Here is a 114781-nt window from a genome sequence, read left to right on the forward strand (position 1 = left end):
TAATAATGGTTTCAAAATCTCTTTCCTCGTTTTCTTTATTCAGAAATGAAGAATACGGTTTTCCAGTGCTCCGCGAAATCTCCAAAGCACGAACCAATCTATGTGGGTTGTGAATGTCAACTTTCTCGAAATATGCAGCATCTACTTTTTTCAATTCCCTTTGAAGCGCTTCAATACCCTTTTCATTCAATTCAGAATTCAATTGCTCCCGAATTTCTGGAGATACATTCGGAAAACTGTCCAATCCCTTTACCACGGCATCAACATATAATCCCGAACCTCCGACCATTATGGCCACTTTATTTTTTTCAAAGAGATTCTTTAGCAATTCAATTGCATCTCTTTCAAAATCACCGACGGAATAATCTTCAAAAATACTTTTGTTTTGGATGAAATGGTGCGGTGCAGCTTCCAGCTCTTCCTTTGATGGAACGGCTGTGCCAATGCGCATTTCTCCATAAAACTGTCTAGAGTCTGCAGATATAATTTCTGTTGAAAAAGCTTTTGCAAGTTTGATGGACAATGCTGTTTTGCCTATAGCTGTTGGTCCCACAACACATATGAGCAAAGGTTTTTTAGAAGGCATTATACTTCGGGATTAATTTCGGGATGTAAATTTTCACCGCATTTATGGCAAAACTTAGCATCATCCCTATGCCGTTGCGCACCACAATTAGTGCAAACCTGTGTATTTACGTGTACATAATCTTTCCCTAACACATCATTTTTGTCCATGCTCTTTGTGTATTCTGCGCTAACAATACCTGTGGGTACAGCGATAATTCCATAACCCAAAATCATAATAACCGTTGCTAATAACTGCCCAAGCGGAGTGGAAGGTGCAATATCTCCAAAACCAACCGTAGTTAGGGTTACAATACACCAATAAACACTTATGGGGATGCTTTTAAAGCCGTGTTCAGGGCCTTCAATTATATACATTAGTGTACCTGCAATTACAGCTATAACTAGAACTGCGAAAAGAAAAACAAGTATTTTTGCTTTACTGTTGGCAAGTGCCTTTCGCAATTTTGCGGCCTCGCCTATATAACGCGTAATCTTTAAAATTCGAAAAACACGTAAAAGTCTTAGCGCACGAACGGAAAGTAAGAAACTACTTCCAGCAAAAAGGAATGATAAATAGAGCGGAATGGTTGATAGAAAATCTATAATACCATAAAAACTGAAAATATAAGCTTTGGGTTTTTTAACTGTAATAATCCGGGCTATGTATTCAATACTGAAAAATATAGTAATAATCCACTCACCTAAATATAGTATTTCGTGGTATTTAGCATCAATCTCACTAACGCTTTCAAGCATTACTAAAACAATGCTTAATAAAATAAGGATGAGAAGTACAACATCGAAAAGCTTGCCCATGGGCGTATCTGCTTCATAAATAATTTCGTGAAGCTTAAAACGCCAAGATTTTTTATCGGTTGGTTTCAATTTGTGTTTTTTGAAAGTCTAAAATAAGCAACTTTAAACTAATTAACCGTATTGGTTGAAAGGTTTACGGTTTTAAGCACTTTGTTTTTTCGCATGTAATTCTGGATAATGTGTTGTGCATCTCTACTGTTGTGCATTGGGTTGATAATGGATTTTAGAATTTCAGGATTGTTGATTTGGTAATTCAAATTGTAAAAACCATATCCTTTATAAACTCCATTCTCAATCAAAATCACCGATCGTTCTTCAATATCCCTACCGCGGTCTATAATAAGTATGCTTTGGTTTTCATAACTGTATTTGTCCAAAAATGCTTTAACACGATTGTTATATTCTTCGGAAGATTCTTTGTTTACACAAGCTCCATAGCATTCTTTAATAGTATGGTTAAAACAACTTTTGTCGCCATTTTCAAGTCCGGTAAGTTTCTGACAAAGTTGGTTTTCTTCAGTTATTTTGAAAAGTGATGTCTTAGCCTGTTGATAATTACTAAAGGTTGTAATGGCTTTTTTTCTACCGTCAGCTTTTTCAATCTTCAGATTTATATATCCGTTTTCATCCACAAAAGAAGTAAGTTGATGTGTAAAAAGGGTGCTGCGCAGCGATCTATTAAATAACGGTTTGGTCTGTTTAATTTCTTCAGATTCCTTTAAAAGTGCTATTAATTCATTGCCAGTCTTTTCAAAAGTAACCGATTTTACTTCCAGCTGGATTTTCTTCGACTTGCGATTATCATTGGTAAAATGCTGCATCAACCTTTTTTTGATGTTTTTGCTTTTGCCAATGTAAATTACATTTCCTGCTACATTGTGCATATAATAAACTCCTATTTCTGAAGGAGTGCTTTCAATGATATCAAGTAGTTTTGGCGCTAATTGACGTTTTGGATCCTTGCGAAGCGTTTCGGTAATTATTTCTTTTGAAGTGTCCTTAGCCAATAACATTTTAAAGAGCGCAACAGTTGCCTTTGCATCACCTTGTGCGCGGTGACGATCACTCAACGGAATTCCCAATGAGCGAACCAACTTACCTAAACTATACGATGGCATATCTGGAATCAGCTTTTTGGATAGTTCTACCGTGCAGAGTGTTTCTTTTTCAAAATGATAGCCAAGACGGTCAAATTCGGTAGTGAGAATTCTATTGTCAAAAAGCGCATTGTGCGCAACCATAATGCAACCATCTGTAATTTCTATTATTCGCTTGGCTACTTCGTAAAATTTTGGTGCGTGCCGAAGCATTTCATTATTTATGCCTGTCAAGTTTACAACAAAGGGCTGTATTGGTTTTTCTGGATTGACTAAACTTGAAAATTGGTCAACAATGTTATGACCATCAAATTTATAAATTGCAATTTCGGTGATTCCCTCCTCATTGTATTTGCCGCCCGTTGTTTCTATATCTAAAATTGCGTACATCAAACTTTTTGTTCTCTTCTCTAATTATTATAATTTCGTTCTCCAAAAATCGCACTCCCAACACGTACCATATTGCTTCCGTTGGCAATTGCAATTTTATAGTCGCCGCTCATTCCCATACTTAAAATTTTGAGCTCTGTCCCGAATTCGCGGGATTGGATTTTAAATTCATTGTAAATCTTCTGCAGTTTCTGAAACTCTTCGGAAATTTGCTTTTCATCATCAGTAAATGTTGCCATTCCCATCAAGCCTACAATTTTTACGTTTTGAAGCTTTTTTAGTTCTTCCGAAGCTAAAAGTTTTGCAGCATCACCTTTATCCATTCCGAATTTGCTATCCTCTTCAGCTATTTTTATTTGGAGCAAACAATCTATGCTTCTTTCGTTCTTTTCGGCTTCTTTGTTTATTTCTTTTAAAAGTTTTAAACTGTCTACCGCGTGAATCAAACTCACAAAAGGCGACATATATTTCACTTTATTGCGCTGCACATGACCAATCATATGCCACTGAATGTCCTTTGGCATTTCCTGCCATTTGGACTCCATTTCTTGAATTTTGTTTTCACCAAAAACACGTTGACCTTGATTGTAAGCTTCCATCAAATCGCTCACTGGTTTGGTTTTAGAAACTGCAACAAGGGTAACGTTTTCAGGTAATTCTGAATTAAACTTTTTTAAATTTTCTGAAATACTCATCTCTTTTTTCCTCTCTTTTCTTAATCAGAATTCATAAATAGTAACACCACTTCTAAGCTTGGGTTCAATATAAGTGCTCTTTGGAGGCATCTTTAAACCTTCGTCGGCAATCATTTTCATTTCTTGCGTAGTTATGGGCAATAAGCCGAAACCTACGGCAAATGTTCCCGAATCTACAACAGTTTTCACATATGCCAAATCTCTTTTGCCGTGTGAATAATCTATGCGTTGGTCGTTGCGTAAATCTTCAATACCGAGAAGTGGTTTTAAAATAGTTACATATAAAATCTGTGTATCTAGTGCATCAAGGGCGTTGTTGATTTCATATTTGCTCTTCCGAAGATAAAGCGAATAAAACTCACCATCCAAATACATACTAAAATGGTGCTTTTTGGAAGGTTTGTAATATTCCATACCTCGATTTTCTATTCGGAAATATCCATCTAGTTTTATTAAAAACTCTTCTTTCTTTAAACCATTGAGATCTTTCACCAAACGATTGAATTCATATATTTTCAAATCGCTTTCAGGAATCAAGAAGCTCATGAAAAAATTATAAGCTTCTTCACCCGTGTGATGTGGGTTTTCTTCCTTTAAATCCTTAGCTAATAAATGCGAAGAGGCCGACCGGTGGTGACCATCTGCAATATAAAGCGCTGGTATTTCACTATAAATCTGCTGTATTTTTTCGAGTAGTTCTTCGTTATCTACATTCCAAAGATAATGTGTGTCCCGATATGTGGTTGTAAATTCATATTCCGGCCGGCTCTGCATTACAAAATCTATAATGGTTTCTAGTTCCGGATTGTCTGGATAGGTGAGTAGCACAGCTTCAGCATTGAAACCTACCGTTTTCAAATATTCTTTGAATATTACTTCGCGAAATTCCAGTGTATCCTCGTGTTTTTTGATAACATCATCTGCATAGTCTTGAACACTCGCTGCAGCCACGATACCATTAAATTCGAGACCATCCCGATTTACAATTTTATAAATGTAGAACGAAGGCTTTTCATCTTGCATGAAAATTTCGTCTTCTTTAAACTCTTGATAACGATTGCGCACCAAACCATAACGTTCCACGCCCGAAATTTCCTTCTGATATTTATAACCAGGATTTACAATATGCAAAAATGAAAAAGGATTATCCCGCAAGCGTGACTCCACTTGTGTTAACGTATAGCTGTCATAAGAACGTGCAGCGAGCAGACTCACTTTGTCCCGCGTAGGGCGGACGGCTTTAAAGGGGATAATTTTGGCCATTTTTTCAGTGATTAATGGAAAGTTGTAATTTACAGCCTGCCAATAAATTATTTTGCAAACATTTTTGAAACGTCTTCTGCTTTTCGGTTTTGGCTATAATCGTAAAAACCTTCACCACTTTTGGCACCTAGTTTTCCTGCCATTACCATATTTACTAATAGGGGGCAAGGGGCGTATTTTGGATTTTTAAAACCTTCATGCATAACTTTCAAAATAGAAAGACAGACATCCAAACCTATAAAGTCAGCCAAAGCCAATGGTCCCATCGGGTGTGCCATCCCTAGCATCATTACCGTATCAATTTCTTTAACGCCCGCAACGCCGTTGTATAATGTTTCAACTGCCTCGTTTATCATTGGCATTAAAATACGGTTTGCTACAAAGCCTGGATAATCATTTACTTCCACGGGAACTTTATTCAGTTTTTTGGAAAGCTCTTCCACGATTTTAAAAGTTTCTTCACTGGTGTTGTAGCCTTTAATGATTTCGACCAATTTCATAATTGGTACTGGATTCATAAAATGCATCCCGATAACCATCTCTGGACGGGATGTAACCGAGGCAATCTGTGTAATTGAAATGGAGGAAGTATTACTCGCAAGAATCGTATCATCTGGACAAAATTTATCGAGATCGCGGAAAATTTTCAGTTTTAAATCTACATTTTCAGTTGCGGCTTCTACCACAAGACCTGCATACTCAACACCTTCTTCTAGGTTTGTATATGTCGTAATGTTTTTAAGAGTCCTCAGTTTATCGGCTTCTGTAATGGTTTCTTTGGCCACCATTCTGTCCAGATTTTTGGTGATGGTTGCAATACCTTTGTCAAGTGATGCTTGTTGAACATCAATCAATTGTACTTTATAATCAAACTGAGCGAAGGTGTGGGCAATTCCGTTACCCATTGTTCCTGCGCCTATTACTGCTACGTTTTTCATTAAAATGAAATTTTATTTAGTTATATTTTTTTGAAATTTTCAATAATTAACATGGCTACCCGAAGTGCTTCAGCACCTTGTTGTAGGGATACTTCTGGTGTTTTGTCTGCCTTTATGGCTTCGTAAAAACTTTCAAGCTCATCGAGAATCGCATTGTTGTTCTCAATTTTTGGGTTTTCAAAATAGATTTGTTTTTTAATGCCTTCTGCATTGGTCAATATCATTGCGAAATCATCAATTTCAGAAGGAGCATTCTTCATTTTTACTACTTCACATTTCTTCTCCAGAAAATCTACTGAAATGTATGCGTCCCGCTGAAAAAAACGGGCTTTGCGCATTTTTTTTAGTGAAATTCGGCTTGCAGTCAAATTTGCCACGCAGCCGTTTTCAAACTCAATTCGCGCATTAGCAATATCCGGCGTTTCGCTGATTACCGAAACTCCACTAGCGCTCACTGCTTTTACAGGACTTTTTACAATGCTCAAAATGGCATCAATGTCGTGAATCATCAAGTCTAAAACTACCGAGACATCGGTTCCTCGAGGGTTGAATTCTGAAAGGCGATGCGTTTCAATAAACATCGGGTTGCTTATTTTATCTTTTATAGCAATAAAAGCTGGGTTGAAACGCTCAACCTGACCTACTTGGCCACGAACCTTTTGTTTTTTCGCTAAATCACGAATTTGCTCGGCTTCAGCTACAGTCTGAGTGATGGGTTTTTCAATAAAAACATGTTTCCCGGCTTTAATTACCATTTCGGCACATTCAAAATGTTTGCTGGTGGGCGTTACCACTACAACCATTTCACTGGCATCAATAAGGCTTTCCATTGTGGGAAAGCTTTTATAACCAAACTCATCAACTATTTTTTCCGAAGCTTCTTTACTAGCGTCGTAGAAACCCACAAGTTCATATTTTGTGGATTGTTGCAATAATTTCAAGTGTATTTTTCCTAAGTGACCGGCACCCAGAACTCCCGCTTTTAGCATTGGCGTGTGTTTTTTTTCAAAGATAATGGTTTTTGGGAAGACTAGAAGTGGATGGGTTGATGAGTTTATAAGTTTAATGGTTTATAAGTTATATAGTTTGAAATTTGGCACTAATTTGACAAATTTGGTTACTTTGTAAGGTCTAAATAGCTCACGTCTCAAATCTAATATCAATAAAAGTGAAAGATACATTTACCCACCAGGGAATGCGTAAAAAATTAGTTGAAACCCTTAAAAAGAAAGGGATTGTCGACAAAAATGTTTTACAGGCAATAGGCAAAATTCCGCGACATCTTTTTATGGATTCCGGTTTTGTGGACCACGCCTATATTGACAAAGCGTTCCCCATTGCAGCAGATCAAACCATTTCGCAGCCCTATACAGTAGCGCGCCAAACAGAACTTTTGAATGTTAAGAAAGGCGATAAAATTCTTGAAATTGGAACGGGTAGTGGTTATCAAGCCGCAGTGCTTTTAGAAATAGGAGCAACACTTTTTACCATTGAAAGACAAAACGAACTTTTCAAAAAAGCAAAACTTTTTCTTCCCAAACTAGGATACAAACCTAAGCGATTGATTTTTGGTGATGGTTATATTGGTCTCGAAGCGGAGTCTCCTTTTGATGGAATAATTGTAACAGCAGGAGCGCCTTTTGTTCCAAATCCATTATTGGCCCAATTGAAAGTAGGTGGAAAATTGGTGATTCCCGTGGGTGAAAATGTACAGATTATGACAGTCTTTTTACGTAAATCTGATACCGAATTTGAGAAAGAAGAGTACGGAGAATTCCGATTTGTGCCATTGCTGGAAGACAAAAACTAACGGTTTAGATAGTATACTTCATTATTTTGGTTATCAGGATCTTTCGTGTCATTGCTTGGAATAAATCCATGTAGTTTTAGTAGTTTTTTTGACGGAATATTCCTATGATCCGTGTAGGCCTCAATGGTTTCAAAACCTCTTTGGTTGAATCCAAAATCCAATACGGCTTTTAGGGCTTCACTCATAAATCCCTTGCCATGAAATTTTGGATCGAGGTCGTAACCTATCTCTGCCTTTTTTTTATCTTCTGAAAAATTCCATAGACAAATGTTGCCTATTAATTCGTTAGATTCTTTTGTTGAAATTCCCCAAGCGATTCCTATACCTGACTTTAAATTTGAATCCAATAGTTGAATATGCGCAATTGCCATTTCTTGTGTTTGCGGAGGTCTCTTTATGTATTTATTGATCTCTTTGTCTGAACGGAAATAATAAACCCTATCCGCGTCTGTTGGTAGGACTTTACGAAGGTTTAAGCGTTCTGTTATTATGATTGGGAAGGGTGTTGCCATAATATTTTTCTTGTTTTCAGTGGCCTCTATGTAAATATTGTGGCAGAGAACCTACAAAGCTTTTATTTGTTATTCAAAAATTTAATCAACTCCTCAAAAGACTCCTTTGCAGCGACCTCATTATATTTCAAAAGATACTGCTTTTTGCTAATAAAAGGAATGAACCTAAAATATTTTCCTTTTTTCAAGCTTTTTACATCATAGCCGTGGTAGGCATCATCATAAACCTGAATAGTTGCATTTTCGGCAACCATATACTTCAAAATATCATCAACTTTTACAATTTTATCCTTTCCGCCGGTCATAATAAGTACTGGAACTTTTGGTTTAAGTTGAATTTCATAACCGTTTGCTGGATAGAATAATGCAATTGATTTTATTTTTAGTCTTTCAAGCTCCGAAGCATCATTGGCGAGTGGGATTAAGCCCAAGCCTGCACGTGACCACCCCACAACGCTTCCATCAGAATTTTGGTCAATAAGTGCATTTTGTTTTGCCCATTTTAAGGCTTCTTCCAGTGTCCAAAGAATTTGTACCGGTTCTTCTTCATCAACCTCTCTTTTGGAAGCTTTATATGCAGCCACGTTGTCAACCAGTAAAACTGAAATACCTTCAGCGTTTAGTTTTTCAGCAACGTTATAATAATGTGTAGTGTCTTTAAAAATTCGCAAACCGCCAGTTCCCGGAAGAAAAACTGCCCATTTTGAAGCATCGTAGTTTTTCGCCTTTTGAAAGTGGAAAAAATCGGTCATCTTAGCGTCTTTCGGGACTTTTTGCATCGGAATGCAACTGGTGAAGAGTGAAAATACAAGTAATAATTTCAGTATAGTTTTCATTTTTTTATAATTATAAGCCTAAGAGATCTAAAAACTTCAGTCCAAAAATAAATGCGCCATCACTGCCGCCGTTGTAATAGGAGCGTACATAATCTACGCGAAGCAATCTAAATTTTCCAAAGCCAAGATTGTCTATACCTACGGAAAATTCGGAATATGGTTTTCGTTCTTCGGTACTTAAAAAATGTGCACCTGCAACTAGGTTGAGATTTAATTGATTGATTCCGGGAATTTTCCCTAAAATCCAACCGCGGAAATCGTGTTCCAAATGTCCTTCAAAATAACTTTTGTTTGTGCTGAATTGGTAATACGGCATCAAATTAAAAACATTGGTGTAATTAGGCGAAGTGCCCACCCGCGTTTGGTTTCCGTTGAAGTGTTTATAATCTATAAACGAAATTCCTTCGCCATTAGCGAAGGTTCCACCTTTCAAGTTATAATAAAACTGGCCTTTGTTTCCAAGTGAAATAGATTGATTGAGGCTTGCTTCAAATTGTGTGTAATCATACTGGCTTTCAGTGATGGCGGTTCCGTTTTCAAGGGAAAGGTTCAACTCAGGATATTTGTCATCGCCAATATTGAATTTCATATCAGGATTTGAAAAATACTTTTGGGCGAAGTTTATTCGCGCTCGAACCTTGCTTTTCACAATGTTGTGCTCTGTTATTGCGGCGTTGCTGAAATCGTTGGGAGCTAGTGGATTGTTGCTTGTGTAGCGAACATCATCAAAAGGAATAGTTACATAATCCGTATTGTTAAAAAGCGGCTTGCGATTTTCATAGGCCACGGCGGCATAAAGATGGAGTCCGTTAAAAACTTCTTGACTGTAGCCTATTCGTCCGAAATTAAGCTCATACAGCTTCATATAGTTCCGTTCAAAGAAAAGTGTGGCAAAAGTATTTATCAATGGGGAAATTGGCTCCGTATCGTTAAACTGAGCGACTTTGCTACCGCCGGAAAGTGATAGGCGTAATTTATTTGTCCAATTAAAATTCCGAATAATGTTTGCCGTAAATCTAAGCCTGTCTTCCGCAATTCCATAATCTGCGCTAACAGCTGCGGAAAGTGTGTTGGTTTGGTTATCGTCATACCATTTGTTAAACGTCAACCCTGCCTTGCTGTTCCAGCCCTGCACTGTGTTGAAATTGATGCTTTGAAGAGGACCTTCATAACCCACAGACCATTTCTCAAATGAATTTTTGAAGGTATATCCAGTAAGCGGGCTTAGAAATCCTGGTTTATTCGATTTTGCGTCAAGCGAATCTAAGTAGGGCTTTGAATTTCTTAGAGTCTGAATGCTGTCTTTCTTTATATAATCCTTTAATTCCTCGTCGGTAAGCGGCACGGGGCGACTGCCTTTCCAAAATAGACTGTCCTTTTTGTTGGCTTCGGGCTTAAAGGAAAGTACTTCATTTGTAAATGATTTTTTGTTGAACTCTGGCTTAAAGTTATAATTGCTGTAAACAGCTATAAATCGCCCATCACCAGTAACTCCAAAAGCACCAAAACCAAAATCCACAGTCTGTGAAATCTTTACCCAAAAATCATTATTCGAGTCAAATTTGTAATTCTGCTTCACCATCAAATTGCTTACAAAAGGTACTTGTATTGCAGAGCCAGTTGTGGAAAGCTCCACCCCATAAAGCTGCCAATCGTCTTCCACGATATAAAGATAGCCGTTCCAAATCCTGTCGTTGGGACGTTTTGGAATAACTTTTATCTTGTTGATTAATTTTGGTCCTTCGTAAAAAACGCCGTCCAGTTTGTAGTTGTAATAACTAAAGGCATTATTCGCAATGGGTGAAACCAAAGCAGCGTTTAGCTCTACAGTATTTTCATAAAAAGAAATGTTTGCGCTCTGAGCACTATTGAAACTGAAGCCGTTATCGTTTCCGCTCACTTTGCTGGCGATAATTTTTTCGGTAAACTTATCCGGTTTTTGATATGCAATCTCAGAAATGGTTTCAGAGAGATAAATAATGCCGGTACGGGTAGAATCTAGCATTCCATCAAAATCGCCCACTTCTTGGCCCATAATTTTTTCGGGAACGTCCTTAACATGCCAAAGGCCACGGGAGTAGAAATCTGCTTTATATTCGCTTAGTTTGTCAAGATTTTCCTTTCGCTGTGCGATAGTTTTGCGGATGATGCGATAAGCGGGATCTTCGGAAGTATTTACAACCACTTCATCCAAACTTGTGGTTTCTTCTTCAAGGGAAACATTCAGAATAAAGGGAAATGACGTTGGGGAAATTGTTTTAGTTAGCGTTTTATACCCTAAAAATTGAAATATGATTATATATTCATTCTTCTCGGAAGCATTTAAAGAATAATTTCCATCGTCATTAGTGGTAGTCCCGATGTAGCTATTCTGAAGGTAAATATTTACGTAGGGCAGGGGCTGGCCCTTGGTATCGGTTACTTTTCCGATAATTTGGGCATGAAGTAAATAGGTTGAAAGGAATAGAAAAGCAAATAGAATTTTTTTCATAAAAGAGAACACTCGCTACTTTGGTTATTTACGAACCAAAATACCAAAACGTTGTGTGCCAGTAAAATTTTTATGAATTAATTATTAAACGCCTTCTTAATTCTGCTGAGCTGCTTTTTGGAGTCTCGCTCTTTTATTACTTCGCGTTTGTCATATTCTTTCTTTCCCTTGCAAAGGGCGATGTCCACCTTTGCCAAACCTTTGCTGTTGGTGAAGAGGACCAAAGGTATAATGGTAAGGCCGCTGTTTTTTACTTCTTTTTCCAACTTTTTCAATTCGCTGCGGTTTAAGAGCAATTTGCGTTCACTTTTGGGGGCATGGCTGAAATGTGTGGCGTGGCTGTATTCTTGAACGGTCATGTTTATCACGAAAAGTTCACTGTTGCTAAATTCGCAAAAACTTTCGGCAATTGAGGCCTTTCCTTCGCGGATGGCTTTTATCTCTGTGCCGCGCAGTACAATTCCTGCAGTGTAAGTATCGAGGATCTCGTACTCAAACTTGGCCTTACGGTTTTTTATTTTTACGGTTTTCTGAATTGCCATAGGTGCAAAAATAGAATGAATTCTGGAGAATGTACAATTAATATTGAATAATGAAATTATTCTACCGTAATGGTTTCAATTTTTCTGTCATTCCCATTAATTGTCACCTTGAAAAGAGTGGAATTATCATTGTCATCCATATCCTTAAATTTTTCTTCACCAATAAGTTGATTTACTAACTGCGGAATAGTGTTGCTGTGACCCACGATCAAAACATTTTTGCCATTAGTATCTCTTAAAAAAGTTTCGGAATATATTGTATTAGGGTCATAGCGGGTAGGAGAGACCATTTTTTGTTGCGAAATAAGGGAAGCAGTCTGTTTGGTACGCATGTATTTTGTTACGTATATCTTATCAATTTTGATAGGCTCAAAATAGGCTGCCCAGCCTTTAGCGCGCATCATGCCTTTAATATCTAAACTTGGGTCTTGGTCATTTGGGTCTGTCCTTACTTTTTCAGCATGGCGGATTAAATAATAGGTGGCGTGGTAATTTGCTGTAGAGATTGTGCTTACAGCTTCAACCTCAGTTTCGTTTTGTGTTTCTTTATCGGCTTCTTTTTTTTGACCGCAGAATGTAAAGAGAGGGAGTACTATTAATAATAGGAAGCGTTTCATGTAATTTAGTTTTAATAACATATTTTAAGACATATTAGCAAAGTTATAACTAAAACAGCGGAATCTTTAATATTTCATTATTATAAATAGGTGGTTTTCCGCAGTACCTTTATAAAACGAAAAATAAAAATTAATTTAACTTAAACAAAAAAGCTATGAACGAAGATCAATTTAAAGGAAAATGGAAACAAGTAAAAGGTAAATTCAAGCAAGAATATGCAGACCTTACTGATGATGACTTGATGTATGCTGAAGGAAAATCAGACGAATTACTTGGTCGCCTTCAAGAGAAGACAGGCAAATCTAAAGAACAATTGAAAGACCAAATTGACAAGTGGTAATTTTAAGCTAAACTTTAAGTACCGCTTTATTTGAAGCCGGACCCATCAAAATTTCAATAGTTGAAGTTTTGATGGGTCTTTTTTTATACTGAAAAATTAAATTTTACCATTGTTAATTATCTTTTTATGAAGCATTTACATAACTTCGTAATACTAAACCTAAAAACTTCAACATCATGAAAAAAATTACACTTATTCTATTATTCTTTACCATTTTCGCAAATGCCCAAACAGCCAACTATCAAGTGGGTGATGTGGTAGATGATTTTACAGTTACCGATATTGATGGAAATGAGTACAATCTATATTCTCTTATTGCAGATGGTAAATATGTATGGCTCGATTTCTTCTATGTAGATTGTGTTCCTTGTCAAAATTCAGCCCCTACATTTAATGAGTTCTTCGATAAGTATGGATGTAATGAAGGCGATGTTTTTTGTCTCTCTGTTAATAACGGAAGTGATGATAATGATAGAGTGAGACAGTATGAAATAGACCATGGCGGTCCTTTTAACCATGCTCCCGCTGTTAGCAATGAAGGCGGTGGTCCTGCTGTAGACTCTAATTTTGGAGTCAATCTTTACCCAACCTTTTGTTTGATAGGTCCAGGAAATATCATGTTAAATAATGACATTTGGCCAATTGCTGGGGTAGAGACTTATGAAAATACTTTCCCTGTTGGGTTTGAGCCACCTGTAATGCAATGCACTTTGGGTCTTTCAGATGTTACAGAATTTGATTTTAATATCTATCCAAGCATTTCAAATGGAAATGTAAACATCAACTTGCCTAGAAGTGTAGAATCTTCTGTGGCAGTATTCAATACACTTGGGCAACAAGTTTTTCAGAATAAATACTCAGAAAAAAATATTAATTTGAACCTTCAGTTAGCTCCTGCGGTTTATATGGTTAAGGTTACTGCGGATAATAGTTCAGTTACTAAAAGAATTATTATTGAGTAATGGAGAACAAATTCATTTCAAAACTATATTCAGCAAGATAAAATAATATTCGATTGTTGGTATTTTGAGGGAGATGGAGAAATAGAAGATTACTAGCCTGCAATCAATTGCTTGTAATGTTTTAACGCCTAGCTTAGAATTTAAAATAATAAACCCCCAAGTGTTTGCTTGGGGGTTTATTATTTTAAATTATCTAAATTACTCTACCAAATCTTCCTGGTTTCTGAATACAAGTGCGTCGTCAAAACTATCCAACAGGATTATACTGTCTGTGGTAACTTTTCCGGAAAGTATTTCTTTACTTAGCTCGTTTAGCACTTCGCGCTGTATCACTCTTTTTACAGGTCTTGCTCCATATTGCGGGTCAAAGCCTTTTTCGGCAAGATAGCTGATGGCCTCAGGGGTGGCATCTAGCACGATGTTTTGTTTCAGTAACATTTTGGAAACACCTTTCAGTTGAAGCTCCACAATTTTGTGAATGTCTTGTTTAGAAAGAGGTGTAAACATAATAATGTCGTCAATACGGTTTAAAAACTCTGGTCTAACTGTTTGTTTTAGTAATGCAAGTACTTCTACTTTTGCGCCTTCCATTGCGGTTTCAGGATCTTTAACGGTTTCAAACCGCTCTTGTATTATTTGGCTTCCCATATTGCTGGTCATAATGATAATCGTGTTTTTGAAATCTGCAAGACGACCTTTGTTGTCGGTCAATCTGCCTTCATCCAAAACCTGCAATAATATGTTGAAAGTGTCGGGATGGGCTTTTTCAATTTCATCTAACAATACAACACTATACGGTTTGCGGCGAACAGCTTCGGTTAATTGGCCGCCTTCCTCGTAGCCTACATATCCTGGAGGTGCACCTACCAAACGGCTTACACTATGACGTTCCTGATATTCACTCATGTCAATACGAGTCATAGCGTTTTCATCGTCAAATAGATATTCTGCAAGGGCTTTTGCAAGCTCTGTTTTACCAACCCCGGTTGTTCCAAGGAAAAGAAAGCTACCAATAGGTTTTTTTTCATCTTGCAATCCTGCGCGACTTCTGCGTATTGCATCACTCACTGCCACAATAGCCTCATTTTGTCCAACCACACGTTTGTGAAGGTGGTCTTCTAAAGTCAGTAGTTTTTCGCGATCACTCTGCAGCATTTTAGTTACAGGAATACCGGTCCATTTTGCTACCACATCTGCAATGTCTTCTCTAGTTACTTCTTCTTTAATCATAGAAGTACCTTCGTCGTTCTCGGCAAGTTGGGTTTCTAGTTTGCTTAAGGCTTCCTGTGCATCCTTTATTTTTCCATAGCGCAGTTCGGCAACTTTTCCAAAATCACCATCCCGTTCAGCGCGTTCGGCTTCCAGTTTAAACTCTTCAATTTGTGTTTTTAGGCTTTGAATATTGTCTACAACCTCTTTTTCACTTTGCCATTTTGCATTCATCTCATTGCGCTCTTCTTTTAAATTGGCAAGGTCTGCGTAAAGTGATTTTAATTTCGTTTCGTCTTTTTCACGTTTTATGGCTTCGATTTCTATCTCAAGCTGCATAATTTTTCTGTCCAAAACGTCAAGTTCCTCAGGTTTGGAATTAATTTCCATTCGAAGTTTACTCGCAGCTTCGTCCATCAAATCGATTGCTTTGTCTGGAAGAAAACGGTTTGTAATATACCTTTCTGAAAGTTCTACGGCGGCAATAATCGCTTCATCTTTGATTCGCACCTTGTGGTGGGTTTCATATTTTTCCTTAATACCACGAAGTATAGATATGGCGCTCTCGGTATCGGGTTCGTCCACGATTACCTTTTGGAAACGTCGTTCCAAAGCTTTGTCTTTTTCGAAATATTTTTGATATTCATCTAGGGTTGTTGCGCCAATCGCACGAAGTTCGCCTCGGGCAAGTGCGGGTTTTAAAATATTTGCCGCATCCATTGCACCCTGGCCGCCACCGGCACCAACAAGCGTGTGGATTTCATCAATAAAAAGAACAATATCGCCTTCACTTGAAGTTACTTCTTTGATTACAGCTTTTAGGCGTTCTTCAAATTCACCTTTGTATTTCGCCCCTGCAATTAATGCGCCCATATCTAAAGAATAAATCTCTTTGGTTCGTAAATTTTCGGGTACATCGCCGTCAACTATTCTATGTGCCAAACCTTCTGCAATTGCAGTTTTTCCAGTTCCCGGCTCACCTACTAACATCGGGTTGTTTTTTGTTCTTCGTGTAAGAATTTGAAGGATTCTCCTAATTTCTTCATCACGCCCAATCACGGGATCCAATTTTCCATCGCGGGCAAGTTGGTTGAGGTTTTTGGCATATTTATTTAGGGAATTATAGGTTTCCTCAGCGCTTTGGGAGGTAACTTTTTCGCCACCGCGCAATTCCTGAATGGCGGCTTTCATTCCTTTTTCGGTTACACCTTGATCTTTTAAGCTTTGTGCAATTCCGCTTTTTGAATTTAAAATAGCTAATAAAAGGTGCTCGATGGAAACATATTCATCGCCCATCTTTTTAGCGATATTGCTTGCCTCAAGTACTGTTTTGTTTGCTTCACGCGAAAGCATTAAATCACCCCCCGAAACCTTCGGAAAGCTTTCTAGTTGCTTATCAAGAATCTGCTTTAGAGTGGAAAGATTTACATTTAGTTTCTTTAAAATGAAAGGCGTTACGTTTTCATCAACCTCAAAAATAGCTTTAAGGATGTGTTCGTTTTCAATCTGTTGGTTGCCAAATCCTTGCGCAATTTGCTGCGCTTGTTGGATGGCCTCCTGGCTTTTAGTTGTAAAGTTGTTAAAGTTCATATATAAAAAAGATTTTTGTTTTAGAATTATTCCCTTGATCTCCGCCCCGTGTTTATGTTGATTGGTGCTGCTTGTTGAAAAGCAAATACAAAGCCACATTAAAGATAAGACAAAATGTCTGCTAAAACAGCTGTTTTAACAGACATTTTGACCGTTTAAAATATTCACCTTTTATAATTTCTTTGAGAGAATATTGTCTTTCTATAATGTAGTTTTGTAAAAAAAAATAAACTATGGGATTTTTAGATATATTCAAAACACCGAGAGACATTGCAAAAGAAGAGATAGTGGAAGTGCCGTGGCACGTTTTGGGTAAAATGGATCAGTTGGATGAAATAGTTGAAGAATCCAAAACCAAACCAATAGCTATTTTTAAACACTCTACCCGTTGTGGAATTAGCAGAGGGGTATTAAAATTATTAGAGAAAAATTATAATCTTACAGACGAGCAACTCAAACTTTATTATCTCGATCTTATTCAGAATCGCGATATTTCAAATGAAATTGCCTCACGTTTTAAAGTAAATCACGAAAGCCCACAAATGATCGTGATTAAAAATGGGGCAGTGGTTCACCATGATTCGCACCATTCTATTGAAGCTTCACACTTGGAGAAATTTATTTAAAATCTAGCGGGAATTATCCCGTAAAATTTCTTTAAACCTTTCTTTTATATCAGTTCCTGCGTCAAACACCATTTGTTCGTTGTTGGGGAAAGGTATAAAATAGTTGCTCAAGATTCTTCGATCATCACCGGTAAGGGCGCGTTCGTCGCCCCGATATTTTGCAAAGATATTTTCAAAAACAAATTCTGAAGAAATGGGGAAGCTATTTAATTGTTTTCTTCGGTTTACATCTTTATAAACAACTGTTCCTCCAACAAAAACACTTTTTTGCTGCGTAGTAACAGTAATAACGGCGGAAACATCTTTATATCTTTCAATTTTAATTGGATTGCCAAGACTGTCGCGCACAATGTTTCCGGCACGGTCGCGTCTGTAATCAAAACCATCTTGAATACGTTGTCTTCGAGTGTATTGTCTATCCGAAATTCGCTCAGGTGAAATTTGAATCGTTTGAAAGTTGAGGTCAATTCCAAAATCATAATTAATTCCATTTTCACGTTTGCTGTGATATTCGGTCCAAAAATCGGCCAAACCATAGGTATTGAAATCAAGGAGATCCTGTTCTAATCTGAAAGGTATAAATTGCCCAGTATGATTGTTGAGTGTTACAAAAACAAAATCAGTTCCTTGGAAGTGTGCGTCTTCCTTTAGTTGGAAAACGTCTTTGTAATTTGGCTGTACTTCATCCAATTCACATAAAACATTGAAGGCGCTTCTATAGTCCTCTTTAGTGTTACGTTGCATATAAACAATGGCCTCTTGATACAAAGATCCCACGTATGCATCTTTCGCCGCCAACAAATCATTGGAATAATCGGAAAAAACAAAGTTTGCTTTGCGTCCCATTTCATTACTATAAAGAGGAAGTAATGGACGAATTAAATTTTGGCGTGCTTCAAGGTCTAAATACGTATAATAAATTTCTTTTGCTCCTGCAGGACTGTTCTCTCTTTTCAAATATGCAATTTGTCGGTTGTTTTCGTCCTTTGCTTTCAAAAATGCTTCTTCCAAAAGCCTGATGTGGGCATCATATTCTTTTGCGTCTTTATCTTTTTGAAGTTTTTTGACGGCTAGATCTATGGCTTCATCATAATTACCCTGTGAAACAAAGTTTTGGGTGCGTTTAACACTGTTGCAAGAAATGCTTAACAGAGCAGTGAAGAGGAGTAAGTAAAAAGCCTTCATAACAAATTGATTTGATTATGAAGGCTAAAATACAATAGTGATGCCAATTTTAATTTTTATTGGCTGGTAAAAGTTTTGTGCGACATTCGCCGAAACCAATACGTACATTTTCGTTTTCACAAAAACCTTTCAAAATAACGGTGTCGTTATCATTGATGAATTTGCGCTCAGACCCATCGGAAAGTTTAATGGGTTTTTCACCACGCCAAGTAAGTTCCAACATTGAGCCATATGAATCTGGGGTTGGTCCTGAAATGGTTCCACTTCCCATCATATCGCCACTGTTTACGTTACAGCCATTTATGGTATGGTGGGCCAATTGTTGCGCCATATTCCAATACATATATTTGAAATTTGAAGTAGAAATTTTGTTTTCATCCCCATTATCTGGACAAATGTAAACCTCCAAATTTATATCATAGCTTTTCTTTCCCTTATACTGAAGGTAGGGCAATTGCTCCATTTCAGGTTTTGGACCTTCTACTTTAAAAGGTTGTAGGGCATCCAGCGTTACAATCCACGGAGAAATGGACGAAGCAAAGTTCTTCGCCAAGAATGGTCCAAGTGGAACATATTCCCATTTTTGGATATCTCTTGCGCTCCAGTCATTGAAAAGAACCAATCCAAAAATATATTCTTCAGCTTCATTTACGGGAATTGGTTCACCCAATACGTTTGCATCAGTAGTAATAAAAGCCATTTCCAATTCAAAATCAACCAATCTTGAAGGGCCGAAAACTGGTTCGGTCGCGCCGTCGGGCATTGTTTGCCCCCAGGGTCTTCTAGCGTTTATGCCACTTGGAATGATTGATGAACTTCTTCCGTGATAACCTACGGGAATATGAAGCCAATTGGGCATTAAGGCGTTTTCTTTTCCGCGGAACATAGTCCCCACGTTGGTTGCGTGTTCTTTGCTGGAATAGAAGTCGGTATAATCTCCAACTTGTACGGGCAGCTGCATTTCAACTTCATCCAAAGTAAAGAGGATATGTTTTCTGTGGTCTTTATTATCGCGAAGCTCTGGATTTTCGTTATCAAAAATATCAGCAATTCGGTTTCTTACAAGTCGCCACGTTTTCCTTCCGTCACTTATAAAATCGTTTAAAGTGTCTTGAAGAAAAATATCATCAGTCAGTTCAATTCCTTTAAAATAACCCAATTGGTGCAGAGCGCCAAGATCAATGGCGTAATCACCAATCCGGGTTCCGATGGTTATAATATCATCGCGCGTCAAAAAAACGCCAAAAGGTATATTTTGAATTGGAAAATCTGTATCCGGCGCTGTGTCGAGCCATGTTTTACGTTTGGGGTCGTTAGCAGTTATTGGCATGTCAAAAATTTATTTTGTTGTTGAAAATAAAACTAAGTAAAATAATTCAAATTGTTTAAAATCAATAAATTAATTAACTGTAATGCTTTGTTTTCAACTAGTTTTTGTTAGTAAAATTCTTCATCAAATATATATATTTCATGATAGTTACCGAATGTAATTACTATTTTTGGATTTAATTAACTTTTACAGATATTATGCAACGCGACGAACAAATTTTTGAACTAATAGAAGACGAAAAACAACGCCAATTAAACGGTCTGGAGCTTATTGCTTCAGAGAATTTTGTAAGCGACCAAGTATTGGAAGCTGCGGGTTCCGTTTTAACAAATAAATATGCCGAGGGTTACCCAGGGAAACGATATTATGGTGGCTGCGAAGTGGTGGATGAAGTAGAACAAATAGCTATTGACCGCGCAAAAACTTTATTCGGGGCTGAATACGCAAACGTTCAACCACACAGTGGTTCGCAGGCAAATACAGCTGTTTTTGCAGCTTGTTTAAAACCAGGAGATAAATTTTTAGGGTTTGATCTTTCGCATGGTGGGCATTTAACCCACGGTTCTCCCGTAAACTTTTCAGGCCGACTTTACGAACCAGTTTTTTATGGTGTTGATAGAGAAACGGGACGAATTGATTATGACAAAGTGGAAGAAATTGCTTTAAGAGAAAAGCCCAAAATGATTATTGCAGGAGCTTCGGCTTATTCTAGGGAAATTGATTACAAACGTTTCCGTGAAATTGCCGATAAAATTGGCGCCATTCTGTTTGCTGATATTGCCCATCCCGCTGGTTTAATTGCGAAAGGAATTATTGGTGACCCGCTTCCACATTGCCACGTTGTTACTACAACTACCCATAAAACTTTACGAGGCCCACGTGGTGGAATGATTTTAATGGGTAAAGATTTTGACAATCCTTTTGGACAAAAACTAAAAAATGGAAACCTTAAAAAAATGAGCAGCCTTTTGGATAGTGCAATTTTTCCAGGTAACCAAGGTGGTCCATTAGAGCATATTATTGCTGCAAAGGCAATTGCGTTTGGTGAAGCTTTGACTGATGATTTCCTTCATTATATGGTTCAGGTGAAGAAAAATGCTGCGGTGATGGCACAGAAATTTGTTGAAAAAGGATACGATATTATCTCTGGAGGAACAGATAATCATATGATGCTTATTGACCTTCGAAATAAAAATATATCTGGCAAAGATGCTGAGGATGCATTGGGCAAAGCAGATATAACCGTAAATAAAAACATGGTTCCGTTTGATGACAAATCGCCCTTTGTAACCAGTGGAATCCGTGTTGGAACCGCGGCAGTAACCACTCGTGGATTGGTGGAAAAGGATATGGAAAAAATAGTGGATTTGATAGATGAAGTGATAATGCATCATGACGATGATGCCAGATTAGAAAGTATCGCTGAAAAAGTAACCGAAATGATGTCGGGATTACCACTTTTTAAGAATTGAAAATGTTTCAAACCGAAAGACTTGAATTGAGGGAGTATACTTTAAAAGATGCTCCCTTCATTTTTGAATTAATGAATAGCGAAGGCTGGTTAAAAAACATCGGTGATAGAAATATAAATTCTATTGAAGATGCTGAAAATTATATGCTTAAAAATTATATAAGCAGTTATGAAAAACATGGTTTTGGACCCTATTTGGTGTCAATAAAAGAAGATGGAACAACTATCGGTTCTGCAGGACTATACAAAAGAGAGAACCTAAATTTTCCTGATGTGGGTTTTGCTTTTTTAGCTGAATTCGGAAAAAAAGGTTACGCATTTGAAGCTGCAAAAGCGGTACTGCAATTTGCTGCGGAAAATTTAAAAATACAAACCATAGTTGGGATAGTTTTACCCGAAAATATTTCCTCTATAAAGCTTCTTAAAAAATTAGGCCTTATGGAAATTGGCACCTATAAATACGAAGATGGCGAAGAGCTTCTTTTGTTTTCAAATTAACTATTTTTAAAGTCTATTGTGATGAAAACTTCTGTTTTACTTTTACATGGCGCTTTGGGAAGCATGAAACTACTGGTTGCTCAATAATTTTTAATAACAGAAAAGTAAATAAATTTAGTAAAATGATTACTGATAAAGACATTCAATTTATAAAACGAGCCATTGAACTTTCAGAAAAAGGAATGGAATCAAACGCTGGCGGTCCTTTTGGCGCAGTGATAGTTAAAAATGGTGAAATAATTGCTGAAGGCTTCAATCAAGTAACTTCTAGTAATGATCCCACTGCGCACGCTGAGGTGGTCGCAATTCGGAAAGCTTGTGATAAACTTAATTCTTTCCAGTTGGATGATTGTATTATTTACACCTCCTGCGAACCTTGCCCAATGTGTTTGGGTGCCATTTATTGGGCCAGGCCCAAAGCAGTTTATTATGCGTGTACAAAAGAAGATGCGGCGGAAATAGGCTTCGATGACCATTTCATTTATGATGAACTTGATAAGAATATAGAAAATAGAAATATCAAGTTTATAAATCTGGACAGAGAAGAAGGTAGAAAAGTTTTCAAAAAGTGGGAAGATAAAGAGGGAAGGATTGACTACTAATGGATTTATGATAGGTTAATATAAAATGGAAATGGCCACATAACTATTTCTCTTCAACGTGTAGATTTTAAAAACTAAAACGAAACTAAAATTTTTGAAAGCCTCATAACTTCCAATAAATTTTGTCAATAAAAAACCCGTCATTTTGGACGGGTTTTTTATTGATATATTTTTTATTAATCTTCGGGGAACACTGTGGTTTCGTACGCTCCGGCATCAGAAGGATTACTTCTATTAACTCCGTTTAAATCTTTGAGAATGGATGGTGGATTTGTAAGAAAAACACCAATGTTTTCCGCCCCAGAAGTGCCGGTTTCGATATTAAAATTATTCAATTGCGTATCTTGAAAAACAGGGTCTAAATTAAATTTAGTAGCGGTATATAGCGCATTGTTAGTAAAATCGTATAATGGTTCATTATCAAATTCACCGGTTGGATCTTCAAAACGAACCAAACTATTTTTAAAGTTGAAATTAAAAGCTGCCCCTATATTTTGGTTCAATGAAAATTCACGGCGTTCATTACCATAAATAATACAGTTTGTGAAATTAGCTTTTATCAAATCCGCTACAAATATATCACTTTCTGTCTCTAAAGTATTGTCAAGGGAAACAGCAGGGAAAGATCGGAAACTGCTGGTCCAGTAATTTGCAAAAGTACTATGTCTAAACTCATAACTTCCACCCAACTGGATTGCCAAAGACGACTGGCCGCTGTTGTTTATAACTATATTTTCTCCTTCTATAACACCAGTTCTTGCCAATAATCCAATATTTGCATTGTTGTAAATCTGTACATTTTTAAGCGTCAACGGACTGTTTTCTAAAAGAATACCGACAGAACTGTTTTTAATAGTAGCATAATTGAATTCATTGTCAACACTTCCACGTGTAAACCAAATAGCACCCCATTGTCCGGGAATATCAGCGAAACTAGGCTCTAAACGATCACCTTCAAAAATCACTTCGTTTTCCATCGCTTCGGGATCGTTACTTGGTAGTCCCATTACTTTCATTGAGCCATTTTCAGCTACTAAAATCCCACTCGAGTTGTGAAAATGTACACGCGCTCCAGCCTCAACAGTTAGCGTTTTATTGCTAGGGACAGCGGCATACCCATAAATAACGTAGGGTTTTTCATTGGTAAAGGTAAGTTCGGTATCATCTAAAAAGAAACCTTCAATAAGAACATCTTCTCCGTTTTCATCTACTCCTAGGTTCAGTGTTTCTAAAGTACCATCACTCAATTGTGCTGGATAGAGAAATACTGCATCTTTGACAAGTGTTACCAATTCAACTTTCTGTTGATTGCCTCCAGTATCAAAAAGGATTTGATCGGTATAAAGAAAATCATTAGCGTTTGTAGGCAAGTTATTTATATCTAATGTAGTTTCAACAAAGATAAATATGCTGTCTTTTGCCAAGACCTGAACATTTTCAAAAACTCTACCCGGTATTCCATCTACATTCAATCGATAATTGGAAGCTTCACCCTGACCTAAACGAACGGAAGGGATATTGATATCTTCGTCGCTTCGGTTGTAAACTTTTAGATTATAGGTGCTCGAACCAATGTTTGAAAAAACTGTATCCAGATATACCGTATCTTTTGAAAACTCCAAATTTCCAGTGCTGGCAACGGTTTCAAAATCATTGCGGCAAGAACTCCATAATACAAGGCAGCACAAAATGCCCAATCCGTATAAATACCTCATTAATGTTAAATTTTGGTAAAAATATAACTTTTTATGTAGCTAATTATTGTAATGGAAATAAGTTTTATGAAAGCAGATTACTTATTATTACGTTTTGCTTTTCGCTCAGCTTTGCGTTGTTGTTGTTTTATCTTCATAAATTTGAGCGTGTTTTTATAGGCTTGCTTTGCTTTTTCGTACCAGTCTGGATCTTTTGAAGGTTCGTAATCATAATATCTTTCCCAATAAATTCCACCAGCCGTAACAGTAACCATATCACCCATTATTTCCCCTACAAGTTCTACGTCAATTAAATTTGAGATATTCGAAACAGTTACTTCTTTTGTTTCAAAAGCTATATAACTAAAAACCAAAACATCGCCAGGTTTGGTATCAATTTGATAATTACCATCAAAATCGGTTTGTGTTCCTTTGGAGGTTCCTTTAATAATTACATTTGCGCCAGGAAGCGGTAAACCTGTATCGTCTGTAACGTTTCCTTTTGTAATTACAGAAATAGAATCTTTTTGTTGTTCTTCTACCTCCGGTACATACGCAATCATACCCATTGTTACGTATTTCATTTCTGTTATTGCAACTTCTTCCAGAGTTGATTTCAAAAGGATATTTACTTTTTCCGATTTATTTCTCACACGTATTTCCTGTTTTTCATAATTTTCTTTATTGAACGTAAGTCTTTCATTATCCAAAGTTATAATACGGTATTCCCCATTTTTATTGGTCCATTCGCGTATTTTTGTTTCATTTGAAGCAATTTCCACGTTCCTTAAAGGGTTTCCATTTTCATCGTGAACAATTCCTTCAGTAACAATTTGCATTCTGTCAATAGAATTACTGAATCTGCCAATACCCATAGAAACCATTGGTTTGTCTGAAAGCGAATTGGAATCGTTCTTTGGATTATTTGAAAAAAGCGCTAGCGGAAGAAGCATTGATGCTGCAAGAGGAGCAAAACTTTGTCCGTTTTTGCGTTCCAGTTTCACTTCTCTGTTTAACTGTGATTTTTTCACCTTACCGCAAGTGTTTTTGTTTCTGGTAAGAATTTTCACCAATTCCTCATCGGTTTTTGAAGTTAAATCGACAACTTCTTTGGTGCAGACGTTACAGAATTTCCCTTTTTCGGTGGCTGTCATTTTAACCCAATCTTCGTGACAAGGTTCTGGAATTCTTATTACAATGGATTTTTTCATGATCTGATGGTTTTAATGATTCAAAGAAATCAAATATCAAACCATGAAAAAACCGCTTTTGAGTAAAGCGGTCATTTCGATGAGGGAAAAGGATTAACGATTGTAGATTAACGATTGTAGATTTTTGATTTATTTCAGAATAATCTCAATCTTAAAAAGTTTGTCCCAGTTTTTACCTGTAATATAAAGTATGTTCGGTTCACCATTATAGGCTATTCCATTGAGAACGTCCAATTCAGGGTGTTGTGTAACTTTATCTTTTAAATCTGTAAGGTCTATAACACCTTCCACGGCACCATTTGACGGATCTATTATAGCTATAGAACCTTGTTGGTAAACGTTGGCGTATATTTTTCCGTCAACCCATTCCAGTTCGTTTACACTATTTATTTTACTGGTGTTTGTAAATATTTCGATATAATCTTTTTCAGCAAGCGTATTTGAATTTAGGGTCCAAATTCTATCTGTACCATCGCTTTTATAAATGTTTTTTTCGGCGTCGTGGCACAAGCCCCAACCTTCGCGACTGTTACCGTAAACAAAGGTTCCGGTTTGTTCCATTGTTTTTAGGTTATAAATAAAACCAGTGTTTTCCCGCCAAGTTAGTTGGTAGATTTTGTTGTTTAGAATTGTTAAACCTTCAGCAAAATAGGTGTCGGCCAATGCTACTTTTTGCAATACTTCCCCAGTTTTATAATCTGTTTTGCGAAGGGATGATTCTTTATACTGCCCTGTGCTTTCATATAAAGTATCATTTTCAAACTCCAAGCCCTGCGTGTAAGCTTTTATATCGTGCGGATAGGTTTCCAGAATTTTATAGGTATAAAGTTTCGGCTTTATGGAAGAAAGAATAGTTATGTTTTTTGAAGCTTCAAACTCTTCGCCATCACTGTATATTTTAGCTGATAAAGTTTTTTCGCCGAGTTTTTTCCCCGAAAGGGAAATGGTATTTCCGGAAATATCGATTCTATCTTTATTCAAAAAATAAACAACAGAGTCGGTTTCAATATTTTTTTTATTGATTAAAGAAACATTGAGTGCATCTTCTGTGGTGTAGGTTTTCCTCGGATTTTTAATTTCCAATAAAAAACTATCTTTTTTTTCTTCAGAATTATTTCCACAGCCAGCCATTAAAAGCACTAAAAGGGTAGGAACTAAAACGTTATAAATTTTCATAGCTAATAATAAATTTCCTGCAAGGTATTTATTAAAATTGAACTATGAAAATACTTGCAAAAACTTCAAAAAACCTTATCTTTGCAGCGGCAAGTCCTACACAACCAGCTCCTGTTGAATCCTCCAGGGCGGGAACGCAGCAAAGGTAAATGGTCGTAGCGGTGTGATGTAGGTAGCTTGCCATTTTTTGTACCCCAAACTTTCCTTTTTAAAAGAACTAAGACTAAAGACCACTTCGCTGCTAGATTCAAGACTTTTCGGTTTTTTTAAATTTATCTTTGCTTTTGTTTCTTGACTCTTTTTCAAAAAACTATTTGGAAAACCCACCACATAAGCGCACCTTTGCTTTTCAACAACCTTTTATGCCAAAAACAGTACTCATTACGGGTGGTTCTTCAGGAATTGGGAAAGCCATTGGCGAATATCTTTCCGAAAAAGGCTATCAAGTATTTGGAACAAGCCGAAACCCTGAAAAAATAGTAGATTCTGTCTTTCCCCTATTAAAAATGGACGTTAACGAAACCGAGTCCATTGACGCTGTTGTTGCTGAAATACTGGGCAAAGTTGAAAAGATAGATGTTGTAATCAACAATGCCGGTGTCGGGATAACAGGGCCAATTGAAGAAACTCCCGAAAGCGAAATAAAAAATGCCTTTCAAACCAACTTTCACGGACCTATAAACGTGATTAAGGCCGTATTACCACAAATGCGCAAACAAGGTTTTGGACATATTATAAATATTACCTCCATTGCCGGTTATATGGGACTTCCTTACCGCGGAATTTATTCTGCCAGTAAAGCTGCTTTGGAAATTACCATTGAAGCCATGCGCATGGAGACATTGCAATTTGGTGTAAAAATGACCAATGTAGCTCCGGGCGATTTTGCTACTAATATTGCCGCTGGGCGATACCACGCGCCTGTTTTAGAAAACTCACCCTATCAAAAAGACTACGGCAACACGCTGAAAATGATGAACGAGCATGTAGATAATGGCGGTAATCCTTTGGAAATGGCAAAGGCAGTCCATAAAATAATAGAGACTCCAAATCCAAAAATTCACTATAAAGTTGGTTCCTCGTTACAGAAATTCTCCATTGTCTTAAAACGTATTTTACCCGATAATGTTTACGAGCGTATGCTTTTGAAGCATTATGGGTTAAAGTAAGAAAACGATGAAAATTTATATAAAATTACTTTTAACATTAGCATATTTGCTAGGGTTGATGTATGATAACATTTTATGATGTTATTTTTTTTCGTTGGATAACTAATAATATAATTCCGTTTGAGTATCAAAATCTTGTTGTTAGTGTAGTATATTTCCCCACTCTATAGTTCTTAATTTATAGAATTTGGACTTTCAAAAATATTGATGCAAACACTAAAGGGAATTGGACTATTCTATTAATTTTTGTGAGTATAGTGAAAATGCCCATTTATATTTGGAAAAAAGATGATCGTTTTATTGAACAGAATAATTCTTTAAAACCTGAATAGATTTTTATTTCTCCAATTTATTAATCTTTTTCAACAACGCTATTTCCTCCAACTATTCTTCCCTATTTTTACAACAATTAATTTTAAACCCTACCTATGAAATTCTTTATCGATACCGCAAACCTTGATCAAATTCGCGAAGCCCAAGATTTGGGTGTGCTTGATGGCGTTACCACCAATCCATCGTTGATGGCAAAGGAAGGCATCACCGGCCGCAACAATATTTTGAAACACTACGTAGATATCTGCAACATTGTTGATGGTGATGTTTCTGCAGAGGTAATTGCAACCGATTTTGAAGGAATGGTAAAAGAAGGGGAGGAGCTGGCAGAACTTCACCCACAAATTGTAGTAAAAGTACCGATGATTAAAGAAGGCATAAAAGCAATAAAATATTTTACAGACCACGGCATCCGTACTAATTGTACGCTAGTGTTTTCCGCAGGACAAGCGTTATTGGCTGCAAAAGCCGGAGCCACCTACGTTTCACCATTTATAGGAAGATTAGATGATATTTCAACCGACGGACTGGAACTGATTGCAGATATTCGCTTGATTTATGATAATTACGGTTTCGAAACACAAATTCTTGCAGCTTCTATCCGTCACACCATGCACGTTATTAACTGTGCTAAAATCGGGGCCGATGTAATGACTGGTCCCCTTTCATCTATTGAAGGTTTATTGAAGCATCCGTTAACCGATAGTGGTTTAAAACAATTCTTGGAAGATTATAAAAAGGGCAATTAATTTGGATTCGGTTCAGCTCAACTAACGGTCAAGTAATTTGGTAAACCTGGTTAGCTATCTGTTCAAATAACCAAGTAGTAATTCTTCAAAATTGGTGTTAAACATATTTGTTTTGCCTTCAAGAATTACTCCGTTTTTATCCAAAATAAAAACATTGTTCATAGAATTTAAAACAAGTTTCTTGTCGGCATCCATTAGATTTTCTAGCTGAAATTCGGTGGTAGGATTATATCCAGATCTATTTACGGTTTGGCGCCATTTTTTAAAATGAGTGTCTGTATTTATTCCAAAAAAATCATATTCTGGATATTTTGACTTTAATTCAGCTGCGCGGTTGTGTATTTTTTTATACTGAACTGTAGATTGCGAAGACCAAAAGAAAAGCACGGAAGGTTTACTAATAAGGCTTTGTAGATCCTTAACAATATTTTCGGTACTTACTAACTGAATGGTGGGGATTGCGTTTCCTGCAGTAAGTTTTACAGAAGCATTAAAAATCTTGCTCATTTCCTCAAGATTCTTTTTATTCGTATTCATTTTTGAAAAGGCTTCAAAAAACTTGCGCTCTTCCTCAGAATCTTTTGCGTTGAGCAAATAATACATCGCGTTAAGGCGTAACAGATTATTTTTAATAGAATCTGAAGTTACAACACTATCAATAATCTGTATTTTTCGATAGTTATATTTGAATGAATTTCGGTCTACAGGAGTTTTTATGTCGAATTCTGAAGAGACCACATTTTCAAAATAACGGTTCATAAAACGATAGTATGGGTAATAAAACTTAAGCTCATCCCAAGCAAAGTTTATATTCTTTCTATAATTATAATAATTTTCGCCAAGTTTTTCGGGTTTGCTTCTGTTGGCGGCACCATACATTTCCTTTTTGGAATAATAGTCGTATTCTAAATTTGCAAGAGCAACTTTTTTAAATTCATCAGCAACTTCATTATTTTCAATAAACTGTTTGTACTCTGCGGTTTTAATATCTTTTAAGGAATCTATTCTGCTTTCAAAATCCTTAGTTGAAAGGCCATACCATTTGGGCAAGTTTTGGTTCTCGGTTTCATTCCTCAAATAAAGATCCATCAGTAAATTGTTCTGTTCGCCACCTTGACCTGAATAGGCAAGAGATTCGTCAAAATCTATAGTATTTAAGTGCATCAATAAACTATCGCCTGGTTCAATAAAGAAAACTTGGGATTCATTATGCTTAAAGGAATAAAGCCCCTGCTTTATTTTATCTGTTTTATAGTGAAAGAAATTATTGGAATCAAGTTTTACGGTATCTAGGATGCTGCTTCCTTTGGAAAAGATAATGTAATCGAGTGTTGGATTTACAATTTGACCACTTATATAAGTTGTTTCCGTAACATTTTCTTCCTTGCTTTTACAAGAAAATAGAAAGGTAACCAATAAGAGAAGAAGTATTTTTTTAAACAATCGCACCATCAATTAAGTTAATCAACAAATGTAGCCGAGTCCGTAACTGCTTTTTGTTAAATGGTAGTTAAAAGGATTTTAAAAACGTTAATCTTTTTGGGGTATCGCTTAAATACCTACTTTTGCGCAAAATTCAGAAAATTATGCTTTCAGTTTCAAACCTTTCGGTTCAGTTTGGTAAACGCGTGTTGTTCGACGAGGTGAGCACACAGTTCACAACCGGCAATATATATGGAATTATTGGTGCCAACGGTGCCGGTAAATCTACCTTCTTGAAAATTATTTCAGGAAAACAAGATCCTACTTCGGGGCAAGTACATTTAGAAAAAGGCAAACGTATGTCTGTACTTGAGCAGAATCACAATGAGTATGATGATTTTAATGTACTTGAAACCGTAGTTCGTGGTAATAAGGAATTGTTTGCTATTAAAAGTCAAATAGACAAACTTTACGAGAATTACACAGATGATAATGCCGAAAAAATTGGCGAGCTTCAAGTTGCTTTTGAAGAAATGAATGGATGGAATGCCGATAGTGATGCAGCCGCAATGCTTTCAAACCTCGGTATTGATGAAAGTCTACATTATACCTTAATGAAAGACGTGGACGGAAAACAAAAAGTACGGGTACTTTTGGCGCAGGCTCTTTTTGGAAATCCTGATGTTTTAATTATGGATGAGCCTACCAACGACTTGGATTATGAAACAATAAATTGGTTGGAAAACTTTTTAGCAAATTATGACAATTGTGTGATTGTGGTTTCCCACGACCGTCACTTTTTAGATTCGGTTTGCACACACATCAGTGATATAGATTTTGGAAAGATAAACCATTACAGCGGTAACTATACTTTCTGGTATGAAAGCAGCCAACTAGCAGCCCGTCAGCGTGCACAACAAAACAAAAAGGCTGACGAAAAACGTAAAGAGCTTCAGGAATTTATTATGCGTTTCAGTGCGAACGTAGCAAAAAGTAAACAAGCTACTTCTCGTAAAAAAATGATTGAAAAATTAAATGTTGAGGAAATAAAACCTTCTAGTCGCCGCTATCCTGCAATAATATTTGAACGCGAGCGTGAAGCTGGGGATCAGATTTTAAATATAGAGAATCTTTCAGCTTCCATAGAAGATGAAATACTTTTCAAAAATGTGAATATCAATTTGGCGAAAGGAGATAAAGTGGTTATATATTCAAAAGATTCGCGTGCCGCAACTACTTTTTATGAAATCTTGAATGGTCATTTAAAGCCAGATACGGGTTCCTTTCAATGGGGAATCACCACAAACCAGAGCTATTTACCACTTGACAATGAGGAATTTTTCGAAAACAATTTGTCGTTGGTAGATTGGTTGCGTCAGTATGCTAAAACAGAAGAAGAGCGCGAAGAAGTTTTTCTTCGTGGCTTTTTGGGAAAAATGCTTTTCAGCGGTGAAGAAGCCTTGAAAAAAAGCAGTGTGCTTTCCGGAGGGGAAAAAGTGAGATGTATGCTAAGCAGAATGATGATGCTTCGTGCAAACGTGCTGATGCTGGACGAACCCACAAACCACTTAGATTTAGAGTCAATTACAGCTTTCAACAATTCATTAAAAAACTTTAAAGGCACAGTGTTACTCACAACCCACGATCATGAATTTGCACAGACTGTTGGAACACGAGTTATTGAACTAACTCCAAACGGAGCAATAGATCGTTATATGACTTTTGATGAGTATATGGGTGATAAGAAAATAAGGGAGCTACGCGATAAAATGTATACAGTAGAAGCATAAAAATAGGCGACCCAATTAATGGTCGCCTATTTCATTTAAGAATTCTTCAATTATAGGTTGGGCTTTTTGCATTTCATCATTTCTCACAAAAACCATTGTTTGGTTTGCGATACTCATAGTGAAACCTGCGCGTAAACTACTGTCGTGATCGTTCCTTTCAATAGGACTGATTCCAACTTCGTTAAGGCGAGCAACCAATCCTTTTGCAATTAATGTTGGGCCTGTGTAAATTCGGGTTGTTTCAGACATAAATTTATTCTTCAATCTCTTTCAAAAAAGTATTTACAATAGGCTGAGCAATGGCAAGTTCATCTTTACGGACAAATACGCGAACTTGATCTGCATAATTATTTCCGGAGCCAAACATAACAGCACTTTGTTGATCCTCACGGAGTATAGGTGTAATATTTACTTCTTCCAATCTTACAACGAGGGCTTCGGCCATAATATCTGGACCGGTATATATACGAACTGTTTCTTCTGTGTTTTCTGACATATTTTATAGATTATTTGATTCTTGGATTAATAGATTCTTATAGTATTCTACTCATTACTTATACTAAATCAAGCATTGTAATATTTACTGTTCCAAATAGCGCCATTAAAATTTTTCCCTTTTGAAAACCCATAAAATATCACCATTCCGCCCACGCCCTTAAATATAATTAGAAATAAAAATAAATATTCCTGAAAGTTTGCGTTGGGAGTGAACCATTGTACTGGCATTAACGAAGTTATTAATATACTGAGAAGGGCCACCGTAAAAACTAAGTTTTCAAAACTTTTGTAAGGCCACATCAATAATTTCCGGAAAGGATGAAGGTCATTGCCCCATTTGTGAATTAGATAAAAATAATCATTTCCCATGGGCGCAAAAAGTAATGGATCATCTGCATTTTCCAGCTTCATAAGCTTCGCAGGGGCAACGATTTTGAAATTTTTCAAAGTAATGATGTGATTTTTTTCTAGGCTTCGTATTTCAGAAATAGCTTCTTCTGGAAAATCTCCTTTAAAATAGTGCGAATCCAAGAAGCGCAATCTGTAATTGATGCAAAGTTTTTCAATATCTTCAATATGAAAAATGTGTTCGGTATTGAGCAAGTCAAAGTTGAAAGTGTTTTCAATTTCGGTGGATGCATCAGTTAAGTTGGAAATAATCTCACCGCGTTCCTTTTCATTTTCTGAAAATATACGCTGCACTTCTTCCATTATAAGTTGCTCATCAGTTCTTTTAGAACGGTATTTTAGCAATTGTTTTTCAATATTGGTTCGGGAAAACATAATATAAATTTTTGGAAATTAAATTTACATCCTACAATTCGTCAAAACAACTATTTAACATAGTTTGATGAAAATTTTAAATATTACGGATCATTTTGCGTTTAAAACAATATTGATTTCGTATTTCTTATATTTACAATCTTAAATTTTTTCTATGGAACTCAAGAATATAATTTTAATACTTTTTATGGTTTGTTTTGGTACGGTCGTTTCGGCACAAAAATATATCTCAACTAAAAATACAGAAGTTTCCAAAGTGTTAGGCGAGAGCACTTTTACTTCAAGTAAAACTTTTTACGAAAATATTAAAGAAGCTCCAGATTTTACCATTTTGGCTAAAATATTGAAAAACGATCGGTTACGGAAAACGCTGGAAGGCCAAGAGATGGTAACTATTTTTGCTTTAGCGGATGAATCTTTTATGAATTTGTCCAAAAAGACTAGAGATTCAGTTCTGGGCAATAATAAATTGGTTAGCTCCATCGTAAATTATTTGGCCATACCAGGACGGTTGGATAGTAACAGCCTTAAAACCGCCGTTGAGAAAAATGGAGGAAAGGCTTATTTAACTACTGTGGAAGGACAAAAATTAGCAATAAGAGAAGAAGCAGGACAACTTGTTTTAGTTGACGAACATAATAATACAGCGCGAATTATAGCACCAGATTTCTATCATAAAAATGGATTTTTTCATATAGTAGATGGAGTCATCTTTCCCCCTTCGGAATAAATCGATTAAAGTTAAATAAATACTAAAGTCCCGAAATTGCGAAACCGCAGTTTCGGGACTTTCGTTTATAACCATATAACATAAACTAAAAACATATTATGAAATCAAAACTTATTAAAGCAGCATTATTTTCTTTAGCCATTATGGCTGGAACAACATCAATTTTTGCACAAGACAAAATGATGAAAGACGAAAAAACAGTTATGGTGGGCGGTGCCGCAATGTACCCTAGTAAAAACATCGTTGAGAACGCAGTAAATTCAAAAGACCACACTACCCTTGTTGCCGCAGTAAAAGCAGCAGACTTAGTGGAAACGCTTCAGAGCGACGGCCCATTTACGGTTTTTGCACCAACAAACGAAGCTTTTGAAAAACTTCCAAAAGGTACCGTTGAAACTTTGCTTATGCCTGAAAATAAAAAAACTTTACAGGCTGTTCTAACCTACCATGTTGTTGCAGGAAAACACAGTGCAGCAGATATAATGAATGACATAAAAAAGGGAAATGGAAAAGCAACTTACAAAACTGTGAGCGGTGGAACTTTGACCGCAATGATGAAAGGAAAAAAGGTGATTTTAATGGATGAAAAAGGTGGTATGGCAACTGTAACAATTGCAGATGTTAACCAATCAAACGGAGTAATTCATGTAATTGATGGAGTTGTTCTGCCAAAATAATAGTGCCCCAAACCCTAATTAATAAAATAAAAACAGCGACTCAGAAGGTCGCTGTTTTTTATTACAATTTGTTTTTTTATCGAAGCACCGCTCCAAAATCTGTTTCAAACCTTTGTTGCAGTTTGTTCATTATTTTGTCAATCTGTTTATCGGTAAGTGTCTTTTCTTCATCTTGAATGGTAAAACTTAGCGCGTAGCTTTTTTTACCCTCGGGAAGGTTTTTTCCTTTGTAAACATCAAAAAGAGTAACATCTTTCAGAAATTTTTTCTCTGTATTAAATGCGGCAACCCGCAAATCTCCAAACCGAATTGAATTGTCAAGCAACAAAGCAAAATCGCGTTGTGCTGCCTGGAATTTGGAAATGGGCTTTAATTTAAAATTTTTAAGTGGAATTTGTTTTAACACCACATCCCAATTAAAATCTGCGTAAAATATTTCAGCTTCAACGTCTAATTCATTGGTGATTTTTTTCTTTACAATTCCAAACTCAACTATAATTTCTTTATTTCTTTTGAAGGCGATTGCTTCAGAAAAAATATCGTTTTCGGTACTTTCTTCGGTATAGGCGTCAAGCCCTAAGCGTTCCATAATAGATGTAACTGTTCCTTTTCCGAAGAAAAAATTACTTTTTGTATCTGGAACTGCCCAATTTCCTTCAGTTTTTAATCCTGTTATAAAAAGGGAAAGATGTTTGGTCTCTGTTTTTCCACCGGGAAAGTTATGATAGGTTTTTCCGAATTCAAACAATTTTAAATCGCTGTTTTTGCGATTGCTGTTGTATTCAACTGCTTCCAAGCCAGAAAATAACATGGATTGGCGTAGTACGGAAAGATCATTGCTTAAAGGATTAAGAATATTTACGTTGTAATTTTCTTTGATTGTTTCGCTCAACTCAATATATTTTGGGTTGGTAAGCGAGTTATTCAACATTTCATGAAAACCAAGTCCGGTTAATTGCTGTGCAATTTTATTTTGAACATCATAGTCTTCACCGGGCAAAACCGTAGAAATTGAAGCATTGAGTTTTTGATTGAATTTTATGTTGTTGTAACCATAAACTCTTAATATTTCCTCAATAACATCTACATCTCGCGTAACATCATTTCGATATGCAGGGATAGTCATCCCGATACCGGTTTCAGTTACGTTATTTACCTTCATTTCCAGAGAAGTAAGAATTTCTTTAATAGTTTCCTTTGGAATTTCTTCGCCAATTAGTTTGTTTGCCTTTTCGAAATTTAGGAACACTTGGTGATCTTCTATTTTCTTTGGGTAAATATCAATAAGATCGCTAGTTATTTGTCCTCCGGCTACTTGAAGTATCAAAATAGAGGCATAGCGGAGTGCGTAATCTGCGATGTTTGGATCAATACCTCTTTCAAAACGAAAAGATGCATCTGTACTTAAACCATGACGTTTTGCAGTTTTGCGTATGTTCACGGGATTAAAATAAGCACTTTCTAAAAAAATATTTGTAGTGTCTTCAGTGACCCCACTATTAATTCCACCAAAAACACCTGCAATACACATAGGTTTTTCAGCATCGCAAATCATAAGATCTTCTGCGTGCAATTCGCGTTCAACACCATCTAGGGTTGTGAATTTTGTTCCCGCAGGAAGGGTCTTTACATTAACTGTATTTCCAGAAATTTTTGCAGCATCAAACGCATGCAAGGGTTGCCCAAACTCGTGAAGCACAAAATTGGTAACATCCACAATATTATTTATTGGCGAAAGTCCAATGGACCTCAATCTATTTTGAAGCCACGCAGGAGAATCGCCAACTTTTAAATTACTTATAGTGATTCCACAATAGCGAGGTGCAAGAGTGCTGTCTTTTACCTTGACATCAATTTTTAAGGTTCGATTATCTATCCTGAAACTGCTAGTTGATGGAGTGTTCAGTTTTGCAGCAATACCTTTGTGGAGTAAACCGGCTTTTAAATCGCGCGCAACGCCCCAATGGCTCATTGCATCTGCACGGTTTGGGGTTAACCCTATTTCGAAAACTTTATCGTTTTCAATTTCTAAAACTTTGGCTAAAGGGGTTCCCGGTTTTAATTTGGCATCCAGAACCATAATTCCATCATGCGATTTTCCGATACCTAATTCGTCTTCGGCGCAGATCATCCCCTCGCTTACTTCGCCGCGTATTTTACCTTTGTTTATTTCCCAAGGATTTCCTTCAGCATCATAAAGGGTGGTGCCAATAGTGGCTACGGGAACTTTTTGACCTACGGCAACGTTTGGCGCGCCGCAGACTATTTGTATTGTGTCGCCCGTGCCTACATCAACTTTGGTTACTTTCAGTCGGTCTGCGTTGGTGTGCTGTACACATTCTAAAACGTGACCTACAACAACGCCCTCCAAGCCTCCTTTTACGGAAGAAAAATCTTCTATTCCTTCTACCTCAAGACCAAGATCGGTTAATAATTCGCCAGTTTTTTCGGCGTCCCAAGGAAGGTTTATGAATTGTTTTAGCCAGTTGTATGAAATTGTCATAGGTGTAAATTCTTAACAGAGGGCAAAGATACTATTTCCTTTAAAGTTGAAAGTTATAAGTTGGAAGTTTTAGTCCCAAGTTCAAAGCTAAAACTTTAAAGTTTCAATTTTTTTGGGTGAAATCTAATTTTAGAAAATATACTATCACCCCAATAGTTGCAATTGCAGTAACCAAAAAAGTAACGTTTGCCCCTAAATAAAACCATATTAGCCCAGCCATAACGCTAGCAATCATTGCCACGATACTTTGAAATGCGGAATATGTACCTACCGCAGTGGCTGTGTTTTCATCTTTAGAAATATTTGTTATCCAAGCTTTGGATATGCCTTCTGTAGCGGCGGCGTATATTCCATAACCGAAGAAAAGAGCGATAATTAAATATAGGTTTGTAGTTAAACCCATTCCGAAGTAAACCAAACTGAAAATAACCAATCCAAAAACGAACATTTTTTTCAAACCAATTTTATCTGCAAAATTTCCTAATGGGAAAGCCGTAAGCGCGTAGATTAAATTATAAAAAATATAAATACCAATTACCCAAGTATCCTCTAGCCCTGCATCTTTCGCTTTTAAAAGAAGAAAAACATCGCTGCTGTTGAAGAGTGCAAAGAACAATAGTCCGAGAACTACTTTTCGGTATTCCGAGGGACTTTTTTTCCAATAGTTGATAAAGGAAAAGAAAGAGATATTTTTCTTTTCAGAAATGGTTTCAACCTTTTTGTCTTTCAAAAGAAAGGAAGCAATTACAGCCAATACGCCAGGAATAAAAGCGATAAAGAAAAGGTTTATATAATCTTCGGGATAAAAATATAAATAGAGCAGGGCGAGAGCTGGACCGAGGACGGCGCCAAAGGTATCCATGGAGCGATGAAAGCCGAAAACCTTTCCTTTGTTTGCTTTATTTGTTTCTCCGGAAAGCATGGCATCTCGCGCGCCGGTGCGAATACCTTTACCGAGACGGTCTACGGTTCTTGCGAAGAAAATCCACAGTGGGTATACAAAAAATGCCATCATAGGTTTTGAAAGGGCACTGAGGGAATAACCTAGTTGGACAAAGGGGGCGCGTTTTGCTTTACTGTCGCTTAACTGCCCAAAATAACCTTTACTCAATCCCGCAACAGCTTCTACCAAACCTTCCAAAACGCCAATTAAAAGAATGGAAAATCCAATACTTTTTAAATAGATTGGCATAATTGGATAAAGCATTTCGCTGGCCATGTCTGTAAACAGACTGACGAGGGAGAGAATCCAAACGGTTCGGGTGATGGTTTTCAAGATTTTTATGGAATTTACCTTGAAAGGTACTTCAATTTATTTTTTTATAACCTTTTTTGTTTCGCTCAGTCCATTTTCGTCTTTGATTTTTACGAAATAGATACCTTTACTTAAAGCTGAAATGTCAACTCGGCTGTTTTCTTCGGAAGTGAAAAGCAGTTGACCAAGGTTGTTATAAACAGTTATTTCAGTAATTGGCACTTCAGATTTAATGTTTAAAAAACCGTTTGTTGGGTTTGGGTAGATGCTGAAAAGGTTTGTTGTGTTTTCTTCTACGTCTAAGATAAATAGGTTTTCGAACCATACTATTTCATCTAAAAAATATGATGATGTAAGTATGTCTATGTCGTTGTCTCCATCATAGTCATCTACAAAAATGGTTATTGGGTTTTTGAAGTTTGATATTATAATATTTTCATTGCTGAAATTGCCTTCGCCATCGTTTTCAAACCAAAGTACTCTCCCTTCAATATAAGCAGTACATACTATGTCTTCATCACCATCATTGTCCAAATCTGCGGAATAAATGGTCCAAGCGCCGTCTACAGAGGAAGATATTATGTTGGCATCTCCAAAAGAGCCATTTCCATCTAGGTTTTCATACCACATAACTTCATCAGTAAAATAATCTAATGTTAAAACATCTAAATCACCATCATTGTCCAAATCTGCTGCGTACACAGAATCCGGAGAAAGTAAAGTGTCAATAATATTGGCTGAACCAAAATTTCCCTGTCCGTCAAGGTTTTCAAACCAAACAATATTACCATCGCCCCAATAACAAAGAATTAGATCTTTATCACCATCGTTATCAACATCTTTTGCTACCATTGAATCGCTAAGCCAATATTGATCTGATATTATTTTGATAGGTCCAAAAGTTCCAAGTCCGTCTGTGTTTTCTTGCCAATATGTGTTGTTTGCTTCTGAGGAAAGAACATCTAAGTCTCCATCGTTGTCAATATCTGCTGCGTATATTGTTTCTGAAGTTTCAATATTATTTATTATTTGTTCGGATCCAAAATTGCCTTGGCCATCTAAGTTTTTATACCATGTGAGTTTTTCTTTTGATGCTGCAATTACGTCAATATATCCATCTCCGTCCACATCACCGGCATATGCGGCAGGGGGAGTATTTACATATGCAATTGTTTTTAATTCTGAAAATGTTCCTAACCCATTTAAATTTTCTTGCCAAGCAATTCTGTTGCCCCTGCGTAATGTTGCAAGAATGTCTTTGTCTCCATCGTTGTCTATATCTATAGAAGATAGGTTATAAACACCACTGGCGCCATTTATACCTGCAAGTTCTTGGGTATAATCAAAATTATCTTGACCATTATTTTTTTTGTACCAGGCAACCCTGTCTGATGTGCCAGCTGCCATTATTAAATCTTGATTATCATCATTATCAATATCTACTAAAACAACTTTTGTAACATCGCTTGTTTGGTTATCAATAATTTGTTTTGGACCAAAAGTGCCAGAACCATTGTTCTTAAACCAAAATAGTCCGCCATTTTTCGATCCTACTACCAAATCCATGTCATTATCATTATCTACATCAGTTGCATAAAGTGATTCTGGCCAAGAAAGGTCTACGGTCATTAAAGTTTGTGAAAGTATTGGAAAATTACCCAGACCATTGGTATTTTGGAACCATACAATTTTATGCCCTCCGCTTTCTCTGGAAGCTACCACAATATCCAGATCACCATCATTATCAACATCCATTAATATAGTGTCACCTGCATCAAAGACTTGTGAACTAAGTTCAGGTTGTTGGTAAAAATTTCCCAAACCATTATTATTTTTAAACCAAGCCACACTGCTTTCATTATAATAATCAGATCCCGATAAAATGTCTAAATATCCATCACCATTGATGTCCCCAGTGCTAATATCCATAGGGCTTATAAAAGCTGTGGAAAGAACTTGTTGAGGTCCAAAAGCACCAAGACCATTTGTGTTTTTATACCAAGCAATTTTATTATCTGATAATGATGTGGAGAGTACGTCCATATCTCCATCATTATCTAAATCTGCTGCAGAGATGTGTTGGGGCCTATTGGTTTCATTGGAAATTATCTGTTCAGGGCCAAAACTTCCATGACCATTTAAATTTTTATACCAAACAATTTTATCTGCATCGCTTCCTGTGGCTAGCACGTCTATATTTCCATCGCCATCTATGTCTGTGGCAAAGACTGAACTAGCAAGTAGTATATTTTCTGAAATAATCTGCTGTGGTCCAAATGTGCCAAGTCCGTCAGTGTTTTCATACCAAGCAATTTTATTGTCATTTGCAGAAGCAGAAAGCATATCTATATCACCATCGCCATCAATATCGGCGGCAAACACGGAACGTGGATTGTTCGTGCCACCAGTGTCATCTACAGTGATATGTGCTTCAAAATCTACTTGGGCATAAATTGAAAAAGATAAAAGTATGGTAAAAAGAAAAAGTAATTTTGTCTTCATTTGAAATATTTAGTAGCGCACAAAGTACTTTTTTCCTATAATATATTCAAATGATAAAAATCATTTCTTCAAATTTCTGAAACGCTGCAACAGCGTGGGGTGCGAATAATGTGCAAAAACATAAAGCGGATGCGGGGTAAGATTGCTGAGACTATTTTTTGAAAGTTTTTTTAAACCCGAAATCAGCGGCGGCGCAGCGTAAGTTTGTTTTGCAAAATTATCTGCTTGGTATTCAAATTTTCTACTTAAATAATTCATCAGTAAACTGGTGATTCCAGAAATTGGACTGTAAAGCACGCCGAAAGCGATCAGCCCAATATGAAAGGAAGGTTGCGAAACATTTAGCGTTTGGGAAAGTAGTGGATTTCCTATAAATAATGATAGCAGCCAAAGGGTGAAACCTGTTGTAATAATTGCCATAAAGAGGTTTATAATAATATGGTTTCGTTTATAATGACCAACTTCATGGGCGAGGACGGCTACAATTTCTTCTTCGTCTAAATCTTTAATAAGAGTGTCATAAAGCGTAACGCGCTTTTCGCTGCCGAAGCCTGAGAAATAAGCATTTGCCTTGGTACTACGCTTGCTGCCGTCTATAACAAAAATTTTATCGAGGGTAAAACCAACTTCTGAGGCGTAGGTTTCTATTTGGGAACGCAGGGTGCCTTTTTTTAAAGGAGTTTGTTTATTGAAAAGAGGTACTATGAAACGTGCATAAAAAAGATTCATTAATACCGTAAATACTGTTATGATTCCCCAAGCATAGAGCCAAAAGTTTTTGCCAGTGCTTTGATAAAACCAGATGATGGCGCCCAAAAGAAGTCCACCAATAATGGCACCCATAAGCCAACCTTTTAATTTGTCAAAGAAAAAAGTTTTTCGCGTAGTTTTGTTAAAACCGTATTTTTCTTCAATTACAAAGGTGCTGTAATAGCTGAACGGCGTACTGAGAAAATCACTCGCTATCATAATAATTCCGAAGAAAACTAAGGCGATAATTATTTCATTATTTGATACGGAACGCGCCAAACTATCTACATAAGCAAAGCCATCCAAAAAGAAGAATAGGATGGTAACGATGAGTGAAATTGCTGAGGTAAGTATACTGAATTTGTAACGCTCTTTTTTATAACGTTGCGATTTTTTATAATCTTCTTCCTCAAAAACATCTTGTAACTCTAAGGGAAGCGGATCGCTAAAGTGTTTTGCGTTGAGGGAATCCAAGACTTGGTCAAGGATGAAACTGATGACCAAGATTGCAATGATTATATAAAAAAGAGTTTCTGGTTTCAAGTTTTTAATTTAATTTTTAAGTTATTACAGTGAAATGAAATTAGCGACTGAACACTAAAAACCGCGCTGACGCTTTGCTTCAAATATAATAATTCCTGCCGCCACGGAAACGTTCATACTGTCTATTTCGCCTTGCATTGGGATGATGATGTTTTGGGTGCTGTTTTGCAGCCATTCATCAGAAAGGCCCGTGGCTTCGGTGCCAACTACAATTGCGGTACTTTCTTTAAAATCGCAAGTGTGGTAAGACACGGAGGCTTGTAATGCGGCGCAGTAAATACTTATGTTGTTCTGCTTCAAAAATGAAATAATTTCTGAAGTGCTTCCCGTGGCAATAGTATTGGTAAACAAACAACCCACGCTGCTACGGATGATGTTTGGGTTGTATAGATCTGTTTTTGGATTTGCGATAATTACAGCATCAACGTTTGCGGCATCTGCGGTTCTGAGAAGCGCACCTATGTTTCCTGGTTTTTCTGGAGCTTCTGCAATTAGAATTAAAGGGTTTTTAGTTTGTGCTTTTAGGTTTAATATGTTTAAGTCTTTTGTGTATGTAATTGCCAAAACACCTTCAGTGGAACCTCGATAGGCGAGCTTTTCATAAATTTCTGAAGTGATTTCTATGAATTCTGTGTCACTATTGGCAGATTCTTTTAAGGCGAAAATTTCTTCTTCGGGAATTATTTCTGAACAGAAAAGTAACGTTTTCAAAAGATATCCACCTTTCAGTGCCAGTGAAATTTCGCGCAAGCCTTCAATGATGAAAAGTTGTGTTTTGCGGCGTTCGCGCGATTTCTCCTGTAATAAAACAATTTGCTTTATCAGCGGATTATGAAAACTTGTGATGTTTTTGTGCATCCTGCAAAGATAGGCTACAGATATTTATAAGCAGTACCCAAATTAATACGAAGTCCAAAACTTATGTTCAGATAGTTTACGCCTTTAAATGTATCTTCCAATTCACTGGGCACATCAATATTCATAAAATCGTGGCGAATTTCAGGCGCAACATACACCCCTAAATAGGTTGTAATGCGGTAACTTACTTCTGGGTTTAACCAAACTGCGGTGGCGGTGTCGCCAAAATTATCGAAAGGGCCGTCGTTCTCATAACTTGAAGCTCCAACGCCAATCCCAATGTTTATGTCAAATTTGTTAATGTGTTTTTCGAAGCCCACTATAGCACCAATAACAAAATTGGTTGTGTTGTAGTAATTGCCCAAAAGCTCAGGATTGGTAACTTCACCATTAAAAAAACTGAAATAAGGACCAATGTATATACCCTTATAGGTGTCCACTTTAAAAGACAAACGCGCGCCAAGCTTCAAATCCATTCCATTATTTACAAAATTATCACCAAACGCGATGGGGAAATAAGGGCCAATAGTTATGCTACCTACATTTTTACCTGGCCCGTTGCTTTCTTGTTCGGTTTCAGGATTTTTGTTCTCAGTTTCTTGCGCAAAAGTGGCTGCAGAGATTGCGAGTGCCGCAATAAGGATTCTAATATTCAAAAACATATGTATTTTCAAGATTTGTGAGTGGGATGGAAATGGTCTGTTCAGGCTCGTTGTTTAATATATATTTAAAAAGTACCGTTGTGCCCAATTGACTATTTAAATTAGTTTGAAAATTAGAAGAATTTATATCAAGCTGTTGGTAGTAATCATTATCAAAATAACAATCCTCAGAACCATTAAGGTTCAGGTCTATTTGGCAAATAGCACTGTCGTATTCCAGTTTATAAGCAACCGTATTGTTATCGCCAGGAATATTATGAAATAAAATATCTAAACGGGCAGCCTCGTTGAGTTGAATTTTACCAAGATTGTAAGTTACAGCTTCACGGTTTTGAGAATTGCTGAAATATTGTTTTGCAGAATAATTGGCGTTTTCAGTTAAATCAAAATCATAATCTCCCTCGTAATAATAGCTACTGGTTTTCATATTAACAATAATATTTAATCCATTATAGTCTTCAACATCTAAAGATGTAAATTGAAATTGTCCATTAGCATCACTTACTGTTTCGCCCAAAATTGTACCGTATGACTGGGTGCGTACTGAAATATTTTGTATTGGATTATTTGCGCTGTCTACAATATTTCCTTTAACTAAAATACGACGGTCGTCCATAATTTGTGGATCGCAGGATTGAAATAAAAATACTATGGCGAAAAGTAGGAATAAGGATAAGTATTTTCTTTTCATAACAAGTTAATTTTAGCTAAACAAGATTAGTGAAAAAAGACAAAGTGGTCAAGTATAAAAAGATAAAGTTAAAATTTTCTTAACGTCTTGGAATGTTTTTATATATTGCGGGAAAAATAGTACGAATGAAAAAACTAATACTTCTTTTTATTTTCAGCATAAGTTCACTTTCTGTTTTTGCACAACAGATTCAGCTATTCAGGCAATTGAATGGTCGTTATGATTATACCGCAATTGGTAATACACTAAATGCACAGGAAAACAATTCACCTTCTTGTACCATACTTTCACAGAGTAGTGCAACATTAACTCTAAATCCTGGGCAAACTCTGGTTTCGGCGATGCTATATTGGTCTGGCTCTTCAGCTGGCGATTTTGAAATTAAACTTAATGGAACCGAAGTTAATGCTGAAAGAACCTTTTCAGTCGTGAACAACGGGTTGCCTTTATTCGCGGCTTATGCAGATGTTACTTCCATCGTGGAAACACAGGGAAATGGCACTTATACGTTTTCCGATATGGATATTATGGGCACTTTATCTGATTACTGTAATTTTGGCATTAATTACGGCGGTTGGTCCATCATTGTTGTGTTTGAAGATCCGTCACTTTTGTTAAACCAAGTTTCATTATTTGATGGTTTGGAATCCGTTTCCTCCGCAAATAACACACTTAATATAACGCTTACCAATATAGAAGCTGTAAGCGACCAATTATCGAGAATTGGTTTTTTGGCTTGGGAAGGCGATCAACAAATAGCTGTTGGTGAAAGTTTGTTTATCAATAATACGATGATAAGTAACCTGCCACTAAATCCGCCTAATAATGCATTTAACAGTACGAATAGTTATACAAATTCGAACCAATTGTATAATATGGATTTGGATTATTATGATTTGCAGGGTATTGTAAATCCCGGTGATACCCAAATAGATATTGAACTTACTTCGCAACAGGATTTAATAATGGTCAATAATATTATAACCGTTGTAAATTCTGAATTGCCTGATGGCACTATTGCCATAGATGGCGTTACTGTTTCTCCACTGCAGGACGAGCTGGAAGTTACTTATACCGTTAGCAATGTGAATAGTACCAATGTGCTGCCGGCAAACACTTCTATCACTTTTTACGCTGACAATGTATTAATTGCGGAAGATTTTACAAATCAGGATATCCCAATTGGAGGAACGCTTACCGATGGTTTAACGATATCACTTCCAGTGGGCACACCTTCCAATTTTGCACTACGAGCAGTTATTGACGGAAATGGAGTGATTCCTGAAACGAATGAAGGGAATAATGAATTTGAATTACAAATTTCTTTGTCTGTTATAGCAAACCCAGCACCTGATTTGGTTGAATGCGATATAAATAATGATGGAGGTGAAGAATTCGATCTTACGGTAAACGATCTAATTATTATTGGTTCTCAAAATCCTAATGAACTTCAACTTACATATCATAAAACCCAAGTTGATGCGGATAATGGAAATAATCCAATAGCAAATCCTTGGAACTATTTCGCTAGTGCTCCTTTCGAAAGAATTTTTGCGAGACTAGAAGATATGGGAACTGGTGATTATGATACTACTAATTTTGATTTAGTAATAAACCCCACACCCCCAGATTACGGCCCTTTTGAAATGATGTTGTGCGATGATGAGCTACAGGGTAGTACACCAACAGATGAAATAAGCACTTTCGACCTTACCGAAAATAATCAAGTGATTACAGGTGGCGATCCATCTTTAACTGTAGCGTGGTTTTTAAGCTCTGCCGATGAAGCCGCGGATTTACCAATTCCAAACCCCACAAGTTATCAGAATTTGGCAACTCCTCAAACCGTAATAGGTAGAGTTGAAAACACATTTGGTTGTAAGACACTTGTTACGCTTACATTAAGTGTTTTGCCAAATCCAAACCCCAATCAAAACCCAGACCCACTTGAACTTTGTGATGATGACAATGATGGTATAATTGGAGGATGGGATTTAACTTTGGCGGATATTAATATTATTAACGGCGAAACTGATGTTAATATTAAATACTATGAAACGCTTCAAAGCGCACAAAATGGAATACCAGGGACAGAGATTCTTGGACTGTACGCAAATACAGTTCCCTTCAATCAAACAGTATATGCAAGAGTAACCAAAAGTGTTCCTCCTGCAATACTTCCGTGTTATGCAATTGCGGAACTCGAACTTATCGTAAAAGAAATCCCCCCAATAACCCAACCCAACAACCTCTTTATAAACGAAAATGATGGTGATGGGTTTGCAATTTTTGACCTTACCGTGAATATTCCAGTGATGTTGGCGGGTTTAAATCCTTCAGATTATGTGGTTTCTTTTTACGAAACGGAGCTAGACGCTCAAAGCAATACAATTCCTATAACTCCTCCAACCACATACGAAAATGTTGTAAACCCACAGACAATTTATGTTCGTGTTGAAAATGTGAATTCAGGCTGTTATTTAGTAACTTCTTTTGAAATCGCCACCGATGAACTTGCCCCCGATGCAGACGGCGACGGAATAGCGAACGAGGATGAAGATTTAAACAACAACGGTAACTTAAATGATGACGACACTGATGGCGACGGCATCCCAAATTATTTGGACAGCGATGACGATGGCGATACAGTGCAAACCATTGACGAAACCACAGGAATAGGTGCTGGCGTTGTACCTTCCTACATTTATATAGACACAGACGGCGACACCATTGAAAACTATCTTGATAACGATGACGACGGCGACGGTACCCTAACAATAGATGAAGATTACAACAACAACGGAACCCCAATTGACGACGATACCAACTCCAACAGTATTCCAGACTTTCTGGATGATGAGGTGTTTCTAGCTGTGAATTCTTTCTTTTTTAATGATTTGGAGCTTTACCCGAATCCAACGTCAGAAAGTTTTACATTGCAATCAGCACAATTGGTTTCAGAAACAACTATTTCGCTTTATGACACCCAAGGAAAAAAGTTAATTTCTGAAAAAATGCTTCCGCAAAACGGAACGTTGACGATTAATGTTTCTTCTTTGGAAAACGGCGTTTATTTTGTGAAGATTTCTTCAGAAGGGAATTCTGTTGTAAAAAAGCTTTTGAAGAATTAAGCTTATGGCTTAAAGCATAATGCTTAGTTTGAAAATCACAAACCTTTCTAAAAAGCTTCCCAGACCCGGGAAGCTTTTTTATATTTAGTAGTTACTAAAACAACCATCATGAAAAAACCAATTCTATTATTAGCCGTATTATTGTCTTTATGGGCTTGTAAGAACGATACAAAGACAAATTCTGAAAACACAACAATAGAACCGAAAATTGAAGAACTTGAACTAGATTCCACCCAGACTTCTGCAACAAACGATGCTGAAAAACCCAAAGTGTATCCCGCACCACTTCAAGCTGTTTTTAATGCCCATGGCGGTTTGGACCACTGGAAACAAATGAACAATATTTGTTTTGAGATGAAAGGAAAAAACGGATATGAAACCCATACTGTTTCCTTGCCAGACCGAAGAACCAAAATAGAATCCAAAGATTGGTCCATAGGGTACGACGGAAAACAAGTGTGGCTTTTAAAAAATGATTTGGGCTACGAAGGCAACCCTGTTTTTTACCATAACTTGATGTTCTATTTTTATGCTATGCCTTTTATCATAGCAGATCCTGGAACAAATTATACTGCAGTGGAACCTACTAAACTTGATGGAAAAATGTATAACGGCTTTAAAATTTCTTATGATGATGGCGTGGGGGATTCTTCTAAAGATGAATACATTTTATATTTTGACCCAGAAACTAACAAAATGGCATGGTTGGCGTATACTGTTACTTTTAAAGACCAAACGAAGAGCGATGATTGGCACTATATAAAATACAACAAATGGCAAGATGTAAACGGACTTTTACTTCCTGAAAAATTAACTTGGTGGAATGTAGAAAATGGCAAGCCGCATGACGAAAAGATGGACATTAAATTTGATAAAATTTCTGCTACCGAAACAATACTTGACGCTTCGGTTTTTGCAAAACCTAGTGAAGCGCAGTATGTGAAATAGTATTGAGTATTTAGTATTGAGAAATGAGTAGTTAGATAAATTGTATACAATTATTCTAATTGGTATTTTCTACAAACTCACAAACTCACAAACTCACAAACTCACAAACTCACAAACTCACAAACTCACAGATTCACGAATTCACAGATTCACAAACTCACAGAGATTTATCCTCAAAATAATTAACAACCAAAGCCACCATATAATCATAACTCATTATACCGCGGCTTTGGTTGTTTGCTTTTAGGAAATTGTCCCAAAACATTTTCGAGAAAACCTCAAAAGGATTTTGGTAACTATCCCAAAAATCGCGCATTTCCTTATAGCTTATTAAAATACCAGGGTTTATAGTGGTTAAAAGTTGGTCGTATTTAGCTTGGTCTCGCCGCGCCACTTCATTTATTAAATAGCGCAATGTAAAAATGTAACCAACATATTGCATATAGGGGTCGTCATTATGCAAGGTTGAAAGGGTGGCGATAAAATTGGCTTCGTTTTCAGCAGCATAGCCTATTTGGTGAGCTTCTTCGTGGCAGGCAACTACAGGAAATTTATAGGTTTTCATCAAATTATTAACCTGTGCCTCCCCGGAAAATGGATTCAAATATCCACTATAGCCCATATAAGTAAGCCCAAGACTCCACCCACTTTTTTTAATACTCCGCGGTGAATATGCTAATTGCGGAAATTCTTTTTCAAGATTTTTATATCCATTTAATGTTTTTTTAAACATTTCCTTTTGTGTGTAAGGCAATTCAATTTTTACGCTATCTGCAAAGCCAAGTTCTTGGTGTAAATTGTTGCTTTTTTTAATAAAACGATTGGTAGTTTCCAATAACTGCTCGGTTGTGTACTCGTTCTGCAAACCTAAAGATTTGTGTAGCGGAAGTCGATAATAATTAAATCCCCAAAGCACGTGGAACATAAAGTAAACTACCGAAACGGCTGCTAGAATGTCTACAAAAAAGCTTATTTGTTCATTTTTTCGAAGCCTGTTAACATTTTTATACAACCACCGAATAGCAAAGATGGTAATGAGCAAATAGAACAAGTCTCCCACCGAAAACGGTACCCAGCCAAAAATATAGCGAGATATTTTAGAAATCCACGGATATATACCGAGGCTGTAATACTTTTCAACGAACTCTGGAAATTGCTTTAAAACCTGAAGTGCTATTATCTGCACAAATAAAAATAGGGTGAGAAATGCCGAGGTTCGTTTTTGCATAATCCAAACTTACGAAGTAAATCTTTCTCCACATAATTTTTATAGCCGTTCCAAAACCGTAATTTTGTTTATCTAAAATTTTAAAAATGAACGAAGAAATAAGAAACCTCGAACCCAAAGCACTTTGGAACAAATTTGCAGACCTGAACGCTGTGCCGCGTCCTTCAAAAAAAGAGGAACGTGTTATTGCATTTATGAAAGACTTCGGAAAGAATCTTGGTTTGGAAACTATGGAAGATGAAGTAGGCAATGTGATAATTCGCAAACCTGCCACAAAAGGAATGGAAGACCGCAAAGCTGTGGTTCTTCAAAGCCATTTGGATATGGTGCACCAAAAAAACAACGATACCGACTTCAATTTTGATACTCAAGGAATTGAAATGGTTGTGGATGGTGATTGGGTTCGCGCAAAAGGAACAACGCTAGGTGCCGATAACGGTTTGGGAGTTGCAACAATTATGGCAATCCTTGAAAATAACGAAATTGAGCATCCAGCAATTGAAGCACTTTTCACTATAGACGAAGAAACTGGAATGACAGGTGCCAAAGGACTGAAAGGTGGTTTGCTGAAAGGTGATATCCTTTTAAATCTAGATACCGAAGAAGATGATGAAATTGGCGTTGGCTGTGCTGGCGGTGTTGATGTTACCGCAACGGGAACATATTCAGAAGCTGAAGCTCCAAAGAATTCTACAAATTTTACCATTAAAGTAAAAGGCTTAAATGGCGGGCATAGTGGAATGGATATCATTAAAGGTTTGGGAAATGCCAATAAACTGATGAACCGTTTGCTTTTTGCTACGAAAAATTCTATGCAATTGGCAAAACTAGAAGGTGGCAGTCTTCGCAATGCAATTCCACGGGAAAGTGAAGCTAAGGTTGCAGTTTCTGCCGAAGAAAAATTTCTGTCGGAATTTAAAAAAATGAAAAATGATATCCTTTCCGAATATAAATCGTTGGAACCGAATCTTTCCATTACTGCGGAAAAAAATAGCGAAACTATTACGAAGGTAATGTCCCAAGAGAAACAGGGAATCTTTTTTAATGCAATAAATGCAGCGCATAATGGCGTTTACAGAATGAGCCCAGATATTGATGATTTAGTTGAAACTTCAAACAACATTGCAAAAGTTTCAGTTGAAAACGGAAATATAAAAGTTGAATGCTTAACCCGTAGCTCTGTGGAATCCTCAAAAGATGTTTTGGCAAATGCGTTGACTTCTGTTTTTGAACTTGCTGGTTATAAAGTGAAACTTGCAGGAGATTATCCTGGTTGGGCACCGAATATGGACAGCCCTATTTTGAAGGTTTTGGATAGTCTTTATCAAAAAATGAATGGTGAAAAAGCTGATGTAGCTGCTTGTCATGCAGGATTGGAATGTGGTATTTTAGGTCAAAACTATCCAGAAATGGATATGATTTCCTTTGGGCCAACTATTAAAGGAGCGCATTCCCCCGATGAACGTGCAAGCATTTCTTCCGCTCAAAAATACTGGGAGTTTGTACTGGAAATTTTGAAGAACATTCCGAAGAAATAGACTCTAGAATCACGACCGTTTTGATACAATAACCATAAACGATCGATCTGCTTAGCATTTTGGGATTTATGATTAAATAGAAATCAGTCGTGGTTTGTGAATCCAAAAAAAAAGAGGAGCCAGTTTAAAACTGGTTCCTCTTTTTATGTTTAAGATAAACTGAAATTATTGAACTATCTCAGTAATTTCAAGGTTAAATATCAATTCAGAATCTGGAGGTATAACTCCTGGAATTCCTCTCTTGCCATAGGCTAAATGTGCTGGAATAAATATGGTGGCTTTATCACCCACTTTCATATTTAATAGCCCTTCACGGAACCCTGGAATCAATTTTGCTTCAGTACTGTAATCTGTTGGAACTGGAGTGTATTGTTCAGCTGCTTTGCGCATTTCATCAACCATTTCAAACTTTTCTGCGTTTGCCAAAATATTTGAGTCAAACATGTGGCCATCTGCAAGATATCCTGCATAATTCATCATTATTTTGTCTCCTTCTTTTGGTTGCGGACCAGTTCCTTTTTCATTAAAATATATTTTAATTCCTGAAGGAAGTGAATCAGCTTTTGCTCTCAAAGCGTTCATTTCTTCTGCTTGTGAACTAGCTACTTTATTAATGCGTTCTTCTTTTTCTTTCTTTTCTTTTTCAAGCTTACCCATTTCTTCAGTGAAATAAGGAACTTTAACATCGCCTTTGTTTATGATGTTAACCTTTTCAATTATAATAGGTTGTTTCGGTTTGTCGCCTGGTTTTTCGGTTTCAAGGTTTCCAATAGAATCTATAACTTCTTGTCCGATTACTATTTCGCCAAAAACAGTGTGGCGTCCATCTAACCAAGGTGTTTCTTTTAGTGTAATGAAAAACTGACTGCCGTTAGTTCCTGGACCAGAATTGGCCATTGCTAAAAGTCCTTTTTTGTCAAAGCGAATGGTATCAGTAATCTCATCAGGAAATGCATAGCCTGGACTACCGGTACCATCTCCTTTTGGATCGCCACCTTGAATCATAAAATCTTTAATAACGCGGTGGAAGGTAAGTCCATCATAAAAGTGTTTTCCTTTGTAAAGAGAATCTACCATTCCGTTGGTGCCTTCGGCAAGTGCTACGAAGTTTGAAACCGTTAGCGGTGCAGACTCATTGTTCAGTTTGGCAACAAATGTTCCTTTGTTAGTAATAAATTCAGCATACACGCCGTCTTTTAAATCAGGATATTTTTCCTGGCAAGATGCTAGTGCAAGTGAAAGCAATAAAAATAAAAATGTTAGTTTTTTCATCGTTTAATTAATTTTCGTTTGATTGTTCAATTGAGTGTAAAGTTATAGTGCTCTGTACCGGAATATTGGTGCCGAGTTTTTCTTCGATCCCATAATAACCAAAAGCTTTATAGGAAGGAAAAAGGAAAGTTACTGTTTCGCCTTCCTTCATAAGTTTTATGCCTTCGCGAACGCCAGAGATAAGGTCTTGGTTGCTTTGGTCAATTTTATAATGTTGCAGCCCGTTTTCTTTTTCAGAAAGAATAACGCTGCCATTTAGATCTTTAATATTATAGGTAAATTTTACTACATCGCCCAAATCAGGCATTTCAGTGGTAGTTGTATCTCTTTTATTATAATAGTACCAAAACCCACTTTCAGAAGAAATATAATCATTCGTGGAGTCTTGGGCTATGATTTTTTCGATAAAAACTTTCTCTTCATCGTAGATTTTTTTGTTCCGCTCTGCAGATTCCTTTATAAAGCTTCCTGTGTGACTTTGCAGTGGGCGCCTGGCTTCGGGGCTTTTGCAAGAAACAATTAACACAGAAAAAAGTAAAATATAAACCAGCTTACGAAGCATGTGTGAGTTCATTTTTATAACGGGGCAAGATACTAATAAATTCGCTTATTGTTTTGTTAAGGGATTGCGAACTTTTTCCACCGGCAGCATTAATATGGCCTCCACCGCTGTAGTGGTTGCGTGCAAAATCGTTCACAGAAAAATCATCTTTGCTTCTGAAAGAAATTTTCACAATACTTTCCTGCTTGTTTTCAATAAAGATTGCAGCAAAAACAATTCCTTTTACAGAAAGCGCATAATTCACAAAGCCTTCTGTATCGCCTTTTTTGAAATTGTGGTCGTCCAATTCTTTTTGGGTCATGGTGATATATGCCGTGTGCAATTCGGGCAGAATTACTAAGTTATTTAAAGCTACACCTAAAAGCTTCATTCTTTCGGGACTGTTGGTGTCATAAATATTTTGGTTAATAACAGCACTTTCGGCTCCAGCTTCAATTAATTTTGCAGCAACTCTGTGAGTAGTTGGGCTTGTAGACGAGAAGCGGAACGAACCCGTATCAGTCATAATTCCCGTATAGAGATTAATGGCGATTTCTTTTGAAAGTTTTTCTGATTGACCCATCGCGTCCATAAAATGGAATACCATTTCGGAAGTAGAACTCATTTTCACATTACTATATGTTGCCACTGCATAATCTGCAGGCTGTTGGTGATGGTCTATCATTACGAACTTGGAAGTGCTTTCTTCCAGAACGCTTTGCATTTCACCAATTCTATCTAAACTATTAAAGTCTAGTGTAAAAATAATGTCTGCGTCTTTAATTTGTGCTGTACTTTTATTTGTTTCCCTTTCGTGAATAATTATATCATCAACTCCTGGCAGCCATTTTAAAAAATCCGGAAAATCATTGGGCATAATCACCGTAGTGCTGTGCCCCATACTTTCCAGAAAAAATGAAAGTCCTAAACACGAGCCAATCGCATCGCCGTCAGGGTTTTTATGGCCTACAATCACAATTTTTTGTGGTGAAGCGAATAATTCTTTAACAATTTGAGTAGTTTCTTTATTCATAAGGGGCGAAGATACAATAAATACAAATTATGAGCGAAACGGTTGAGTAAACTAATTTGTGTTGAAACTTTAAAAAAGCATTAAACATTCCGTAAATGCTTGCTTTTCATTTTCAAATAGTTATTTTTGCCGAAATTTTAAAAACACAATGAGAACAGACAGAACATTCACAATGTTAAAGCCAGATGCAGTTGAAAAAGGACACATCGGCGCCATTCTTGAAAAAATTAACGCTTCCGGTTTTAGAATCGTAGCGATGAAACTTACCCACATGACCACTCAGGATGCGCAAGCATTTTATGAGGTACACAGTGAGCGCCCATTTTATGGCGAATTGGTAGAATATATGACTCGCGGACCAATCGTTGCTGCAATTCTTGAAAAAGACAACGCAGTGGAAGATTTCCGTACTTTAATTGGTGCTACCAATCCAGCTGATGCAGCAGATGGTACCATTCGTAAATTATACGCAGCTTCTATCGGCGAAAACGCCGTTCACGGAAGTGATAGTGATGAAAACGCAGCTATTGAAGGTGCTTTTCATTTTGCCGGTCGCGAAATGTTTTAAACGGTTACAGAATATTTTATACAGAAAACGCCTTCCGAGTTGGGAGGCGTTTTTGGTTTTTGTGAATTGAAGTCTTTAGCGTAGAATCAATTTAGCAATCAAATCCTTCCCCAATTCCTCATTCAATAATTTGATGATTTTTTCCTTCCCATAACTCAGTTCCTCACGCAAAACAGATGATGAAAGCTGAACATATAAAGTATCGCGGTCTAATTTAACATCGGTTGTGTATTTTGATATGGCACTTCCCATAACTGAATCCCAAGCTTCTTTAGCGTTCACTTTATCTAAACCTTTTTCTAGTCGGTTTTTGCCAATAAACTCTTTCAGTGCTTCACCAATTGATATATTTTCTGCGTGTCTTTTTGCCATTTTAATTGTGAATTTGTTAATCTGTGAGTTTGTTTTTTATAAATATTTGTCACACTGAGCGCAGTTGAAGTGCTGCTTCATTCAAAAACTTCAAACTTTTTAAATTTTGAATAGGTGTAAATTTTATTGTCTCTGTTTTTCACTGTTAACGTGCTATCCTTCGCTTCAATCACCGTTTCTTTCCATTCATCAAAAGGAGTTTTATAGTACATGCGCAAACTGTCTTCCTCAATTTTTAAAGTGAAATCTTCAGAAACTCCGTTCGTTGTAAACGTACCGTCAAACTTTGGGGAGACTTTTGTTCTCGCGCCACTATCTCCGTTTATTTCGATGTGGTCAACTACCGTGTTAATATCAAATATTTTCTTTTCACCATCCGGCATTTTTACTGTTTTTATTTCCCAATAACCGCTTAGGTTTTGCTTTTGCAATTCTGGATCCGGTTTTTCGCAACTAGTTAATACGAGAAACAATGTCAATATATAGAATGAAATTTTCATAAAGGAAACATTTTATAAGTCTGATGCACTTTTTTTATCACTTCTTCCGTCCGTTCCGCGTGCGTATCACTAATAAATAATTGCCCAAAATTTTCATTATCGACCAATGAAATTAAATGCTCCACCCGCGTTTCGTCCAATTTATCAAAAATATCATCCAATAGCAAAATCGGATTCGTTTTTGAATGGTTTTTTATAAAATCAAACTGCGCCAACTTTAAAGCTATAAGATACGATTTCTGTTGTCCCTGTGAGCCAAATTTCTTGATTGGATGTCCGTCAATTTCAAAAACCAAATCGTCTTTATGTATACCGAAATTGGTGTATTGTGTAATTTTATCTTTAGTAATATTTTTCTGAAGTAATGTCAATAAATCATTTTCCTGCAATTGGCTTTCATAAACCAGATTAATGCTTTCATCACCACTACTGATGGATTTGTACCGATTTAAAAATATAGGAAGAAATTCTTCCAGAAATGAAGTCCGTTTGCCAAAAATGGATGTGCCAAAATTGTGAAGTTGTTCGTTATAAATATCAAGCGTGTCTTGGCTAAATGTATTATTTGCCGCAAAATACTTCAAAAGGGAATTGCGCTGCGCAAGCACTTTGTTATATTTAATGAGTGTATTCAAATAATCTGAATCGCGTTGCGAAATAACGCCGTCAACAAATTTTCGGCGCGTATCGCTTCCTTCAATAATTAAATCTCTATCTGCTGGCGAAATAATTACCAACGGTAAAAATCCAATGTGCTCGCTGAATTTATCGTATGCCTTTCCGTTTCGTTTTATAATTTTTTTCTGTCCCTTTTTTGCGCTTACTACAATTTTTTCGGGCGTTTCTTTTCTTTCATAAAAACCTTCAACCACAAAAAACTCGGCATCGTGTCTAATATTCTGTGTGGTGATTGGATTAAAGTAACTTTTTCCGAAGGAAAGATGGTAAATTGCGTCTAGCACATTGGTCTTTCCCACCCCGTTATTTCCCACAAAACAATTTATTTTTGGGTCAAATTCGAAGGTTTCAGCCTCAAAGTTTTTATAGTTGAGTAAGGATAGTTTTTGTAAAATCATAAAAAATGGACGTAAGACTTTTGGACTGAGGATATAATACGGAATATTGCAAAATTCATAGAAAAAAAGTGCTTTTGAAAAATGTAAAAATAAGCTGTTTGGTATGATTTTATCCTAATTCTTATGTCCTTTCGTCTTAGGTCTTATATGAAAATTTAATATTTTTGGGGAATCTTCCAGCATTAACGGCTTGAACACGATGAATAACCGTTTTGCAAATTATTAAAAAATAAGAAATATTAATCCTTTCTTATTCCATTAAAAATTTTATTTTTGCGCCACTATAACCTAAAACTATGGCAACGTACAACAAACGCGGAGGCAAACCAAAAACTAAAGCTGAAAAAGAAACTCAGTTAGAAGACAACAGTACAACGGCAGAAGTATTCAACACGCTAGATCAAGGCGCGTCGAAAACGGAAGCTTGGGTTGAAAAAAACCAAAAGCCTATCTTAGGCTTTATTATAGTTGTAGCAGTTTGTGTTTTGGGATACTTTGCATACGATCAATATATTAAAGGCCCAAAAGAAGCTGAAGCTATGAACGAAATGTTTCAGGCTCAGACCTATTGGGAACAAGCTTTGGCTTCTCCTGCAAAAGATTCACTTTACAATCTTTCATTGCAAGGTGGCGAGGGAAAATACGGTTTTATTGATATTATTGATAATTACGGTGGAACAAGCGCTGCCAATCTAGCACATTACTACGCTGGAATGGCTTACTTGAACACAAATAAATATCAAGAAGCTGTTGCTCAGTTGGATAAATTTAGCAGCGATGATGATATTTTGGCGCCTTTAGCTAAAGGAGCAATTGGAGATGCATTTGCTCAATTGGGGCAAAACGAAGATGCTTTAAAATATTATGAAGAGGCTGCTACAATGCGCACCAACGATTTTACGAGCCCACGTTTTCTTTTGAAAGCTGGGATTGCAGCAATGTCATTGAATCAAAGTGACAAAGCTTTGGCGCACTTCAAAAAAATAGCTGACGAATATCCAAAATCTGCCGAAGCCGCAAAAGCTGAAATTTATACCGGCCGCGCAGAAGGAATGAAAAAATAAATGGCTACAGCAAATACAAATTTATCGGCTTACGATAAAACAACAATCCCAAACGCGAAAGACTTTCGGTTTGGGATTGTTGTTTCAGAATGGAACCACAATATCACTGAAGGCATGTTTCAAGGCGCTTTCGATGCTTTGAAAGATTGCGGAGCTATCAACGAAAACATAGTCCGTTGGAATGTTCCCGGCAGTTTTGAACTTATTTTCGGGTGCAAGCAAATGACGCAAAGCTATGATATGCTAGATGCGGTAATTGCTATCGGAAATGTTATTCAAGGTGAAACAAAACACTTCGATTACGTGTGTGAAGCAGTAGCTCAGGGAATAAAAGATTTGAATGTTCATGGTAATATTCCTGTGATTTTCTGTGTTCTTACAGATAACAACATGCAACAATCCATAGACCGCAGCGGTGGCAAACACGGCAACAAAGGCACGGAAGCTGCAATTGCTGCAATAAAAATGGCACAGCTTCGAAAGGAAGCTAAATTTTAATTTTAGTTTCAACGCACAATTCATTGCTCAACTGAAAACGGCATCATAATTGTTTAAAACAAGCTTCAGAAACGTTTTAGAAAACATAGTATTTTCAGTAACTTTGAAGCACGACAATTATGGGACTAATAGGCAAAAGAAAAAACAAAAAGTACAGTTACCAACCCCGCCACTTTGAATCTGATGGCGAGAACAGTCCGTTTTCAATGGGACATAAATTTGACCAATTTCGTACTACAGTTGGAGACAACAAAGGTTTGAAAGGAAAATTTAAAACCGCCTGGTCAGATTTGCGACAATCTTCTGACAAAACTGCAAACAGAAGACTGATTGTGATAATTGCAATACTCGTGCTTCTTTTTCTTTTTATTATTGAATTTGATTTATCTATATTCTACGCATAAATTTTAATGGCAGACATTATTCAGTTATTACCGGATCACGTTGCAAACCAAATTGCAGCTGGGGAAGTTGTACAACGACCCGCTTCGGTAGTTAAAGAATTGCTGGAAAATGCTATTGATGCCGAAGCAACCTCAATTACGCTTGTAATTAAAGACGCTGGAAAAACCCTCGTTCAAGTTACCGATAACGGAATAGGAATGAGCGTGACCGATGCTAGGCTCAGCTTTGAGCGCCACGCAACCTCAAAAATAAAATCGGCAGAAGATCTTTTTAATTTACATACCAAAGGGTTTCGCGGTGAGGCTTTGGCCTCAATTGCCGCAATTGCACACGTTGAGCTTAAAACCAAAACCGAAAACTCGGAAATTGGAACACATCTAACCATTGAGGGCAGTAAAGTAATTTCACAAGATCCTGCCGTAGTTCCAAAAGGAACGACCATTTCGGTAAAAAATCTTTTTTATAATATTCCCGCACGGAGAAATTTTTTAAAAAGCAATCCCGTTGAATCGCGCCATATTATTGACGAATTCCATCGTGTAGCTTTAGCTCATCCAAGTGTAGCTTTCCAAATGCTTCATAATGGGAGCGATGTATTCAACCTTCCATCCTCAAATTCGCGCCAACGGATTGTAAATATATTTGGAAGCAAAACCAATGAAAAATTGGTTCCCGTAAGTGAAGAAACCGAAATTTTAAAGATTGAAGGCTTTGTTCTAAAACCAGAATTTGGAAAAAAGAGCAGGGGAGAGCAGTTTTTCTTTGTAAACGATCGCTTTATAAAAAGCCCGTATCTACACCACGCTGTGGCTTCGGCTTTTGAAGGCTTGGTAAAAAACGATATTCATCCCGGTTATTTTTTGTTTTTGGAAGTAGACCCGCATTCTATCGATATTAATATTCACCCCACAAAAACCGAAATAAAATTTGATGACGAGCATTCAATTTACGCAATGCTTCGCGCAACGATAAAACATAGTTTGGGACAATTCAATATTGCTCCAATCCTTGATTTTGAAAGGGACAAAGGTTTTGATACGCCTTATGATTATAGTAAAAAGCAACCCACTGCGCCTTCAATAGAAGTTGATAGGGATTTCAATCCCTTTAAAGAAAGATCAAAGCAGAGCAACATCAATTTTCCTTTTAAAAGAGAAAAGGCTGCTTCCTGGGAATCTTTATATGTAGGTTTAAAAGATGAAACTACCGCAATATCTGGTTTGGGTGATATTGAATTTGAAAGTGAGGAGGTAACAGGTAGTCTATTTGAAAATAACGAAGCCGAAACGGGACAGATAACATTTCAACTTCAAAATAAATATATTGTAAGTCCGTTGAAAAGCGGAATGATGATTATCCACCAAAATCTGGCACATCAACGTATTCTTTACGAAGAGTTGTTGAAAAACATAACCATAAAAGAAGCTATTAGCCAGCAATTACTATTTCCGCTTCAGTTGCATTTTTCAAAACCCGATGTTGAAATAATTGAAAAGATACGTGAGCAATTGGAACATACGGGGTTTATTTTTTCAGAATTGAAAGACGAAACGATTGAGATTAGCGGTATTCCTGTGTTGATACTAGAAAGTCATGTTGTAAATTTGCTTCACCAATTGGTGCAGGACATAAAGGAAGAAGTACCCGATAGTGGTTTCAGCCAGAACGATATGCTTGCAAAATCAATGGCAGTAAGTATGGCAATAAAAACGGGGGTTTCATTAAATAAAGTAGAACGCGAACATTTAATCAACCAACTTTTCGCTTGCAAAGAGCCAAGCGTTAGCCCTAATAACAAACCTGTCTTCACGACACTGGATGCTAACGATCTCGATAAAAAATTTATGTAAATGGGAAAAATAACCGATACTGTAAAATTTCTTTTAATACTTAACGTGCTCTTTTTTATTGGATCACAATTTACCGGCGGGCTTGCGGAGCGTCTTTTTGCACTCTATTATTTTGAAAATCCAAGTTTTCAGTATTGGCAACCATTGACGTCTATGTTTATGCACGCCAATTTTTTCCACATACTTTTTAATATGTATGCTTTGTGGGCTTTTGGTTCGCCTTTGGAAATGCGCTGGGGACAGAAAAAATTTCTATTCTTTTACTTTTCCGCGGGGCTTGGATCGGCATTGATTTATACTTTGGTGAATTACTTCCAACTCCACAATGGGATGGATGCTTTAATGAATGCTGGGATGACCCATCAACAAGTTATGGATTTTCTAAATTCGGGCAGTTATAACACCTCAATTTTAGAATCTGTTTCGCAGGACACGATTCAGGATATGTACAATACTTATAACGGAATCGCTTTAGGTGCTTCAGGTGCGGTATACGGTGTTTTAGTAGCTTTCGGAATGCTTTTCCCTAATATAGAATTGATGTTGATTTTTCTACCTATTCCTATAAAAGCAAAATATTTTATTCCTGCAATTATTCTAATGGATGTCATTTTTGGAATTACAGGAACACCCACCGGAATTGCCCATTGGGCACACGTTGGTGGCGCACTTTTCGGCTTTATTATGGCTTGGTATTGGAAAAAGAATAGTTTTGATAACCATCGCTGGAATTAATTATGGCAACTACAAACTTTGCATATCAATATAAAATGGCCAGTATTTTGGTCAAGCTCATTGTTATTAATGTAGCCGTTTTTTTGGTGGTTAGCCTAGGCTCTTTTTTCTTTAATATAAGTCCGCAGTACCTTTCGCGTTGGTTTGTTTTGAGCGATGACTTTGATACACTTTTATTCCGTCCGTGGACTTTGTTTACCTATGGTTTTCTGCATTTTGGCTTTTTTCACTTACTGTTTAATATGTTATGGCTTTATTGGTTTGGGCAATTTGTTTTAAATCTTTTCAATGGTAAAAGGCTGCTGACGGTTTATCTGCTGGGGGCGCTTTTTGGAGGTTTGCTTTTTGTTTTGGCGTATAATCTTTTTCCAGTTTTTGCTGAAAGTCGTGGGTATTTAATAGGTGCTTCGGGCGCAGTAACAGCAATTATGATTTTCATTGCAACCTACACTCCAAATACGGAAGTTCGTATTTTCACCTTCACCATAAAACTATGGCATATCGCCATTTTTCTTTTTCTTTTTGATTTGGTGCGTATTCCAACTTCGGGTAATGCCGGCGGGTTGATGGCTCATGTAGGGGGTGCGTTGTTCGGTTTTATTTACGCAACACAGCTTGCCAAGGGAAATGACATTGGCATATGGTTTGAAAATTTTCTTGACTGGATTGCTAATCTTTTTACGCCACGAAAGAAAAAGCCTTTCAAAAAAGTGCACCGCACAACACAACCTTTCCCTAAGCGTTCTAAACCAAAAGAAGGGAAGTCTGAAAACCAAAAAAAGGTAGATGGTATTCTTGACAAAATAGGAAAGAGCGGCTATGAGAGTCTTACAAAAGAAGAAAAAGACTTTTTGTTCAAAGCCGGAAAAGAAGACTAGACCAATGAGGAAATTTCTCAATAAACTTATTTACTGGGGCAATTTGTTTGCGGCTTTTCTTTTGCTTATATCTTTCGTTCTTCCTTATTTACCGCCTAAAAACTTCCCCACACTTTCATTGCTAAGTTTGGTGGTTTCGCTGCTAATAATAGCAAATATTCTTTTCGCGATTTATTGGGCAGTGCAACTGAGGCGGCGTTTTTTTATTTCCTTCACCGTGCTTTTTATCTCTTATTTTTATTTCAATGTTTTTTATGAAATGTCTAAAGAAGGTGATGTTTCGCAGTATAAAAACACCCTAAATGTTCTATCGTATAATGTTAGGTTGTTTAATGCTTATGAAAAAAATCCTAAGACAGATGCTGCTCAAGTAATTTCTGAAATACTTAACGAAGAGAATCCAGACGTGGTTTGCGTGCAAGAATATTATAAGCCCAACGGAGTCGATTTTTCGGCCTATCCATTTCAGTATATTCACTTTAATTCTAAAAAAGCAAAATTGGGTCATGCCATTTTTTCAAAATATCCTTTAATAAATATAGGAGGTTTTGATTTTAAAGGCACCTACAACAATACACTTTATGCAGATGTAGTGAAAGATAAAGACACCCTTCGTGTTTATAGTGTTCATCTGCAGTCGCTTGGTATTGTTCCACGGGTTAGTTTTTTACAGGAAAGTGATAATGAAAAACTTAGAAAACGTGTTTCAGGAGCTTTTGAAAAACAGCAAAGTCAAGTTGCAGCTATTTTGGAGCACAAACAAAAAACATCACATCCAGTAATTATCTGTGGCGATTTCAACAACACGCCATTTTCATACAGCTACAGAAAACTGAAAGACGGCATGCAAGACGCTTTTCGAGAACGCGGCAATGGCTTGGGAACTACTTTTAACTTTGAAAAATTCCCAATGCGGATAGATTATATTTTTGCATCCACGGGATTGGATATAGTTTCTTTCGATACAATGAAGAAAACGTTTTCAGATCACTATGCCGTTCGAGCAACAGTAGGTTGGTAAATTTAGAATGATAGAGATTGTCTCTCCAAATAACTTAATGCATTTGGCCCTTCATTAAAAAGTAAATCCAACACGGAAAGATTCGGCAAAAAAGGATGGTTTGCTTGATGAACCTGTGTGTATTCTTCAGTTTTAAAACTCGATTCTTTTTTTGCATTAATTAAAAACCGGAGATCTGCAATTTCGGGATGCCTTTCAAATAAGGTGGTTTTTACAATTTCAACTTCAATTCCAATCAATTCGCAAAGCAAATCGAATATTTTAAAATTGTGCGCCATTAAGCCTTCAACGTTTTTTATAAAAAGTGGCTTCAGATCATCCTCGTAAAATTCAAAAAAAGGAGAGGTGCGATAGGCGCTTTGTAAACTTTTCCGATGCTGTTCTTGCCACGGAAAATCATTTTCAACCAAGACATCCTTTGTTTTTTGTCGCTTTTTAGTTTTACTGTGTTTGATAGGAATATTTAAAAGCAGTTTCCCATTACTATGTGCAATAAACATACGGTTGCGGTAGGTTTGTTTTTGATAGTTGTCTTCAACTTCAAAAACTACTTTTTCAGCTTGAGCCACCGCGGCCATTTGGGCAATGGACGGAAAATAGGAGGGATGTAGAAGAATTGTTTTCATTTCAGCTTTTGAAACCTCAAAAATAGGAAAGAAAACCAAATCGAAAACGAAATCGAAAATGAAATTATAACCCTTTGAAGAGGACTGGACAGATGTTTAAAACTTGAAACCTGAAACTTGAAACCTGCTACCGTTTTCGCTACCTTTGTACAAACCTTTAAAATATGCTTATAATTGGCATCGCCGGCGGCACCGGGAGCGGAAAAACAACTGTTGTAGATCAAATTGTGGATGAACTTCCAGAAGATGAAGTGTGTGTTATTTCACAAGATTCCTATTATCACGATACCAGCCATTTGTCTTTTGAAGAACGTACAAAAATAAATTTTGACCACCCAAAAGCGATTGATTTCGATTTATTGGTAAGTCATTTAAAGGAACTTCGGAAAGGAAATGCTTTTGAACAACCCGTTTATTCTTTTGTGGATCATAATAGAACTGGCGAAACAATTATTACCTTTCCAAAAAAGGTTATTATTGTTGAAGGAATTTTAATCTTGGCACATCCCGATATTCGTGAAATGTTCGATATTAAAATATTTGTTCACGCAGACAGTGACGAACGATTAATACGCAGACTGAAGCGCGATATTGCCACTCGTGGTCGCGATTTGGAAGAAGTTCTGAACCGTTATCAAACTACGTTGAAGCCAATGCACCAACAATTTATCGAGCCAACAAAGGAATTTGCAGACATAATTATCCCAACCAACAGATACAACACCGTAGCTGTTAATGTTATAAGAAGTATTATTCACCAAAAATTAAGCTATACCGAATCGTGAAGCTCTCAGAAATAAAAAAGAATAAATGGGTAAGGTTTATAAGCAATAAATATATGCTTATCCTTATCCTTTTCATTGTATGGATGATTTTTTTTGATGCAAATTCCTATCTAATACATCACGAATTGGATAATGATATCAATGCTTTGCAAGATAATTCTGAGTTTTATCAAAACGAAATAGACCACGACAAAACCTTCATAAAAAAAATGGAGGACAGCAACGAGATGGAAAAGTTTGCCCGTGAAAAATATTATTTAAAAAGGGAGAACGAGGATATTTATATAATTGAAAACGAAGACAGCATCAAAAAAGAAGAAAAACGATGAGTAAATTTCTATTTGAAGATTTTGATGAAGTTTCCGCAAAACAGTGGAAGCAGAAAATACAGTATGATTTAAAAGGCGCCGATTATAATGAGACTTTAATTTGGAAAAGTCCCGAGGGTGTACATGTGAAACCATTTTATCATCAAGACGATTTTAAACAAGATTTTCAACCCATCCCCGGCCAGCCAGCAAGTTGGAAAATTGCACAGCAAATATTTATTGATGATGAAAAGATAGCTAATAATATTGCTTTGGATGCACTAAACCGAGGTGCTGAGGCGATAATTTTTACGGCTGCCGAAGATTTTGATCCACGCACAGTTTTTAAGGGTTTCCCGTTTGAAATGGCTTCAATTTATTTTAAACTAACATTCCTTTCCGAAGCATTTTGTACCAAACTCATCAAATTCTTTTCAGAAAAAAACACAACAGTTCACTATAATATTGACATAATAGGAAACCTTACCCGCACTGGAAACTGGTTTCACAATTTTAAAAAAGACCACGATATGTTGGATAATATTTTTCAAAAATATCCTTCAGAAAACCTCCTTTCGGTTGATGCAAAATTATATCAAAACGCAGGCGCTAACACAGTTCAGCAATTAGCGTATGCGTTAGCTAATGCCAACGAATATTTGAATCACTTTTGTCACCCTGAGCTTGTCGAAGGGCTTCCGAAGCAGGATTTTAAAATTACATTTCAACTTGCCACTGGTTCAAATTATTTCTTTGAAATAGCCAAAATTCGAGCGTTTAGAAAACTATACGCAACATTGGCAAAGGAATATGGAACAAATGAAACCTGCCATATTATCGCCACGCCTACAAAGCGGAACAAAACTATATACGATTACAATGTAAATCTCCTGCGTAGCACTACCGAATGTATGAGTGCCGTATTGGGTGGAGCAGACACAGTTTGCAATAGAGCTTATGATGAATTGTATCACAAAAGCAATGAATTTGGCGAGCGCATTTCTCGTAACCAATTGCTGGTTTTAAAAAACGAAAGCTATTTTGACACTGTAAGCAATCCTGCAGACGGTACTTATTATATTGAAAGCTTGACGAATGAACTTGCTGAAAAAGCACTTCAGCTTTTCAAAGAAATAGAAAAGGGCGGCGGTTTTCTTCAGCAATTGAAAGAAGGAACAATTCAAAAGAAAATTAAGGAAAGTGATGAAAAGGAGCAACAACTTTTTGACAGTGGTGAGCTGAAACTGTTGGGCACCAATTATCATCCAAACAATAACGACCGGATGAAAGACGATTTACAACTTTTCCCTTTCGCAAAACGCAACCCAATTAAAACCATTATCGCCCCGATTGTTGAAAAAAGAATAGCGGAAATCACGGAACAGGAACGTTTAAAACAAGAATCATGAACAATGAAGTATTAGGAACCTTTTTAGGAATCATCTTTATCGTCTTGGGCTTAGCAATCTTAGTGCGATATAAAAAACTGTCATCACATAAATATTTCCAACTTCTTTTTATAATCATAGCAATAATGTTGCTTGGTTTTGGAGTTTATATGGGTTGGAGAAGCATTACGTTATATGGATAGAAAAAATTTACAAAACATCGAATTGAAGACGGAAACTTCCGAAGGTCAACCTGAGCCTGTCGAAGGTATGCAACCAGTAACTACTATTACCGCTGAGGAAATAACCATCAAAAAGCAATACACAACTGAAGACCTTAAAAACCTTCAGCACTTAAACTTCGTTGCCGGAATAGCGCCATACCTTCGTGGACCTTACTCAACAATGTATGTCCGCCGTCCGTGGACCATCCGTCAATACGCAGGCTTTTCCACAGCAGAAGATAGCAACGCATTTTACAGAAGAAACTTAGCCGCCGGCCAAAAAGGACTTTCCGTAGCGTTCGATCTTGCCACACACCGCGGTTACGACAGCGACCACGAAAGAGTAGAGGGCGACGTAGGGAAAGCTGGCGTAGCCATAGATAGCGTAGAGGATATGAAAATCCTTTTCGACCAAATTCCGTTAGACAAGATGAGCGTTTCCATGACCATGAACGGCGCTGTGCTTCCCATTATGGCTTTTTATATAGTTGCCGCCGAAGAACAGGGCGTTTTACCAAAAGACTTGGAAGGAACCATCCAAAATGACATTTTAAAAGAATTCATGGTGCGGAACACTTACATCTATCCGCCTACGCCTTCCATGAAAATCATCAGCGATATTTTCGAATTCGCTTCCAAGAATATGCCCAAGTTCAATAGCATCTCCATCTCCGGCTACCATATGCAGGAAGCGGGAGCCACGGCAGATATTGAACTTGCTTACACATTAGCAGACGGTCTAGAATACATCCGCACTGGTATAAAAGCGGGAATGGACATAGATACTTTCGCCCCGCGCTTATCCTTTTTCTGGGGGATTGGTATGAACCACTTTATGGAAATCGCAAAGATGCGTGCCGCCAGAATGCTTTGGGCAAAAATTGTAAAACAGTTCAACCCCAAAAGCGAAAAATCACTTGCATTAAGAACCCACTGCCAAACCAGCGGTTGGAGTCTTACCGAACAAGATCCATTTAACAACGTGGCACGAACAGTTATTGAAGCCACCGCCGCAGTTTTCGGTGGCACGCAATCTTTACATACAAACGCTTTGGATGAAGCCATTGCGCTTCCAACAGATTTCTCTGCGCGTATTGCAAGAAACACCCAGATTTTCCTTCAAACCGAAACCCAGATTACCAAAACGGTTGACCCTTGGGCAGGAAGTTATTATGTGGAAAATCTTACCAACGAAATCGCCAACAAAGCCTGGGCGCTAATAGAGGAAGTGGAAGAGCTTGGCGGAATGACCAAAGCCATTGAGGCTGGCATTCCCAAACTGCGCATAGAGGAAGCTTCCGCAAGAAAGCAAGCGCGTATTGATAGCGGACAGGATATTATTGTGGGCGTAAACAAATACCGCCTCGCAAAAGAAGACCCGTTGCAAATTTTGGATGTGGACAACCAAAAAGTCCGCACTTCGCAGATTGAAAGACTAAACCATATAAAAGCCACTCGCGATACCAAAAAGGTAGAAAAGTCACTGACAGATATTACTGAATGTGCAAAGACAGGTCAGGGAAATTTATTAGCTTTAGCCGTAGAAGCTGCCCGCTACAGGGCAACACTTGGCGAAATCTCTACTGCGATGGAAAAGGAATTCGGTAGGTATAAAGCACAAATTAGATCTTTTAGCGGCGTGTATAGTAAAGAAATAAAGAAAGACGAAAGTTTTGAAAAAGCAAGGCAAATGGCAGACCAGTTCGCGGAATTGGAAGGTCGTCGTCCACGTATTATGATTGCCAAAATGGGACAGGACGGTCACGATCGTGGCGCCAAAGTAGTAGCCACAGGCTATGCCGATGTAGGTTTTGATGTAGATATTGGCCCATTGTTCCAAACCCCCGCCGAAGCCGCAAAACAAGCCGTAGAAAACGATGTGCACATCCTCGGTGTTTCCTCCCTTGCCGCAGGCCACAAAACTTTAGTGCCACAGGTTATTGAAGCCCTAAAAAAGTACGGCCGCGAAGATATTATGGTTATCGTGGGCGGTGTAATCCCACACCAAGATTATCAATACCTTTTTGATGCTGGTGCAGTTGCCGTTTACGGTCCCGGCACTCGTATTAGTGATGCGGCTATTGAGATGTTGGGGATTTTGATTGAGGGGGTGGAGTGAATTTTGGGAATTACCTTCAAATTAAAAATTTAATTTTTAATAAAATACATTTGTCTTGTAATATTAAATCTTAAATAGATGTCAAACATTAAATGTATTTTAAAAAACCCTATTGTTGAATTAAAAAAATTAAACAATCTTTCTCACGAAGATTGTAATCGAGGAATAAGCTTAGTTTATTTACATAGTATCCGAAATTATTTTTTACACGATCAACAAACTTATTTAGAATCAATCAGAATTTTAGATAGCGACGATAATAACAATTTACAAGTTCTCGATTATGATTGTGAAATTCTGAATTTGGAAATTATTAATTTTAAAAAATGTTCAATTGATTTATTAGTAAAAATAGATCTGTTTTTTAAAGTTCGAGAGTTTGGAAATATGAATAAATACCCACTTAGACATTTTCAGTTAAATGCTAAAACGATTCTTATTTTTAATGAACCATATAACCATAAAATAGTTTTTAAAGATATTGATTATAAAGAACTTAAGATGAACATCTCTATTATGTCATGATTTGTTTGTATTTAATTATATCCAAAATATTGAAATATTTACTCTAATAATTCCAAATCATGAAAATAGTCAATATTATAGTTTTCCTCTTCTTTATTTCTACAGCTAATAGTCTTGCACAAATAGCACAAAATGATTACAATATTTTTCAAGCAAAGGAATTTAGTAAAGATATCTCCCTTTTTAAATCGAAGACATTCTTGCTTCACAATGTTTTAGCTATAAAGGAGACAGTATTGACTTTTGAGTCGATTCCTTTGGCTGCTGCGAGTTCTGGAGAATTAACGACATTGCTTTATCGTTGTGAACAATTAAATAAAGAAGGACTTATTTTAGGATTTTACGGAGATTATTGGAATGATTCAGGTGTTACATTTCAAGGTTACGGTTTTAAAAATTTACCCAAGGAAAAAGCAATCGAGTTTTTTAATAAAATTGAAAAGTCAATTGAAGAAAATAAAAAGTTCTTAAAAGATAGTAATGATTACAATAACATAGCATTTAGCTTTGATGATATGAAAATCTTAATTTGGACAATTTCTGGTAGTTATAAAATCAGGGTTTATTGGAATGGTTTTGATTCCACATGGGAGCAAATCTCTTATGAAAGATCAAAAAAAAGATTTGAAAAAAAAATAAACTAACTCTCGCAATCGCACGTTTGAATGGTGTGTTCGCAAACTTGCTCACAACCAATCGCAGTTTTGCCAAAGGCAAGGAAGGCGTTGCAAATGCGAACCAGCGAGTTAATTTTGCCAAAGGAAAGAAACGCGTTGCAACACACACCAGCACATGGATAAATCTTTTTATAATTTTGGTCGGCTTAGAATACTGATGTTCCCATCTTCATTATAACTGACAATGATTAATATAAAATTTGTTTCCCAAAAGAAAGCATCATTATATTTAACGTGAGATTTAAAGCGCTTATCTAATATTTTTGAAATTAAATTTATACCATTGCCATCCGATTTAGTTATGATTATGTGCTCTAAATCTCCTTGCGAATTAAAATAAGCCCTTCCGGTATCAAAACCGAGATCTGAAAAAATATTATATTCATCATCACCGCTAAGCAGGGTCAAAAGATTTGTCATTCTTGTAATCCAATAAGTTTTTTTTTCAGATTTAACCGATGAAACATCGCCTTCTTCAAGTGGATATTCGGTAATTTTTTTATAATAATCAACATTTAAAAATGTATAATCATTTTGTGAGAGTGCAAGAGAAATAAAAGAAAGAAAAATAAATATAGAGAGCAGAATTTTTTTCATTGTCTTTAATTTTAATACAAATATACCATTATAATTTCTTGTTTTATTTTAGAATAAATATAGGTTTTATCGCTCCGCTAGCGCCACCGTCCCGCTCATGCCTATTCCTCCAAAACCCTTTTAAAGTTTTAACCCATAATTTCAAAGACACTATATTTCTTTAATCATTAGCTTTTCTGGAAAATGAGAGACTTCAATGGAAAGGATTATTTTTAGAAAACCAATTACGATTTTTAATTGGAGTATTTTTGTCGATATTAGGTACAGCTCATTTGTAAAACTTGAGCTTTCATTTATTAAAATTATAAGACTTATGAAAATACATATGAAGATTACCGATTTAAAGAAGGTTAGCGAACTGGATTTTTATTGGAAAAATTCTGATTATAAAAATCTTCTTAAAGAATTTGGTTATGCTGATGTTGAAGGTATTCCAGAAAATGAAATTCTGGACTATCTTTTTTTGGCAATTTTAGATTATAAACCGGCAGAAGCTGCAGCGGTTATTTTAACCTATAAAATGAGTGATAAATTAAACGAGGGTCAGATTCAAAACCTGGCTAATGAAATGTTGTTGGATAAGTTAGCTGAAGAATATCCAGACCCGGCTTTGCATTTTGATATATTTAATATAAATCAATTTTTACGAAAAGCATATAACGGTTCATTTCCAGATACAGAAGCAACCATTATTACCGCAGAAATTCAGGGAATGGGCGAGGATGTTGAAATGACAAAGGAGATCCTGATTAAAACTTTATCTCATGGTTTAAGGGATAGCAATTTAGTGAAAAGACTTTATGGTGATCAATTAAACGGCACTTTGCCTTTTGAGGATGCTGGAAAGGTAATTTGGCATTTTAGGAAATTATCTGAAAATGAAGTAGAAATCATTACCTCAAATTATTTGATTGCCAGAGAAGACTTCGGATTAATGGAGTTTGAGACGGAGTTAAAATATTTTGAGGAAGATTAAGAAGAAACTCCTTTTGAAGGTATAGGTAAACCCGAAGCTTTAAAATATCAGCTCACAGGATTCTGGTCTAGGCGAATTAATAGAGAACATCGTTTAATTTATAAAATCAAATCTTAGATAATAACAGTATATTCTCTAAAAGGGCATTATTAATACCGCACACTAGCGCACGTTTCTAAAGTGTGTCCATGTAGTTTTTCAGAAACATTTTCCACAGGCTATAAAAATAAAGAAAACACAACCAAAACAATATTCGTATCTTGTAAGAAACTATTTACTAAATACTTATAAGATTATGAAAGCAAAAATTAAATTTAGTATTGCGCTACTACTATTGGCTTTTGGAATTGTTTCATTTACAAGTAACGAAGAAGTTTTGATTCACCCTAATGAGACTATCGCTTCATCAAAGATTGAAACCTTTACCTTTTCATCAAATGGAACAAGTTATAATGGTAAAATATTCTTGCCGGCCGCTTTTGAAAAAAATAAAAACCTGCCAGTTATCTATTTAATAGATTTTTCAGATCAACATTTTAAACTTGCAACTGACGAATTTGAAAAGGTAATTGATGGTGTAAACCAAATTCAGGGGCTTGATGCACTTGTTGTTAGTTTAGAAAACATTCCTGATTTTGACGCTGAACCCGAAACATTTCAAAAGCATTATGAGATTTATAAAAATATGGCAAGGTATGTTGATAGTAAATACACCGAAAACGCATCTAGAACATTAATTGGAAGAGGAAGTGAAGCAGGTATAATTCTTATGGCTCTTTTTGTTGAAAACTCAGAAACTTCGGTTTTTGATAATTTTATTGTAACAGATCCATCTCCTAAATATGCATCAGCTATTATAGATTTAATTGAAGATGATTCTATTCCGAAAAACAAAAAGAATAAAAAGCTCCATTATTCCTTCTCAATAAGTAATGATCGTGCAAAATGTACCAAACTTATCAATCTGATAAAAGATGCTAATTATGGATGGTTACAAGTACAATCAATTGAATACACGAATATTGATTATGAAAATACATATCCAATTGCTTATACAGCTGGAATAAAATACATTTTCAACAAATAATTTAGGACAATACAAGCTAAAACCTAACAATAAAAAAATTGACAAACTAGAAATAGTTAAAGTAATTGTTAGCAACACAGCAGATGTATTACCAGACATAGAAGCACAAAACATTGCAATAGGCGATCGTTTAGTGGATTGGGCAGAAAATTCAATAGACCGTGCAGATATTGTAATAATTACCTTGAAGTCATTATCGCTAGCTATTCCAATGTTGGAACTTGCATATGCAAATACTTTCGGAGATTTAGTAGATAGAATTCATGCACATATGTAAACCTTTTGATATATAACCGTTTATTAGTAAAAACACAAACTCACGTATTCACCTAATCACTTATTCACATTAGTTTCTTACAATCTTCACAGTTTCATTTCCTAAACGCACATAATAAAGCCCTTTCGCAAAGTTTGAAAAGTCAATCTGCTTTTCACTTTGGGTAAGTTCACCAGACAGTAATCGTTGCCCAAGCGCAGAATACACTTCAAAATGTACGGGATTGGTACTATTTATATTTACAAAGTCGTGCGTAGGGTTTGGATATACGCTTATCGCAAAGCTATTATCAGGCACACTAAGCAACTCACATTCAAAACTAGATAGTACTTTAGAAGCCGCTGGAGGATCTACTAATAGTGACTCAGTTAATAACGGACAATAACAGTCATTTTCATCTACATATAACTTAAGCCAAGAAAGCGCTATTTTACCCACAGCACCATTGCCACCGTTTGGTGTATTCGCTACCGAATGGTTTCCATTTTCAATTTCAAAAAGTAGCTTATTGGTTGTATTTGGAGTAGCTGCATAATGCAGGTCTGCGTGTTGTGCAGGAGGGGCAGTGGGGTCATTTTCGCCGCTAAAAATCAACACAGGACTGTCGTGGTTTAAGGAAGCGTTTGGTAGCCAAGGACACAAAGCAACCACACCTTTTATGGTATTGTCCAATACAGCTGCACGTTGCGCGCCGCCGCCGCCCATAGACCATCCGCTCACTGCAAATTTGTCAACATCAAGCTGGTTTTCTAATGGAGATGAGCTTCGGGTATTTTCCTGGCGCATAGTTTCTAAAGCGTCAATAAGCGCAACGGCTCTTTCCTCTGGAAAATCAAAAAGAGAATTGGTTCCAATAATGATGGTAACTATTCCGTGGGAAGCATAAAAAGGCCCCCATTCTTCAACACTGGAAGGGAGTGCGGTAAACCCAGGAACAATGGCAATACTGGCAAAAGGAGGTGTAGCATTTGTGGGATAATATACCGTGGCACCTTGATAATCTGGGCCATTTCTAAGGCCATCCGCTTCAGTAAGTGTAGCAACTTCATAGGGCCCTGGGTTTGTTAAACTCTCTATGGTTACATCGCCACATTGCGCAAATATAATATTTGGTGCAAAAGAGGTTGCTAAGAAGAAAAGCGCTACTGCGTAAATTTTTTTCATATGTATAATTTTAAACAACTGTTTCCATGTTGAAAAATAGACTTTTTAAAGTTTTCATCAAAATATAAACCGCGCAAATAGCAATTAACTCCCCTAAAATATTTCATTATCTTTGAAGTGCAATCATTCGAAGATAATCAAGCCTCATGAACGAATCAAAACGCATTCAAACACTTTTCATAGATCTATACCACGGCCATCCTTGGCTGGACGTAACATTGGATGACACTCTTAGCTTTATTACTGCAGCCCAAGCCGTTCAGCGCCCCATAAAAGACGCAAATACCATCTGGGAAATAGTAAATCACATAATAGCTTGGCGTGAAAATGTACTAAAAAGAGTGCAGGGGGAAATAATAGAAACCCCTTCAAACAATTATATTGAAAAGATAAAAGATCCTTCTGAACAAGCGTGGCGCATAACTCGTGAAGCACTTGAAACTAGCCAAAAAAAGTGGCTCTACTTTTTAGGCACTTTTAACGAAGCAGATTTCATTAATGAATATCCTGTTAATAAACTCACCTATTATCAGCACATCCACGGCATCATTCAGCACGACGCCTATCATTTGGGGCAAATTGTGCTTTTGGCAAAAATTACCAATCCCTAAGTTGATCAATGCTTCAAACGATAGTACATTACACTTTGCATTTGCTGGTTCCCGGCCTCATTGCCTTTATTTTTTTCAGAAAAGAATGGAAAAAAGCGTGGCTCATTATGCTAGCAACCATGTTGGTAGATTTAGATCATCTTTTTGCTACTCCAATATTTGACCCTGGCCGTTGCAGTATAAATCTTCACCCTTTGCACACCTATTGGGCAATGGCAGTTTATGTAGTGTTGTTATTTTTTAAAAAGACAAGAATAATTGCTGTAGGACTATTGTTCCATATGTTTACTGACTTTACAGATTGCCAATGGTAAATAGCCAATTTAAAATCTAAAAATCTAAGAATTCAATTATCTATGATGATACGGTTCATTCCTGAGAATTGTAAAACCCCGATAAAGTTGTTCGATAAAAAAAAGCCGCACCATTTGGTGCGAAAAAGTCATAGAAGAAAGTGAAACCTTTCCATTTGCGCGTGCATAAACTGCTTCACTAAATCCATAGGGGCCGCCAATTACGAAGATGAGGTTTTTTAAACCACTGTTCATTTTTTTCTGAAGAAATTCCGCAAAGCCTTCCGAAGTAAACGTTTTTCCTTTTTCATCAAGCAGAATTAATTCATCAGTAGTGGTAGTGCGTTTCAATATTTCTTCGCCTTCTGCTTGCTTTTGAAGCATCTGGGAGAGATTTTTTGCATTCTTAATATCTGGAATTACTTCCATTTCAAAAGAAATATAAAAACCCAACCGCTTGCAGTAGTCATCCATCAAGATTTGCAGTTGGTTATTGTCTGTTTTGCCTATTGCGAGCAGTGTAATTTTCATTGAAATATTTTCAGAATTCAAAAATACAAAGATAAAAGTTGCTACTTCCCACTTCCCCCTTCGTCCTTCAAACTTTTTAAAGTATTTTAGCTGAAATTTCCTTGCTATGATTTCAGATAAACAATTTAACAAAGAAATAGATATTATTATTGCGAACGCCATAAGGGAAGATGTGGGCGATGGCGATCACAGTTCGTTGGCCTGTATTCCCGAGGATGCAAGAGGCTCCGCAAAACTTTTGGTAAAAGATGAAGGCATTATTGCTGGCGTAGAATTTGCCCGACAAGTTTTTGAATATGTAGATCCGGGTCTGGAACTGGATATAAAAATAAAAGATGGTAGCCCTGTAAAGTTTGGGGATGTGTGCTTTTATGTTTCGGGTCTTTCCCAATCAATCTTAAAATCTGAACGATTAGTGCTGAATGCAATGCAACGTATGAGTGCGATTGCAACCAAGACCAACCAATATGTAAAATTACTGGAAGGAACCCACACACAAATCCTAGATACTCGCAAAACAACTCCGGGAATTCGTGCTTTGGAAAAATGGGCCGTAAAAATTGGAGGCGGGGAGAACCACCGTTTTGCACTGTATGATATGGTGATGCTGAAGGACAACCACATAGATTTCTGTGGCGGAATAACAAAAGCGATTGAAAAAACAAAAAGCTATTTGGAAAATCATCAACTCGATCTTAAAATAATAGTGGAAGCCAGAAACCTTGTGGAAATAGAAGAAATACTAAAAACCGAAGGTGTTTACAGAATCTTAATAGATAACTTCAACTATGAAGATACACGAAAGGCGGTAAAACTCATAAACGGAAAATGCCTCACAGAATCCAGCGGAGGTATTACTTTACAAACCGCTAGAAAATATGCTGAATGTGGTGTAGATTACATTTCAAGTGGTGCGCTTACTCATTCCGTTCATAATATGGACCTAAGTTTAAAAGCCGTTAAATGAACGAAGAAGAGGAAAAAGAAATAGACATCCCTGTAATTCGGGATTTGATAAAGCTTAGCAAAAGAATAAAACTCCCCGGACTTGGTGAGTTTTCACTCTATAATTTAATTGATATTTATGGAACAGGCGTTTTAAAGGGAACATTTTCTTTTCGGGCCAGCTCCATAGCATATAGTTTTTTTCTTGCTCTGTTTCCTTTTTTATTGCTTCTTCTTAACCTTATACCATATATTCCTATAGCAGGTTTTCAAACGCGATTTCTTATATTTTTTGAAGCTCTTTTACCTGCACAGACCACGCAATTTTTTTACCCAATTATAGCAGATATTGCGGTAAACCCTAGAGCGGGTTTGCTATCGATAGTATTCTTTCTATCCATCTTTTTGTCAACCAATGGCGTAAATGCCATTTTTAGTGCTTTTGAACATTCTTTTCACGTAAACATCAACCGCTCCTTTTTTAGACAGTATTTTGTGGCACTACTAGTTTCCATTTTCTTGGCATTGTTGTTGTTAACCACTGTGGGGGTCATCCTCTATGGAGAATATATTATTCACGACCTTCAATCCAGAGCCTATATAGAAAATGATGTTTTCTGGATTCAGTTCTTTCAATTTCTTGTTTTTGTGATCATGATTTATGTAGTGATAGCAACTCTTTATTATTTTGGCACTAAAGAAGGAAAGTCATCAAGCTTTTTTTCAATAGGCGCAGTTTCAACCACAATATTGTTTTTGTTAACTACTTACTTATTTGGTGTTTACATAAATAATTTTTCAAACTATAACGAGTTATATGGCTCCATTGGTGCACTATTGATTTTGATGTTATATATTTGGATAAATGCAAACCTTTTGCTGTTAGGTTTTGAGCTTAACATCTCAATAAAGCGGCTAAAAGAAAAAATGTAACAATAAACCTAATTTTTAAACTATGAAGAAAATACTTTTAACTATCTCCCTTGTTGCTCTTACGGTTATGACGGCCGTGGCGCAAGATGTAACCGGAAAATGGAAAACCGTTGACGATGAAACAGGTAAAGAAAAATCTATTGTTGAAATCTACAAACAAAACGGAAAAGTTTACGGAAAAGTAGTAGACATTCTTGATCCAAAAAAGCGTGATTTAACTTGCGTAGAATGTTCAGGCAGCGATAAAGACAAGCCAATAATGGGCCTTGTAATTATAAAGGGACTTGAAAAAGATGGAGATGAATATAACGATGGAACTATTACTGATCCTAACAACGGAAAAGTATACAAATGTTACATTGAATTAGATGGCGCTAACACATTGAATGTACGTGGTTATATTGGTTTCTCTCTATTGGGAAGAACACAAACCTGGACACGAGTTAACTAAAAAATATTAAAAGTACTATCTTTAGGCCACCACTTTTGGTGGCTTTTTTTATTCACAAAACAGCTAACCCTATAATTTTTTCAGAGTGTATTTTATAGACGCCATTCTTCCTATTCCACTAAAGCAAGCTTTCACATATAGTGTGAATAAAGACGAGGCGGCTTTTTTAAAACAAGGTATGCGTGTGGCAATTCCTTTTGGAAAATCTAAGGTTTATACGGGAATTGTGTATCAAGTGCATGATCAGGCTCCGGTAGGTTATGAAACAAAATCTATTGATCATATTTTAGATGAAGAACCCATAATTACGGCTATCCAAATTAAACATTGGGAATGGTTGGCAAATTATTATATGTGTTCTTTAGGTGAAGTAATAAAAGCGGCCCTGCCAAGTGCTTTTCTGTTGGAAAGTGAAACCATCATCAAACTTTCTTCCCAAAATTTTCAGGACGAAGCATCCTTAACTGATGATGAATTTGTCTTGTATGAAGCGCTGCAGCATCAATCATCAATTCACATTAACGATGCCCGCTCTATTTTGGATAGAAAGAATATCGTTTCCGTAATTCAAAAATTGCTTGATAAAAACATCATTGAAGTAGAGGAAACGGTTTACGAACAATATACTCCAAAACTAAAACGCTATATAAAATTAGCTTCTGAATATACTTCGGAAGAAAGTCTGCGGGAATTACTAGATTCATTAAACCGTGCACACAAACAGCGCGAAGTACTGATGCATCTTTTTATGCTGAATACACAGACAAAAAAGCCTATCAGTTCCACAACACTACAAAAGAAAAGTGAGGCATCTGCAGCTACCTTAAAAGCGCTTATAGACAAAGGCATTTTGGAAGAATATTTTATTCAGCAAGACCGTGTTGCGTTTTTGGGAGAGGCTTCGTCAGAAATTAAAACGTTGAACGAAGCACAAAGTGTTGCATACCAAGAAATAAAAACATCCTTTAAAACAAATGATACTGTTTTACTTCATGGCGTCACTTCCAGCGGAAAGACAGAAATTTACGTTCGGCTTATTGAGGAAGCGATTTCAAAAGGCAAGCAGGTTTTGTACATGCTCCCGGAGATTGCTTTAACTACCCAGTTAATTAGTCGGCTTCAGAAATATTTTGGTGAAAAGATTTCTGTGTATCACTCAAAGTTTTCGGTAAACGAACGTGTTGAGGTTTGGAATAATGTACTTACAGAAAAACCGAAAGCACAAATAGTTATTGGCGCCCGTTCGTCTTTATTTCTTCCCTTTAAAAATTTAGGACTTATAATTGTTGACGAAGAACACGAACCCAGTTTTAAACAATACAGTCCCGCGCCCCGATACAACGCTCGCGACAGCGCCATTGTATTGGCAAATTTTCAAAATACGAAACTGTTGATGGGTTCCGCAACACCATCTTTGGAAAGTTACCACAACGCAAAGACTGGTAAATTTGGATTGGTTACTTTGAAAAAACGTTTCGGAAATGTGCTGATGCCAGAAATTGAATTGGTAGATGTAAAAGAGAAAAATCGCAAAAAACAAATGACGGGCCATTTCAGTGATCGGTTACTGGAGGAAATGCACGAGGTTTTAAAAAATGGCGAACAAATTATACTTTTTCAGAACAGAAGAGGTTTTTCGCCCGTTGTTGAATGTACTACCTGCGGGGTTTCACCCCAGTGTCCAAACTGTGATGTGAGTTTGACTTTCCATCAACACAGAAACCAGTTGCGTTGTCATTATTGCGGTTATAATATGGCGATGATGCAAAGCTGTATTGCCTGCGGAAGTGAAACCTTGGACACAAAGGGTTTTGGTACCGAGCAAATTGAGACTGAGTTAAAAACCTTGTTTCCAAACCACAAAGTTGCGCGGATGGACCAAGACACAACTAAGGGAAAAAATTCATATTCAAAATTAATTGAAGCCTTGGAAAACGAAGAAATTGATATTTTGGTGGGAACACAAATGCTTGCCAAAGGATTGGATTTTAGAAATATAAGTTTAGTAGGCGTGATGAACGCGGATAATCTTTTGAATTTTCCAGATTTTCGGGCACACGAGCGCAGTTTCCAATTATTGCAACAAGTTTCGGGTAGGGCAGGGCGCACCCAAAAACGCGGGAAGGTATTGATACAGACTTACAATCCGTATCATCAAATTTTGAAGCAAGTTAGCGTGAATGATTATGAGGGAATGTATAAAGAGCAGCTTGAAGAGCGTTACAATTATAAATATCCACCTTTTTTCAGAACAATAAAAATTGTTTTTAAGGATAAAAACTTGGCGCGTGTGCAGAAAGCTTCAGCGTGGTTTGGTCAAGCCTTGGAAATGCAGTTCAAAGAAAACGTTTTGGGCCCTGAGCCACCGCCAGTTGGAAGGATTAAAAATAAATACATCATCAATCTGCTTGTCAAAATTCCTAAAAATCAATCGTTGGATAAGACAAAAAAGTACATAGAAAATGTGCAGCGCAGTTTTAACTCCTTAAAGGACTTTTCAAGCGTTCGGGTGAATATTGATGTAGATAATTATTAAGCGTTCTGAGTAGCCGCCAATGCTTCAACAAGATCAGCTTTTCTGTTTCGACTTAAAGGAAGTTTATCTTTATCTAATTCAATAGTTTTGCTATTGTAGCGTTGTACTTTGTCTAAATTCACAATGTAAGATTTGTGAATTCTTAAAAAACGTTCATTTGGTAGCAAAGATTGAAATGCTTTCATTGTTGAAAGCACTACAAGAGAGTCGTGTTCGGTAACCAATTTAACATAATCGCCCAAAGCTTCAATATAACGAAGTTCATTCAAGAAAACTTTTCGTTTTTTAAGGTTACTTTTAACAAAGATAAAATCTTCATCATCAAAGCCTTCTTCATTCTTCAGCTTATAATTGCTAATTGCTTTGTGAACGGCATTCAAGAAACGATCTTTTGCAATAGGCTTACGAAGGTAATCTACCGCATCATAATCGAAGGCTTTGAATGCGTATTTGGTTTTTCCGGTAACAAAAATAACTTGAGGTTTTCTTTGAATATCATCTAATAGATCAAATCCTGAAAGGATAGGCATTTCGATATCTAGAAAAATCAGGTCAATTTCTGTGGTAGCGAGACCCATTTTGGCCTCAATAGCATTTTTATACTCCCCAACAAGTTCAAGAGATGGGTGCATTTGGATGAGCTTTACAATTGAAAGCCGTTGCAGTGTAGAATCATCTACAATTGCACATTTTAGTATGGTTTTTTCCACAATAGTAGGTTTTGCGCAAGGCAATAATATGCAAATAATCGATGAAATGCAACTTTTTTTGGTTTTAATCGAAATAAATACACACTTCGTCTAAAAACTTTAAATTTTAAGTATAGTAGCGATTGGGTTTGATAATACAAAATAAAGTATTATTTTTGCACCCTCTTGGCAGAAAGCCAAAAGTTTAATCATTAATTTTAATAGATTTTTTATGAATCATTACGAAACTGTTTTCATCTTAAATCCCGTTTTATCTGAAGATCAGATAAAGGAAACAGTAAAGAAATACGAAGATCTTCTTGTTTCTAAAGGTGCTAAGATGATATCCAAAGAGAATTGGGGCTTGAAAAAACTTGCTTACCCAATTCAAAACAAAAAAAGTGGCTTTTATCACTTGTTTGAATATACTGTTGAAGGTGAAGCAACACACGAACTTGAAACTGAATTTAAAAGGGATGAACGTTTTATGCGTTACCTTACAGTGAGCCTTGACAAGCATGCAATTGCTTGGGCAGAAAAAAGAAGAAACCGCGATAAAAAATCAGCATAAGTTATGGCAACGTTACAACAACAAGCAAAAGGAAAAAAGGACGGAGAGATCAGATATCTTACTCCGCTTAATATAGAAACCAACAAAACTAAAAAATACTGTCGCTTCAAAAGATCCGGTATTAAGTATGTTGACTACAAAGACGCAGATTTCTTATTGAAATTTGTGAACGAACAAGGTAAAATTCTTCCAAGAAGACTTACTGGAACTTCTTTGAAGTACCAAAGAAAAGTGGCCGTTGCCGTTAAAAGAGCGCGCCATTTGGCACTTATGCCTTACGTAGCCGATTTATTAAAATAAAAACCAGAGAATATTATGGAACTTATATTAAAGAAAGACGTAGAAAATCTGGGATTTGCAGATGATCTTGTAAGCGTAAAAAACGGTTACGGAAGAAACTTTTTGATTCCTCATGGGCATGCAGTACTTGCGACGCCTTCGGCTAAAAAAGTATTGGCTGAAACATTGAAGCAACGTGCTTTCAAAGAAAAGAAAGTGGTTGATGAAGCTAAAACACAAGCTGAAAAATTGAACGGACTTGACATTAAAATCATAGCCAAAACTGGTGAAGGTGATAAATTATTTGGTTCGGTAACTAATGGAGATCTTTCTGAAGCCCTTGCAAAAGAAGGCGTTTCTATCGAGAAAAAGTATATCACAATTGCAGGTGGTGCTATTAAGAGAACCGGCCCTTATGATGCTACTATTCGTTTCCACAGAGACGTGGTAAGCAACTTCACTTTTGAAGTGGTTGCTGAAGCTAAACCTGAAGTAAAGACTAAAGCTAAACCAGAAGTAAAAGCTAAAGTTGAAGCAGAAGCAGAAGATAACTCAGAAGCTAAATAAATAAAATAATTATTTGTTATAAAACCTTTCCCATCTTGGGGAAGGTTTTATTATTTTATAGAATTATGAAGTACACTAGATTAACAAAAGAACAATTTGAGGAACTGAGCCAAGAATTTATAAATTTTCTAGCTACACAGTCAATTACAGCAGATGAATGGAAAAAACTAAAGACTGAAAAACCTGAAGTTGCCGAGCAGGAGCTGGACGTTTTTAGTGATTTAATTTGGGAAGGGGTTCTAAAAAAAGTGAAATATTTAGAACACATTTCACCTAAGCAATTGATGCTTTTTCACATTACGGAAGCTTTTATGGAACTTATTGCCATAAAAGTTGAGGATGATAATATAGATATCACCACAGATTACGGCTACAAATGGCTTCAGCAAAACATGCACGACGACACCGTAACTCTTTTCACTTCTACAAAAGCTATAAAAGACGATCGCAACAAAGACATTTTTGTATTGATTCAACAAGGTTCTGTTATTACAAAGGGAGAGCTTTATAATTATTTTAGCGAATTGTTAAGTGAATAGCGTAAAAATAGATTTTTAATAATCTATTTATTCATATCTCAAACTTTCTATAGGATCCAGTCCTGCAGCTTTTGAAGCTGGGTAAGAGCCAGCAATAACCGCAACAATAAAGGTTATAATTGTTGCCCAAATTATTGCCGACCACGGAAGTGTAAAATCGAATTTGAAAAATTTTGCAAATCCAAATCCGGTCAATACTCCAAGAATAATTCCCAAAACGCTTCCAAATTGGCCAATTACAATGGTTTCAATAAAAAATTGGGTAGAAATAGTGGAACGTTTTGCCCCCAGCGCTTTGCGCACACCAATTTCGCGCGTACGTTCAGAAACTGAAACCAACATAATATTCATCAGTGCAATGGAAGAGCCAAGAATGGTAATAATACTGATGATCCATGCGGCAATTTCCAAATATTGAGTAATAGATGCAATTCGGTTTATCAAATCGTCGCTGCGCTCAATTCCGAAGTTGTTTGCTTCCACGGGATTTAATTTGCGAATATTTCTAAAAGTGATGATCGCTTCGTCCTGTGCAGCTTCCATCATCTGTTTGTCATCCACTTTTACGCTTATGTTGTAGTTTATATTTGGCTGTGTGTAAATACCACGTGCAACTTGCACAGGAATCAAAACCTTTAAATCTTGATTATTTCCAAAAGTGGAACCTTTGGACTCCAATAAACCTATAATCTTGAATTTTATCCCGCGAATGCTTATAGTTTTGTTGATTGGATCTTCATTTTGAAAAAGATTTTTCACAAAATCAGCGCCTATCAAACAAACTTTATTGTTGTTTTCAATATCGAAAATGGTAAAGTTTCTACCTTGATCAATATCGGTTCCCGTGTTGTCGAGATAATTTTCATTAACGCCATATACTTGAACTTCCGGATCGGTTTTTTCAGAACCGTACCTAACTTCGGCTGCAGCTGTTCCTTGGAAAGATAGCGATGTTTTGGTTGATGGAAATTCATATTTATCTACAAACTCCCGAACGTTGTTATAACTAATTATAGGGTTTATTTTCTCTCTTTCACCACTTCTGTTTGTTTGAACTGTAAATTCATATTGTTGAATATTGAATGTGTTGGCGCCCATAGAAGCAAAATTCCCAGAAATGGTAGTTTCCAAAGCTTTCACGGCACTCAAAATTCCAACGAGTGCCCAAATACCTATTCCTATAATTACAATGGTTAGGATCGTCCTAAGCAATTGGCTCCTGATGGAATCCAGCGCAATACGGACATTTTCCCAGAAAAGTGAAAACATATTTTTAGTTTGTGTTTCTCGTTAGACTGCAAACGCACGATAAAGTTACAGAATTACAGTGAAGCTGATAATGATTCCGACAATCTTATTGTGGTAAACTTCATTATTATTTAGGATATTTGCCAAGTAGAAAATTCAAACTTCAAAAACTTAAGTCTTGTCTAAAAAACCATCCATCCCCAAAGGAACCCGCGATTTCAATCCGGAAGAAGTTTCCAGGCGCAATTATATTTTCAAGGTAATTAAAGAAACCTTTTCATTGTACGGTTTTCAACCTATTGAGACACCGTCTTTTGAAAATAGTGAAACCTTGATGGGAAAATATGGAGAAGAAGGTGACCGGTTAATTTTTAAGATTTTGAATAGCGGGGATTTTTTGTCAAAAGTTGACGATAATTTATATGCTGAAAAGGATAGCGTTAAAATAACATCAAATATTTCTGAAAAAGCACTCCGCTATGATTTAACCGTTCCTTTTGCGCGTTACGTAGTACAACACCAAAATGAAATATCATTTCCTTTTAAACGCTATCAAATACAACCCGTTTGGCGTGCAGACAGACCACAGAAAGGGCGTTTTCGCGAATTTTTTCAATGTGATGCCGATGTAGTGGGTTCTACTTCGCTTTGGCAAGAAGTTGAATTTGTGCAGCTTTATGATGCTGTTTTCAACCAACTCGGTTTAAAAGGAGTAACCATAAAAATAAATAACCGTAAAATATTGAGCGGCATTGCTGAAACAATTGGCGCTGAAGACAAGTTGATAGATTTTACTGTGGCGTTGGACAAGCTTGATAAAATAGGGGAGGAAGGCGTGAAAAAAGAAATGCGCGAAAAAGGCATTTCAGAAGATGCGTTGCAAAAATTACAGCCTTTGTTTTCGCTAACTGGAACTGCAAAAGAACAGTTAAAAAATCTCAAAGTATTATTGAACAATTCCAAAGTGGGAATTAAAGGCGTGGAAGAGCTTGAATTTATAACGAAGCATATAGAAACACTCGGTTTGCACTCTGCATCATTACAAATTGATGTTACGCTTGCTCGCGGTTTAAACTACTACACGGGCGCAATTTTTGAAGTTTCAGCTCCAGCGGAAGTAAATATGGGCAGTATTGGTGGTGGCGGTAGATATGATGACCTAACGGGAATATTTGGACTGAAGGATATGAGTGGTGTAGGTATTTCTTTCGGTTTGGATAGAATTTATTTGGTTTTGGAAGAGCTCAATCTTTTCCCAGAAACCGTTTCGGAAAACAGTAAAGCACTCTTTATAAATTTCGGAGAAAAAGAAGCACTATATGCAATGAAAGCAGTAACCAACTTGCGAAATGCTGGAATTAAAGCTGAATTGTATCCCGATTCTACAAAAATGGGAAAACAAATGGGCTATGCAGATAAACGGAATATTCCGTTTACAATTTTAGCTGGTGAAAAAGAAATGGAGTCAAAGCTATACACGCTTAAGAATATGAAAAGCGGGGAACAATCCGAGCTTAATTTTGAAGAATTGCTACAAGCGCTAAAGGGTGAAAAATAGAAAGACAGTCAACTAAAATTTAATTGGTTTAAATTTTCAGAAGGCTCAATTTTATGAGCTTGCACTATTCTTTCTTCCACCTCTAATCTTGCGGCTTCAGAAAGCATGCCACATATTCGTAGCTTTGTTACGTTTTTTAAGGTGTCATTCATTCCTCCCCAATTTCGTTAATAATTTTTTCATAGGAAATAACGTACTCAATCTGCTTTTCCTCAGAAACATGTTTGCGGGGAGTTTCTAGAATTATAAAGTCAAAAAGTTTTGAGATAATAATTTTTAAGCGTTTCTCCGAAGTCAATACTGCTTTGTGTAAATAATGAGATGCTATGGTTAATGTTATGGAAACAAGAAGTAGTCCTATAAAATATACCGAAGTAGAGAAATCAGACATCGGCATAAAAGTATATATCAAAAAAAATATTCCTACGAAAAGAAAGGAGTTGCTAATATATCTAAAAGAAGTTTTAAACTCCGTTAAGTTTTCACTGGCATATTTTAGAAGAAGACCAGAACATATTGCCATTAATGGGAGGCTAAGTGAAAACATAAAAGAGGACATAAAGGAAAAACCTAAAATGCCCTCTCTATCATTAAAGAGATAAAATATGTGCGAAAATGGAGATAATACCGCCACTGCAGCAAGAATAGTAATGTAAATACTAATCTTGGATTTATTCTTGAGAATCAAGGATCCCGTTACAGTTTCTGTCTCCTGGGGGGCATACTTTTGGTTTTTCAATTGCTTGTTCATCACTAATTTGGTTTTCTGGGGTACAGCTAATTGCTACACTGGCTAGCATTAAAAATGCAAAAAAATACTTTGTCATAATATGGGGTTTTAAAGGTTCAACGGTAAAAATAAACCTTTTAAAAACTCATATTAAAGTGTTCCTAAATAAGTTGTTAACTCATTTTTAACAAATGTAAGAATAATCACCAAATGTGCAAATATATTTTGTGAGGGGGAAATAAAAAACCCTTCAGTGTTTGAAGGGTTTAACTGTAGCGAGAGGGGGGCACGATCCCCCGACCTCCGGGTTATGAATCCGACGCTCTAACCAACTGAGCTACCTCGCCGTAATTTGAAATAATGGCAGCCTAAGCATTTTGCGTAGGCGGGTGCAAAGATAGAAACAAAATTATCTGTCGCAAATATTAGGTTCTCTTTTTATTGAAATTATTTCGCCTATTGTGAGCGTGTCTTTTTAAATAAAAAATTTTCAATCTTTCATTTGAGGTTAAAATTAATATATATATATTGGGCATCAACTAACAGAAAGATATGGAAGACAAAATAAAATATGAATTGGAATTTCCCATACAGGTTTCCCCTTCATTGTTATATCAATATATTTCAACGCCTTCTGGCCTTTCGGAATGGTATGCCGATAACGTAAATTCACGAGGAGAGTTTTATACTTTTATTTGGTCCCAAAGTGAAGAAAAGGCTAAATTATTAAGTAAAAAAAGTCCTGAGCGAATTAAATTTAGATGGATTGAGGACGAAGGAGAAGAGTTCTATTTTGAGCTTCGAATCCAGGTGGATGAAATTACCAAAGATGTTTCATTAATGATAACAGATTTTGCTGAAGAAGATGAAGTGGATGAAGGTAAAATGCTTTGGGAAAACATGGTTTCAAACTTAAAGCAAATTTTAGGCTCGACCTAAAAAACCCTTTAAAATATAGGACCTTTGGCCCGTCCTCCCAAAAAAGGGCGGTTTTTTTATGGTAAATCTAAACGGAACATTAATAGAGGATAAAAAAACATTCCTTGCAATTGACAATAGAGGTCTTAATTATGGCGATGCCGTTTTTGAAACCCTGCGTTTTTCGGGTGGAAAAATTTATTTTTGGGAAGATCACTATTTTCGTTTAATGTCTTCAATGCGTATTCTACGAATGGAAATCCCAATGGATTTCACCATGGAATTTCTTGAGGAAGAAATTTTAAAAACAATAAATATATCTGAAATAAAGGATGCTTCATTGCGTATAAAGTTTATAGTTTGGCGCAAAGCTGGTGGAAAATACACGCCAATTAGCAATGAAATTGAATATGCAATTTCTTTTGAAAAGCTTGAAACACCATTTTATATTTTAAATGAAACGAATTACGAAGTAGAGCTTTTTAAAGATCATTATATCACTTCCGGACTTCTTTCAACTTTAAAAAGCACAAATAGGCTTATCAATATTTTGGGAAGTATTTTTGCGAAAGAGAATGATTATCAAAATTGTTTGCTCTTAAATGAAAATAAGCAGATGGTGGAAGCACTGAACGGTAATGTATTTTTGGTTTCGGGTAATAACATTAAAACTCCTCCACTTTCAGACGGTTGTTTAAACGGAATTTTGCGGAAACAACTCATTTCAATAATAAAAGAGATTCCAGATTTCACACTTCAAGAAGCTTCAATTAGTCCGTTTGAACTTCAAAAATCTGATGAGATTTTCATAACTAATGTAATTCAAGGAATTATCCCAATAACAAAATATAGAAAAAAGGAATTTGGAGATAAAATAGTTAAGCAAATATTACCAAAACTGAACCTAAAAGCTCGAATGGGTTAGTTGAAACTTGGATTTTCTGGAGCATTAGACCATAAAATATAATCTCCACCAAATTCAATCATCTTTTCTTTCCAAAAATTGATGTTGGTTTTACCAATAATACTGTTATTATAGTTGTTTGGAACTACCACCCAACTATTCACTTCTAGTTCCTGTTCCAATTGGTCACTTTCCCAACCCGAATAACCGAGAAAGAAGCGTATTTGGTCTTTTTTCAGTTTATCTTCTTTTAATAAATCTATTATTGCGCTAAAATCACCTCCCCAATAAATTCCACTAGAGATCTCAATACTGTCTGGAATAATTTCGGGAATACAGTGAATAAAATACAAATTGTCTTGTTCCACAGGACCACCATTATAGACAGGAAGTTTTGAGTTTACTTCCGGCACAAAGTCACGAAGCTTGTGTTCAAGGGGCTTGTTGAGAATAAATCCTACTGATCCACCTTCATTGTACTCTGCCAGAAGTACGACTGAACGGTTAAAGGAAACGTCTCCAATAATGGATGGTTCTGCTACCAATAGCAATCCTTTGGCAGGTTTTAAGGTGGTCATATTAGTTTTTTTGGTCAAATAAATCTAAGTATTAAATTTAAAATTACCAAAAATTAACTCATTTGATATTAAAATTAGCATTTTTCGTTATTTAACTGACAGAATCTTACCTTAAAAAGGTAGATATTGTTGAATAAAAAATCCTTCTTTTCTCATAAATGAAAAGAAGGACTCCTAAACTAGTAAATATTATTTACAATTAGTTTACGCTGTTTTGTAAGTCTGAACCAGCTTTAAATTTTACTACTTTTTTAGCAGCAATTTTAATGGTTTTACCAGTTTGAGGATTTCTACCTTCTCTTGCAGCTCTTTTAGATACTGACCAAGATCCGAAACCTACAAGTGATACTCTATCACCTTTTTTAAGGGATTTTTCAACGTTGCCTAAGAAAGACTCTAAAGATTTCTTAGCAGCAGCTTTTGTAATTCCGGCATCAGCTGCCATTGCATCGATTAAATCTGATTTGTTCATAATTTTTTTAAATTAAATTGTTGGTTAAACTTCGATTAATTGCTCTACAAATTTAACAGGAATATCCGTTCAGGCAAGTAACCACGCAGTAAATCCCTATTTTTGTTGATAACTTGGGGTGTTTGTTAATAAACTTGACGCTTTTTTCAATGATTTTAATGAAATCAGTGCTGACAAGGGTTTACGTTAGTTTACTATCATTATCAAAAGAATACCCATTCGAAAGTGAAGAAACGTCCATTTTACGTTTTCCTGGAAGTTGTATTTCTTTAATCATAATGTAACCATCCGAACAAGCTACTTTCAGCTCTTTTTTTGAAGTTTGAATAGTTCCTAATTCCTGATCGTGATTTGTTTTCTCGAAACTCACGGCATAAACTTTGGCTTTCAATTCTTCTTTATTATTATAAAGCATTGACCAAGCCACAGGATAGGGTGAAAGTCCGCGGATAAATGCGTCTATCTCTTCTCCAGGTTTTGTCCAATCTATACGTGTGTTTTCAGGGGTAAGTTTTGGTGCGTCTTTTAAATTTTTGTTTTCAGGTTGCCCTTTCGCATCAGCATTGTCATTTTCTATTAGTGTGAGCGTTTCCAAAACCAATTCACTTCCTTTTTCCATTAACTTATCGTGAAGTGTTGCTGCAGTTTCCTCCTTTTCAATAATAACTTCCTTGTTTGCAATGATGGATCCGGTATCAATCTTTTCATCAATAAAAAAAGTAGTTACGCCCGTTTTCTTCTCTTTATTAATTATTGCCCAATTGATGGGCGCAGCACCTCTATATTGTGGTAAAAGTGAAGCGTGAAGATTGAAAGTGCCCAATTTAGGCATTTGCCAAACTACTTTTGGCAGCATTCGAAAAGCAACTATAACTTGAAGGTTGGCGTCCAAATTTTTTAATTCTTCCAGAAAAGATTCATCTTTTAAATTTGTGGGCTGGAGTACGGTTAAGTTCTTAGAAACAGCATATTCTTTAACTGCTGAAGCCATTAACTTTCTACCCCGGCCGGCGGGTTTATCTGGCGCGGTAATTACACCTACAATATTTTTGTTGGCCTCAACCATTTCCTTCAAAACTCCAACAGCAAAATCGGGGGTCCCCATAAACACAATTCTCAAATCTTTTGGCATTTTTTTCATTTTAAATAATATTGATTTTTCGGGTTGATTTTTATTTTTTCGGCATCCATTAAAAGACGGATTACTTTTAAAATATTGGTCTCGGCAAAAGTAAGATTTTCTGAAATCTCTCGTGAGCTTAAATCATTTCCTTCAAGTAAGGCTAGTATTTGTTTAGCGAGAACCTGCATCTCTTTGTTTGATAAATTGGAATTTGGTGGTTTACAAACAGAACAGATGCCGCATTTGCTTGCTGTAGTTTCACCAAAATAAGAAACCAACTGAACACTTTTGCACGTTTTATTGTTGTCTATATAATGAAGAACGGAATTTACCTGCGCTGATTTTTTTCTGTTCAATGCTTCCACTTCGCGCGAAATCACATTGATGGTTTTATCGTCTTCCCTAGGGACGAGAAAGGTCAACGTAGCATCAGTAATTTGAAGCATCATTTCAACCACATGCTCCCGTTCCATTTTTTTTAGTACTGAAATTATGGTTTCTATAGATTGCCCAGTTTTTGAGACAATCAAATCGAGGTTTATCGCGGTTGGCATTTCAAAAATCCCACCATAGATTCTCAGGATTGTTTTTCCGATTACTGAAATGGTTATGTCTTTTTCAAAATAACTCAAGACCTTTTCCGAAGAGATTAAAAACTGGACAGTGGATTTCCGCCCAAATTCCTGCGATAGCTGAATAATCCCCAAACGGTCTAAATTGTTTAGCGCATTGTATGTAAGAAGTGTGTTGAGGCTATAAATTTTGCAGAAGTCAGCAAAGGCAAAATTATGTTTTGTAAATTCCCCTTCGCCGTAAGGAATCTGAAAATAATTGTTGAGAGTACGGTAAATCTTTTTTAAATCTGAAGTAGTTGGCAGTGATTCCACAAATTGTTGTTTTACATACATTTTATCGTACTCATTATAGAGTAACACTGCTGAAGCATATTCACCATCACGCCCAGCACGGCCTGCTTCCTGAAAATAACTTTCAAGACTCTCGGGAATTTGAAGGTGAATAACGAAACGAACATTTGGATGGTCAATGCCCATTCCGAAAGCGTTTGTAGCAACCATTGTGGAAATCCTGCCGTTACGCCAAGATTCTAGTTTTTCTGCTTTTTCTTTTGCCGAAATCCCGCCGTGATAAAATGTAGCCGAAATTCCCAAGCTATTGAGTTGTTCACTTATTTCAATAGTGCCTTTTCTATTTCTCACATAAACGATTGCCGAACCAGAATTATTTTTAAGTAATTGTTCGGCTCTATAAAGTTTATCGTCTTCTTTAAAAACTTGGTACGAAAGATTTCCACGAACAAACGAATTTTTGAAAACAGCTGGCAGTTCCATTCGCAATTCTGAAATAGTATCTTCCAAAACTTCTGGCGTTGCTGTTGCCGTTAATGCAATAATTGGAACTAGCGGATGAATTTCCCGAAGTACCGTTATGTTTTTATAAGCTGGCCTAAAATCGTTGCCCCATTGTGAAATACAGTGCGCTTCGTCAACAGCGATTAAGTTGACGTTCATCTGCTTAATGTAATTTTGAACTATTTCCTGTTGTAGCCTTTCGGGCGAGAGGTAGAGAAATTTGTAGTTTCCGTAAAGCGCATTGTCGAGCAACGTATTTAATTCGTCAAAAGAAATTCCGCCAGTAAGTTTTAATGCTTTTATGCCGCGTTGCTTTAGTGTGTTTATTTGATCACCCATCAACGCTACCAAAGGTGAAATAACAATACAAATTCCATCCATCGCCAAAGCTGGAACTTGAAAGCACAATGATTTTCCGCCGCCAGTTGGTAAAAGTGCCACGGTATCTTTTCCGTCCATAACTGAAGCAATAATTTCTTCCTGCATCGGTTTGAAAGAAGTAAAATTCCAATATTTGGTCAGGATGTTTTGGACATTTATCAAATTACAGTTTTCAATTTATTCAATATATAATCCACTCGCTCTTTAATAGAGCCTACAGGCACTTCATGTATTTTATAATCGTAATTTTCATAACCTATTTTTAGGAAATAAAAGATTTTTTCAGCCTGCTCAAAAGATTCATAACGCTCATTGTCCTGTTCATAAATATCTTCCCATGGTGGAAGTACAAAAACTTCAGTATATCTGTTTTCAACACACGTTTTGGGAAAATGTTTGGGGTAGACCGTTTCAACAAAATCCATATAGGCTGTTACGTCTGGCATACCGCGGTCATAAAAGAGAATTGGAGCTTCGCAGTTTTTTCCTTCGTGAAATTGCTTCAGCCTTCCTTCTAGTAATTTTTCACTAAAAAGAATTGGGTTTTCTAAAAATAATTGTTCAATTCCTGCTTTCTGTGCTTCAAGAATGACTTGTCGCGAAATTTCGTGCATAACGGGGTAGCCCTCTTTTTCCAAATAAGTGATTAGTGCTGTTTTCCCTGAACCTGGTCCGCCAGTGATTACAATTTTTTTTGTTTCCAATAAGTTTTAATTTTATACAAAGTAAGTAAATAAATATTTGTGGTGAAAGTGTATCTTTGTTGCTTAGCCCGCTAAAATTGTTTGATGGATCAAGATAAAAAAACTGCAGAGTTTTACGAACGCTTAAAAAAGCAACTTCAAGAAGATACTACATGGCCTTCGCTATATCTTTTCAAATTTATAGTGCCTGCAAATCTTGAAAAAATTGCCGAGATAAGAGCGATTTTTGATGCAACCGATGCCGAGATCAACACCCGTGATTCTGCGAAAGGGACTTATACAAGTGTTTCCATAAAAGTAACTATGGAATCTCCAGACCTTGTGGTTAAAAAATATCTTGAAGTTTCTAACATTGAAGGTGTTATTTCATTATAATTTTTAGTATTTTGCGAGGGAAACGATTTCAATCTTTCCCAATAAATAATTTCTTCCCTTAATAAAAACATTTTGATACAAGAAGTAGCACAGATAGAATATAATACAGAACGCCCAAAATTGATTATTCCTGAGTATGGACGCCATATTCAGAAAATGGTAGATCAGGCCATTGCCACCGAAGATAGAGACGAGCGTAATAAAATTGCAAAAAGCATCATTGCAGTTATGGGAAATTTGAATCCCCATCTACGTGATGTGCCAGATTTTCAACCAATGCTTTGGGATCAATTATTTATTATCTCAGATTTTAAATTGGATGTAGATTCCCCTTTCCCCATTCCTTCTCGAGAGGAACTTATGGAGCGTCCGGAACCATTAGAATATCCACAAAACTTTCCGAAGTATCGTTTTTATGGAAACAATATTAAAAGAATGATTGATGTGGCAAACAGTTGGGAGGAAGGAGACAAAAAAGAAGGGCTTATCCTTACCATCGCAAACCACATGAAGAAGTGTTTCCTTAACTGGAACAAAGACACGGTGGAAGATGATGTGATTTTTGGACATCTTTTTGAGCTTTCCGATGGGAAAATTAATCTTAAAAACAGCGATGAAGATTTGAGCGATGCTTCAAATTTATTAAAAACCAAAAAACGTTTCAATACGAATAATTCCGGCAAGAAAAATTACAAGTCTAATTCTAATTCCAATTCTAATAACAACCGCAACCGCAAGCGTTATTAAAATCTCAGTCATTATTTATGGGAACTTTTCAAATTGAAGGAGGGCACAAACTGAAAGGCGAAATTACGCCTCAGGGAGCCAAAAATGAAGCGTTACAAATTCTTTGTGCGGTTTTATTGACACCCGAAAAAGTGATCATTGAAAACATTCCAGATATTTTGGATGTTAACAAACTGATTACAATTCTTGGAAATCTTGGTGTTAAAATTCAAAAGTTAGGAAAAGGTAAATTTGCTTTTATAGCAGATGAAATCAATCTTGATTATCTTGAATCTGAACTTTTTAAACAGGAGGGAAGCTCCCTGCGTGGCTCTATTATGATTGTTGGCCCACTTTTGGCAAGGTTCGGTAAGGGTTACATTCCAAGACCTGGAGGAGACAAAATAGGTAGAAGAAGACTCGATACACACTTTGAAGGTTTTATAAAACTAGGCGCAAAATTCAGATACAATAAAGAGGAACGTTTTTACGGTGTAGAGGCACCAAAAGGTTTAAAGGGAACTTATATGCTTTTAGACCAAGCCTCAGTAACAGGCACGGCGAACATTGTTATGGCAGCTGTTTTAGCCAAAGGAACCACCACAATCTACAATGCCGCTTGCGAACCCTATATTCAGCAACTTTGTAAAATGCTGAACGCTATGGGAGCAAATATTACAGGAGTAGGCTCAAACCTTTTGGTTATTGAAGGCGTAGAAAAGTTAGGGGGTTGCGAGCACCGAATTTTACCGGATATGATTGAAATAGGTAGCTGGATTGGCCTTGCTGCAATGACTCGTAGTGAAATCACTATTAAAAATGTAAGCTGGGAAAACCTCGGGCTTATTCCAGAAACCTTCCGAAAACTTGGTATAAAACTTAATAAGAAAGGGGATGATATACATATTCCTTCTCAAAAAGAATACGAAATTCAAGGGTATATCGATGGTTCAATACTAACAGTATCTGATGCTCCATGGCCTGGTTTTACACCTGATTTGTTGAGTATAGTTTTAGTAGTTTGTACCCAAGCAAAGGGCAGTGTGCTCATTCATCAAAAAATGTTTGAAAGCCGCCTTTTCTTTGTAGATAAATTAATTGATATGGGGGCAAAGATTATTCTTTGCGATCCACACCGCGCGACAGTAATAGGTCATAATTTCCAATCAAATCTTAAAGCAACTACGATGGTTTCGCCAGATATCAGGGCGGGAATTTCATTGTTGATAGCCGCACTTTCCGCTCAAGGAACAAGTACTATCCACAATATTGAACAAATAGATAGAGGTTACGAGAACATTGATGAAAGACTTCGAGCTATTGGTGCAAAAATCACGAGAACAGAACCGTAAAACAATTTATGCTTTCCGGTTTTTGTTGATTTCGTCTTGTAATTTTCTGCGCAACTTTTGTTCACGTTCAAGACTATTACGGCGATAATCTTCAAGTTCCATTTCCATTTCGACCATTTTTAGCTCTGCTGCATTTGTGATTTTTGAACTATTTAAAAATCTATAAAAAAGAAAACCTACGGACAAAAGCAATAAAACGATAATACTCCACATAATAGTATTGTAAGTAGTTTTTGAAGTTAAAATGCCAAAAATAGCTATTCCGTCTTCTTTCTCTTTTGAATTAGATAGATTTTGTTGGGTGTTTTTTAAATTCTGACGGAGTGAATCAACTTCTTTTTTTTGTTGGCCTAATTCACTTTCCTGACTATTTATTTTTTTTTCCAAGGAAGAAACGGAATCTAAAATATTACGTTTTAAAGTCGCAAGCTGTGTCTTTTTCACAACCTTATATTCTTGATAACTGTTACTTTTGTCAAAAGCATCAGTCATTTGCTCATTAAGTGTATTTTTTCGAATTTGAATGGAATCTTGCGCTGCCATATGCAGCGTAAATAAAAATAGGGGGAGGGTTAGAAATAAAATCTTCTTCATAATTTCAGGCTTGTTGCTTTGTTAACTGTGCAAGAGTAGCAAAATTGTGCAAAACAGCATAAAATTACCGTTCATTTACCTTTTTTTTAACAACCTGTTTTTATGAAGCTCTACATTTAAGAAACTGCTTCCTTATAAACCCGTAAACATCTTTCTCGCGCTTCTTTGTGGTCAACTATTTTTTCGGGATAGTTTTCTGATTCTAATTCAGGAACATATATTTTGATGTACTTATAATCTTTATCAAATTTTTCAATTTGTGTAGTTGGATTAAAAATTCTGAAATAAGGTGCTGCATCAACACCACTTCCTGCGGCCCACTGCCAGTTTCCTACATTGCTTGACATTTCATAATCAAGTAACTTTTCAGCAAAATAGGCTTCTCCCCAACGCCAATCTATTAAAAGATGTTTGCAAAGAAAACTTGCAACAACCATTCTAACACGGTTGTGCATATAACCAGTTTTATTTAGTTGGCGCATTCCGGCATCCACTAAAGGATATCCAGTTTTTCCATCTTTCCATTTTTGGAATTCCTCTTCGTTATTTCTCCATTCAATTCTGTCATATTTTTTTTTGAAAGCATTCTTTAAGGTTTCGGGGAAATGCCATAATATTTGCATAAAAAATTCCCGCCATATTAGTTCCTGCCAAAAGACCTCATTTTTTTCAGCTGTTGCTTTTTTAATCATTTTTCGGATGCTAACGGTTCCAAAGCGGAGGTGTGGTCCTAAATGTGAAGTTGAATCCATGGCGGGAAAATTCCGCGTCTTTTCGTATTCTTCGATGGTTGTTGGCGTAACATCATATTGAGGAATCTCAATTTTGGATTTTTCGAAACCAATATCACTTAACGAGAGATTTGGAAGTCGCGAATTTTGATGCAAATTTTTCAAAAATTCGTGGGTGTAATATATCTTTTCGTCAAAATTACTCTTAAACTTTTCCTTCCAGCGCTTCATATAAGGCGTGTAAACGATATACGGATTACCATCGTCTTTTACCACTTCGTCCTTTTCAAAAATTACTTGGTCTTTATATGTATAAAAACCTATTTCTTTTTGAGAGAGAAACTTTTTAATCTGTTCATCACGGTTTTTTGCATACGGTTCATAATCGTGATTTACTATCACATTTTGAATATCAAATTCTAAAATAATTTTTTTAAAAACCTCTTCCGGTTTGCCCTGATAAATTGCAAGGCTACTTCCCTTTTCCTGTAATTCAGTGCGCATCTTTTGAACTGTTTCAAAAATAAAAGTAACCCGTGCATCATCTTTCGGAAGCTCGTTTACTATTTCTGAATCGAATATGAAAATGGGCAATACGGGAAATTTTCCGTTAAGCGCTTTGTAAAATCCCACGTTGTCATCCAATCGTAGATCTCTTCGGAACCAAAATATATTAACTTTTTCTGGCAATTTAATTGACGTTTAAAGTTGAAAGACCACCGTCCACACCAAAAACCTGACCTGTGATCCATTGTGACTCATCATTCAGAAGAAATGCGGCCATTGATGCAATATCATCAGTTGTGCCTACTTTCTTCAAAGGGTGACGCTCGGCCATTTTTTCTTTTTTGGCATCGTTATTCAAAAGTTTTGAAGCCAAAGGCGAATCTGTTAGTGAAGGTGCAATTACGTTTACACGGAAGTTTGGAGCATATTCAGCTGCAAATGCTTTGGCAAAACCTTCAATAGCACCTTTTGATGCCGAAACGCTGGTGTGAAAGGGCATACCAACTTTAACAGCAACCGTGCTGAAAAAAACCAGACTTGCCTGGTCTGCATTTTTCAGTTTTGGCAACAATCCATGGACCACGCGAACGAGGGAGTGGAAATTGAGTTCCATATCTTGGATGAAAGATTCGTGACTCATCATTTTGAAAGGTTTTAAATTTATACTGCCTGGACAGTAAACCAGCCCGTCAATCTTTTCGGGCAGATCTAAAGTTTTAATATCATCTTTCAACGCATCAAAGGTAAGGTGTGTAATTCCATTCGGAATATTCACGTTGCTTCGGGATGCAATGATTACGTTGTGGTTTTCTTTCAGCTTGGCAGCAATAGAAGCTCCAATTCCGTAGGAACCGCCGATTAGAAGTATATTTTTTTGCATTGTTTTGTTTTTGAAATTATATGGCTCCAAAGAGTTCAACCAATTTATTTTTTCGGTATTCAAAAATTTCGTTTAATTTCGGTTTTACCAAAAAAGGATGTACTAGCTGTCCAAGAATTCCAAACGGAAGTTTGTAATGGAGCAAGTCCTCCATTTCCACCCCACCATCAATTTCTTTAATAAAATGTTTGTGATGCCAAAGTGCATAAGGCCCAAAACGCTGTTCGTCCACAAAATATTCTTTATCTACCACGTGGGTTATTTCTGTAACCCATTTGGTTTTTATCCCTAAAATAGGGGTTACGATATATTCAATGATCTGCCCTGCAAACATAGGTCTGTCTGCACCCGACTGAATATTGAAACCCATATAATCTGGCGTAATTACTTTTAGGTTTTTCGGGTTCGATAAAAAATTCCAAGCCTCCTCCATAGTTATGGGAAGATTTTGTTTTGCGTGCAGTGTATATATTTTCATTAAGCCTTATTTGTTCTGCTTAAAAGTAAGTTTTCTGTTCATACGCAGTAATCTATACGTATTGGTTTCCACGGCTCTATTTGAAAACCTTATTCTGAATGTTTTAAGTAATTGTTTTAGCATATTAATTTCAATTTTTGTTTAAAATTACTTTGTTTTATCATATTAAAAAAAGTTTAAACAAAAGATTAACAATTGTTCCGTATTGGTACAATAGCTTTAATTCATGCTAATTTGAGAAATTTTAAGTTTTTACTTTTTTAGGGTTTTCTTAACTTTTAAAAAAAATTCAAACAGTAACTTCGTAAAAATATAAACACCTTAAAACCATTATTATGAAAAAGATTATTTTACTTTTTTCTGCCTTGATGCTAACTGTTGGCATTCAAGCACAGATTCAAACACCACAACCCAGTCCGTTTCAAAAAATTGAACAAAAAGTGGGGCTTACCGATGTAACTTTGGAATATTCAAGACCTTCAATGAGAGGTAGAACAATTATGGGAAATTTAGTTCCTTATGATAAAATGTGGCGTACAGGGGCTAATGCAAATACAAAGATAACTTTTGGTGAAGATGTTGAAGTTGGGGGCAAAACCCTAAAAGCTGGATCGTACGCCATATATACAAAACCAGGTAGTTCAAACTGGGAAGTGTTTTTCTATAATGACACATCAAACTGGGGAACTCCTGAAAAATGGGATGATAGTAAAGTAGCAGCCCAAGTTTCGGTTCAAGCGTACCCAATACCAATGGATATCGAAACATTTACAATGTCTTTTGATGATTTGAAGAATGATTCGGCAATGTTAGGGATGATGTGGGAAAAAACATATGTAGGCGTGCCCATTAAATTTGGAACAGACAAAACGGTTTCTGAAAATATTCAGAAAGTGATGAATGGCCCTGGAGCAAACGAATATTACGCTGCGGCTGTTTACTACCTTGAAGCTGGGAAGGATATAAACCAAGCAAAAACCTGGATTGACAAAGCGATTGATATGAATAAAGAACCTGCTTACTGGCAGTTACGTCAAAAATCGTTGATTTATGCAAAGGCAGGTGATAAGAAAGGAGCTATTGAAGCTGCAAAAAAATCAAAAGAACTAGCTAAAGCTGCTGGAAATAATGATTATGTTGCTTTAAATGAAAAATCCTTGAAGGAGTGGGGCGCAATGTAATTAGCCTAATTAAAATAAAAAAAGCCCCAAAGTTGGGGCTTTTTTTATTTTGGACCTTTAGAGCCTTTTTCGCCTTTACTTTGTCTGTAACGATCTAAAAGCTCCCTTTTAAAATCATCCTCTGCTTTTTTGAGGATTATTATTTTTTTTGGAGAAATTACGTTTCGCAATTCTGTAATCATTTGTTTGCGCAGCTCCAGTTCTTCACTTTCAAGAGATAAACTTTTATCTATTAAGTTATTGGCTTCAGTTTCGTTTAAATTATCCAAACCATTACGTAACTTCTGAAATATTTCACTTTTTTCCTTCTTGCGCAAGTCGTGAAACTTTTCTTCATATCTGTTATAAACAGGCCAAAACTTTTCAGCTTCTGAGGAAGTAAGTGCTAATTTTTCCGTTATATAAGCTGTCTTTAAAGCTTTAATTTTTTCGTGTTTTCCATCTTGCGCATTTATTGTTACGGTGGCAAGTAAGAATATAAAAAATAACTTTTTCATTGTTCGTTTATTAGGGTTTCTTCATCCATATTCTCTAAAATATAGTTTTCCAACGCTTGATCAGAAAATTGGCTAGTTTCAAAATTTACCGCTTTAATATCTTCATCGTCTATAAAGGAAGTTAAATCATATAAATCCAAATTTAAATTCCCTTCTTCAATATAATTGTCTATTGCCGCCAATTGTAAGGTATCTAGGGTTGACTTGGAAGTATCAGTATTAAAAATCGTAAAACCAAGGATCAAACAAGCGGCAATTGCAGCAGCGTAACCAAAATATTTTTTCGGAAAAAGCGAAATTACTTTCTGAGATTTTTCTGAAGCATTCATGGTTTTCAAAACTCGTGCATCCAAATTATCAAAGTAACTGTCGGGAACTTTAAAGCCAGCAGATTTAGGAAAATTCTCTTCCGAGATCTTGCTAAAAAGACGTTCCTCAAAAGTTTCAAAATAACCTTCTGGTATTCTAAAATCGGGTATGTTTTCTTCTTTTTTCAATTTAAATTATGACTGTTAATAGGTTATAAAGTTTCATTAGTCTTTATGAATTCAGTGATTTTTTTCACTGCAATGTGATAACTACTTTTCAAACCACCCACAGAGGTTTCTAAAATTGCTGAAAGCTCTTCAAAAGTGTGGTCTTCAAAGTATTTCATTGTGAATATCAACCGTTGTTTTTCTGGTAGCGTTGCAATCGCTTTTTGAAATTGTAGCTGGATTGCATCCCCTTCAAAATATACATCGCTCTCTAGTTTACGCACGGCATTATCTTTCATATTCTCAATGGACACATTGTTACGTTTCGCTTTTTTGTTGAGAAAAGTTATGGATTCATTTGCGGCAATTCTGTACATCCACGTGTGCAACTTGCTGTCTCCTTTAAATGAATTAATGTTTCTGAAAACCTTGATAAAAGTATTCTGTAGGACATCATCAGCGTCATCGTGGTCCAAAACCATATTACGGATTTGCCAATAAAGCCGTTCCTTATACTGTGAAACAAGCTCCCGAAATGCAGACTCTTTATCTGCTTCGGTCTGTAATGCCGTAACTAGTTCTTTTTCTTCAACCATTTTTAAGTGCGCAACTTATTTATAGGACTAAGTTACTTCAGAATGGTTTAATTGAATGTTAAGAATTATGCAAGAGATTGCATTTCCACTAAACTGTAGTAAACTCCTTTTTTCTCCAAAAGCTCTTGGTGCTTGCCCTGTTCCACAATTTTTCCTTTGGAAAGAACCACAATATTATCAGCATTTTGAATAGTTGAAAGTCGGTGTGCAATAACGATTGAAGTTCTATTTTTCATCATTTTTTCCAAAGCATCCTGTACCAGACGTTCGCTTTCAGTATCCAAAGCAGAAGTTGCTTCGTCCAAAATCATTATCGGTGGGTTTTTCAGAACCGCGCGGGCAATGCTCAAGCGCTGTTTCTGACCGCCGCTCAGTTTGTTTCCGCTATCGCCAATATTGGTTTCAAAGCCTTCAGGAAGGTCTTTTATGAATTCATATGAATTACTAATTTCCGCAGCTTCCATCAATTCTAAATCGGAAGCTAAGGGTTTTCCAAGTTTTAAGTTATTGCCCACGGAATCATTAAAAAGAATAGAATCCTGCGAAACGATGCCCATCAAACCACGTAGCGATCTTTTTGAAATGTCTTTTATATCTACACCATCAATTTCTATACTGCCTTGGTTTACATCGTAAAAGCGAGTAAGTAAATTCGCAATAGTGCTTTTTCCGCTACCGGACTGGCCAACAAGGGCAACGGTTTTTCCTTTAGGAATTTCCAATGAAAAATCTTTTAAAACATATTGATCATCATATTTGAACGAAATATTTTTGATAGAAATCACGCTGTCAAAACCTTCTTTTTGAACCGGGTTTTCAATATCTGTAATTGTATTTTCGGTTTCCAATAATTCGAAAATACGTTTTGCAGAACCATCTGCGCGTTTTATGGAATAGCTCGCCTTTGCAATGGCTTTAGCCGGAGTAAGAATGTTGTATGCAAGCGTAATATAGCCAATAAAAAAACTGGCCTCAAGTGTTTTGTCAATAAATACTAAATAGCCTCCAAAAACCAAAAGCACCCCGATAGTTATAATTCCTAAAAGTTCACTAACCGGAGAAGCGAGGTTTTGTCTATTTGTTACATTGTTGGAATATTTATAAAACCGTTCATTGCTATCTTCAAATTTTTTCTGAAATAGATTTTCAGCGTGAAATGCTTTAATTATTCGCAATCCACCCATTGTTTCTTCTAAAATAGAAAGAAAAATACCTTGTTCTTCCTGTACTTTTAAGGAACGTTTTTTCAAAGACTTTCCAATTTTTGAAATTAAAAAACCCGAAATTGGTAAAAATAGAAATACAAAAAGAGTCAGTTTTGCACTGATAAGCAGCATCGTTATTAACGAAAATAGTATGGTAAGTGGCTCACGGACAATCATTTCCAACACGGAAAGTACCGAATTTTTAACTTCATCTACATCGCCGCTCAATCGTGAAATTGTATCGCCCTTTCTTTTTTCGGAATAAAACGCCAAAGGAAAGCTGATTACCTTTCTATAAAGGTCGTTGCGAAGATCCCTTAAAACCCCATTTCGCATAAAGGTGGAGTAGAACATTGCCAAATAATTGCTCAAGTTTTTCAATAAAAAAAGTGAGATAATTATTCCCACCATAGACATAAGCACTTTAAACTCTCCGTATTTATTGATGTTATCAATAATAACATAATTTAACGATTCCTGTAAATAGTCTTTTATTTTTGAAATACCTTCATATACTGGTTTTGCTTCAAGTGTGCGATTATTGCTAAATATAATTTCAAAAACTGGAATAAGCGCAACAAATGAGAGTGTGCCAAACAACGCATACAAAACATTGAAAAATATATTTAAATACGCATACCTTTTATAAGGGAGGACATATCGTATTACTTTTTTGAAATAATTCATTAACTGATGTTTAGTTGTGCAGCAATGGCTTCTATTTTTTTCTGAAGTATTTCTTCAAAATTTTCTTTTTCCGAAGTGTTCACGCTAATGTAGAACTTTATTTTGGGTTCTGTGCCGCTGGGTCGCGCTGCAATTTTGCTACCATCTTCGGTGTAATAGATCAATACATTGGATTTTGGAAGATTTAATGACAAAGTTTCCTGTTTTTTGAAATCTGTAGTTTCGTTTTTTGAAACATCATCCATTCTAATTACATTACTTCCAGCAATTTCTTTGAAAGGATTTTCACGTAGCGTTTTCATTATTGCAGAAATTTCTTCTGCCCCTTTTTTTCCTTTTTTCGTAATTGAAATAAGATGCTCGCGATAGTTCCCAAATTGATTGTAAATAGCATTCAAATATTGAAACATACTGCTTCCTTCGGCTTTTTTCTGTGCTGCAATCTCGCAAGCTAATAGAGTAGCGGTAACCGCATCTTTATCACGTACAAAATCGCCCACTAAATATCCAAAACTTTCTTCGCCGCCGCCAATAAATTCAAGCTCGGGAAAATCCTTGATCATTTTCGCAATCCACTTAAAACCTGTAAGTCCTTCAATATATTTTACATTGAAATGTTCCGCAACCTTTTCTACCATTGGGGTTGAAACTATTGTGGAAGCTACAAACTGTTTTCCGTTCAGTTTCCCAGCTTTTTTCCATTGTTCCAAAAGGAAATGCGTCATCAAAACCATAGTCTGGTTTCCATTGAGCAAAACCATTTTATTTTCGTCGTTTCTTACAGCAATTCCCAATCGGTCACAGTCGGGATCGGTTCCAATTACAATATCTGCATTTTCTTTTTCAGCAAGTTCCAATGCCATTTTTAAAGCGGCTGGTTCTTCCGGATTTGGCGATTTTACCGTTGGAAAATCTCCGTTTGGTTCGGCTTGTTCTTCAACAATAGAAACATTTTTATAACCTGCATACTCCAAAACCTTCGGAATCATTGTGATTGAAGTGCCGTGAAGCGAAGTAAAAACAATTTTTAAGTTGTCTTTAGCTTCTTGAGAGGTATTGAAAGTTCCATTTTTAATTGAAGCATTTGCAAATGCTTCATCTACTTCTGAATCTATAAATTGAATCAAATTTTCATTCGCTTCAAATTGTATATCTTCATATTTCAATGAATTTATTTCAGCAATTATTTCGCCATCCTGCGGCGGAACGAGCTGTCCGCCGTCTTCCCAATACACTTTATAGCCGTTGTATTCAGGAGGATTGTGTGAAGCAGTCAAAACGATTCCAGCTTGACAGTCCAACTGTTTTACCGCAAAAGAAAGCTCTGGTGTGGGTCGTAATTCTGAAAAAAGAAAAACTTTTATTCCGTTAGCCGAAAAAACATCTGCTACTATTTTTGCAAATTCTTTGCTATTGTGGCGACAGTCGTATGCAATTGCAACTTTAATTTCTTTATTCGGAAACTGTTTTAGGAGATAATTTGAAAGTCCTTGCGTATTTTTACCTAAAGTATATTTATTGATTCGGTTGTCGCCAAGGCCCATTATACCTCGCATTCCGCCAGTTCCGAATTCAAGGTTTTTATAAAAACTGTCTTCCAATCCTTCGGGATCGTAAGCAATCATTTCTTTAATATCGTGTTTGGTTTTTTCGTCGAAAAAGGGGGTAAGCCACTGGTTAACGCGGGCTAAAATTTTCGGGTCTACGTAAATCATTCGCTTAGATTAAGGTGCAAAAATAAAGAATCTCTTAGTTTAATCTTTGAAGTTTCTTTGTTCTTTGATAATGTAGTTTCGGGAATCTTTTTTACTTCTGAGAATCAATTCGCCCAAAAATCCTGCGAGGAAGAGTTGGGATCCCAAAATCATTGCGGTTAGTGCAATATAAAACTGTGGTCGCTCTGTAATGAGCCTGCCATAAGGATTCAAAAATAGTTTATCAATTCCTAGATAAAGCGCCAAAAAGAAACCTATTATAAGCATTATTGCGCCCCATGCGCCAAAAAGATGCATCGGCCGTTTTCCGAAACGTGATAAAAACCAAATGGTTATCAAATCCAAGAAACCACGGATAAAACGTTCTGCGCCAAATTTTGTGGTTCCGTATTTTCGTGCCTGATGCAAAACAGGTTTTTCTGAAATTTTATTGAAGCCTGCATTTTTAGCTAGCACAGGAATATATCTGTGCATTTCGCCCGTAACTTCAATAGATTTTACGACATCACGCTTATAAGCTTTCAAGCCACAATTAAAGTCGTGCAGTTTTACGCCTGAAGTTTTTCGCGCTGCGTAATTGAATAATTTTGAAGGCATGTTTTTGCTGATAACAGAATCGTACCGTTTCTTTTTCCAGCCTGAAACAAGGTCGAAACCTTCCTCGGTAATCATTTTATAAAGTTCTGGAATTTCCTCAGGATTGTCCTGCAAATCGGCATCCATTGTTATAATCACATCTCCTTTCGCCATCGCAAAACCAGCGTGCAGCGCTTGTGATTTTCCATAATTTTTTTGAAAACGAATTCCTTTTACTTCCTTATTTTCTTCAGAAAGTTTTTCAATGATCTTCCATGAACTATCTGTACTGCCATCATCAATAAATATGAGCTCGTATAAAAAACCATTGGATTGCATAACGGATGCAATCCAACGGTACAATTCATTAAGTGATTCTTCTTCGTTAAGAAGCGGGATGACGATGGATATGTTCATTAATTAGTTTAACGGGTTTGGGTTTTTCGTTTTAAAGATCAGTGCTACAAGCAGTCCGATAACACTCATAAATGCAAGTCCAAAGACATAATTTTTCAGTTGGGATAAAATTGCGAAATTATCCTGATCTGCCATTTTAGCCATTTGTTTATCAATTTCTATTTGTGGTGTACCTAATTTTTGCAAAAATTCTGCTGTCATTTCTAAAGTTCTCTCTTGTAGAAAGGCTGCTAAATCAGGATCGATAATGTTGAATATTAAAATTCCAACCAACGTACTTATAAGAGATCCAATAGCAACAGTTATAAAATAAACTGTAAATGCTTCCTTAAAGCTCATTACTCCGCCAAGAATTCCTTTTGCTTTTGCTACAGAAACAATTGCAACTACAATAACAATAAGAAAACTTAAAATTCCTATCCACCATTTTGTAAAAAGTTCGGTATTTAACACATACATTAATGTGGTCATTAGAGCAAGCACGACACCTAGAATGAGGCCATAGTTAACTGCAGATTTTTTAATCGAAATTGGTTGGGTTTCCATTTTTATAATGTTTTTTTGGTTCGCGTTGTTAGTAAACAAAGATAGCAAAACGTTACATTTGCCAGCGATTATGAAATGAATTAAAAAAGTGAATAATTTTGTTGCTAGTTTCCAATTAATACTTAAATTTGCAAACTCAATTCCGAAAGGTCGGAAGAGCGCATTTTAAATAATAATATTACAATTACAGAGATGAAAAAAGGTATCCACCCAGAAAATTATAGATTAGTTGCTTTTAAGGACATGAGCAATGAAGATGTGTTCCTTACAAAGTCAACTGCAGATACTAGAGAAACTATCGAGGTAGATGGTGTTGAGTATCCTTTGGTAAAGATGGAGATTTCACGTTCTTCACATCCTTTTTATACCGGAAAAGCAAAACTTATCGATACTGCAGGACGTATTGACAAATTCAAAAACAAATACGACAAGTTTAAAAAGCCTGCTGCTAAAGAAGCTAAAACTGAAGAATAATCTTCAATTTGGTAAAACATATAAAAGCCTTCGAGAAATCGAGGGCTTTTTTTATTATTGTTAGGTGGAGCTTTATTATCTTTAATTCTTAATAAAAATTAAATAAATGATACTACCGTGGGCAAAGCTGATACCAACCGCCATCTCTATAGTAGAAATGGCTGGAAGTGTACTCTCTTCCAATCAAAAGGCAAAGGCAAGATTAGCAAAAATCAATGATTTTGATCCAGAAAGTTTATCGAAACGTATCGAAGTTCTAGAAAGTAACGAGCTGAAACAAGCAGAGCTTATTCAACAAATGGCACAGCAAAATCTAACCCTAATTAAAAAAGCCGAAAACAATTATAAGCTAGCAATTCTAGGTTTTATTATTGCATTAATATCGATAGTTTTATTTTTCATACTATTCTTTTTGAAGCTTTAAAACTCAAACATAACAACCATAAATAAAATGAATTATATTCTCTTTGACGGAAACGTCCGTGACCAATTGTTGCCTTTCACATTTACACGTCCAGTGGCAGATATTCGAGTGGGAATTTTGACTATTCGTGAAAAATGGGAACACCTTTTGGGTTTTACCACAACTACGGTTACTGAAGATTATCTTTCAGAAAAGTATCCCTTTTTGGAGCTCGAAAAGAATATTCTTATAAACGCTTCTTTTCTTCCTTCCGAAAATTTGGTAAACATTATTAAAGGTTTAGAAGAAAATCAAGCCGTTTTTTTTGATGACGAACCCATAGCCTTTTATACAACTGAAGGGCAAGAAGTAGATTTTGAAAACTTTGATATCATTCAATACAAACACAACGATGTTTTACGAATAGAACACACTTGGGATATTTTTTCAAAAAATGGCGAAGCAATAAAACGCGATTTTGAAATGCTTACTGAAGGACGTAAATCACAAGCCATTCCCAAAGGTGTTTGGACAAAAAATCCTGAAAATATTTTTATTGAAGAAGGAGCAAAAATTGAATTTTGCACTTTAAATGCTTCCGAAGGGCCAATCTATATAGGCAAAGATGCTGAAATAATGGAAGGTTCATTGGTGCGCGGACCTTTTGTATTATGCGAACATTCAACTCTAAAAATGGGTGCAAAAATATACAGCAATACTACAATCGGACCACACTGTAAAGTTGGGGGAGAAGTGAATAATTCGGTTATTTTTGGATATTCAAACAAAGGGCACGATGGATTTTTAGGGAATTCCGTTTTGGGGGAATGGTGCAATTTAGGTGCGGACACTAATACATCCAACTTAAAAAATAATTACGCGGAAGTGCGGCTTTGGGATTATGAAACTGAAGGTTTTGCCCGAACTGGACTTCAATTTTGTGGTTTAATGATGGGCGATCACAGCAAATGTGGCATAAATACAATGTTCAATACAGGAACAGTTGTGGGCGTAAGCGCCAATATTTTTGGAAGCGGTTTTCCTCGTAATTATGTGCCAAGTTTCAGTTGGGGCGGAAGCGGTGGTTTTACAACCTATAAAACTGACAAAGCTTTTGAAGTTGCAAAAGTGGTGATGGACAGAAGAAATATTGAATTTTCAGAAATGGATGCCAATATTTTGGAGCATATTTTTGAAGAAACGACAAATGGGAGAAAGATTTAATGAAGGAATAAAAAGTATATTATCGTTGAAATAATTATAATCATTACGCCGCCAAAAACAATTGCTAGGTTTTTTTGGCGGCGTAACTCGTTTTCTTTCAAACGTTTCTTGAATGTTTCAAATTGGTAGGGCGACATTTTTTTGTAATCATCAATCTTCCCCTAATGTTTATTCGTTTCGGATATATCTTTTTCGAATTTATTTTTTCGGGTTCTCTTGTTGTTTTTAAGAGAAGTTATCATTGATTGAGCATTCCCGCCTAAAATTATTTTCTGTAATTTTTCAGATAATATACAAAAAATGAAATTTAACTATTAAACCTAATGCACCGCCGAAGTATCAACCTTTCCAGCACCTTTCTTAATTAAAAGAACAAAAGGAACACAAAGTAGAAATAATGTTCCCATATAAAGGAAAACTTCCATATACGTTAAAACTGTTCCCTGAACTGTTATTGTTCCTTCCAAAACCTGATAGGCACGTGCCAAAGCTTCGTTTGCGCTAAAACCTTTTCCCATAAACATTTGTTGCAAACCTTGAATACGGTTTTGCACATTCGGTTTTGTGGGATCGATACTCGGTATTAAATCCACGCGATGTTGTTGGTTGAATCTGAAAATCATTGTAGTTATAATCGCAATTCCGAAAGAACCTCCCAATTGGCGCATCATTCCGGTAAAAGCTGCACCTTCTCCAATTTCTTTTCCTTTTAGAGTGGAAAGCGCCAAAGTGGTAATAGGAACAAATAGAAGTCCTAATCCAACTCCACGAACTACAAGTGGCCAAAACAGATGTTCACTTCCTGTATCAGGCGTCATTAAATTGTGCATCCAAAGGCTGAAAATGAAAAATGTTATAAAACCAGCAGCCACCAAGTACTTTTGTGGTACACCGCGTTCAATCAGTTTTCCTATAATAGGCATCATCAATCCCGTAGTTATTGAACTTGGAATGAGTAGTAAACCTGCATCGGTAGCCGTCCAGCCCAAAATAGATTGCGTATAAATTGGGATGATAAAAGTGGTTCCGTAAAGACCAAATCCTAAGATAAAAGTCATTATTGTCCCAACCATTAAATTGCTGTTCCGCAAGACACGAAGGTTTACAATGGGGTGTTTATAAACCATTTCGCGCCAGATAAAAGCAATTAACCCAAAAACGGTAACAACACTCAGAGCTGTGATTAAATTGTCATTGAACCAATCGTCCTGTTGCCCGTGTTCCAGTACAAATTGAAGCGAACCAATAAAGGAGGCCAAGAACAAAATTCCCCACCAATCCACTTGATTTACCTTCAATTTTTCCCCGTATTTAGGACTTCGAACGTACGCCAAGGTTAAAAGGGTAGCAATAATTCCAATAGGAATATTTATATAAAAAATATAGGGCCACGAAAAATTATCTACTAAATATCCACCCAAAGGTGGTCCTAAAGTTGGACCGACAATTACGCCCATTCCATAAATAGCCTGAGCCATTCCTCGTTTTGCAATAGGATAACTTTCCGTAATAATTGTTTGGGCGGTTACAAGCAACGCACCACCTCCCAATCCTTGAATAAAGCGAAAGGCAACCAATTCCCAAATATTTGAGGCATTTCCGCAGAGAAAAGAAGCAACCGTAAAAATAACAATGGAAGCTGCAAAATAATTTCGTCTTCCAAATTGCTTTGAAAGCCAGCTCGTCATCGGTATTACAATTACGTTTGCAATGGCATAAGCAGTAATTACCCAAGCAATATCTGTTAATGTTGCTCCCAAACTACCGCGCATATCGTTTAATGCAACGTTTACGATGGTTGTGTCAATTATTTCTAAAAGCGCACACAGTACAGCGGTAATGGTAATAATGATCCTTCTTGTACCGTATTCTACAAGACTGTCTTCTTCTTTCTCCTGCATAACTATTTCAAGTGAACATCCACATCTGCATTCATTCCGGAACGTAAACGTGCAAGTTTTTCGGCATCATTATTTTTAGTGAATTCAATTTTTACGGGAAGTCGCTGAATAGTTTTCACGAAGTTTCCCGTAGCATTATCTGGTGGCAACAGGGAAAATTTTGATCCAGTTGCGGGTGAAAAAGTTGCAATAGTTCCATCAAAATCCTCGCCTGGATAAGCATCAATTTCAATAGTTACTTTTTGCCCAACTCTCATTTTGTCCAGCTGTGTTTCTTTAAAATTGGCAACAACCCATTTATTATCGGTGTTTATCAAATAAAATAGAGATTGTCCCGCTTGCACAAATTGACCGGGCTGCATATTTACTTCACTCAATTGGCCGTCTATTGGCGCTAAAACCACTGTATAATCAAGATTTAATTGGGCTGCATCAACCATAGCTTGCGCACTTTTTACATTTGCCTCTGCTACATTCACTTGTTTTTCTGAAATGGTTGTTTGCGAATTTGCTGCATTACTTTGGCTAGAAGCAGCCTTCTGCTGACTTTGAAGTATCTTTAACTGATTTTCGGCTTCTTCTTTTGCAGCTAAAGCTTGCTCGTATTGTTGTGCAGTTATTGAATGGTTTGAATAAAGATTTTCATAACGTTTAAAATCGCTTGTTGCTCGCCCCAATTTTATACGCGCACTCTCAATATTTCCACCTGCGGAAGAAACTTGAGCAGTGGAAGCTGCGGCATTTGCACGATACGAACCAATGCTGGCTTCGGCTACATTTACTTGACTTTCGGCAGCGGCTAATTGTGCTTTTGCTTGTTCCAATTTTACCAAATAATCATTTGTGTTTATGGTGAAAAGAGTGTCTCCTTTTTTAACTTTTTGATTGTCGGTTACATATACTTTATCAATATAACCGCCCACGTGAGGAATGATTGAATTCATATTAGATTCAATCTGAGCATCATCCGTACTTTCGTGAGAAAGGGAATGAATGTATTTATAACCTCCGTAAACTAAGCCTACAAGAACTAATGTAGAAATGATTATTATAAATTTCTTATTGGTTTTTTTCTTTTGTTCCATTGCAATTAAAAAATTATTGTTGGTTGAATTGATTGGTTAAAACTCCTTTTGCTGTAAGCAGTTCGTAATATTTTTGATTAATATTTGCTTGTGAATAAGCTAAATCTATTTTGGATTGAAGTTGCTGAACATCTGCTTCCAGCAAATCGTTGGTGTCTGAAAGGCCATTGTCGTATTTATCTTTTACGATTCTGTAATTTTCAATCGCTTGTTCCTCAGATTGGGTGTAAACTTCAAATTTTTTCTGTGAAAGCTCATATTCCTGTTTCGCGTTTTCAACCTGAACTTTTATTTTATCGGAAATCATACTTACTGTATATTCCATTTCCTGCACTTTGCTTTTTGCAAGTTTTACATCACTTTTTGTTTTGAAAATATTTGAAAGATTATAGGAAACCCCAACCCCAATATTCATTGCATTAGTAACCGTAAGGGCATTGTTAAGATCCAAGGCAATATACCCGCCAACCAATGCTAACGACGGATAATATGCGCTCTTGGCAACCTTTATCTGGTCTTTGGCAGCTTCTTCCTGAAACTGAAGTGCCTGTAAATCATTACGTGCAATTTCAGATGAAATTAAACCCGAAACATTTCCAAAATCAGTATCGATGGTTTCAATTACTGTGTTTTCGGGAAGCTTTAGAGTAACCGCTAGTGTGTAGTTTAAAATGCGTTCGTTCTTTTTTGCTTCCTCGAGACTTATTTCAATATTAGACTGCTGAAGTTTCGCTTTTAAAAGATCATTTCGAGCCAGTAGTCCGTTTTCTTCCATATTTGAAAAATCGGTTACGCGCTGCTTTGCACTCTTCATATTTTCTTCAATTAATTCAATGGTTTTGTTGGCCTTATATAGGTTTAAATAATTCTGAATAGTTTGTAGTGCAATTTGTTCCTTTTCATTTTTCGCATTGAACTGCGCGGCTTTGTATTGATTTTCACCAGCTTTAATAGTGTTTTTCAATTTGAAACCTGAAAAAATAGGCATTGAAACATTGGCCTGCCCCAATAACAAACTATTTACATTTGGTTGTGCTGTTTGTACACCGCCGGCACTGTCTGAAGTTTGTGTCCTTAATTTAACATCGGCCCCCGTCAAATATCTGTACTGACCGGAAATGTCTACATCGGGATATTGCAGGTTTTTAGTAACATTTAATTGGCTTTCTGCATTGGCAACTTTTGTGTCCACAATTTTTGAAGCATCGCTATTTTGAATAGCCAAATTAACTGCCTCTTCTAAAGTAAGTTGTTTTATTTGTTGGGCCTCCATATTTGCAGTTCCCAAAACTAAAAGGGAAAGCAATAAAAATTTAATCCGCATAAGTAAGTAGCGCTTTAATGGTTTGTTGAATATGTTTTGTAAGGGTTGTGTGGACAAATTCATCGAGTGAGATTTCATCCGTAAGATTATGTAGTGAAGTATAAAATCGTTTGTTGTAATAAAAATGGAAATAGGTGCCCATAATTGTGGGAACAATAAGTGGAATGTTCACCTTTTTCGAAAAAAATCCTTCCTTTTGTCCGTTTTTCACGAAGGCTTCAATTACTCTGTAGTTTTCATCTTTTTGCTGAAGATACTTTTCAAAATTGATGCTTTGTGAATCATCTTTGGAATATTCAAAATTTACAATTTTGTGCGTCCGTCTATTTTTGTGAATACGCATTACTACAAATGCAACTATTTCATCTATTTTTTCTGGATAGCTTATCTCTTTTGAAAGAATTGATTTTAATTGGATTTTAAAATCTGCCATTCTATAACCCAAAAGTGCCTCGAGCATTTTCTCTTTACTTCCGAAGTAATAGGAGATCATAGCCACATTAACGTCGGCTTCTTTTGAAATTTGCCTCACCGAAGTTCCATCAAAGCCATTTTCTGCAAAGAGTTTTTCGGCAACCTCTAAAATCTGAATCTGTTTTTCGTTCAATTCCATAAGCGAATATTTAAATTCGGGCACAAAATTAAACAATTGTTTAAATTAAACGTTTGTTTAATTATTTAATTTTTCAAGTTTAACATTTTTATAAAAAATGAGTTAGATTTCACAATCGGAATTGATTGTTTTAGAAATTATTATTTAGTCTTTTTTACATACTTCAAAACCAAAAAATTCTGAGGATTTATGCCAAGTCCCGACACTTTTTTATTAATAAAGCGCACGGCCATATCATAGAAGAGAGGTACTATTGGCGCTGCTTCAATAACCACAGAATCCATTTTGCTGTAAAGGATTTTACGTTCACTTATGTCTGAAATTGTGAGTGATTTTTCATATATACTATCAAAAACAGGACTGTTGAAGTGCATATAGTTTGGACCATCTGGCGCAAAATTAGGGCTATAGAAAAGGGAAAGATAGTTTTCGGCATCTGGATAATCAGCAATCCAGCTGGCTCGAAAAATATCAAGCTCGCCGCTGCTTTTCATCTGTCTAAGTGTGGAAGGCGGCATCACATCTATTGTTACCGTAATTCCTAATTTTTCAAGTTCACGCTGCACATATTCACATAAATCTAAATATTGACTATTCGTGCCAATAGTTATTTCTGGATTTTTATCTCCCGTTTCCGTTTTATATTGCTCAATTAATTGTTTCGCCTTTTCTGGGTTATATGTATAACCATCAATCTCAGCATATCCCGGTAAACCTTTAGGAATAAAGCCGTGAATGGCTGGAATTCCCATTCCGTTTCGCAAATAAGTAACCATTTTTTGGCGATCGAAACCATAATTGACGGCTTGTCGTAAGGTTTTGCTTTGTATCTCGGGCGTATTGGCTTCAAGAAAAAAGCCAAGGTATTCTGTGTTTAAATAGGGCCCGGTAATCATATATGCCAAGTCATTATATTTTGGTTGCAATTTTCCGTGGGTGGTTAAAAGTTCATCTTTATAACTGCTGTCCAAACCAGAAATGAAATCCAATTTTCCTTGTGCGAATTGTAAAAATTCACTTTGCTTATCAGGCAAAAAAGTGATGGCGACTGCTTCCAAATAAGGGAGCTTGTTACCATTTTCATCTCTTTCAAAGTAAAGGGGGTTTTTTCTGAAAACGAGTTTTACGTTTTCTTCCCACATTTTAAATTGAAAAGGACCGGTTCCCACTGGATTTCTTCGGAATTCATTACCGTAAAATTCCACCGCTTCTTTTGGGACAACTGAGCAATAACGCATAGAAAGCAATCCCAGAAATGCAGGAAATGGTTGTTTTAGCTGAATGACCAAAGTGGTGTCATTTTCTGCTTTATAGCTTTCCACATAATTCATCACCCAACTTCCTGATGAAGCTATTTTTTCATCGGTCAATCTATCAAAACTGTAAACAAAATCTTGGGCGATAACTTTTCGCGTATAGCGCGTTGGAGCGTGAAGTCCTTTTTTTGCGAAGGCTTTATTTTGATGAAAAAAAACATCGTTCCTTAGAAAAA

118 protein-coding genes, 1 tRNA gene, 1 other RNA gene and 1 pseudogene (2 of these 121 only partly in view) are annotated in these 114781 nt (G+C 36.4%); 55 read left to right on the top strand and 66 right to left on the bottom strand.

All coding sequences use genetic code 11. From position 1 onward, the window contains the following. The 7 genes in view from miaA to AEQU1_RS13160 are tightly spaced (at most 47 nt apart) and all read right to left on the bottom strand, a layout consistent with a single transcriptional unit that may run on beyond the window. Window positions 1-586 carry the 5' portion of a tRNA (adenosine(37)-N6)-dimethylallyltransferase MiaA gene (miaA, locus tag AEQU1_RS13130; protein WP_111881830.1) on the bottom strand. It extends 332 nt beyond the left edge of the window, so the window shows 586 of its 918 coding nt (coding positions 1-586); its start codon is at window positions 584-586; the stop codon falls past the left edge of the window. Further along, window positions 586-1452, bottom strand: a complete 867-nt coding sequence (locus tag AEQU1_RS13135) for an ion transporter (RefSeq protein ID WP_258455300.1) — start codon at window positions 1450-1452, stop codon at window positions 586-588. Before AEQU1_RS13135 ends, miaA begins: the two co-directional genes overlap by 1 nt. Window positions 1453-1490: 38 nt before the next feature. Next, a complete protein-coding gene (locus AEQU1_RS13140; protein WP_111881831.1) occupies window positions 1491-2870 on the bottom strand; it encodes an exonuclease domain-containing protein in 1380 nt (459 codons plus the stop codon). Between the two features lie 20 nt (window positions 2871-2890). Continuing rightward, window positions 2891-3565, bottom strand: a complete 675-nt coding sequence (locus AEQU1_RS13145; RefSeq protein WP_111881833.1) for a YggS family pyridoxal phosphate-dependent enzyme — start codon at window positions 3563-3565, stop codon at window positions 2891-2893. A gap of 24 nt (window positions 3566-3589) precedes the next feature. Beyond that, window positions 3590-4828, bottom strand: a complete 1239-nt coding sequence (locus tag AEQU1_RS13150; protein WP_111881834.1) for a DUF1015 domain-containing protein — start codon at window positions 4826-4828, stop codon at window positions 3590-3592. Between the two features lie 47 nt (window positions 4829-4875). Further along, on the bottom strand, window positions 4876-5766 hold the full coding sequence (locus AEQU1_RS13155) for a 3-hydroxybutyryl-CoA dehydrogenase (protein WP_111881836.1): 891 nt from the start codon (window positions 5764-5766) through the stop codon (window positions 4876-4878). Between the two features lie 20 nt (window positions 5767-5786). Next, window positions 5787-6755: a Gfo/Idh/MocA family protein gene (locus AEQU1_RS13160; protein ID WP_111881837.1), complete on the bottom strand. Its 969-nt coding sequence runs from the start codon at window positions 6753-6755 to the stop codon at window positions 5787-5789. A 179-nt stretch (window positions 6756-6934) separates the two neighbouring features. On the opposite strand from AEQU1_RS13160, the gene AEQU1_RS13165 reads away from it, so the two are divergent. Then, window positions 6935-7576, top strand: a complete 642-nt coding sequence (locus tag AEQU1_RS13165) for a protein-L-isoaspartate(D-aspartate) O-methyltransferase (protein ID WP_111881839.1) — start codon at window positions 6935-6937, stop codon at window positions 7574-7576. On the opposite strand, the gene AEQU1_RS13170 is transcribed toward AEQU1_RS13165, so the two are convergent. The 5 genes from AEQU1_RS13170 to AEQU1_RS13190 all read right to left on the bottom strand — a co-directional run bounded on the left by AEQU1_RS13170 (window position 7573) and on the right by AEQU1_RS13190 (window position 12574). Next, a complete protein-coding gene (locus tag AEQU1_RS13170; RefSeq protein ID WP_111881840.1) occupies window positions 7573-8088 on the bottom strand; it encodes a GNAT family N-acetyltransferase in 516 nt (171 codons plus the stop codon). The two genes, AEQU1_RS13165 and AEQU1_RS13170, sit on opposite strands and share 4 nt — an antisense overlap. A 62-nt stretch (window positions 8089-8150) precedes the next feature. Then, window positions 8151-8924 carry a dienelactone hydrolase family protein gene (locus tag AEQU1_RS13175; protein ID WP_111881842.1) on the bottom strand — a complete coding sequence of 258 codons (774 nt, stop codon included), beginning with the start codon at window positions 8922-8924 and terminating at the stop codon, window positions 8151-8153. Between the two features lie 10 nt (window positions 8925-8934). Continuing rightward, on the bottom strand, window positions 8935-11415 hold the full coding sequence (locus AEQU1_RS13180) for a DUF5686 and carboxypeptidase regulatory-like domain-containing protein (protein ID WP_111881843.1): 2481 nt from the start codon (window positions 11413-11415) through the stop codon (window positions 8935-8937). Between the two features lie 77 nt (window positions 11416-11492). Then, window positions 11493-11957 carry an SsrA-binding protein SmpB gene (smpB, locus tag AEQU1_RS13185; protein ID WP_111881845.1) on the bottom strand — a complete coding sequence of 155 codons (465 nt, stop codon included), beginning with the start codon at window positions 11955-11957 and terminating at the stop codon, window positions 11493-11495. A 56-nt stretch (window positions 11958-12013) separates the two neighbouring features. Further along, window positions 12014-12574, bottom strand: a complete 561-nt coding sequence (locus tag AEQU1_RS13190; protein ID WP_181566776.1) for a histidine phosphatase family protein — start codon at window positions 12572-12574, stop codon at window positions 12014-12016. A gap of 155 nt (window positions 12575-12729) precedes the next feature. Between AEQU1_RS13190 and AEQU1_RS13195 the strand changes: the two genes are divergently transcribed. Continuing rightward, on the top strand, window positions 12730-12915 hold the full coding sequence (locus AEQU1_RS13195; protein ID WP_111881848.1) for a CsbD family protein: 186 nt from the start codon (window positions 12730-12732) through the stop codon (window positions 12913-12915). A gap of 176 nt (window positions 12916-13091) precedes the next feature. Beyond that, on the top strand, window positions 13092-13877 hold the full coding sequence (locus AEQU1_RS13200; protein WP_111881849.1) for a T9SS type A sorting domain-containing protein: 786 nt from the start codon (window positions 13092-13094) through the stop codon (window positions 13875-13877). Between the two features lie 198 nt (window positions 13878-14075). Here AEQU1_RS13200 and clpB read toward each other — a convergent pair whose 3' ends face one another. Further along, complete coding sequence (gene clpB, locus AEQU1_RS13205) at window positions 14076-16676, bottom strand: ATP-dependent chaperone ClpB (RefSeq protein ID WP_111882059.1); 2601 nt, start codon at window positions 16674-16676, stop codon at window positions 14076-14078. A 233-nt stretch (window positions 16677-16909) separates the two neighbouring features. On the opposite strand from clpB, the gene ytxJ reads away from it, so the two are divergent. Continuing rightward, window positions 16910-17302 carry a bacillithiol system redox-active protein YtxJ gene (ytxJ, locus tag AEQU1_RS13210; protein WP_111881851.1) on the top strand — a complete coding sequence of 131 codons (393 nt, stop codon included), beginning with the start codon at window positions 16910-16912 and terminating at the stop codon, window positions 17300-17302. 3 nt (window positions 17303-17305) lie between these two features. Here the strand turns inward: ytxJ and AEQU1_RS13215 are convergent, their stop codons facing one another. Together AEQU1_RS13215 and fahA are read right to left on the bottom strand one after the other, a co-directional pair. Beyond that, entirely contained in the window at window positions 17306-18487 is a 1182-nt protein-coding gene (locus tag AEQU1_RS13215) for a hypothetical protein (RefSeq protein ID WP_111881852.1), read from the bottom strand. Between the two features lie 49 nt (window positions 18488-18536). Then, window positions 18537-19817 carry a fumarylacetoacetase gene (gene fahA, locus AEQU1_RS13220; protein ID WP_111881854.1) on the bottom strand — a complete coding sequence of 427 codons (1281 nt, stop codon included), beginning with the start codon at window positions 19815-19817 and terminating at the stop codon, window positions 18537-18539. Window positions 19818-20014: 197 nt separating this feature from the next. Between fahA and glyA the strand changes: the two genes are divergently transcribed. The 3 genes from glyA (at window position 20015) to AEQU1_RS13235 (ending at window position 22388) form a co-directional block, all read left to right on the top strand. Beyond that, window positions 20015-21289, top strand: coding sequence for a serine hydroxymethyltransferase (gene glyA / locus AEQU1_RS13225; RefSeq protein WP_111881856.1), 1275 nt, complete (start codon window positions 20015-20017; stop codon window positions 21287-21289). Between the two features lie 2 nt (window positions 21290-21291). Continuing rightward, window positions 21292-21786 carry a GNAT family N-acetyltransferase gene (locus AEQU1_RS13230; protein WP_111881857.1) on the top strand — a complete coding sequence of 165 codons (495 nt, stop codon included), beginning with the start codon at window positions 21292-21294 and terminating at the stop codon, window positions 21784-21786. Between the two features lie 122 nt (window positions 21787-21908). Then, a complete protein-coding gene (locus AEQU1_RS13235) occupies window positions 21909-22388 on the top strand; it encodes a nucleoside deaminase (RefSeq protein WP_111881859.1) in 480 nt (159 codons plus the stop codon). A gap of 176 nt (window positions 22389-22564) precedes the next feature. On the opposite strand, the gene AEQU1_RS13240 is transcribed toward AEQU1_RS13235, so the two are convergent. From AEQU1_RS13240 to AEQU1_RS13250, 3 genes are all read right to left on the bottom strand, one after another. Further along, window positions 22565-24103, bottom strand: coding sequence for a hypothetical protein (locus AEQU1_RS13240; protein ID WP_111881861.1), 1539 nt, complete (start codon window positions 24101-24103; stop codon window positions 22565-22567). Window positions 24104-24180: 77 nt separating this feature from the next. Beyond that, a complete protein-coding gene (locus AEQU1_RS16345; protein ID WP_258455301.1) occupies window positions 24181-25293 on the bottom strand; it encodes a carboxypeptidase-like regulatory domain-containing protein in 1113 nt (370 codons plus the stop codon). A gap of 129 nt (window positions 25294-25422) precedes the next feature. Continuing rightward, window positions 25423-26469, bottom strand: coding sequence for a glutaminyl-peptide cyclotransferase (locus tag AEQU1_RS13250; protein WP_111881862.1), 1047 nt, complete (start codon window positions 26467-26469; stop codon window positions 25423-25425). 87 nt (window positions 26470-26556) lie between these two features. Between AEQU1_RS13250 and ffs the strand changes: the two genes are divergently transcribed. The 3 genes from ffs (at window position 26557) to fsa (ending at window position 28720) form a co-directional block, all read left to right on the top strand. Then, window positions 26557-26655: signal recognition particle sRNA small type (gene ffs, locus AEQU1_RS13255), an RNA gene on the top strand. Window positions 26656-26831: 176 nt separating this feature from the next. Then, window positions 26832-27638: an SDR family oxidoreductase gene (locus AEQU1_RS13260; RefSeq protein ID WP_111882062.1), complete on the top strand. Its 807-nt coding sequence runs from the start codon at window positions 26832-26834 to the stop codon at window positions 27636-27638. A gap of 428 nt (window positions 27639-28066) precedes the next feature. Then, complete coding sequence (fsa, locus tag AEQU1_RS13265) at window positions 28067-28720, top strand: fructose-6-phosphate aldolase (RefSeq protein WP_111881864.1); 654 nt, start codon at window positions 28067-28069, stop codon at window positions 28718-28720. Window positions 28721-28774: 54 nt separating this feature from the next. Here fsa and AEQU1_RS13270 read toward each other — a convergent pair whose 3' ends face one another. Then, on the bottom strand, window positions 28775-30172 hold the full coding sequence (locus AEQU1_RS13270) for a hypothetical protein (RefSeq protein ID WP_111881865.1): 1398 nt from the start codon (window positions 30170-30172) through the stop codon (window positions 28775-28777). 134 nt (window positions 30173-30306) lie between these two features. On the opposite strand from AEQU1_RS13270, the gene AEQU1_RS13275 reads away from it, so the two are divergent. After that, window positions 30307-31932, top strand: a complete 1626-nt coding sequence (locus AEQU1_RS13275) for an ABC-F family ATP-binding cassette domain-containing protein (protein WP_111881867.1) — start codon at window positions 30307-30309, stop codon at window positions 31930-31932. Window positions 31933-31947: 15 nt separating this feature from the next. Here AEQU1_RS13275 and AEQU1_RS13280 read toward each other — a convergent pair whose 3' ends face one another. From AEQU1_RS13280 to AEQU1_RS13290, 3 genes are all read right to left on the bottom strand, one after another. Continuing rightward, a complete protein-coding gene (locus tag AEQU1_RS13280; RefSeq protein WP_111881868.1) occupies window positions 31948-32181 on the bottom strand; it encodes a DUF2007 domain-containing protein in 234 nt (77 codons plus the stop codon). A 4-nt stretch (window positions 32182-32185) separates the two neighbouring features. Beyond that, window positions 32186-32428: a DUF2007 domain-containing protein gene (locus AEQU1_RS13285; protein ID WP_111881870.1), complete on the bottom strand. Its 243-nt coding sequence runs from the start codon at window positions 32426-32428 to the stop codon at window positions 32186-32188. A 68-nt stretch (window positions 32429-32496) separates the two neighbouring features. Next, complete coding sequence (locus AEQU1_RS13290; RefSeq protein ID WP_111881872.1) at window positions 32497-33213, bottom strand: hypothetical protein; 717 nt, start codon at window positions 33211-33213, stop codon at window positions 32497-32499. A 154-nt stretch (window positions 33214-33367) separates the two neighbouring features. Between AEQU1_RS13290 and AEQU1_RS13295 the strand changes: the two genes are divergently transcribed. Together AEQU1_RS13295 and AEQU1_RS13300 are read left to right on the top strand one after the other, a co-directional pair. Beyond that, a complete protein-coding gene (locus tag AEQU1_RS13295) occupies window positions 33368-33943 on the top strand; it encodes a fasciclin domain-containing protein (protein WP_111881874.1) in 576 nt (191 codons plus the stop codon). 98 nt (window positions 33944-34041) lie between these two features. After that, window positions 34042-34620, top strand: coding sequence for a fasciclin domain-containing protein (locus AEQU1_RS13300; RefSeq protein WP_111881875.1), 579 nt, complete (start codon window positions 34042-34044; stop codon window positions 34618-34620). Between the two features lie 76 nt (window positions 34621-34696). Here the strand turns inward: AEQU1_RS13300 and pheT are convergent, their stop codons facing one another. The 7 genes from pheT to AEQU1_RS13335 all read right to left on the bottom strand — a co-directional run bounded on the left by pheT (window position 34697) and on the right by AEQU1_RS13335 (window position 44384). Beyond that, window positions 34697-37123 carry a phenylalanine--tRNA ligase subunit beta gene (gene pheT / locus AEQU1_RS13305; RefSeq protein ID WP_111881877.1) on the bottom strand — a complete coding sequence of 809 codons (2427 nt, stop codon included), beginning with the start codon at window positions 37121-37123 and terminating at the stop codon, window positions 34697-34699. 103 nt (window positions 37124-37226) lie between these two features. Further along, window positions 37227-38399: an MFS transporter gene (locus tag AEQU1_RS13310; RefSeq protein ID WP_111881878.1), complete on the bottom strand. Its 1173-nt coding sequence runs from the start codon at window positions 38397-38399 to the stop codon at window positions 37227-37229. Window positions 38400-38435: 36 nt separating this feature from the next. Then, window positions 38436-40880, bottom strand: a complete 2445-nt coding sequence (locus AEQU1_RS13315) for a T9SS type A sorting domain-containing protein (protein ID WP_111881880.1) — start codon at window positions 40878-40880, stop codon at window positions 38436-38438. A gap of 60 nt (window positions 40881-40940) precedes the next feature. Then, window positions 40941-42173 carry a M48 family metallopeptidase gene (locus AEQU1_RS13320; protein ID WP_111881881.1) on the bottom strand — a complete coding sequence of 411 codons (1233 nt, stop codon included), beginning with the start codon at window positions 42171-42173 and terminating at the stop codon, window positions 40941-40943. Between the two features lie 54 nt (window positions 42174-42227). Continuing rightward, the gene (locus tag AEQU1_RS13325; protein ID WP_111881883.1) at window positions 42228-43031 is read right to left on the bottom strand and encodes an RNA methyltransferase; all 804 of its coding nucleotides are present in this window, start codon (window positions 43029-43031) and stop codon (window positions 42228-42230) included. Between the two features lie 14 nt (window positions 43032-43045). Continuing rightward, window positions 43046-43687: a hypothetical protein gene (locus tag AEQU1_RS13330; RefSeq protein ID WP_146743755.1), complete on the bottom strand. Its 642-nt coding sequence runs from the start codon at window positions 43685-43687 to the stop codon at window positions 43046-43048. After that, window positions 43677-44384, bottom strand: coding sequence for a carboxypeptidase-like regulatory domain-containing protein (locus tag AEQU1_RS13335; protein ID WP_146743756.1), 708 nt, complete (start codon window positions 44382-44384; stop codon window positions 43677-43679). Before AEQU1_RS13335 ends, AEQU1_RS13330 begins: the two co-directional genes overlap by 11 nt. A gap of 125 nt (window positions 44385-44509) precedes the next feature. Between AEQU1_RS13335 and AEQU1_RS13340 the strand changes: the two genes are divergently transcribed. Beyond that, the gene (locus tag AEQU1_RS13340) at window positions 44510-47515 is read left to right on the top strand and encodes a T9SS type A sorting domain-containing protein (RefSeq protein WP_181566777.1); all 3006 of its coding nucleotides are present in this window, start codon (window positions 44510-44512) and stop codon (window positions 47513-47515) included. Window positions 47516-47623: 108 nt separating this feature from the next. After that, entirely contained in the window at window positions 47624-48463 is an 840-nt protein-coding gene (locus tag AEQU1_RS13345) for a DUF6503 family protein (protein WP_111881889.1), read from the top strand. Between the two features lie 157 nt (window positions 48464-48620). Here AEQU1_RS13345 and AEQU1_RS13350 read toward each other — a convergent pair whose 3' ends face one another. Then, a complete protein-coding gene (locus AEQU1_RS13350; RefSeq protein ID WP_111881891.1) occupies window positions 48621-49691 on the bottom strand; it encodes a DUF3810 domain-containing protein in 1071 nt (356 codons plus the stop codon). An 86-nt stretch (window positions 49692-49777) separates the two neighbouring features. On the opposite strand from AEQU1_RS13350, the gene AEQU1_RS13355 reads away from it, so the two are divergent. Continuing rightward, on the top strand, window positions 49778-51229 hold the full coding sequence (locus AEQU1_RS13355; RefSeq protein WP_111881893.1) for an aminoacyl-histidine dipeptidase: 1452 nt from the start codon (window positions 49778-49780) through the stop codon (window positions 51227-51229). Between the two features lie 165 nt (window positions 51230-51394). On the opposite strand, the gene AEQU1_RS13360 is transcribed toward AEQU1_RS13355, so the two are convergent. The 3 genes from AEQU1_RS13360 to AEQU1_RS13370 are packed head-to-tail and all read right to left on the bottom strand — an operon-like array spanning window position 51395 to window position 54075. Then, the gene (locus AEQU1_RS13360; protein ID WP_111881894.1) at window positions 51395-52501 is read right to left on the bottom strand and encodes a peptidylprolyl isomerase; all 1107 of its coding nucleotides are present in this window, start codon (window positions 52499-52501) and stop codon (window positions 51395-51397) included. 7 nt (window positions 52502-52508) lie between these two features. After that, window positions 52509-53075: a gliding motility-associated peptidyl-prolyl isomerase GldI gene (gene gldI / locus AEQU1_RS13365; RefSeq protein ID WP_258455302.1), complete on the bottom strand. Its 567-nt coding sequence runs from the start codon at window positions 53073-53075 to the stop codon at window positions 52509-52511. Beyond that, entirely contained in the window at window positions 53053-54075 is a 1023-nt protein-coding gene (locus tag AEQU1_RS13370) for a bifunctional oligoribonuclease/PAP phosphatase NrnA (protein WP_111881897.1), read from the bottom strand. Before AEQU1_RS13370 ends, gldI begins: the two co-directional genes overlap by 23 nt. A 148-nt stretch (window positions 54076-54223) precedes the next feature. Here AEQU1_RS13370 and AEQU1_RS13375 point away from each other — a divergent pair, with 148 nt between their 5' ends. After that, complete coding sequence (locus AEQU1_RS13375; RefSeq protein WP_111881899.1) at window positions 54224-54643, top strand: nucleoside-diphosphate kinase; 420 nt, start codon at window positions 54224-54226, stop codon at window positions 54641-54643. A gap of 75 nt (window positions 54644-54718) precedes the next feature. On the opposite strand, the gene AEQU1_RS13380 is transcribed toward AEQU1_RS13375, so the two are convergent. The 3 genes from AEQU1_RS13380 to recF form a co-directional block, all read right to left on the bottom strand. Next, window positions 54719-55015 carry a DUF721 domain-containing protein gene (locus AEQU1_RS13380; RefSeq protein WP_111881900.1) on the bottom strand — a complete coding sequence of 99 codons (297 nt, stop codon included), beginning with the start codon at window positions 55013-55015 and terminating at the stop codon, window positions 54719-54721. Between the two features lie 77 nt (window positions 55016-55092). Next, window positions 55093-55515 carry a lipocalin family protein gene (locus AEQU1_RS13385; protein WP_111881902.1) on the bottom strand — a complete coding sequence of 141 codons (423 nt, stop codon included), beginning with the start codon at window positions 55513-55515 and terminating at the stop codon, window positions 55093-55095. Next, window positions 55512-56591, bottom strand: a complete 1080-nt coding sequence (gene recF / locus AEQU1_RS13390) for a DNA replication/repair protein RecF (RefSeq protein ID WP_111881904.1) — start codon at window positions 56589-56591, stop codon at window positions 55512-55514. Before recF ends, AEQU1_RS13385 begins: the two co-directional genes overlap by 4 nt. A gap of 296 nt (window positions 56592-56887) precedes the next feature. Here recF and AEQU1_RS13395 point away from each other — a divergent pair, with 296 nt between their 5' ends. From AEQU1_RS13395 to AEQU1_RS13425, 7 genes are all read left to right on the top strand, one after another. Further along, window positions 56888-57655 carry a tol-pal system YbgF family protein gene (locus AEQU1_RS13395; RefSeq protein ID WP_111881906.1) on the top strand — a complete coding sequence of 256 codons (768 nt, stop codon included), beginning with the start codon at window positions 56888-56890 and terminating at the stop codon, window positions 57653-57655. Continuing rightward, window positions 57656-58153: a 6,7-dimethyl-8-ribityllumazine synthase gene (gene ribH, locus AEQU1_RS13400; RefSeq protein WP_111881908.1), complete on the top strand. Its 498-nt coding sequence runs from the start codon at window positions 57656-57658 to the stop codon at window positions 58151-58153. It abuts the gene before it with no gap. Between the two features lie 119 nt (window positions 58154-58272). Then, window positions 58273-58557 carry a riboflavin synthase subunit beta gene (locus AEQU1_RS13405; RefSeq protein ID WP_111881909.1) on the top strand — a complete coding sequence of 95 codons (285 nt, stop codon included), beginning with the start codon at window positions 58273-58275 and terminating at the stop codon, window positions 58555-58557. 6 nt (window positions 58558-58563) lie between these two features. Then, a complete protein-coding gene (gene mutL, locus AEQU1_RS13410; RefSeq protein WP_111881911.1) occupies window positions 58564-60408 on the top strand; it encodes a DNA mismatch repair endonuclease MutL in 1845 nt (614 codons plus the stop codon). After that, entirely contained in the window at window positions 60409-61143 is a 735-nt protein-coding gene (locus tag AEQU1_RS13415) for a rhomboid family intramembrane serine protease (RefSeq protein ID WP_111881912.1), read from the top strand. Between the two features lie 2 nt (window positions 61144-61145). Then, window positions 61146-62021, top strand: coding sequence for a rhomboid family intramembrane serine protease (locus AEQU1_RS13420; RefSeq protein WP_111881914.1), 876 nt, complete (start codon window positions 61146-61148; stop codon window positions 62019-62021). 4 nt (window positions 62022-62025) lie between these two features. Continuing rightward, the gene (locus AEQU1_RS13425) at window positions 62026-63042 is read left to right on the top strand and encodes an endonuclease/exonuclease/phosphatase family protein (RefSeq protein WP_111881916.1); all 1017 of its coding nucleotides are present in this window, start codon (window positions 62026-62028) and stop codon (window positions 63040-63042) included. 2 nt (window positions 63043-63044) lie between these two features. Here AEQU1_RS13425 and AEQU1_RS13430 read toward each other — a convergent pair whose 3' ends face one another. Continuing rightward, complete coding sequence (locus AEQU1_RS13430; RefSeq protein ID WP_111882064.1) at window positions 63045-63668, bottom strand: WbqC family protein; 624 nt, start codon at window positions 63666-63668, stop codon at window positions 63045-63047. Between the two features lie 164 nt (window positions 63669-63832). Between AEQU1_RS13430 and udk the strand changes: the two genes are divergently transcribed. From udk to AEQU1_RS13460, 6 genes are all read left to right on the top strand, one after another. Continuing rightward, window positions 63833-64453: a uridine kinase gene (udk, locus tag AEQU1_RS13435; RefSeq protein WP_111881917.1), complete on the top strand. Its 621-nt coding sequence runs from the start codon at window positions 63833-63835 to the stop codon at window positions 64451-64453. 53 nt (window positions 64454-64506) lie between these two features. Further along, window positions 64507-64782: a septum formation initiator family protein gene (locus tag AEQU1_RS13440; protein ID WP_309300264.1), complete on the top strand. Its 276-nt coding sequence runs from the start codon at window positions 64507-64509 to the stop codon at window positions 64780-64782. Continuing rightward, window positions 64779-66170, top strand: coding sequence for a methylmalonyl-CoA mutase subunit beta (locus tag AEQU1_RS13445; RefSeq protein ID WP_111881921.1), 1392 nt, complete (start codon window positions 64779-64781; stop codon window positions 66168-66170). The genes AEQU1_RS13440 and AEQU1_RS13445 overlap by 4 nt, the downstream gene beginning before the upstream one ends. Before the next feature lie 174 nt (window positions 66171-66344). Next, complete coding sequence (gene scpA / locus AEQU1_RS13450; protein ID WP_111881924.1) at window positions 66345-68492, top strand: methylmalonyl-CoA mutase; 2148 nt, start codon at window positions 66345-66347, stop codon at window positions 68490-68492. A 78-nt stretch (window positions 68493-68570) separates the two neighbouring features. Further along, window positions 68571-69017 carry a hypothetical protein gene (locus AEQU1_RS13455; protein ID WP_111881925.1) on the top strand — a complete coding sequence of 149 codons (447 nt, stop codon included), beginning with the start codon at window positions 68571-68573 and terminating at the stop codon, window positions 69015-69017. Window positions 69018-69076: 59 nt separating this feature from the next. Then, entirely contained in the window at window positions 69077-69661 is a 585-nt protein-coding gene (locus AEQU1_RS13460; protein WP_111881927.1) for a hypothetical protein, read from the top strand. Between the two features lie 162 nt (window positions 69662-69823). Here the strand turns inward: AEQU1_RS13460 and AEQU1_RS13465 are convergent, their stop codons facing one another. Continuing rightward, the gene (locus AEQU1_RS13465) at window positions 69824-70291 is read right to left on the bottom strand and encodes a hypothetical protein (protein ID WP_111881929.1); all 468 of its coding nucleotides are present in this window, start codon (window positions 70289-70291) and stop codon (window positions 69824-69826) included. A 196-nt stretch (window positions 70292-70487) separates the two neighbouring features. On the opposite strand from AEQU1_RS13465, the gene AEQU1_RS13470 reads away from it, so the two are divergent. From AEQU1_RS13470 to AEQU1_RS13485, 4 genes and pseudogenes are all read left to right on the top strand, one after another. Continuing rightward, complete coding sequence (locus AEQU1_RS13470; protein WP_181566778.1) at window positions 70488-71267, top strand: hypothetical protein; 780 nt, start codon at window positions 70488-70490, stop codon at window positions 71265-71267. Between the two features lie 9 nt (window positions 71268-71276). Further along, window positions 71277-71384 (top strand): annotated as a pseudogene (locus AEQU1_RS13475) (Txe/YoeB family addiction module toxin); the annotation flags it as partial. 178 nt (window positions 71385-71562) lie between these two features. After that, window positions 71563-72354 (top strand): hypothetical protein, encoded by a 792-nt coding sequence (locus tag AEQU1_RS13480; protein ID WP_111881931.1) that lies wholly within the window; start codon window positions 71563-71565, stop codon window positions 72352-72354. Window positions 72355-72487: 133 nt separating this feature from the next. Then, complete coding sequence (locus tag AEQU1_RS13485; RefSeq protein ID WP_181566779.1) at window positions 72488-72631, top strand: hypothetical protein; 144 nt, start codon at window positions 72488-72490, stop codon at window positions 72629-72631. A 69-nt stretch (window positions 72632-72700) separates the two neighbouring features. Here the strand turns inward: AEQU1_RS13485 and AEQU1_RS13490 are convergent, their stop codons facing one another. Next, window positions 72701-73795 carry a T9SS type A sorting domain-containing protein gene (locus tag AEQU1_RS13490; RefSeq protein ID WP_111881932.1) on the bottom strand — a complete coding sequence of 365 codons (1095 nt, stop codon included), beginning with the start codon at window positions 73793-73795 and terminating at the stop codon, window positions 72701-72703. Window positions 73796-73941: 146 nt separating this feature from the next. Between AEQU1_RS13490 and AEQU1_RS13495 the strand changes: the two genes are divergently transcribed. Both AEQU1_RS13495 and AEQU1_RS13500 read left to right on the top strand, forming a co-directional pair. Continuing rightward, entirely contained in the window at window positions 73942-74406 is a 465-nt protein-coding gene (locus tag AEQU1_RS13495) for a DinB family protein (RefSeq protein ID WP_111881934.1), read from the top strand. A gap of 8 nt (window positions 74407-74414) precedes the next feature. Beyond that, window positions 74415-74720: a DUF6122 family protein gene (locus AEQU1_RS13500; RefSeq protein ID WP_111881935.1), complete on the top strand. Its 306-nt coding sequence runs from the start codon at window positions 74415-74417 to the stop codon at window positions 74718-74720. A 36-nt stretch (window positions 74721-74756) separates the two neighbouring features. Here AEQU1_RS13500 and rlmH read toward each other — a convergent pair whose 3' ends face one another. Beyond that, window positions 74757-75230 (bottom strand): 23S rRNA (pseudouridine(1915)-N(3))-methyltransferase RlmH, encoded by a 474-nt coding sequence (gene rlmH, locus AEQU1_RS13505; RefSeq protein WP_111882065.1) that lies wholly within the window; start codon window positions 75228-75230, stop codon window positions 74757-74759. A gap of 106 nt (window positions 75231-75336) precedes the next feature. Here rlmH and nadC point away from each other — a divergent pair, with 106 nt between their 5' ends. The 4 genes from nadC (at window position 75337) to priA (ending at window position 80095) form a co-directional block, all read left to right on the top strand. Next, window positions 75337-76197, top strand: coding sequence for a carboxylating nicotinate-nucleotide diphosphorylase (gene nadC / locus AEQU1_RS13510; RefSeq protein WP_111881937.1), 861 nt, complete (start codon window positions 75337-75339; stop codon window positions 76195-76197). Continuing rightward, window positions 76194-77108 (top strand): YihY/virulence factor BrkB family protein, encoded by a 915-nt coding sequence (locus tag AEQU1_RS13515; protein ID WP_111881938.1) that lies wholly within the window; start codon window positions 76194-76196, stop codon window positions 77106-77108. Before nadC ends, AEQU1_RS13515 begins: the two co-directional genes overlap by 4 nt. A gap of 22 nt (window positions 77109-77130) precedes the next feature. After that, on the top strand, window positions 77131-77559 hold the full coding sequence (locus AEQU1_RS13520) for a DUF2147 domain-containing protein (RefSeq protein WP_111881940.1): 429 nt from the start codon (window positions 77131-77133) through the stop codon (window positions 77557-77559). An 85-nt stretch (window positions 77560-77644) separates the two neighbouring features. Next, window positions 77645-80095 (top strand): primosomal protein N', encoded by a 2451-nt coding sequence (gene priA / locus AEQU1_RS13525; RefSeq protein ID WP_111881941.1) that lies wholly within the window; start codon window positions 77645-77647, stop codon window positions 80093-80095. On the opposite strand, the gene AEQU1_RS13530 is transcribed toward priA, so the two are convergent. Next, the gene (locus AEQU1_RS13530; RefSeq protein WP_181566780.1) at window positions 80092-80805 is read right to left on the bottom strand and encodes a LytTR family DNA-binding domain-containing protein; all 714 of its coding nucleotides are present in this window, start codon (window positions 80803-80805) and stop codon (window positions 80092-80094) included. The two genes, priA and AEQU1_RS13530, sit on opposite strands and share 4 nt — an antisense overlap. A 211-nt stretch (window positions 80806-81016) precedes the next feature. On the opposite strand from AEQU1_RS13530, the gene rpsF reads away from it, so the two are divergent. The 4 genes from rpsF to AEQU1_RS13550 all read left to right on the top strand — a co-directional run bounded on the left by rpsF (window position 81017) and on the right by AEQU1_RS13550 (window position 82740). Beyond that, window positions 81017-81355: a 30S ribosomal protein S6 gene (gene rpsF, locus AEQU1_RS13535; RefSeq protein WP_111881943.1), complete on the top strand. Its 339-nt coding sequence runs from the start codon at window positions 81017-81019 to the stop codon at window positions 81353-81355. Between the two features lie 3 nt (window positions 81356-81358). After that, window positions 81359-81655 carry a 30S ribosomal protein S18 gene (gene rpsR / locus AEQU1_RS13540; RefSeq protein WP_111881944.1) on the top strand — a complete coding sequence of 99 codons (297 nt, stop codon included), beginning with the start codon at window positions 81359-81361 and terminating at the stop codon, window positions 81653-81655. A gap of 15 nt (window positions 81656-81670) precedes the next feature. Continuing rightward, a complete protein-coding gene (rplI, locus tag AEQU1_RS13545) occupies window positions 81671-82201 on the top strand; it encodes a 50S ribosomal protein L9 (protein WP_111881946.1) in 531 nt (176 codons plus the stop codon). Between the two features lie 65 nt (window positions 82202-82266). Next, a complete protein-coding gene (locus AEQU1_RS13550) occupies window positions 82267-82740 on the top strand; it encodes a DUF6495 family protein (RefSeq protein ID WP_111881948.1) in 474 nt (157 codons plus the stop codon). 27 nt (window positions 82741-82767) lie between these two features. On the opposite strand, the gene AEQU1_RS13555 is transcribed toward AEQU1_RS13550, so the two are convergent. Then, a complete protein-coding gene (locus tag AEQU1_RS13555) occupies window positions 82768-84009 on the bottom strand; it encodes an ABC transporter permease (RefSeq protein ID WP_111881949.1) in 1242 nt (413 codons plus the stop codon). Between the two features lie 157 nt (window positions 84010-84166). Between AEQU1_RS13555 and hisS the strand changes: the two genes are divergently transcribed. Beyond that, window positions 84167-85546: a histidine--tRNA ligase gene (hisS, locus tag AEQU1_RS13560; RefSeq protein WP_111881951.1), complete on the top strand. Its 1380-nt coding sequence runs from the start codon at window positions 84167-84169 to the stop codon at window positions 85544-85546. An 8-nt stretch (window positions 85547-85554) separates the two neighbouring features. On the opposite strand, the gene AEQU1_RS13565 is transcribed toward hisS, so the two are convergent. Next, on the bottom strand, window positions 85555-85698 hold the full coding sequence (locus tag AEQU1_RS13565; RefSeq protein ID WP_181566781.1) for a hypothetical protein: 144 nt from the start codon (window positions 85696-85698) through the stop codon (window positions 85555-85557). A gap of 186 nt (window positions 85699-85884) precedes the next feature. Between AEQU1_RS13565 and AEQU1_RS13570 the strand changes: the two genes are divergently transcribed. Next, entirely contained in the window at window positions 85885-86148 is a 264-nt protein-coding gene (locus AEQU1_RS13570; protein ID WP_146743757.1) for a hypothetical protein, read from the top strand. 69 nt (window positions 86149-86217) lie between these two features. Here AEQU1_RS13570 and AEQU1_RS13575 read toward each other — a convergent pair whose 3' ends face one another. Together AEQU1_RS13575 and AEQU1_RS13580 are read right to left on the bottom strand one after the other, a co-directional pair. Beyond that, on the bottom strand, window positions 86218-86373 hold the full coding sequence (locus AEQU1_RS13575; protein ID WP_181566782.1) for a hypothetical protein: 156 nt from the start codon (window positions 86371-86373) through the stop codon (window positions 86218-86220). A 176-nt stretch (window positions 86374-86549) separates the two neighbouring features. After that, window positions 86550-86623 (bottom strand) — tRNA-Met (locus AEQU1_RS13580). A 205-nt stretch (window positions 86624-86828) separates the two neighbouring features. Here AEQU1_RS13580 and AEQU1_RS13585 point away from each other — a divergent pair. Together AEQU1_RS13585 and AEQU1_RS13590 are read left to right on the top strand one after the other, a co-directional pair. Continuing rightward, a complete protein-coding gene (locus AEQU1_RS13585; RefSeq protein WP_111881954.1) occupies window positions 86829-87215 on the top strand; it encodes an START-like domain-containing protein in 387 nt (128 codons plus the stop codon). 58 nt (window positions 87216-87273) lie between these two features. After that, window positions 87274-88119: an aminotransferase class IV gene (locus tag AEQU1_RS13590; RefSeq protein WP_111881955.1), complete on the top strand. Its 846-nt coding sequence runs from the start codon at window positions 87274-87276 to the stop codon at window positions 88117-88119. On the opposite strand, the gene AEQU1_RS13595 is transcribed toward AEQU1_RS13590, so the two are convergent. The 5 genes from AEQU1_RS13595 to AEQU1_RS13615 form a co-directional block, all read right to left on the bottom strand. Next, the gene (locus AEQU1_RS13595) at window positions 88116-88676 is read right to left on the bottom strand and encodes a YqgE/AlgH family protein (protein ID WP_111882069.1); all 561 of its coding nucleotides are present in this window, start codon (window positions 88674-88676) and stop codon (window positions 88116-88118) included. The genes AEQU1_RS13590 and AEQU1_RS13595 overlap by 4 nt on opposite strands. 199 nt (window positions 88677-88875) lie before the next feature. Continuing rightward, window positions 88876-89148, bottom strand: a complete 273-nt coding sequence (locus AEQU1_RS13600) for an HU family DNA-binding protein (protein WP_111881957.1) — start codon at window positions 89146-89148, stop codon at window positions 88876-88878. A gap of 181 nt (window positions 89149-89329) precedes the next feature. After that, on the bottom strand, window positions 89330-90280 hold the full coding sequence (gene fmt / locus AEQU1_RS13605) for a methionyl-tRNA formyltransferase (RefSeq protein WP_111882070.1): 951 nt from the start codon (window positions 90278-90280) through the stop codon (window positions 89330-89332). Between the two features lie 5 nt (window positions 90281-90285). After that, on the bottom strand, window positions 90286-92184 hold the full coding sequence (locus AEQU1_RS13610) for an ATP-dependent DNA helicase RecQ (protein WP_111881958.1): 1899 nt from the start codon (window positions 92182-92184) through the stop codon (window positions 90286-90288). After that, the gene (locus AEQU1_RS13615; protein WP_111881960.1) at window positions 92181-92726 is read right to left on the bottom strand and encodes an AAA family ATPase; all 546 of its coding nucleotides are present in this window, start codon (window positions 92724-92726) and stop codon (window positions 92181-92183) included. The genes AEQU1_RS13610 and AEQU1_RS13615 overlap by 4 nt, the downstream gene beginning before the upstream one ends. Before the next feature lie 84 nt (window positions 92727-92810). Between AEQU1_RS13615 and AEQU1_RS13620 the strand changes: the two genes are divergently transcribed. The 3 genes from AEQU1_RS13620 (at window position 92811) to murA (ending at window position 95179) form a co-directional block, all read left to right on the top strand. Continuing rightward, window positions 92811-93101 carry a DUF493 family protein gene (locus AEQU1_RS13620; RefSeq protein WP_111881962.1) on the top strand — a complete coding sequence of 97 codons (291 nt, stop codon included), beginning with the start codon at window positions 92811-92813 and terminating at the stop codon, window positions 93099-93101. 72 nt (window positions 93102-93173) lie between these two features. Beyond that, window positions 93174-93848: a DUF4290 domain-containing protein gene (locus AEQU1_RS13625; RefSeq protein WP_111881963.1), complete on the top strand. Its 675-nt coding sequence runs from the start codon at window positions 93174-93176 to the stop codon at window positions 93846-93848. A 17-nt stretch (window positions 93849-93865) separates the two neighbouring features. Further along, entirely contained in the window at window positions 93866-95179 is a 1314-nt protein-coding gene (gene murA, locus AEQU1_RS13630) for a UDP-N-acetylglucosamine 1-carboxyvinyltransferase (RefSeq protein ID WP_111881965.1), read from the top strand. Between the two features lie 6 nt (window positions 95180-95185). On the opposite strand, the gene AEQU1_RS13635 is transcribed toward murA, so the two are convergent. The 4 genes from AEQU1_RS13635 to AEQU1_RS13650 all read right to left on the bottom strand — a co-directional run bounded on the left by AEQU1_RS13635 (window position 95186) and on the right by AEQU1_RS13650 (window position 98369). Continuing rightward, on the bottom strand, window positions 95186-95773 hold the full coding sequence (locus tag AEQU1_RS13635; RefSeq protein WP_146743758.1) for a hypothetical protein: 588 nt from the start codon (window positions 95771-95773) through the stop codon (window positions 95186-95188). Between the two features lie 116 nt (window positions 95774-95889). Further along, window positions 95890-97194, bottom strand: a complete 1305-nt coding sequence (locus AEQU1_RS13640) for a deoxyribodipyrimidine photo-lyase (protein ID WP_111881968.1) — start codon at window positions 97192-97194, stop codon at window positions 95890-95892. Window position 97195: 1 nt separating this feature from the next. Beyond that, window positions 97196-97891 carry an SDR family NAD(P)-dependent oxidoreductase gene (locus AEQU1_RS13645; protein WP_111882072.1) on the bottom strand — a complete coding sequence of 232 codons (696 nt, stop codon included), beginning with the start codon at window positions 97889-97891 and terminating at the stop codon, window positions 97196-97198. 16 nt (window positions 97892-97907) lie between these two features. Continuing rightward, window positions 97908-98369, bottom strand: a complete 462-nt coding sequence (locus AEQU1_RS13650; RefSeq protein WP_111881970.1) for an SRPBCC family protein — start codon at window positions 98367-98369, stop codon at window positions 97908-97910. 335 nt (window positions 98370-98704) lie between these two features. Here AEQU1_RS13650 and AEQU1_RS13655 point away from each other — a divergent pair, with 335 nt between their 5' ends. Beyond that, complete coding sequence (locus AEQU1_RS13655) at window positions 98705-99550, top strand: DUF2911 domain-containing protein (protein ID WP_111881971.1); 846 nt, start codon at window positions 98705-98707, stop codon at window positions 99548-99550. A 44-nt stretch (window positions 99551-99594) separates the two neighbouring features. Here AEQU1_RS13655 and AEQU1_RS13660 read toward each other — a convergent pair whose 3' ends face one another. The 7 genes from AEQU1_RS13660 to AEQU1_RS13690 all read right to left on the bottom strand — a co-directional run bounded on the left by AEQU1_RS13660 (window position 99595) and on the right by AEQU1_RS13690 (window position 106265). Then, complete coding sequence (locus AEQU1_RS13660; RefSeq protein WP_111881973.1) at window positions 99595-100047, bottom strand: hypothetical protein; 453 nt, start codon at window positions 100045-100047, stop codon at window positions 99595-99597. Next, window positions 100044-100544, bottom strand: a complete 501-nt coding sequence (locus tag AEQU1_RS13665) for a hypothetical protein (protein ID WP_111881975.1) — start codon at window positions 100542-100544, stop codon at window positions 100044-100046. Before AEQU1_RS13665 ends, AEQU1_RS13660 begins: the two co-directional genes overlap by 4 nt. A gap of 23 nt (window positions 100545-100567) precedes the next feature. After that, a complete protein-coding gene (locus AEQU1_RS13670; protein WP_111881976.1) occupies window positions 100568-101119 on the bottom strand; it encodes an RNA polymerase sigma factor in 552 nt (183 codons plus the stop codon). Between the two features lie 65 nt (window positions 101120-101184). Continuing rightward, entirely contained in the window at window positions 101185-103011 is a 1827-nt protein-coding gene (locus tag AEQU1_RS13675; protein ID WP_111881978.1) for an ABC transporter ATP-binding protein, read from the bottom strand. Then, window positions 103011-104726: a phospho-sugar mutase gene (locus AEQU1_RS13680; RefSeq protein WP_111881979.1), complete on the bottom strand. Its 1716-nt coding sequence runs from the start codon at window positions 104724-104726 to the stop codon at window positions 103011-103013. The genes AEQU1_RS13675 and AEQU1_RS13680 overlap by 1 nt, the downstream gene beginning before the upstream one ends. A gap of 39 nt (window positions 104727-104765) precedes the next feature. Then, a complete protein-coding gene (locus tag AEQU1_RS13685; RefSeq protein ID WP_111881981.1) occupies window positions 104766-105719 on the bottom strand; it encodes a glycosyltransferase family 2 protein in 954 nt (317 codons plus the stop codon). 3 nt (window positions 105720-105722) lie between these two features. Then, window positions 105723-106265 (bottom strand): DUF4199 domain-containing protein, encoded by a 543-nt coding sequence (locus AEQU1_RS13690; RefSeq protein ID WP_146743759.1) that lies wholly within the window; start codon window positions 106263-106265, stop codon window positions 105723-105725. Between the two features lie 192 nt (window positions 106266-106457). Here AEQU1_RS13690 and AEQU1_RS13695 point away from each other — a divergent pair, with 192 nt between their 5' ends. The 3 genes from AEQU1_RS13695 (at window position 106458) to AEQU1_RS13705 (ending at window position 108366) form a co-directional block, all read left to right on the top strand. After that, window positions 106458-106739, top strand: a complete 282-nt coding sequence (locus tag AEQU1_RS13695; RefSeq protein WP_068760700.1) for a type B 50S ribosomal protein L31 — start codon at window positions 106458-106460, stop codon at window positions 106737-106739. Window positions 106740-106845: 106 nt separating this feature from the next. After that, entirely contained in the window at window positions 106846-107163 is a 318-nt protein-coding gene (locus tag AEQU1_RS13700) for a hypothetical protein (RefSeq protein WP_111881984.1), read from the top strand. A gap of 27 nt (window positions 107164-107190) precedes the next feature. After that, window positions 107191-108366, top strand: a complete 1176-nt coding sequence (locus tag AEQU1_RS13705; protein WP_111881986.1) for a GlmU family protein — start codon at window positions 107191-107193, stop codon at window positions 108364-108366. A 320-nt stretch (window positions 108367-108686) separates the two neighbouring features. Here AEQU1_RS13705 and AEQU1_RS13710 read toward each other — a convergent pair whose 3' ends face one another. The 5 genes from AEQU1_RS13710 to AEQU1_RS13730 all read right to left on the bottom strand — a co-directional run. Next, window positions 108687-110267: a DHA2 family efflux MFS transporter permease subunit gene (locus tag AEQU1_RS13710; RefSeq protein ID WP_111881987.1), complete on the bottom strand. Its 1581-nt coding sequence runs from the start codon at window positions 110265-110267 to the stop codon at window positions 108687-108689. 2 nt (window positions 110268-110269) lie between these two features. Next, the gene (locus AEQU1_RS13715; protein WP_111881989.1) at window positions 110270-111352 is read right to left on the bottom strand and encodes an HlyD family secretion protein; all 1083 of its coding nucleotides are present in this window, start codon (window positions 111350-111352) and stop codon (window positions 110270-110272) included. A 13-nt stretch (window positions 111353-111365) separates the two neighbouring features. Beyond that, the gene (locus AEQU1_RS13720; protein WP_111881991.1) at window positions 111366-112676 is read right to left on the bottom strand and encodes a TolC family protein; all 1311 of its coding nucleotides are present in this window, start codon (window positions 112674-112676) and stop codon (window positions 111366-111368) included. Then, complete coding sequence (locus tag AEQU1_RS13725) at window positions 112666-113289, bottom strand: TetR/AcrR family transcriptional regulator (protein ID WP_181566783.1); 624 nt, start codon at window positions 113287-113289, stop codon at window positions 112666-112668. Before AEQU1_RS13725 ends, AEQU1_RS13720 begins: the two co-directional genes overlap by 11 nt. A gap of 140 nt (window positions 113290-113429) precedes the next feature. Further along, on the bottom strand, window positions 113430-114781 hold the 3' portion of the coding sequence (locus AEQU1_RS13730) for an ABC transporter substrate-binding protein (RefSeq protein ID WP_111882073.1). Its footprint extends 289 nt past the window's final position; only the last 1352 of its 1641 coding nucleotides appear in the window; its start codon lies beyond the right edge, outside the window; it ends in the stop codon at window positions 113430-113432.

The sequence above is a fragment of the Aequorivita sp. CIP111184 genome (assembly GCF_900489465.1).
GTDB lineage: Bacteria > Bacteroidota > Bacteroidia > Flavobacteriales > Flavobacteriaceae > Aequorivita.

Excerpts from the sequence above, each read along its gene's own strand:
- AEQU1_RS13200 (WP_111881849.1), top strand. The coding sequence starts at position 13,092 with ATGAAAAAAATTACACTTATTCTATTATTCTTTACCATTTTCGCAAAT.
- AEQU1_RS13395 (WP_111881906.1), top strand. The coding sequence starts at position 56,888 with ATGGCAACGTACAACAAACGCGGAGGCAAACCAAAAACTAAAGCTGAA.
- AEQU1_RS13160 (WP_111881837.1), bottom strand. The coding sequence starts at position 6,755 with ATGCTAAAAGCGGGAGTTCTGGGTGCCGGTCACTTAGGAAAAATACAC.
- AEQU1_RS13660 (WP_111881973.1), bottom strand. The coding sequence starts at position 100,047 with ATGAAAAAGTTATTTTTTATATTCTTACTTGCCACCGTAACAATAAAT.
- AEQU1_RS13325 (WP_111881883.1), bottom strand. The coding sequence starts at position 43,031 with ATGCACAAAAACATCACAAGTTTTCATAATCCGCTGATAAAGCAAATT.
- AEQU1_RS13675 (WP_111881978.1), bottom strand. The coding sequence starts at position 103,011 with ATGAATTATTTCAAAAAAGTAATACGATATGTCCTCCCTTATAAAAGG.
- AEQU1_RS13635 (WP_146743758.1), bottom strand. The coding sequence starts at position 95,773 with ATGAAGAAGATTTTATTTCTAACCCTCCCCCTATTTTTATTTACGCTG.
- AEQU1_RS13500 (WP_111881935.1), top strand. The coding sequence starts at position 74,415 with ATGCTTCAAACGATAGTACATTACACTTTGCATTTGCTGGTTCCCGGC.
- AEQU1_RS13685 (WP_111881981.1), bottom strand. The coding sequence starts at position 105,719 with ATGAACATATCCATCGTCATCCCGCTTCTTAACGAAGAAGAATCACTT.
- AEQU1_RS13170 (WP_111881840.1), bottom strand. The coding sequence starts at position 8,088 with ATGGCAACACCCTTCCCAATCATAATAACAGAACGCTTAAACCTTCGT.
- AEQU1_RS13280 (WP_111881868.1), bottom strand. The coding sequence starts at position 32,181 with ATGTCTGAAACAACCCGAATTTACACAGGCCCAACATTAATTGCAAAA.
- rplI (WP_111881946.1), top strand. The coding sequence starts at position 81,671 with ATGGAACTTATATTAAAGAAAGACGTAGAAAATCTGGGATTTGCAGAT.
- AEQU1_RS13490 (WP_111881932.1), bottom strand. The coding sequence starts at position 73,795 with ATGAAAAAAATTTACGCAGTAGCGCTTTTCTTCTTAGCAACCTCTTTT.
- AEQU1_RS13690 (WP_146743759.1), bottom strand. The coding sequence starts at position 106,265 with ATGGAAACCCAACCAATTTCGATTAAAAAATCTGCAGTTAACTATGGC.
- recF (WP_111881904.1), bottom strand. The coding sequence starts at position 56,591 with ATGATTTTACAAAAACTATCCTTACTCAACTATAAAAACTTTGAGGCT.
- AEQU1_RS13275 (WP_111881867.1), top strand. The coding sequence starts at position 30,307 with ATGCTTTCAGTTTCAAACCTTTCGGTTCAGTTTGGTAAACGCGTGTTG.
- mutL (WP_111881911.1), top strand. The coding sequence starts at position 58,564 with ATGGCAGACATTATTCAGTTATTACCGGATCACGTTGCAAACCAAATT.
- AEQU1_RS13290 (WP_111881872.1), bottom strand. The coding sequence starts at position 33,213 with ATGTTTTCCCGAACCAATATTGAAAAACAATTGCTAAAATACCGTTCT.
- AEQU1_RS13360 (WP_111881894.1), bottom strand. The coding sequence starts at position 52,501 with ATGAAAAAACTAACATTTTTATTTTTATTGCTTTCACTTGCACTAGCA.
- AEQU1_RS13215 (WP_111881852.1), bottom strand. The coding sequence starts at position 18,487 with ATGAAGGCTTTTTACTTACTCCTCTTCACTGCTCTGTTAAGCATTTCT.
- AEQU1_RS13725 (WP_181566783.1), bottom strand. The coding sequence starts at position 113,289 with ATGGAATTGAACGAAAAACAGATTCAGATTTTAGAGGTTGCCGAAAAA.
- AEQU1_RS13720 (WP_111881991.1), bottom strand. The coding sequence starts at position 112,676 with ATGCGGATTAAATTTTTATTGCTTTCCCTTTTAGTTTTGGGAACTGCA.
- fahA (WP_111881854.1), bottom strand. The coding sequence starts at position 19,817 with ATGCCAATAACTGCTAACGACCCCAAACGTAAAACATGGCTCGACACA.
- AEQU1_RS13425 (WP_111881916.1), top strand. The coding sequence starts at position 62,026 with ATGAGGAAATTTCTCAATAAACTTATTTACTGGGGCAATTTGTTTGCG.
- AEQU1_RS13470 (WP_181566778.1), top strand. The coding sequence starts at position 70,488 with ATGGAAAGGATTATTTTTAGAAAACCAATTACGATTTTTAATTGGAGT.
- AEQU1_RS13250 (WP_111881862.1), bottom strand. The coding sequence starts at position 26,469 with ATGAAAATTTATAACGTTTTAGTTCCTACCCTTTTAGTGCTTTTAATG.
- ribH (WP_111881908.1), top strand. The coding sequence starts at position 57,656 with ATGGCTACAGCAAATACAAATTTATCGGCTTACGATAAAACAACAATC.
- AEQU1_RS13595 (WP_111882069.1), bottom strand. The coding sequence starts at position 88,676 with ATGACCACCTTAAAACCTGCCAAAGGATTGCTATTGGTAGCAGAACCA.
- AEQU1_RS13715 (WP_111881989.1), bottom strand. The coding sequence starts at position 111,352 with ATGGAACAAAAGAAAAAAACCAATAAGAAATTTATAATAATCATTTCT.
- AEQU1_RS13565 (WP_181566781.1), bottom strand. The coding sequence starts at position 85,698 with ATGAATGACACCTTAAAAAACGTAACAAAGCTACGAATATGTGGCATG.
- AEQU1_RS13575 (WP_181566782.1), bottom strand. The coding sequence starts at position 86,373 with ATGACAAAGTATTTTTTTGCATTTTTAATGCTAGCCAGTGTAGCAATT.
- AEQU1_RS13570 (WP_146743757.1), top strand. The coding sequence starts at position 85,885 with ATGGAAACAAGAAGTAGTCCTATAAAATATACCGAAGTAGAGAAATCA.
- AEQU1_RS13150 (WP_111881834.1), bottom strand. The coding sequence starts at position 4,828 with ATGGCCAAAATTATCCCCTTTAAAGCCGTCCGCCCTACGCGGGACAAA.
- AEQU1_RS13520 (WP_111881940.1), top strand. The coding sequence starts at position 77,131 with ATGAAGAAAATACTTTTAACTATCTCCCTTGTTGCTCTTACGGTTATG.
- AEQU1_RS13140 (WP_111881831.1), bottom strand. The coding sequence starts at position 2,870 with ATGTACGCAATTTTAGATATAGAAACAACGGGCGGCAAATACAATGAG.
- AEQU1_RS13355 (WP_111881893.1), top strand. The coding sequence starts at position 49,778 with ATGAACGAAGAAATAAGAAACCTCGAACCCAAAGCACTTTGGAACAAA.
- AEQU1_RS16345 (WP_258455301.1), bottom strand. The coding sequence starts at position 25,293 with ATGAAAAAATCCATTGTAATAAGAATTCCAGAACCTTGTCACGAAGAT.
- AEQU1_RS13515 (WP_111881938.1), top strand. The coding sequence starts at position 76,194 with ATGAACGAAGAAGAGGAAAAAGAAATAGACATCCCTGTAATTCGGGAT.
- AEQU1_RS13335 (WP_146743756.1), bottom strand. The coding sequence starts at position 44,384 with ATGAAAAGAAAATACTTATCCTTATTCCTACTTTTCGCCATAGTATTT.
- AEQU1_RS13695 (WP_068760700.1), top strand. The coding sequence starts at position 106,458 with ATGAAAAAAGGTATCCACCCAGAAAATTATAGATTAGTTGCTTTTAAG.
- AEQU1_RS13180 (WP_111881843.1), bottom strand. The coding sequence starts at position 11,415 with ATGAAAAAAATTCTATTTGCTTTTCTATTCCTTTCAACCTATTTACTT.
- AEQU1_RS13375 (WP_111881899.1), top strand. The coding sequence starts at position 54,224 with ATGAGAACAGACAGAACATTCACAATGTTAAAGCCAGATGCAGTTGAA.
- AEQU1_RS13670 (WP_111881976.1), bottom strand. The coding sequence starts at position 101,119 with ATGGTTGAAGAAAAAGAACTAGTTACGGCATTACAGACCGAAGCAGAT.
- murA (WP_111881965.1), top strand. The coding sequence starts at position 93,866 with ATGGGAACTTTTCAAATTGAAGGAGGGCACAAACTGAAAGGCGAAATT.
- AEQU1_RS13705 (WP_111881986.1), top strand. The coding sequence starts at position 107,191 with ATGAATTATATTCTCTTTGACGGAAACGTCCGTGACCAATTGTTGCCT.
- gldI (WP_258455302.1), bottom strand. The coding sequence starts at position 53,075 with ATGAACTCACACATGCTTCGTAAGCTGGTTTATATTTTACTTTTTTCT.
- AEQU1_RS13240 (WP_111881861.1), bottom strand. The coding sequence starts at position 24,103 with ATGAGGTATTTATACGGATTGGGCATTTTGTGCTGCCTTGTATTATGG.
- rpsF (WP_111881943.1), top strand. The coding sequence starts at position 81,017 with ATGAATCATTACGAAACTGTTTTCATCTTAAATCCCGTTTTATCTGAA.
- AEQU1_RS13285 (WP_111881870.1), bottom strand. The coding sequence starts at position 32,428 with ATGTCAGAAAACACAGAAGAAACAGTTCGTATATATACCGGTCCAGAT.
- fmt (WP_111882070.1), bottom strand. The coding sequence starts at position 90,280 with ATGCCAAAAGATTTGAGAATTGTGTTTATGGGGACCCCCGATTTTGCT.
- AEQU1_RS13370 (WP_111881897.1), bottom strand. The coding sequence starts at position 54,075 with ATGAATAAAGAAACTACTCAAATTGTTAAAGAATTATTCGCTTCACCA.
- AEQU1_RS13600 (WP_111881957.1), bottom strand. The coding sequence starts at position 89,148 with ATGAACAAATCAGATTTAATCGATGCAATGGCAGCTGATGCCGGAATT.
- AEQU1_RS13385 (WP_111881902.1), bottom strand. The coding sequence starts at position 55,515 with ATGAAAATTTCATTCTATATATTGACATTGTTTCTCGTATTAACTAGT.
- AEQU1_RS13260 (WP_111882062.1), top strand. The coding sequence starts at position 26,832 with ATGCCAAAAACAGTACTCATTACGGGTGGTTCTTCAGGAATTGGGAAA.
- rlmH (WP_111882065.1), bottom strand. The coding sequence starts at position 75,230 with ATGAAAATTACACTGCTCGCAATAGGCAAAACAGACAATAACCAACTG.
- AEQU1_RS13550 (WP_111881948.1), top strand. The coding sequence starts at position 82,267 with ATGAAGTACACTAGATTAACAAAAGAACAATTTGAGGAACTGAGCCAA.
- AEQU1_RS13590 (WP_111881955.1), top strand. The coding sequence starts at position 87,274 with ATGGTAAATCTAAACGGAACATTAATAGAGGATAAAAAAACATTCCTT.
- AEQU1_RS13350 (WP_111881891.1), bottom strand. The coding sequence starts at position 49,691 with ATGCAAAAACGAACCTCGGCATTTCTCACCCTATTTTTATTTGTGCAG.
- AEQU1_RS13430 (WP_111882064.1), bottom strand. The coding sequence starts at position 63,668 with ATGAAAACAATTCTTCTACATCCCTCCTATTTTCCGTCCATTGCCCAA.
- AEQU1_RS13190 (WP_181566776.1), bottom strand. The coding sequence starts at position 12,574 with ATGAAACGCTTCCTATTATTAATAGTACTCCCTCTCTTTACATTCTGC.
- AEQU1_RS13345 (WP_111881889.1), top strand. The coding sequence starts at position 47,624 with ATGAAAAAACCAATTCTATTATTAGCCGTATTATTGTCTTTATGGGCT.
- AEQU1_RS13700 (WP_111881984.1), top strand. The coding sequence starts at position 106,846 with ATGATACTACCGTGGGCAAAGCTGATACCAACCGCCATCTCTATAGTA.
- scpA (WP_111881924.1), top strand. The coding sequence starts at position 66,345 with ATGGATAGAAAAAATTTACAAAACATCGAATTGAAGACGGAAACTTCC.
- ytxJ (WP_111881851.1), top strand. The coding sequence starts at position 16,910 with ATGGGATTTTTAGATATATTCAAAACACCGAGAGACATTGCAAAAGAA.
- AEQU1_RS13405 (WP_111881909.1), top strand. The coding sequence starts at position 58,273 with ATGGGACTAATAGGCAAAAGAAAAAACAAAAAGTACAGTTACCAACCC.
- AEQU1_RS13195 (WP_111881848.1), top strand. The coding sequence starts at position 12,730 with ATGAACGAAGATCAATTTAAAGGAAAATGGAAACAAGTAAAAGGTAAA.
- AEQU1_RS13340 (WP_181566777.1), top strand. The coding sequence starts at position 44,510 with ATGAAAAAACTAATACTTCTTTTTATTTTCAGCATAAGTTCACTTTCT.
- nadC (WP_111881937.1), top strand. The coding sequence starts at position 75,337 with ATGATTTCAGATAAACAATTTAACAAAGAAATAGATATTATTATTGCG.
- AEQU1_RS13465 (WP_111881929.1), bottom strand. The coding sequence starts at position 70,291 with ATGAAAAAAATTCTGCTCTCTATATTTATTTTTCTTTCTTTTATTTCT.
- glyA (WP_111881856.1), top strand. The coding sequence starts at position 20,015 with ATGCAACGCGACGAACAAATTTTTGAACTAATAGAAGACGAAAAACAA.
- AEQU1_RS13270 (WP_111881865.1), bottom strand. The coding sequence starts at position 30,172 with ATGGTGCGATTGTTTAAAAAAATACTTCTTCTCTTATTGGTTACCTTT.
- AEQU1_RS13300 (WP_111881875.1), top strand. The coding sequence starts at position 34,042 with ATGAAATCAAAACTTATTAAAGCAGCATTATTTTCTTTAGCCATTATG.
- AEQU1_RS13585 (WP_111881954.1), top strand. The coding sequence starts at position 86,829 with ATGGAAGACAAAATAAAATATGAATTGGAATTTCCCATACAGGTTTCC.
- AEQU1_RS13495 (WP_111881934.1), top strand. The coding sequence starts at position 73,942 with ATGAACGAATCAAAACGCATTCAAACACTTTTCATAGATCTATACCAC.
- rpsR (WP_111881944.1), top strand. The coding sequence starts at position 81,359 with ATGGCAACGTTACAACAACAAGCAAAAGGAAAAAAGGACGGAGAGATC.
- AEQU1_RS13145 (WP_111881833.1), bottom strand. The coding sequence starts at position 3,565 with ATGAGTATTTCAGAAAATTTAAAAAAGTTTAATTCAGAATTACCTGAA.
- AEQU1_RS13710 (WP_111881987.1), bottom strand. The coding sequence starts at position 110,267 with ATGCAGGAGAAAGAAGAAGACAGTCTTGTAGAATACGGTACAAGAAGG.
- pheT (WP_111881877.1), bottom strand. The coding sequence starts at position 37,123 with ATGACAATTTCATACAACTGGCTAAAACAATTCATAAACCTTCCTTGG.
- AEQU1_RS13315 (WP_111881880.1), bottom strand. The coding sequence starts at position 40,880 with ATGAAGACAAAATTACTTTTTCTTTTTACCATACTTTTATCTTTTTCA.
- AEQU1_RS13175 (WP_111881842.1), bottom strand. The coding sequence starts at position 8,924 with ATGAAAACTATACTGAAATTATTACTTGTATTTTCACTCTTCACCAGT.
- AEQU1_RS13655 (WP_111881971.1), top strand. The coding sequence starts at position 98,705 with ATGAAAAAGATTATTTTACTTTTTTCTGCCTTGATGCTAACTGTTGGC.
- AEQU1_RS13555 (WP_111881949.1), bottom strand. The coding sequence starts at position 84,009 with ATGTTTTCACTTTTCTGGGAAAATGTCCGTATTGCGCTGGATTCCATC.
- fsa (WP_111881864.1), top strand. The coding sequence starts at position 28,067 with ATGAAATTCTTTATCGATACCGCAAACCTTGATCAAATTCGCGAAGCC.
- udk (WP_111881917.1), top strand. The coding sequence starts at position 63,833 with ATGCTTATAATTGGCATCGCCGGCGGCACCGGGAGCGGAAAAACAACT.
- AEQU1_RS13295 (WP_111881874.1), top strand. The coding sequence starts at position 33,368 with ATGGAACTCAAGAATATAATTTTAATACTTTTTATGGTTTGTTTTGGT.
- AEQU1_RS13420 (WP_111881914.1), top strand. The coding sequence starts at position 61,146 with ATGGCAACTACAAACTTTGCATATCAATATAAAATGGCCAGTATTTTG.
- AEQU1_RS13440 (WP_309300264.1), top strand. The coding sequence starts at position 64,507 with ATGCTTATCCTTATCCTTTTCATTGTATGGATGATTTTTTTTGATGCA.
- clpB (WP_111882059.1), bottom strand. The coding sequence starts at position 16,676 with ATGAACTTTAACAACTTTACAACTAAAAGCCAGGAGGCCATCCAACAA.
- AEQU1_RS13650 (WP_111881970.1), bottom strand. The coding sequence starts at position 98,369 with ATGAAAATATATACACTGCACGCAAAACAAAATCTTCCCATAACTATG.
- AEQU1_RS13380 (WP_111881900.1), bottom strand. The coding sequence starts at position 55,015 with ATGGCAAAAAGACACGCAGAAAATATATCAATTGGTGAAGCACTGAAA.
- AEQU1_RS13415 (WP_111881912.1), top strand. The coding sequence starts at position 60,409 with ATGGGAAAAATAACCGATACTGTAAAATTTCTTTTAATACTTAACGTG.
- AEQU1_RS13460 (WP_111881927.1), top strand. The coding sequence starts at position 69,077 with ATGAAAATAGTCAATATTATAGTTTTCCTCTTCTTTATTTCTACAGCT.
- AEQU1_RS13480 (WP_111881931.1), top strand. The coding sequence starts at position 71,563 with ATGAAAGCAAAAATTAAATTTAGTATTGCGCTACTACTATTGGCTTTT.
- smpB (WP_111881845.1), bottom strand. The coding sequence starts at position 11,957 with ATGGCAATTCAGAAAACCGTAAAAATAAAAAACCGTAAGGCCAAGTTT.
- AEQU1_RS13230 (WP_111881857.1), top strand. The coding sequence starts at position 21,292 with ATGTTTCAAACCGAAAGACTTGAATTGAGGGAGTATACTTTAAAAGAT.
- AEQU1_RS13455 (WP_111881925.1), top strand. The coding sequence starts at position 68,571 with ATGTCAAACATTAAATGTATTTTAAAAAACCCTATTGTTGAATTAAAA.
- AEQU1_RS13680 (WP_111881979.1), bottom strand. The coding sequence starts at position 104,726 with ATGATTTACGTAGACCCGAAAATTTTAGCCCGCGTTAACCAGTGGCTT.
- AEQU1_RS13235 (WP_111881859.1), top strand. The coding sequence starts at position 21,909 with ATGATTACTGATAAAGACATTCAATTTATAAAACGAGCCATTGAACTT.
- AEQU1_RS13155 (WP_111881836.1), bottom strand. The coding sequence starts at position 5,766 with ATGAAAAACGTAGCAGTAATAGGCGCAGGAACAATGGGTAACGGAATT.
- AEQU1_RS13620 (WP_111881962.1), top strand. The coding sequence starts at position 92,811 with ATGGATCAAGATAAAAAAACTGCAGAGTTTTACGAACGCTTAAAAAAG.
- AEQU1_RS13645 (WP_111882072.1), bottom strand. The coding sequence starts at position 97,891 with ATGCAAAAAAATATACTTCTAATCGGCGGTTCCTACGGAATTGGAGCT.
- AEQU1_RS13445 (WP_111881921.1), top strand. The coding sequence starts at position 64,779 with ATGAGTAAATTTCTATTTGAAGATTTTGATGAAGTTTCCGCAAAACAG.